Below are 113,842 nucleotides of genomic sequence, written 5' to 3'. Positions count from 1 at the left end.
GAGGCCGAGCTCTCCGAGAACAGGGCCGCCCTGGCGAGGCTCGGTGTCATCGACTCTGCCGTCGACGTCTATGGCGAGGGACTGGTGGACGACCCCACTATCGTCCTCCGTGTGACTATCGGGGACTCCATTGACCGCCGCCGCTTCCGCGGCCAGCCACCGACCAGTGCAGGATCCGCTCGCCGAAGGTCGGATCGACCCAAGGTCGGTCGTCGCTCCGGCTCGTCGTCTCGCGATCGAGGACGTCGTACTAGATGATCGAGAAGAGACCATCCCGCTGGCGGAGCCTGTTTCGCAGAGACAGCACCCGCCACCCATCTGGAGGTAACGACCCCGTGAGCAACCTTGGCTGGCCGACCGCCACTCCAGAGCCGCCGGCTGATCACCGGCGCCTCGGTTGGGTTGACACAGCCGGAGCTGTTTCACGTGAAACCACCCCTGTTCCGGAGGACCGGACCGGGGAGGCAGCCACCAGCGCGGGCGACTCGTCTGCTGCCCACCCGACCGAGACCCCCGTGCAGCCGGACGTCACCCAGGCCGAGGCGGGCGAGAGTGGCGACGCGGACGATACGGCTCAGGCCGATCCGGTCGGGGACGTGGAGAGCTCCCCGTACCAATGGCCGGCCCCCGAGCATGCGGATGGATCCCTGCCGGAGTCGGGTGGGAGGGCCGCTCTGGTCGCGCCGTCACGGGCAGAGGGCCTCGGCGCCGCGCTGCGGTCGAGTGCGCCCGGAGAACCCCGTTCGTCAGACCGCGCGATCGGAGCGGACATCTACTTCACCCCTCTCCAGCGCGTGGAGCAGCTTGACGCGGATCAGACCGTAGATCACGACGCGTCCGACGCGCCCGACGCGCCCGACGCGCCCGACGCGCCCGACGCCCCCGACGCGCCCGACGGGCCCGACGCGCCCGACGCGCCCGACGCCACTGATCCCGGAACCGGCCGCCACGCTGCTGGGAGTGACCTGGGGGATCCGCAGCCCTCACCCTCGGTCGCGCAGGCTCTGCAGCCGGCGGTGGTGACGGCAGTCGATGAACACACCGCCGGCGCCGGGAGCCCCGTCCTGACGGAGGCGACTCAGCCGGCGGCATCCCTGTCCGGCGCCCAACCGACCACGGACACCCGGTCGGAGACATCCACGGTGGCTGTGGACAGCGATGTGGAAAAGCTCGGCCCGGAAGCGCTCCACGCGCACGAATTAGCGCATCCTGCCATTGGGGAAAACCGTGTGGACGAGTCGGCCGTGAGCACGGCTCCGACCGACCTCGACTCCGGGCCAGAGGTTCCCGTCGAAGGCGACGGACACGTCCCGGTGGAGGATGAGCACGTCGCGGCGGAGAACCTCCGCAGGAGGATCCAGCTCACGGGCCGGCCCTTCCCCAAGCCCGTTCACAGTCGCGTGATGACGGTCGCCAACCAGAAGGGCGGAGTGGGCAAGACCACGACGACCGTCAATGTGGCGGCCGCGATGGCCCAGTCCGGCCTCCAGGTGCTGGTCATCGACCTGGACCCCCAGGGCAATGCGAGCACGGCCCTGGGGATCGACCACCACGCCGAGGTTCCGTCGATCTACGACGTCCTCGTGGAGGGGGCGCCTCTGCTCGACGTGGTCCAGCCGTGCACCACCGTCGATGGGCTCTTCTGTGCACCTGCCACGATCGATCTCGCCGGGGCCGAGATCGAGCTGGTCTCCCTGGTCGCGCGGGAGTCGCGCCTGCAGAAGGCGATCACCGCGGCCGGCGAGGCGGGTCACGAGTTCGACTACATCCTGATCGACTGCCCGCCCAGCCTGGGACTGCTGACCGTCAACGCGATGGTTGCGGCGACCGAGGTGTTCATCCCGATCCAGTGCGAGTACTACGCCCTCGAGGGCCTGTCCCAGCTGCTGAAGAACGTCGAGCTGGTGCGAGCGCACCTCAACCCGCCGCTGCATGTCTCGACGATTCTGCTGACCATGTACGACGGGCGTACTCGGCTCTCCGCCCAGGTCGCCGATGAGGTCCGGGAGCATTTCCCCGAGGAGGTGCTGCGCATCACCGTGCCCCGGTCGGTGCGTGTCTCCGAGGCTCCCAGCTTCGGTGAGACCGTGATGACCTACGACCCGACGAGCAGCGGCGCCCTCGCCTACCTGGAGGCTGCCGGCGAGATCGCCGACCGAGGGGCGGCCGGCCGCGTCTAGCAGGACGTCGACCCCACCGGGGCCGCTGTTTCACGTGAAACGGACCCCGGTGCGCCTCCCGACGCCATGCCCGGTCCCTGTTTCTGCGCCGAATGACCCTGCTGCGTCCTGGGCCCCGGGCCGCTGTTTCACGTGAAACGGCGACGCCACGACACGCACAATGGCCAGCACCGGCTGGCGGAGTGCTTGCCGCGAGTCACCTAGACTTGGGCCGCGCGATGGTCGCGACGACAAGGTGGAGGGACGTCTAGATGGCAGAGAAGCGGCGGGCACTGGGTCGCGGACTTGGAGCGCTCATCCCGAGCGCACCGTCGGGGAGTGGCGGCCGTCCCGTCGACGTGTTCTTCACCGACCAGAAGCCAGCCGGGGACTCGAGCCACTCCCAGACCGGCGCGCCGAACGGCGGTGGACCCGACCAGAGCACGCTCGCCCAGAGCCCGAACGGCCAGCAGCCCGTCCCGACCTCTGCAGTTGCGCCAGACTCTCCGGCGGCGGATCTGGGCGGCCTCGCTCCCGTTCCGGGCGCGGAGTTCGCCGAGATCGGGGTCGACCTCATCCGTCCGAACCCCAAGCAGCCGCGGTCCGTCTTCGACGAGGACGACATGGCCGAGCTGGTCCACTCCATCCGCGAGATCGGCGTGCTGCAGCCGATCGTCGTCAGGCGCATCCCGGCCGACCAGGCCGTCGAGGGCGACGGCAAGCACTACGAGCTCATCATGGGCGAGCGGCGGTGGCGCGCGACGCAGGCTGCAGAGCTCGAGACGATCCCGGCAATCATCAAGGACACGCAGGACGACGCCCTGCTTCGCGACGCCCTGCTCGAGAACCTGCATCGCAGCCAGCTGAACGCGCTCGAGGAAGCGGCGGCCTACCAGCAGCTGCTTGATGACTTCGGGTGCTCCCACGAGGAGCTGGCGCATCGGATCGGCCGGTCCAGGCCACAGATCTCCAACACGCTCCGCCTGTTGAAGCTGCCGCCGCTGGTCCAACGCCGCGTGGCTGCGGGAGTCCTGAGCGCCGGGCATGCCCGTGCCCTCCTTGGTCTGTCCGATGGAGCCGCCATGGAGCGAATGGCGCAGCGGATCGTCGCCGAGGGCCTCTCCGTGCGGACCGTCGAGGAGTTGGTGTCCCTCGGCGATGGTGACGTCGCGCCGAAGCCACGCCGCCCCCGCGCCGGGACCCGCCACCCCCAGCTTGACGAATACACCTCCGGACTCGCGGACTACCTCGAGACGCGCGTTGCCATCTCCTTGGGACAGCGCAAGGGCAAGATCACGGTGGAGTTCGCCTCCGTTGAGGACCTCAAGCGCATCCTCGGCATCATGGGCATCGACTCGCGCTCCTGACGTGCCCGAGGGACACACGATCCACGCGCTCGCTGCGCGGCTGAACCGGACCCTGGGCGGTCAGCCCATCGCCGTCTCCAGCCCGCAGGGACGGTTCGCTGCCGACGCCGCCGTGCTCGATGGCCGCACCTTGGACGTGGCTCAGGCGCGAGGCAAGCACCTCTTCGTCGACTTCGCCGACCTGATCCTCCACGTCCATCTCGGACTCATCGGGTCGTTTCACGTGAAACACCAGCCGCTGCCCGATGCAGCCAACCCCTCACCCCCGCGGCTGCGGCTCGCGGGCAGGACCCACGTCGCCGAGCTGCGCGGTCCGATGATCTGCGCACTCGTCGACGAGGAGGGCCGGCAGGCGGTGCTCGACAAGCTCGGCCCCGACCCCCTGCACCGCCCGGATGTGGCAACCGGGGCCGACCGAGCGTGGCTGCGAATTTCCAAGAGCAGAAAGACGATTGCCGAGCTGCTGCTCGACCAGTCAGTCCTCGCGGGGGTGGGCAACGTCTATCGCTGCGAGGTGCTCTTCAGGCATCGGGTCGACCCCTTGACGCCCGGTCGGGAGCTCGGTCGCCGCCTCTGGGAGGAGATCTGGGACGACGTGGTCACCCTGCTGCCGCTGGGCGTGGCCTTCTCGCAGATCCTCACGCTGCAGGATCAGGTCGACGCCGCCGCCGAGATGGTGGCTGACGGGTCGTCGCTCGCCATCACCGAGTCGTTGACCGGGGAACGGCTCGGCGATCACTTCGACAGACGCTTTCACACGTACCAGCGGACGGGTGAGGCCTGTGACCGCTGCGGCCGAAGGATCCGCGATGTCGTGATTGGTGGACGCACGCTCTACTGGTGTCCTGGCTGCCAGCGCCGCCGCAAGCGCTGACCGTCACCACCCCGTGAAGGGACGCTCGGAACGGATCCCCAGCTCGACGCACTCGGTGGTGCGCGTCAGCGGCAGGATCTGCCGGGGTCCGCGTGGCATCCGCCCCAGTCCCTCAGCGCTGGAGAGACGATGGGGCGGCCCGAGCACGAGGAGCCGGTCGCCCAGGTGCAGTCGCCCACCGCCGGCGGCTTCGAGGTTCTTGAGCCAGTCGACGTCAGGGCCGTAGGTGAGGGCGATCGTGACCCGCACACCATCGCGGAATGCCATGAGCGGCACCCGGTGAGTCGTTCCCGAGCGGCGCCCGAGGTGCTCGAGCTCGGCAACGGGGCCCACGCCGGCGAGGTGGACCATGGCCCTGTTGAGGAAGCGCTTGTTCCATCGGGTGACGAAGCGGGGAATCGGCACGGGCGGACTCCTTCGGACAACGGTCGGGCGGGCGCCTCCGGTCTCACGGTACGCCGACGGCAGGTCACTTGACCCGGACACCCAGCCCAGCGGCATACCCTCTGAACATGGTGGTCACGGGAACCCAGCCGGCGCCGACGCACGTCCTGGCACACCTGAGCGACATGCACCTCATTGCGGGGGAGGGCCTGCTGCACGGCCACATCGACACTGCCGCGCAGTTCCGCAAGGCGTTGGCCCGGGTGGAGGAGTCGGGCGAGCAGCTCGACGCCCTCGTGCTCTCCGGTGACCTGACGGACTTCGGTCAGCTCGAGGCGTATCGCCTGGTTCGCGACATCGTCGAGCCCGTCATTGACCGTCTCGGCGTCCCCGTCGTCCTGACCGGCGGGAACCACGACGACCGCCGCGCCCTCGCGCTCGGCTTGCACGGCGTCGACACGGATGATCCCCAGGACGCGGTGACCACGGTCAACGGCCTGCGCCTGGTGACCCTTGACTCGGCACTGCCCGGCTTCCATCACGGCGGCTTCACCGATCGTCAATATGCTTGGCTGGCGGACGTGCTCGCCGAGCCGGCCGAGCACGGCACGATCCTCGTCATGCACCACCCACCCATCACCTACCGGTCTCCGTTGATGCAGCTGATCGACTTCGAGGACGTACCCCGCCTGCGGGCGGCGTTGGAGGGCAGTGATGTCCGGGCGATCCTGAGCGGACACCTCCACGTGACGAGCTTCGGAACGCTCGGCGCCATCCCCGTCTTCGTGGCCGGTGGCGTCAGCTACGTCGACGACGCGGGGGCGCCGCGGGAGCTGCTCATGGGCGTCGACGGCCCGCAGTCCTGGAACCTCATCGAGGTCCACCGCGACCACGTCGTCGGCACCGTCGTGCCGGTCGAACGACACAAGACGTGGCCCGCGCTGAACGAGGCGGTGGTCGAGTACATCGCCACGGTTGCCGTGGAGGACCAGCGGACGGTGTTCTCGACGAAGCGGTGAAACGCCCACCCAGCCTGTCGAAGCGCGCCGCACCCGCTCGACGCAGGGGTGTCGGCGCCCCGGCGGCGACCCACCACGAATCAAGGAGGAGCGATATGAGCAACGACGTGAGCAGCGAGATGAGCATCCACCCGCAGAGCACCCTCTCTGCTGACGGTACGACCATCGCCTACGAGGCCTACGGCTCGGGCCCGGTGGTCGTCCACGTCGGGGGAGCCTTCAACGACCGCGGCGCGGGACGCGACCTGGCCCGGGCCGTGGCCGAGCACGGCCGGACGGGCGTCTGCTACGACCGCCGGGGCCGGGGCGACAGCGGCGACACGAAGCCGTACGCCGTCGAGCGCGAGATCGACGACCTCGTGGCGGTGCTCCGGGCCACGGCCCAGGACGACGCCGCCCACGTCCACGGGGTCTCCTCGGGGGGAGCCCTCGTCCTCCGCGCGCTCGCAGCCGGCGCCCCCGTCGCCACAGCGTCGGTCCTGGAGCCGCCGTACCGCGTTGCCGGCGCCCCACCCATGCCGGAGCGCTACCTCGAGACGCTCGAGGAGCTGGAGGCGCAGGGCGACCGGGAGGGGATCCTGCGCTACTTCCACACCCGCGCCGTGGGCCTTCCGGAGGAGGTGCTCGACGGGATGCGCGGCACTCCGATGTGGGATGCGCTGCTGCGCCTTGCCTACACCGTTCGCCATGACGGACTGTGCATGGGGCCGGAGTCCGAGCTGCCCGCAGCGATGCTTGCCTCGATCCAGACGCCGGTCCTGGCCGTCAGCAGCTCAGGGACGACGCTGCCGTTCCTGCCCGCGGCTGCCCGGGCCGTCGCCGCCGCGCTGCCGCGGGGCGAGTACCTCGAGCTCCCCGGCGGGTTCCACGAGGTGACGGCCGAGAGTCTGGCAGCGGCGATCGCCGACTTCGGTCGACGCGCCGGCTGAGCACGCTGGGAGCGTGACTCAGCCACACGGCGAATCACGTTGCAGCGCAAGGCAACTCAGCGGCATACGCAGGGCTATCCCAGCAGCGAGAGGGCCGGGTTGTGCGCCGCCGGCACCACCTCCCGAGGCGGCCCCGGGGGAGTGCCCTCCCCGAAGGGTGAGCCCTCGAGCGACTCCCGACCGTGCTCGGAGGCCCACGACGACAGGTCGGGGCCTCCCGGGACAACCCCGGTCGGGTTGATGTCGCGATGGACGACGTAGTAGTGCGCCTTGATGTGGGTGAAGTCGACCGTGTCGCCGAACCCGGGCGTCTGGAAGAGGTCGCGCGCGTAGCCCCAAAGGTTGGGCATCTCGACGAGCTTGACGCGGTTGCACTTGAAGTGGCCGTGATAGACGGGGTCGAAGCGGACCAGCGTCGTGAACAGCCGGACGTCCGCCTCGGTGATGTGGTCGCCGACGAGGTAGCGACGCGTCGCGAGGTGGTCCTCGAGCCAGTCGAGGCGGCGCCAGAGCCGATCGTAGGCCGCGTCGTAGGCCTGCTGGGTTCCCGCGAAGCCGCACCGGTAGACGCCGTTGTTGACCTCCGTGTAGTTCACCTGCGCCATGGCGTCGATCTCGTCGCGCCACCGCTCGGGGTAGAGGTCAGGCGCTCCGTCGCGGTGGTGCTCGCGCCACTCGGTGGACAGGTCGAGGGTGATCTGCGCGAAGTCGTTCGTGACCACGGCGCCGGACCGGATGTCGACCATGGCGGGCACGGTGATGCCGCGAGGGTAGCCGGGCTCACGCGCGAAGTAGGCGTCCTGGAGCCGAGGAATGCCGAGGACGGGGTCCACCCCACCCGGGTCGAGGTCGAAGGTCCAGCTTCGCTTGTCGTGCACCGGGCCGCAGATGCCCATCGACAACGCGTCTTCGAGCCCGAGGAGCCGGCGCACGATGATCGCCCGGTTGGCCCACGGGCACGCCCGCGACACCACGAGACGGTAGCGCCCCGGCTCCACGGGGTAGCCCTCTGCGCCGTCCTTGGTGATGCGCGTGGACAGGTAGCGGGTGTCCCGCTCGTAGCTCGGCTCGACGTAGGTGCCCTCGTCCGTCATGACCCAACGATAGAGACCGTATGCCGCTGGGCTGGCTCTCCCGTGCTCGTGTCCCGGTGGGGTGGGCCAGAATGGGCCCATGCAACGCCGTTGGCCGGAGCCGTGTCGTGCGTGACCTGCAGCCCCTCACGGTCGACCGGGTCGCCGACCTCGCCGGTGACTCGGCCCTGTGCACGTTCTGGCAGACGGTGCCGAGCAACGGCAGCCTCGTCACCCGCGAACCCCAGGACATCCTCGCCGAATGGGTGCGGGACGTCACCGCGGAGTGGGGTCCTCCCGGACGGATCGCGTACGTCGACGGCCGGCCGGCCGGCAGCATGCTGCTCGCTCCGGCCCGCTACGTGCCCCGCCTCGCAGCCTTCCCCACCGCGCCGGCGGACCCGTCGACCTTGATGCTCATCACGGTGCGCGTCAACGGCGACATGCAGGGGCACGGGCTGCGCAAGGTGCTGGTCCAGGCCGCGGTGAAGGAGGCGCTGCGCCACCGGGTCCGGTCGATCGACGTCATCGCGGCGCGTCCAGCGGCGGTCCGGAAGCACCCGTGCGTCCTGGAAGCAGCGTTCCTCGAGCAGGTCGGATTCCGGGTGGCGCGGGAGCACCCGGTGTACCCGCGGCTGCGGCTCGACCTGCGCACGGTCGTGACCGTGCGGGATGAGGTGACGGCCGCGGTCCGGAGGGTCCTGGCCAAGGTCCCCGGGGTGCGACCGGTGCCGGAGACGCACCCGGACGGGGCGACTCGCGCCCGCGTCGGTCAGTCGCTCGGGCCGGGGGAGCCGGGCTGACGATCCCGCGCGGACTCGATGTGACGGCGGAGGTCGGCCAGCTTGAGCATCCCGGTGCGCGCGGTGTCCGCATCGCCGAGATAGAGCCGCTGCAGGGCGACGACGACGCCCTCGGCGATCCGGTCACGGGTCAGCGGGTCGGACAGGGCCGCCGCATCGGCCGGGTGGCTGAGATAGCCGACATCGAGCCGCACGGCGGGCATGCGCGTGCGCCGGAGCAACGTCCAGCTGCGGGGATGGGCCCGGCAGTCGGTCAGCCCGGTGCGGGCGACCACCTCACGCAGGAGCAGCTCGGCGAAGTGCTCACCGATGGTGGACCAGGCCCCCTGGGCCGGGCGCGCCTGGTCGCCGTGGCCGTAGAAGAACGTCGCCACGCCATGGGCCGCCGCGGCTCCGGCGTGGTCGGTGTGGATCGACAGGACGAGGTCGGCCTCGACGGAGTTGGCGAAGGCAGCCCGGTCGATCTCCTCCCCCCCGGAGGCACCGGTGCGGGTGAAGACCACCTCGACGCCGTGCGCAGTGAGCCGTCCCTCGATGCGGCGGACCAGGTCGAGGGTGAGGTCGGCCTCGACGAGGCCGTGCCCGACGGCACCAGGGTCCCCGCCTCCGTGTCCGGCATCGAGCACGACCGTGCGCCCGGTCAGGCTGAAACCACCCCGCCGGATCTGCTCGCGCTCGCGCAGGGCGTTGGCCGAGCCCCCGGTGACCGACCGCTGCAGGTCCTGGAAGGCGCGCAGCGTCTCGGGGCCGAGCGTGCCGTCGGCAGTCAGCCCGACGGCACCCTGGAAGGCCCGTAGGGCCGCATCAGTCGCCGGCCCGTGGATCCCGTCGAGCTTGCCGGGGGAGAAGCCGAGCTCGGCCAGCCTCGCCTGGAGGTGGGCCACGTCGTCGCCCTCGAGGAAGTAGTCCGGGACGTAGCGCAGCACTCGATCTCCGAGGGACCAGCGAGCCCCGTCGAGCACGGAGTAGGTCGACCGACCCACGACGCCGTCGACGAGCAGGCCGCGGCGCTGCTGGAACGACTTCACCGCCTCCTCGACCTCGTCGTCGAAGAGGGCGCGGTCCCGCGGAGCGGCACGGTCGGCCCACGAGGTAGGGAGGTCCCCCGTGAGCATGAGCCGGTCACAGACGTCGGCGACCGCCGGCCCGGAGTCGCCACGTCGGAGCACGACAACCGGCTGTGGTGACACGAGGCTCCTTCCGGGACGGGACCTGTGCACTGTAGTACGCCGATGGGGTGGCGCTGCGACCGGCGGCGCCACCCCATCGAGCTGAACTCACCCTGGAGGGAGCCCGATCAGGAGATGAACTCCTCCAGCTCGCGGAGCAGCTTGGGCTTGGGGTGCGCGCCGACGATGCTCTTGACGACCTGGCCCTTGACGTAGACGTTCAAGGTCGGGATGGAGACGACCCCATAGCGGGCTGCCGTGTCCATGTTGGAGTCCGTGTCGAGCTTGACGACCTCGATCTTGTCGCCGTACTGCGCGTTGATCTCCTCGAGAATCGGGGCGACCTTCCGGCACGGACCGCACCATTCGGCCCAGAAGTCGACGAGAACGGGCTTCTCGCTCATCAGGACGTCGTCGGCGAAGGTGGCGTCGGTCGTTTCCTTGAGTGCCATCGGTGGGTGTCTCCCTCTCGTGTGTCGGTCTGCTGGGGTCGAGCCTAGGCGTTGGCGCTGACCGAGGTGGTCGGGATGGGTCCCGCGTCGGTCTCGTCGATGAGGGCCGCTTGGTCCGCGGCCTGCTCGGGGGAGTCGGCGTCCTCGAGGGCCGCGAGGAAGTGCTCCGAGTCCAGAGCGGCGGAGCAGCCCGTGCCGGCGGCCGTGATGGCCTGGCGGTAGGTGTGGTCGACGAGGTCGCCGCAGGCGAACACGCCGGGCACGTTGGTGCGCGTCGAGCGGCCGTCGACGACGACGTAGCCGGCGTCGTCGAGGTCGACGACGCCCTTGACGAGCTCGTTGCGCGGGTCGTGCCCGATCGCGACGAAGAGCCCGGTGACGGCCAGCTCACGGGTGTCGCCGGTCACCGTGTCGCGGAGGGTGACGCCGGTCAGCTTGCCCTCGCCGTGGATCTCGGCGACCTCGCTGTTCCAGGCGAACGAGATCTTGTCGTTGGCCAGGGCCCGGTCGGCCATGATCTTGCTGGCGCGCAGCTCGTCGCGGCGGTGCACGATGGTCACGGAGCGGGCGAACTTCGTCAGGAACGTCGCCTCCTCGATGGCGGAGTCACCGCCGCCGACGACGGCGATGTCCTGGTCGCGGAAGAAGAAGCCGTCACAGGTGGCACACCACGAGACGCCGTGGCCGGAGAGCTCCTTCTCGTTGGGGAGGCCGAGCTCGCGGTAGGCCGAGCCCATCGCGAGGATGACCGAGCGCGCCGAGTAGGTCTTGCCCATGCCGTCGGTGACCGTCTTGACGTCTCCGGTGAGGTCGACCGCCGTCACGTCGTCGGTGATGATCTCGGCCCCGAACCGCTCTGCCTGGGCGCGCATCTGCTCCATCAGCGCTGGGCCCATGATGCCTTCAGGGAAGCCGGGGAAGTTCTCGACCTCGGTGGTGTTCATCAGCGCGCCACCGGCGGTGACGGCACCTTCGAAGATCAGCGGACGGAGGTTCGCGCGCGCCGCGTACACAGCTGCCGTGTATCCAGCGGGACCCGAACCGATGATGATGACGTTGCGGACGTCGGACATGACGTGGGTGCTCCTCTACCGGGAAAGCGCACCGTCGGGGGATCCGTGGGCAGGCGGGACGGTGCTGTCTGGCTCAACCGATCCTAGGCGCGCCCTATTCCGGCCAGGCACCCGGCGCGCCACCGTGCGCGCGCCAGCCCAGCGGCATACGAGGTCGTATGCGCCGGGTGCCGCTCAGGGCACGGCGACGGGGCCGTTGAGCAGGCCCGGATGACCCGCAGCGCAGGTGCGCTCCACGACCCGGGCCGTGCTCCGGCCGCCCTCGGTGACGACGATGACGGCCGCAGGGTCGCCGTCGTACGTGGCCAGGTCGACGTGCACCGGCACGTCAGTCGGCAGCGAGTGCGCGTCGAGGCACGACAGGACTCCGACCTCGGTGGCGATGGGGCCCAGCGTGGGAGCCTCCGCCGCGAGCACCTCGAGCGGCGTGGCCGGGCGCGTCAGCAGCTCACGGGCCCGGACCGCAAGGTCAGCGCCGGTGTAGTCGGTCGACGAGAGCTGGATGTGGAGGTTGGGTCTGGACGGACCAACCGGCGACCCGATCGGCCCCGAGGCAGTCGGGCTGACCGTCGGGGTGATCGTCGGCGCCGAGGGAGACGTGACGAAGGCACTGGGATTGCCGAGTGAGGCAACGCCGACGGGGCGCTTGTTCAGGTGCAGCGCCGACCCGCCGACGGCCACCACGGCGGCGGCTGCGGCCACCGCGGCGATGGCGAGGAGCGGGCGTGGGCGCTGGCGCTGCCGGATCAGCGGACCGAGGACGGCCGCGTCGGCATCGGCCGCGTGCAGCGGACCGGGGTCGACCCGCAGGGCCACCTCGTCGGTGAGCATCGACTCGATCCGCTGTGCGACCCGCTCGGGCATCGGCCCGGGATCGGGAGCCGCCGCGAGCAGGTCCCGAACGCGTGCCTCGATGAGCGGGTCGATGAGCGGGTCGATGAGCGGGTCGATGAGCGGATCGGCTGGGCTTGCGTCTCCGGTGTCAGGGATGTGCCGGGGTTGGTCCACGGTGTTCCTTCACGGTCCTTCAGGGATGCCTCATGGGTGAGCTCAGTGGTGACGCCGGTGGTGGAGCACCCGGTCAGGTCGGCTCATGTTCCCCGGTCATGGGGCCGCCCTCGTGCTACGACGATCCGGGGCGGGCTCCGGTTCCGTGGTCCGCAAGCCGAGATGCTCGGCCAGGGCCGCCCTGCCGCGCGCGCACCGGGACTTGATCGTGCCCTCGGCCACTCCGAGGATGACGGCCGCCTCGGCGACGGGAACGGCGTGCATGTCGACGAGGACGAGGGCGGCGCGTTGACCGTCAGGCAGCTTGGCCATCGCCTCCTCGACGTCGAGACGCACCTCGGTCGAGGCGTGGTGGTCGCGCCGGTCGGCGAGGTCGTGCTCGGGCAGCTCGCTGGTCGGCCGAAGGCGGCGGAGCCGGTCGAGGCAGGCGTTGACGATGATGCGGTGGAGCCACGTGGTGACGGCCGAGTCACCGCGGAAGGAGCCGGCCCGACGGAAGGCTGAGATGAACCCGTCCTGCACGGCATCGGCGGCGATCTCCGGATCGCGGCAGGTGCGCAGCGCGACGGCCCACATTCGGTCCTTGTGTCGACGGAAGAGCTCCCCGAAGGCATGGTCGTCACCTGCCACGTGTCGGGCGATCAGCTCACTGTCGCTGGCCTCAGCGAGAGTCAAGGGCGTGGCCGGGACCACAGGTCAGCGCACCACCACTTCGGCGATCTGCGCGCGGTGATGGTCGGGCGCCTCGTCCGGGGCCGTGCGGGTCACCCAGACGATCAGCTTGGTGCCCGGGTCGATGTCCCTCGGGGCCTTGATGGTCACGGTCCCACTCATGTCGTGCACCTTGCCGATCTCCTGGGCACCCTCGAGATCGGCCTCGTCGGTGAGATACACCGTCAGGTCCTGCGCGGCAGGGAGAGTGAGCTCGACCTCGCGAACCGCGGTCGGTGCGCTGAGCTCCAGGACCAGACCGACGCCTTCCTTGTTCCCGTTGTAGGTGTCGGTGCCGTACCAACGCGACTTCCACGCGGTCCCCGGGTCGCCGTCGAAGGCGAACGGGACCTGGCGCGGGCTCTCCTCGCCGTCGTCCTGCGGGTCGAAGCTCGAGCCGCCGACGATGCGAACCGGCTCGGCCGATGGCGCCTCGGTCGGGGTGCTCGTGGCCGATGGGTGGCTCGCCGTGGGTGACTGCGCCGGCGTCGTGCGGGTGACCCTCTCCGTGACCGTGGGCCGCGCCTGGGCGCGACCGTCCGACTCACCGATCTTGGCGACGTTGTTGATGCCAATGACGAGCGCGACGAGGACCAGGGCGCCGACGATGGCCAGGGCGATGCGAGACTGCGCCCCCGTCGGTCCCTCGGGCGGGCTCCCCCCGAAGACGGGCAGGGGCGGCTCCAGTCGCGTGGGCGGTGCGTCGTTGAGGGCCTCGTCGAGGGCGATGTCCTCACCGTCGTAGGGGTCGGCGTCCCCCACGGCTCGACGTCCGGTGCCGCGGGCGGCCGCCTTCTCCGCGGCGGCTCGGGCGAAGGAACCGACGCGGTCGCCGATGGCAGTCGCGGCTCCCGCTGCGGCTGCACCGGCCGCAGCAAGGGCGGCGCCCGCGGTGGTGGGCGCGCCCGCAGTGGTGGGCGCGCCGGAAGCGGTGGGCGAGCCCGCGGACGACTCCGCCGCCGCCGCGGCGCCCGCCGATCCGGCTGCCGCTGCCTCCGGGACCCGCCTCCCGGTGCTGGCGGAGAGGCGGGAGTACAGGTCGCCACCCGTGGCTCCCTCGGGCGAGGTGTACCGCGGGGCGACGGGGGGCACGGGCCTGGCCGTGCCGAGGTCGGGGCGGACAGGGAGCCGGATGCCAGAGGCGCCGTCGCTGGCCGGCTGCTCCGCGGGCCAAGGTGCGATCTGGAGCGCGAGGTCACCCGGGGAGACCGGTCCCCGGTCCTCGTTGAGCGTCATCCGGCAGATCAGGTCGAGGTCGTTCGGCACGCCGACGGCGATCTCGGAGGGGGCGGCGACTCCACCGACCACGGTGGGGGCCGCCTCGAGACCGACCGGACGGGAGTGGCTGACGGCTGCCGGGCCGGCCGGCCAACGCGCCGTCAGGCCGGCGTAGATGAGCTTGACCAGCCCCACGGCATCGACCCGGGATGCGTGCTCGTCCGAGGTCTGGTCCGCACCGGTGAGCGCGGCTTCGGTCGCCAGCCCACGGACCTTCACGTCCCCGTCGGGGAGCCGCAGCAGTGACGACGGAGTGAGGACGAGGTGGTGCAGGCCGCGGTGACGCGCCCGCTCGAGTGCGGTCGCTGCCTCACCGGCGAGGCGACGGACCTCCTCGGCTGGCAGTCCTCCGGCCTGGAGCAGGTGGGAGAGCGGCATGGCACCCGTCAGGGGCTCCTCGACGATGAAGGCCACCTCGCCGTCGACGCCGACGTCCAGGACCCGGGTGAGGCGTGGGTCCTCGATCCCGGCGGCCCGACGGGCGGCATCCAGTGCGGGTGCCGCGATTGACGTGCCCACGGGGAAGCAGACGAGGACGACTTCTCGGTCCAGAGTGTGGTCGGCCGCGCGCCACCGCTCATGGTGTCGGCCCTCCGAGGTCCGCAGGGTGACGGCATAGCGTCCACCGAGGACTGTTCCCGGCCCGAGTCCCTGCACCCGCGTCACCCCTTCCGGTCCGTGAGGCCCCGTGTCAATGGTCGGCTCCGGTCGAACGCGACCCTGCTTCATCCTAGGGCGAGTCAGCGGCCGGTCCGGTTCTGGATCGCCTCGTCACGCTGAGCGACCGTGTCGAGGTCACCGATCTCCTCGATCCTCGACGTCCCCTTGAGGAGCGCCCGGATCACCCCACCGAGGAGCACGAGGCCCGCGAGCACCCCGCCGATCCAGTAGAACGTCGAGTCGAGCGGGTTGGCCGAGACCGGGATGACGGCCTCGGACCCGATGCGGGTCCCGTCTGCCGTGGTCAGGTAGGCGAGGATGTCGGCTCGGCCCGCTGCGACCGCGTGCACCGGCACGTTGATGTTGCGGCGCGCGTCCGGACCCGCGGCGATGCTCACCGGTCCGGGCTGCTCGAGGACCTGCAGGCGTGGGTTCATCGGGGTCACGACGAGGCGCAGGTCCTCGACCGCGTAGCTGAGGCCGTTCTGGACGGTGATGCGCAGGCTGCCGTTCTCGGCGAGGAAGTTGATGCGACGCGGGACCACCCTGATGGCGGACGTCGCGTCGCGGACGTCCGCGCTGACCGAGTTGTTGAGATCGCCCCAGGCTGCGGGACGGAAGCGCCACCGGGCGCTCGCCAGCTCGTCGAGGAGCTCGCCGTAGGTGCGCTCGAACGAGGCGCCGTCCTTGAGGACGGTGGCGACCGCGTCGAGGGTGTGTCGCTGTCGGGCCAGCTGCTCGAGGCGGAACTCGCTGAGGGTGGGCCGCGGCGCTGCCGACCGAGGCGCCGTCGCGGGCTGTTCCTGGGCGGTGGCCCGGTCGCTGCCCGCGTCGGCCAGGAGTGCCTCGACGTCGACGGTCTCGAGCCAGGCGACGGACTCGGTGGTCGCCCTGAGGAAGGCGGACAGGGCTGCCGGGTCGGGGTTGTAGTTGCGTGGAGCGGTGACGAGCACCGACCGCGCTGTCCCGGGGCGCTCGCCGAGGAGGAGCAGGGTCTCGGCGAGGAACCGCTGGGTCGCGAGCACCGGCGTCGGGTCGGACCGCTTGGGCAGGAGGGCGGACAGGCGCGCGTCGGAGCCGATCAGCCGGGTGCCGTCGGACGAGATGCGGCGGGCCGTGGGTGTGTAGGGGGAGTCGGCCGTGATGGCTGCCTGGTTGACGATGATCCCAGCGGCCCGCCGGGTCGCCGAGGTCGCGTAGAGCGACTGCAGGGCCTGGACACGGTTGCTCGGAAGGAGACCGTCCACCGGCCAGGCGATGTCTCCGCGGACCGGCTCACCGATGCGGTCACCCACCGTGGCGGCTCGCGCGACGAGGGCGCGGACCACGGAGTTGCCGGGGTCGATGTCCCCGGTGGCGGCGACGTCGGCGTCGGCATACGGCAGGGCGAAGAGGCTGCGCCCCCGCAGCTTCGCCGCGAGCCGGTCGACATCGGGCGACGACTGCGCCGGACCGCCGCCGTCGGCCGGGCCGGAGGTCGGCGAGGTGCCACTCGGGGAGGTGGGAGTGGGTGAGGTGGGAGTGGGCGAGGTGCCACTCGGGGAGGTCGGAGTCGTGGCGGTCCCGGCTCCCGGGGTGGGTGTGGCGGGGCTGGTCGGCCCGGACGTGGGGACGGCCTCGGCCAGCTCGCCGGGGCCGGCGACGAGCACCGAGGGATCGATGCCCAAGGTGGCGTAGGAGTCCTTCGTGCCCTCGACCAGGCGGTCGACCCGCGACCCGGGGCCGATGGCGTGCGCCCAGGCCTCGGTGCGGACCTCCTCGTCGCGGGAGAACAGCTTCACGTGGGGATCGAGGGTCACCGGCACGGCGAGCGCGATCTGCAGGGGTGCGAACTCCACCCGGGAGTTCCAGGCGAGGAAGGTCCGGGTCGTGCCGATCGGCGTCGAGGCCCCCCGTTGGTAGACCTCGATGGCCACCGGCAGCGCGGCGAAGGCGGCACTGGTGGAGACCTGCCACTCCTCGAGGTCGATGCTGAAGGCGGTGGTCCGTCCGGCCGGCACCTCGGGAAGTGGCTTGGCCGTCTGTGCGGCCGTGCGCCCGTCCGCCTTGCCGTCCTCCTTGACCCAGCGGTCGATGTCGGCGCGGACCGTCATCGCCCTCGACCCGAGGACCACGTCGACGTGGGCGCCGACGAGTGGGCCCGAGGTCGGGGCGGTGACGGTGCCGGTGATTCGGGTCTCGCCCTGGCCGTCGAGGACGGTCGGTGACACGCCCGTCAGGGTGATCAGGGCTCGTTCGTCGTCGGGCGTGATGGCGGGAGCGGGTCCCGTCGTCGCGGCCGCGGAGGCGGCGAGGTCAGGGGTGGGTGATCCGGCGGGCGTGCCGGTCGCGGGCAGCGGGCCCACGAGCCCGAGCAGGGTGGTCAGGGCGACCGTCCGCAGGGCGGCGCGCCAGGGCCTGGACGAGGTCACGCCGTGCCTGCCAGCCGGATCCACGCCGCCTGTGCGATGCGGCGCTCGTTGGGGAAGGTGAGCCGCCGGTGCACCTCGTCGAGACGCATCCAGGCGACGTCGATGGCTTCGCGGTCAGGGTCGTTCTCGATGGACAGCTCTCCGCTGAGCGCCTCGAGGAGGTAGTGGTGGACGTACTTGTGGACGCGCTTCGTCGACGTGGCGAACCAGTAGTCGATCGTGCCGAGCTCGACGAGCACCCGCCCGACGATGCCGGTCTCCTCGGCGACCTCTCGGGCCGCGGTCTCGACGAGGGTCTCGCCCGGCTCGACGTGCCCCTTGGGCAGGCACCACTCGATCCGGCCGGCGCGGTTGCGGCGGGCGATGATCGCGATCAGCGCGCAGCCGTCCTGGATGTCGACGACGATGCCCCCCGCGGAGCGCTCCTCGACCGCCGGCAAGCGCCTCCCCGGCTGGGGACTCGGGGCGGCTTGCGCGGTCATGCCGCCACCATAACCAAGCGGCCAACTTCCCGCCCTGTCCCGGACCCGTTCCCCGGACCCGTTCCCCCACCCGGTTCCCGACCCGGCGCCACGGTCGGCGGCGACCAGGGTGATCGGTGCGCTCACCTAGGCTGGTCCCCGTGTCTGACCGTCCCACCGCGACCACGCCCGACCCGACGCACCTGCCGCTGCTGCGTGGCGCCGTCGCCCAGCTCGCACCCGTGCTCCCGTTGCTCCAGGAGCTCGGACAGCGGTTCGCCGACCGCGGGCACCAGCTGGCCCTCGTCGGCGGTCCGGTGCGGGACGCGTTCCTCGGTCGGACGTCGCCCGATCTCGACTTCACGACCGACGCCAGCCCGGACGCGATCCTCTCCGCCGTCGTGGGCTGGGCCGACAGCCACTGGGACATCGGTCGGGACTTCGGCACGATCGGGCTGCGCAAGACCTCCGGCGCCGGCCAGCACCACATCGAGATCACGACCTACCGGGCCGACACCTACGACCGCACGAGTCGCAAGCCCGAGGTGATGTTCGGCGACACGCTCCAGGGCGACCTCGTCCGCCGGGACTTCACCGTCAACGCGATGGCGATCCGGCTGCCGAGCCTGGAGTTCGTCGACGTCCACGGCGGCCTCGCCGACCTCGCCGCGCGACGGCTGATGACGCCGGCGCCGCCGGAGGAGTCCTTCGCCGACGACCCGCTGCGGATGATGCGGGCGGCGCGCTTCGCGTCCCAGCTCGGCTTCGACGTCGCGGCGGAGGTGCGCGCGGCGATGACCGAGCGGGCCGCCACGTTGACGATCGTCTCCGCGGAGCGGATCCGGGACGAGTTCACCAAGCTGATCCTGTCCCGGTCGCCACGTCCGGGCCTGACGCTCCTCGTCGACACCGGTCTTGCCGGGCAGTTCCTGCCCGAGCTGCCGGCCCTGCGCCTCGAGGTCGACGAGCACCATCGGCACAAGGACGTCTACGAGCACTCGCTGACGGTCCTCGAGCAGGCGATCGACCTCGAGGGACCCCCGGGCGGCCCGGAGGACCGGGTGCCCGGCCCGGACCTCGTGCTCCGCCTCGCCTCGCTGCTGCACGACATCGGCAAGCCGGCCACCCGGCGCTTCGAGCCGGGAGGAGGCGTGTCGTTCCACCACCACGAGCTCGTCGGCGCCCGCATGGCGGCCAGGCGGCTGAAGGCGATGCGCTACGACAAGGACACGGTCAAGGCGGTGGCTCGGCTCGTCGAGCTGCACCTGCGCTTCCACGGCTACGGCGAGGGTCAGTGGACCGACTCTGCCGTGCGTCGCTACGTCACCGATGCGGGGCCGCTCCTGCAGCGCCTCCACCGGCTCACCCGGTCGGACAGCACGACCCGCAACGTCCGCAAGGCCGAGCGTCTCTCCCGCGCCTACGACGACCTCGAGGCGCGCATCGACCGGCTCGCCGAGCAGGAGCAGCTGGATTCGGTCCGGCCCGAGCTCAACGGCAACGAGATCGCCCAGACCCTCGGCATCGAGCCGGGCCCGGTGCTCGGCGAGGCCTACAAGTTCCTCCTCTCGGTGCGACTCGACGATGGCCCGATCGGCAAGGACGCCGCCCGGGAGAAGCTGCTCGCATGGTGGGCCGACCGCTCCGAGACCTGACCGGAGCACCCTCCCGGGCCGCGGGCGACAACTCCCTTTCCGTATGCCGCTGGGCCGGCTGCCGCTCGGGGAGCGCAGACCCAGTTCACGGGCTGACCTGACACGGCGACGCGTCTTTGATTGACTTGCCGCGCTGCTGCGCCTCAGCTCGGCCACCCATGGCCCGGCGAGGAGCGACGAAAGGACCTCGATGACCACCGACCAGGCTGCGATCTCGTTCGGCGTCGCTAGCGACGTGGGGCGGGTCCGTCGCCACAACGAGGACAGCGCCCGCGCCTCGGGACGGCTCTTCGTCGTCGCCGACGGCATGGGTGGCCACGCCGCCGGCGAGGTCGCGAGCGGGATCGCCGCGGACTCCGTCGTCGAGCTGACGGAGCGCCCGACCCTCACCCCCGACGACATCGTCGAGCAGCTCGGTGAGGCGAACCGTCGGATCCTGGAGTCCGCCTCCCGGCACCCTGAGCAGCACGGCATGGGCACGACCGTCGCGGGGCTCGCCCTCGTGTCCGAGGGTGGCACACCGCAGTGGGTCGTCTTCAACATCGGCGACTCCCGCGTCTACCGGCTCATCGACGGTGGTCTCACCCAGGTCACCGTCGACCACTCCGAGGTGTGGGAGCTCGTGGAGAGGGGCCTCATCACCGAGGAGCAGGCGCACCGCCACCCCAGCCGCAACATCATCACTCGCTCCCTGGGGCGTGAGCCGATGGGCGAGATCGACACGTGGGTCCTCCCGCCGGCCGACGACGAGGCGTTCCTGATCTGTTCGGACGGGCTGTCCAACGAGCTCTCGCGCCAGGAGATCGAGGCGATCCTGCTCGAGGTCGACGATGCCGACCGCGCGGCGCGGGAGCTCGTGCGCAGGGCGGTCGAGGCCGGCGGGCGGGACAACGTGACTGCCGTCGTCGTCAGGGTCCACGGGGCCGTCCTGCCGTGAGCCTGCCCCCGCGCGATGGCGCGCCGAGCGGCGCACCGCTCCTGCCGCCCCCACCCTCCGGCGACACCCCGTGGCCCGCACCCCACCGACACGCGCCGACCCCGTGGTCCGACCGGGCCAACGGCTTCGCGATCGCGGCGCTGCTCTGCGGCCTGGCCGGCCTCGTCCCCGTGGCCCCCCTCCTCGCCATCGTCTTCGGGGTCATCGCGCTGCGGCAGCTCCGACGGGCTCCCCAGCGCGGGCGAGGCATGGCCGTCGCCGGGGTCGTCCTCGGCTCGGTGGGGGTCGTCTTCTGGGCGGTGGTCGGCGCGGCCGTTCTCGTCGCCGACGATCCGGCGCGGACGGCTGCAACCCCCGGCCCGAGCGGGAGCACCAGCGCCGGAGCGCCGCCGCAGACCTCCGGACGCGTGCTCGTCGAGGACCTGACCCCCGGCGCCTGCTTCTCCGGGATCGGCCCGGCGTCGTTGGACTGGGCGTCGCTGAGCCGGTGCGACGTCGAGCACGAGATGCAGCTCATCACGATCGTCGAGCTCGATGCGGGCCCCTTCCCGGGCCGCGATGAGGCGGGAGCCGAGGCGGAGCGCACGTGCATGGTCGCGGTGGAGCCGTTGGTCGACGAGTCGAAGCTCGAGCGGGTCGAGCTCTTCGTCATCTACCCCGACAGCCGAGTCGCATGGGCGCAGGACCGCAGCGTCCTGTGCGTCGCAGCCTCGGCGGACGGGGCGCTGCTCCACTCCGTGCTGAAGTAGGGACTCGGCGTCGCCCGCGGCGCGGGGTGCACCTGCATGTATCTGACAGGTTCTCGGCGCGTCTGCAGTTCGTGAGACCTACCATGAGGAGCACGCTGAGAGAGAGGCGTGACATGCATGAACCCAGCGGTCTCACTGAGCTCGTAAACGCCGCGGCCGGTGGAGACCCCGAGGCGTGGAGCACGATCGTTGAGCGGTTCTCGAGCCTGCTCTGGTCGGTCGGTCGGTCCCACCGGCTGTCCATGGAGGACGCGGCTGACGTCGTGCAGAACACCTGGCTTCGTCTGCTCGACAACCTCGACCGGATCGAGCAGCCCGAGGCACTCCCCGGGTGGCTGGCGACGACGGCGAGGCACGAGTGCCTGTCGATGCTGCGTCGGCGGGGACGTGACGTCCTCGTCCGCGACGACGACCTGGGGCCGATGCTCGTCGATGTTGAGTCCGCGTCCCTCGACGCCGCGCTCCTCGAGGACGAGCGCGACGTCCAGCTGTGGTCCTGCTTCGCGAGGTTGTCGGAGCGGTGCCAGCGGTTGTTGCGCGTCCTCATGGTGTGCGACCGTCCCAACTATGCGGAGGTGTCCGCCTCCCTCGGCATGCCCGTCGGCTCGATCGGTCCGACGCGCATGCGGTGCCTCTCCACGCTGCGGTCACTGGTCTCCGACACCGGATACGCCTTCGAGAGCGGAGGGGGTCGACCCCGATGACCACCCAAGACCTGCACCCTGATGACTTGGCGCTCCTCGAGCGTCTCGGCGCGATCGTCGGCATCGTCGACCCGGTGCCTCCGGACGTGATCGAGCTCGGCAGGGCCGCCTTCGCCCTGCACCATGCCGACACCACCGTCATGACGTTGGTCGCCGATGCCATGGCCGGAGCCGCGCTGCGCGCGACGCCCAGCGCCCGTGGCACGTCGCACCTGCTCGTCTTCGAGCACGGACCGGTGTCGATCGAGCTGGACGTCACCTGGCGCCGCGACTTCGGCCGCATCCTCGGGGTGCTGACCGACGCCTCGGGCTCCCTGACCGAGGGAGCGCACGTGACCCTGGAGACCCGAACGGTGACGCGCACCGTCGACCTGGAGGACGATCGCTTCACCTTCGACCGCGTGCCGCTCGGGCTGGCGCGGGTCGTCGTGGAGCAGTCCGGCGAGCGGATCATGTCGACGACGTGGTTCGACGTCGGCTGACGCCGCCGCCGCGAGCTGCCGCAAAAGCCCGGTGAGGCCGGTCACGCACCCCAGGCCGTGAACGATGCGGCCGTGGCGGCGTGGAGCACGTCACCCTGAGCTGCTCTCCGTGCGGCGAGCCAGCCCTCGGACAGGGCACCGCCCCGCCCGGCGACGGCGTGCACCTGGGCCATGACGCTGAGCGTGGCCTGGTCGTTGACGGGCACGACGCTGGCCAGGACGTCCGAGGTGCCCATGCCGAGCAGCGCTGACACCAGGCCCAAGGCCTCGTGCGGGCCGATCGGCGCGGCTCCTCCAGAGTCGCAGGCGGACAGGATGATCGACCGGGGCGGCCGCTGGAGCTCCTCGAGGTCGTGCACGGTGAGGGGTCCGTCGGCGAGCTGCAGGGAGGAGAAGAGCGGCGCCTCGGCGCGGAAGGTGCCGTGGGCCGCGATGTGCGCGAGCGCCGCGCCATCGAGGATCTGGAGGGCGGCGGACACCGTGGCCTGCTCCGCCGGGAGGACGAGCGCGCCGTGGTGGATGGGACTGAGATTGGTCACCTCGGACTCCCTCGTGCTCAGGCCCGGCCCGGTGATGAGGGAGACGTGCTCGGCTCCGGGCTCACGGCCGGACCGTCTCGCCTTGAGCCACTGGGTGACCGAGGGGCTGACCGACAGGGGTGACTGGGCGAAGAGGCGCAGCAGCCCCCACGGAGCGGTGAGGAGTCCGGCGGGGGGCACGACGACGACCGGCCGCTCGGGGTCGCGGAGGAGGCGTTCCACCGCGGGAGCATGCGGACCGAGGAGCGTTGCTTCGAGCCGCGCCGCCGTGGCATCGAGGTCGACGAGGCGCCCGGAGGCGGCCCTCCTCAGGGCGAAGCGGGCGAACTCGGCCTCCTTCTCGGCTCTCGCGGCGCCGCCGATCTCCAGGTGCCGAACTCGCTGCCGGCAGACCATGACGAGGTGCAGGGTGCCACGGTCGTTGACGAAGGTGAGCAGGATGCCATTGCCCAGCTCCGCGAGCACAGCGTCGAGGTCGAGCCCGGCTGGGTCGCCGAAGGCGCTGCCCCCGCCGGCTCGCATCCGGTGATGCGCTCGCCGGATCGACGCCTCGAGCCGGGCCCGCTCGGCCCGCAGCGCGGAGAGGGTCGCGGGGTCGCCGTCGCTCTGGCCGTCGAGGCGACGGGTCACGTCACGGAGCGCGGCCACGTCCCTGCTCAGGGCCGGGTCGTCCGGTCGGGTGATCGTGCCGTTGAGGGCCGCGGCGCGCCACCGCTCCGCCCACCACCACAGGTCACGGGGGCGGCCGGACCGCACTGCCGAGGCGACGGCGAGCCGGGCGAACTCGATCCCGTGCCCGCTGGCCAGGGCCCTCAGCTCGAGGTCGCCGAGGATCGCCCGGTGCTCGTCGACCGCGTCAAGGCCCTGCCGGCACGCGGCATAGAGGGCTCTCCGGTCACCGGCCTGGTCGGCGAGCAGGGCCGCGGCGAGCCAGCCGGCCGCTCGGGACAGCGGTGGTCCGGAGCGCCGGGTGGCCGCTGCCGACGCCAGGCTGGCCCGGGCCACCTCGGGGAGGCCGGCGTAGCGAGCGATGCGGCCTTGCAGCACCAGGGCGACCGGCAGGTCGAGTGACCGGGATGAGCGCAGCGAGGCGACGAGCTCCTCGGCATCGCGGAGCAGGCGGGCGTCGCGCGCTGCCTGGGCCCGCGGGCTGCGGTGTGGTGCGTCCCGCTCCTCCAGCGACCACGGTTGCAGCTCAGGGTGGTCCTCGAGGTGCTGCGCGCGAAGGCGCAGCAGCCGCGCCCGGTCCACCCAGCCGTGCCGCAGCTGCGAGCGGAACAGGCCGGCAGCCTCGTCGGCCTGTGCGTCGGCGAGCTGCGCATCACCCCGGGCGAGCGCGACGAGGGCGAGCAGGAGGAGCAGCTCTGCTCGGTGGACCGGTGCCAGGTCCTGCTCCAGTGCGTCACCGCACAGAGCCCCGGCCTCCTCGATGAGCCCGGCGGTGAGCAGGGCGTGGCCGTGGTCGATGAAGAGCTCGGGGGACACGTGGGCCAAGGCCGCGTAGCGCTCGGTGACCCGGTCGAAGACGGCGAGGGCGTGGGGCAGGTCCCCGCGTTGGTGGGCCGCGAGCGCCTGGTTGTGCAGGGCCTGGGCCGCCTCGAAGTCCTGCCCGAGGCTTCCGAGGAGCTCTTCGGCCCGGGCGGCGTCGGCCTCGGCGGCATCGACGTCACCGAGCGCGAGGTGCGCCATGCATCGGGCGTTGAGTGCGCGACCCTCCCAGAGGCGGTCGCCTGCGGCTCGGCAGCCGTTCACTGCACGGCTGAGGTCCGCGAGCGCCTCGGTGTGGCGCGACATCGCCAACAGCACGCCGCCACGGCGGTGGAACAGCCGCGGCAGCTGCGCAGGCGGAGTGAGCTGGACCGCCTCCTCGAAGCGTCGGAGGGCTTGGGCGGTCCGACCGGCGACGAAGAGCACGGTGCCGAGCGTCGCCAGCACGTCTCCGGTGCGCTCCGCACCGACGCGACGAGCCAGTTGCAGCGCGGTGAACCCGTGGGCGATGGCGTCGTCCATGCGGCCGCGGTCGCGCTGCACGATCGCCGTGGCCTGGTGGGCGACGGAGAGCCGGTGCGGGTCGGATTCCAGGGCGATGATGCGGTCTGCCGTTGTCAGCGCCTCGACGGGCTGCGATATTGCCAAGGGCAGGAGGGCATCGACGTCGGTGAGCGGCGGGGACAACTGCGACGACCCGGACGTATCAGCGCGCACCTCCCGCACCTCTGCTCCACGACCCACGCTGCGACCCTCCAGGAGAAGACGATGACTCAGATCATGGCAGCACTCCGATGAACGCGTTCCCGCCTGGTGACAAATGGTGGGACTCGGGCCAGGAGCGGCTGAGGCGCGCCCGGTACGCAGACCAGGTCCGGCTCATCCGCAATGCGCTGCGCGACCACGGGAAGCCGGTGGGGCTCTATCCGTCGGTCGACGACGAGCACCTCGACGAGGTCGAGTTCATGTACCGGGCCGACACCGTCCTGACGAGCGACGCCGACGCGCCGCGGGTCCGACGGCTGCTCGGGCTCCCGGAGACCGACGACAAGTACGCAGAGGGGCTGCCTGACCCGATCAACGGGCTCACCGTGCTGAAGATCGAGGATCCGGCGACCGAGGTCGTGGACCGGGTGAACCGGGCCATCGGCAAGGGGGTGGTCCGCTTCGACACCGCGGTCCACGTCAGCCCGTTCAGCTACTGCCCCGCCACCGAGCCCGACCCTGCGACGAGCGGCCCGGAGCCGGGCGTGAACCCGAACGCAGGGGCCGGACGGTGCGTGCGCGTCGCGGTGGTCGACACGGGGTGCATCGATGCGGTGGTCAACCAGCATTCGTGGTTGGCGGGCGTGCGCGGTGACGCCGAGGCGCCGCCCTCGCAGGTCGGGCACTACCGCGGCCACGGGACCTTCGTCGCCGGTGTGCTGCGCACCCAGGCACCGGGCGCCGACGTCCGGATCTGGTCGCTCTTCCCCCACGGAGGCGCCGCCTTCGAGAGCGATCTGGCCCCACGCCTCGTCGACGTCTTCCTCTCCAACGTCGACATCATCAGCATGTCGGCCGGAGTGTCCCCGGCCGACGGGCAGTCACTGCTCAGCCTCAAGGCCTTCTACGACAACTACCTCAAGGGCAGCACGACCCTGCTGGTCTGCGCGGCCGGCAACGACGCGGGCCCCGGGCCCTTCGAGCCGGCCAGTCAGGGCTGGCCGGTTGCGGTCGGGGCATTGGACCCCGATGGGCGCCAGGCGGGCTACAGCAACCACGGCTGCTGGGTCGACGTGTGGGCTCGGGGGACGGACGTGGTCAACGCCTACCCCAGGGGCAAGTACAAGTACATGGAGCCGCCGATGGCGGGCCAGCCGGACGGCAGCTTCACCAAGGGCCTGGCGAGCTGGAGCGGCACGTCCTTCGCGACACCACTCGTGGCCGGGCTCGTCGCCGCGCGGATGGCCACCTACGGCGAGAACGCCCGCCAGGCCTGGGCCGCCCTGTCCGGCGTTGCCGCCGCCCGCGCGGCGGCGAGCGGCGGCCTCTGGGTGCTCCGCCCCGGGGACGGGGACTGAGCCAGCCGCACGCCAAGGGCCCGCTTCCGTGTGGAAGCGGGCCCAGCGGCATACGGGCTGCTCGGTCGATGTGATCGATCGGTCCAGACCTCGATCGATCACATCGAACCGGGACAGGGAGGCGTGCTCAGCGCTCCTCGGTGCCGGCGATGAACGCCTCGAGCTTCGCGCGGCCCTCGGTGTCCTCGCGCTGCACGGGAGGGGACTTCATCAGGTAGGACGACGCCGAGATGAGGGCGCCGCCGATGCCGCGGTCCTTGGCGATCTTCGCCGCGCGGATGGCGTCGATGATGATGCCGGCCGAGTTGGGGGAGTCCCACACCTCGAGCTTGTACTCGAGGTTCAGCGGCACGTCACCGAACGCGCGACCCTCGAGCCGGACGTAGGCCCACTTGCGGTCGTCGAGCCACTGGACGTAGTCCGACGGGCCGATGTGGACGTTCTTGTCGTCGACCTTGCCGGCGAGCGAGCCCGTGAGGTTGGACGTCACGGACTGCGTCTTGGAGACCTTCTTGGACTCGAGGCGCTCGCGCTCGAGCATGTTCTTGAAGTCCATGTTGCCGCCGACGTTGAGCTGGTACGTCCGGTCGAGCGCGACGCCGCGGTCCTCGAAGAGCTTGGCCATGACGCGGTGCGTGATCGTCGCGCCGACCTGGCTCTTGATGTCGTCACCGATGATCGGCACGCCGGCGTCCTCGAACTTCTTGGCCCACTCGGGGTCGGAGGCGATGAAGACGGGCAGCGCGTTGACGAAGGCGACGCCCGCGTCGATGGCGCACTGGGCGTAGAACTTGTCGGCCTCCTCGGAGCCCACCGGCAGGTAGGACACGAGCACGTCGACCCGGGCGTCCTGGAGCGCCTGGACGATGTCCACCGGCTCGGCCGACGACTCGTCGATGGTCAGGCGGTAGTACTTGCCGAGGCCGTCGAGCGTGTGGCCGCGCTGCACGGTGACGCCCGTGGTGGGCACGTCGGCGATCTTGATCGTGTTGTTCTCGGAGGCGTTGATCGCCTCGGAGAGGTCCTTGCCGACCTTCTTGTCGTCGACGTCGAAGGCAGCGACGAACTCGACGTCCTTGACGTGGTACTCGCCGAGCCGGACGTGCATGAGGCCCGGCACGGTGCCGGCCGGGTCAGCGTCCTTGTAGTACTCGACACCCTGGACGAGCGAGCTCGCGCAGTTGCCGACGCCGACGATGGCGACGCGTACGGAACCCATGGATTACTCCTTGTTGTGTGGCGGGGTTTGCTGTGGCTGGGTCTGGCGGTGTGGCTGAGGTGAGGCGAGTGGGAGGTCGAGGTCGTATGCCGCTGGGCCCGGATCCAGCGCAGCGCGGCGTTCCGCGCTGATGAGCTCCTCGAGCCACCGCACCTCTCGCTCCGCGCGCTCCTCACCGTGCTGTTGCAGCACGAGGGTGTAGGCGTCCATCCGCTCCCGGTTGCGGGCGCTGACCTCGCGGATCCGGGCGAGCCGCTCCTCGAGGCGTGAGCGGCGCCCCTCGAGGATGCGCAGGCGCACCTCCCGCTCGGTGCGGGAGAAGAACGCGAGGCGCACGTCGAAGTCGTCGTCGTCCCAGGCGTCCGGGCCGCTCGCCGCGACGAGGTCCTGGAAGCGCTCCTTGCCCTCCGGCGTCAGCTGGTAGGTGATCCTGGGCCGCTTGCCCACCGTCGACGGATCGGGGGTCTCGGTGATGTGGCCGGCGTCGACGAGGCCACGCAGGGCCGGGTAGAGCGAGCCGTAGGAGAGGGCACGGAAGATCCCGAGGGCGGTGGTGAGGCGCTTGCGCAGCTCGTAGCCGTGCAGGGCACCGTCGTGGAGGACCCCGAGGATGGCGAACTCGAGCAGCGCGGCACGCCGGCTCTGGGGTCGCTCGCCTCGGGTCACACTCGAACTCTACACGGCAGATATATCGCCGCGATACATCGCCCTGGTCCGCCTGCGTCGCAGCGCTCAGTCCACCGGCGTGTAGACCGCGATGTAGGCGACGCCGTCGACGGGACGCGCACCCTCTGCGCTGAGCTCGACCGTGCCCGCCGCCCGGGCAGGCTGGGGAACCGTCTCCTGGCTACCGTTCTCCAGACGAGAGGACTCCGACTCCAGCCCACTCAGGTACAGGGTGCCCACCCTCGGGTAGCGCGACGGAGTGCTGGATCCGAAGGTCACGACGAACGGCTGGTTCACCGGAGTGCTGACCTCGGGCAGTGGGCCGCGGTCGGCCGGGCCGGAGACCAGACGCTCGAGTCGGTACTGGAAGCCCTGGTGCTCGATGACCTCAGGCACGGCCGCCCTCGCCTTCCCGAGCTCGTCCTCGATGAGACGCTGCGGCCCGAGGTCGTAGACGCCGGCCGCGAGGCGAACCCCCGGGTTGGTCAGGGGCCGACCGTCGCGGTCGACGAGCTCGACTCGGAGCGTGGTGTCGGTGCCGAGCCTGATCTGCGGGTTGCCCTCGCCGGGCTCGCCCGGGGTGATGGAGGCCAACAGGTCTCCCCTGGGGGGCACCTCGGCGCGGCAGGTCCCCCCGAAGTAGCCCTCCTGACCGGAGATCGAGGCCCGGACCCAGGTCTCCTTCGCGCTCGCCTGGTCCTGGCCCGGAGGCAGCCAGCACTCGACGACATAGGCGACCCGCTGCGTCCGCGGCGTCCAGGTGGCGCGGACCACGCGCTGCCCCGGGTCCCCGATGACCCCGACGGCGAGCGTGTCCTCCGCGACGGTGGCGCGCAGCCGCAGGCCGTCCTTGACGACGTCGCCCGGCGAGTCCGGGACGGCACGGAAGGGCATGCCGTCAGCTCCGACGGTGGTGGGGGCGGCGCTGGTGGTTGCCGGCGCCGGGACCACCCGGGCGACCGGCTGGTTGGCCACGATCATCCCCACCGCCAGCAGGCCGGCGGCCACCCCTCCGACCGCGCCACCGGCGCGCCGGCGCTTCGTCGCCCGGATCCGGGTGCGGACGCCGTCGGACAGGGAGCCGGTGTCGGCCTCGACGTCGTGGGCTCGCAGGTCGAGCTCGTCACGCAGGTCGGTGAGGTTCATCGGGAGCCCTCCTTCTGAGGGGTGGTGGGTGAGTCGATGAGGGTCGGGTCGAGGCGCAGCTTGGTCAGGGCCTTGCTCGCCTGGCTCTTGACCGTGCCGATCGTGATACCGAGCAGCTCGGCGGTCTCGGCCTCGGACAGGTCCTCGTAGAAGCGGAGCACGACGACGGCCCGCTGCCGCTTCGGCAGCCGGCCCAGGGCCTGCCACAGGTCGGTGCGCTCGTCGACCTGCCGGGCACCCGCGGCCCCGTCGGCCCCGGCGCCGCGGCGCTCGGGCAGGGTCTCCGTCGGCTCCTCGCCGTGCCACTTGCGGCGCCACCAGCTCGAGTACGTGTTGACGAGGATCCGGCGGACGTAGGCCTCCGGTGCCCCCTCGATCCGTCCCCACGCGAACCACGCCTTGGCGAGCGCGGTCTGCAGGAGGTCCTCGGCCAGTCCCCGGTCCCGCGTCAGCAGGTAGGCGGTGCGCAGCAGCGGTGTCGAGCGGGCGGCGACGAACGCGTCGAAGTCCGCCCGGCCCATGGTCACCCCTGCCTCCCCGCGTTGAATGAGCGTCGTCACATTGACAAGGACCACCCAGCCCCGCGCCAAGGTTGCCTCACTCGACGAAGGAAACCCAGCGGCATACGGAATGGCGTGTCCGTATGCCGCTGAGCTCCTTGGGTGCCTGTGTGCCCGCTGTGGGTGGCGGGGTTCATTTCGGTGTGCGGCGCGTTGTCGGGCCATACTGATATGCGGCTCGAGAGGTGTCTCGGGCCGCCGCATGAAATGGAAGTGGTGGAGTGACACAGAGCAGGCGCGAGATCCGTGCTGCGCAGCTGGCCGCCGAGAAGCGCAGCCGGCGCGCCGGCAACCAGCACACCCCCGGCTCGGGCGAGCCGGCAGACACGGGTGACGCGCTCGAGTTCCGGGCGGGCGGTCGTGGGCGGGGTCGCGGCGATGGTCGTGGGGATGGTCGTGGCGATGGTCGTGGCGCCCGTGGCGGGTGGAGGCGCTGGGTCGTCCCCACCCTCAAGTGGGGCTCGCTGGCGGCGGTGGTGCTCTTCGTCCTCGGGGTCGCCGGCGTGTGGTTCGCCTATGCGAAGACCGATGTCCCCAAGCCCAACGAGTTCGCCAGCCGGCAGGTCTCGATCGTCTACTACTCCGACGGCAAGACGGAGATCGACCGCATCGTCCAGGACGAGGGCAACCGCCAGATGGTCGACCTGTCCAAGGTGCCCGAGGCCGTCCAGAAGGCGCACATCGCGGCCGAGGACCGCACCTTCTACGTCAACAACGGCATCTCCGTCGGCGGCATCCTCCGGGCGGTCAAGACGAGCATCACCGGCGAGGCGCAGGTCGGCGGCTCGACGATCACGCAGCAGTACGTCAAGAACTACTTCCTCAGCCAGGACCGCACCCTGGAGCGCAAGGCCAAGGAGATCCTCATCGCGGTCAAGATCGACGGCGAGATGGAGAAGGACCAGATCCTCCAGGACTACCTCAACACCATCTACTACGGCCGCGGCGCGTACGGCATCCAGACGGCCGCCCGGGCCTACTTCGGCAAGTCGGTGGACAAGCTCGACGTCGCCGAGGGCGCCGTCCTCGCGTCCGTGATCAACGCCCCGTCCCTCTACGACCCGGCCGAGGGTGACGAAGCCGAGGCCCGGCTCGAGCGGCGCTACACGTACGTCCTCGACGGCATGGTCGAGGAGGGCTGGCTCACCGCGACTGAGCGAGCCAGGTACACCGAGCTGCCCGAGATCAAGGAGTACAAGGGCCAGCGGCTCTCCAAGGGCACGACCGGCTACATCACGGCGGAGGTCAAGAAGGAGCTCGTCCGCATCGGCCTGACCGACCAGGACATCGCCAAGGGCGGCCTGCGGATCGTCACGACGATCGACCGCAAGGCGCAGTCCAACGCCGTCAAGGCGATGGCGAAGAACCTCCCGAAGGGCGTGCAGGGTGGCCTCGTGGCGATCAAGCCCGGCGACGGCGCGGTCATCGCGATGTACGGCGGCGCCGACTACTCCAAACGGCAGCTGAGCAACGCCACGCAGGCGATCATGCAGGGCGGATCGAACTTCAAGCCGTTCGCGGTGCTGGCCGCGGTCCGCGAGAACATCTCGACCAAGACGAAGTTCGACGGCGACACGCCGAAGGAGTTCGACGGCTATCCGCACCCCGTCAATAACTACGACGACCGGGACTACGGCACGGTCGACATGCGCCGCATGGTCGGTCGCTCGATCAACACCGCCTTCGTCGAGCTCAACGAGACGATCGGCCCGGACAAGACCCGCAAGGCCGCCATCGATGCCGGGATCCCGGAGAAGACCCCCGGTCTGAAGAACGACCTGGGCAACGTGCTCGGCACCTCCTCCCCCCGCGTCATCGACATGGCGTCGGCCTACTCGACCATCGCCTCCCAGGGCATCCGGTCCACGCCGTACGTCATCGCCAAGGTGACCTCCGCCGACGGCAGCTACAGCTACACGGCAGAGCCGAAGACGCGCCGGGCCTTCGCCAAGGAGGTCACTGCCGACGTCACCGACGCGATGACCTACACGACGAAGGAGGGCGGCACCGCCACCAAGATCGGCCGTGAGTTCAACCGGCCGGTCGCCGCGAAGACGGGCACGTCCGAGGAGAACAAGTCGAAGTGGTTCAGCGGTTTCGTGCCGCAAATGGCCGTCTCCGTCGGCACGTACAAACCGACCGAGGACGGCAAGTCCACCGTCTCGCTCTCCCCGGAGGAGTCGGTCGCACCCGACGGGTCGACGATCCCGGCCAACATCTGGCTCGACTTCATGGTCCCGACGTTCGAGGGCGTCGAGGTCCTGCCGTTCCCGGAGCGTGCCGGAGTCGGCGACGAGGCCGTGCCGACGGAGCAGCCCACGACGACGGCGCCGCCGACGACCACCACCGCGCCGACGACGACCACGACGGCGCCGCCGACGACGACCGAGCCGACCAAGACGCCGCCGGGCAAGACGAAGGAGCCGACGGTCACGACGACGACCACGGAGCCGACGATCTCCGTCACGGTGCCCTTGCCGCAGGAGACGACGACCACGACCAAACCGGGCAACGGGAACGGATGACCGGGACGGGCCGCAGAGCCGGGTTCACCGACCCCGTCGCCACCGCCGCCACCGAGGTCATCGGCGGACCCCGCGGACGCTACGCCGCCCGTGAGCTCCCGTGGGTGCTCACGGCGGCGGTGCTGTCCGCCCTCGCGGCGATCCCCGCCGGGTTCGGCATCGCGCTGCGGATCCCGTGCCTGCGCACCCACTGGGCAGGCGAGGGCCAGTTCTGGAACGCCTGCTACTCCGACCTGCCCAACGCCTACCGCGACGGCAACCTCGGCGCCGGGCTCGCCGCCTTCCTCCAGGGGAGCGACGGCGCGCCGACCACCGGCCAGCCCCCGCTCACCGGACTGGCGCTGATGGCCGTGGCCAGTCTCGTCCCGTCCGCAGAGCGGGAGGGGACTCGCATCGCATGGTTCTTCGCCCTGTGGGCCGTCCTGCTGACCGTGCTCCTGCTCGTCCTCGTCTGGCTGGTCGCGTCGACGGCCCGCCGGCCGTGGGCGGCCGCGCACGTCGCGCTGGCGCCGGTCGTCGCCCTCGTCGGCTTCGTCTCGGCGGACCTGCTCGGCGTGGCACTTGCGAGTGCGGGGATGTGGGCCTGGGCGCGGAGCAAGCCCGCGACCGCCGGTGTGCTGCTGGGCCTGGCGGTGTCGGCCCGCTCCTACCCCGTGCTCATCCTCGTCGCCATCGGTCTGCTCGCGCTGCGTTCGGGTCGGCTGCTACCGTTCGCCCGCACGGCTTCGCACGCCGTCGCGACCTTCCTCGCCGTGTTCGGCGCGCTCTGGCTGCTGCACCCCGAGGCCGCTGCATCGTCCTACCGCGCGTGGGCCTCCGCCGCGGCGGGTTACGGCTCGCCGTGGCTGCTGCCCCAGTTGGCCGGGCATCCGCTGCCGACCTGGGCCCTGACGGCGCTCGCTGCGCTCGGCTGGGTGATCGCCGTCGGCGTGGGCGCGGTGCTCGCCCTGGCCAGTGCCCGGCGCCCGACGCTCGCCGAGGTGTCGCTCGTCATGGTCGGGATCGTCCTCGTCACGGGGAGGTCGTTCACCGTGCAGAGCTCGCTCTGGCTCGTCCCGCTCCTCGCCTGGTGCCTCGTGCAGTGGCGGGACCACCTGATCTGGGCGGGCGCCGAGGCGATGCACTTCGTCGCGGTGTGGCTGACGATCGCGGCGACGAAGGTGCCCGACCGCGGCATGCCCAACTCCTGGTACGCCTTCTTCTCCATGCTTCGGGTCATCGCCGTGCTCTGGCTGGTCGCGATGGTCTGGCTGCGGGCCCGCGAGCGTTGGGGCCGCCCGGGGGGCGAGGTCGACGACCTCGCCGGACCGATGCAGGACGCCGAGGATCGCCTCATCGTCAGGTTCTCCTGACACCCGGACGCTGCGGCACCCACGGGGCCTCACCGCCGTCGCCGGCCGGCCCCCGCTGAGCCCGAAAGACCCGCGTGGCTGGGCGGCCGCCTCCGATTTCGGCGTATGCCGCTGGGCCCGGTAGTCTTGCCGGGTTCGCCGTGTGCCCTTCCGCCCCGGGTGAGAGCCGGGGGTGCTTGTGGAGAGAGCCGATGTGATGTCGGCGCGATCTGCGAGGGTGGGTAGCGGCGGGACGTTTGCAACCCTCCTGTCACGGGAGAGACCCGTGACCGCCAAGACCGAAGGAGGTGGGTACAAGCATGCGTCAGTACGAACTCATGGTCATCCTCGACCCCGAGACCGAGGAGCGCACCGTCTCCACCACGATGGACAAGTTCCTCAACGTGGTGAAGAAGGACGGCGGCACCGTCGACAACGTCGACATCTGGGGCCGTCGCCGGCTGGCCTACGACATCAAGAAGAAGTCCGAGGGCATCTACGCCGTCGTCAACTTCACCGCAGAGCCGGCCACGGCTCAGGAGCTCGACCGCCAGCTGAACCTCAGCGAGTCGATCATGCGGACCAAGCTGCTCCGTCCCGGCGCCTGATCCTCTCGATCAACACCGATCACCCAACGAAGGACTGAACGGAGCCACCCATGGCAGGCGACACCGTCATCACGATCATCGGCAACCTGACCGCTGACCCCGAGCTGCGTTTCACGCCGTCCGGCGCGGCGGTCGCGAACTTCACCGTGGCCTCCACACCGCGGATGTTCGACCGTCAGAGCAATGAGTGGAAGGACGGCGAGACGCTGTTCATGCGCTGCTCCGTCTGGCGCGACGCGGCGGAGAACGTCGCAGAGTCGCTCCAGCGCGGCACGCGGGTCATCGTCTCGGGCCGACTCAAGTCTCGTTCGTACGAGACGAAGGAAGGCGAGAAGCGCACCGTCATCGAGATGGACGTCGACGAGATCGGCCCCTCGCTGCGCAGCGCCACGGCGAAGGTCAACAAGACCCAGCGTGGTGGCGGCGGCGGTGGTGGCTGGAGCGGTGGCGGCCAGCAGGGCGGCGCGGACCCGTGGGCGACCGGTGCTGGTGCAGCCCCGGGTGGCCAGGGTGGTCAAGGCGCTCCGCAGGGTGGTCAGCAGGGTGGCTGGAGCCAGCCCGCTGGTGCCCCGCAGACGGGCCCGGCCGGTCCCGGCGGTCAGCAGGGTGGCTGGGGGCAGGGTGCTCCGAGCTACGACGAGCCCCCGTTCTGATCGGCAGACGCTGAGCCCGCTGGTGCGGGTGCGAGCATCCGCCGCTGAGCCAGCTCAGCGGCATACGAAACAGTTGTGAATCCCATCCCGGGGCAGGACCCCGGGCTTTCCAGAAGGAGAGCACCACGATGGCCAAGCCCGTTGTGCGCAAGCCCAAGAAGAAGGCCAACCCGCTGAAGGCGGCGAAGGTCGAGAACATCGACTACAAGGACACCGCGCTGCTGCGCAAGTTCATCTCCGACCGCGGCAAGATCCGCGCTCGCCGGGTGACCGGGGTGTCCGTCCAGGAGCAGCGGCTCATCGCCACGGCCGTGAAGAACGCCCGTGAGATGGCCCTGCTGCCCTACTCGAGCTCGGCTCGCTGAGCCCGGTCGCTCGAGAACCCAAGGAGAAGCACCCAATGAAGCTCATTCTCACTCACGAGGTCACCGGCCTCGGTGCCGCTGGTGACGTCGTCGAGGTCAAGGACGGCTACGCCCGCAACTACCTGCTCCCGCGCGGGCTCGGCACGCCGTGGACCAAGGGCGGCCAGAAGCAGGTCGACGCCCTGACGAAGGGCCGCCAGGTCCGCGCGATCCAGGACGTCGAGCAGGCCAAGTCCGTCAAGGGCCAGATCGAGGGCCTGCCGGTCACCGTCGCGGCGAAGGCCGGCCAGTCCGGCCGCCTCTTCGGCGCCGTCAGCAACGGTGACATCGCCGAGGCCGTCAAGGCCGCCGGTGGACCGCAGCTCGACAAGCGCAAGATCGAGGTCAAGCAGGCGATCAAGTCGCTCGGCTCCTACGAGGCGACCGTCCGGCTGCACGCGGACGTGGCGGCGACGCTCAAGTTCGAGGTCGTCCCCGCCTGAGCCCAGGCGTGCCGACCCCGGCAGCCCGGTTCCTCTCCGGAGGGACCGGGCTTCGTCGTGCTCCGGCCCCGTCGAGCGCGCCCGCGGTGGTCGACTGGCCCTCGACGTCAGGCCGACTCGCGCCGGATCAGCTCGGTGGGCAGCAGTGACACCCGATCGGGCTGCTCGCCGGCGAGGAGCCGCAGGAGGGTGTCCGCCATGACGATCCCCATCTGCTTGGTCGGCTGGGCGACCGTCGTCAGGGGGATCGGCCCTCGAGTGGCATAGAGGCTGTCGTCGTAGCCGACGACGGCGACGTCCCGGGGGACGACGCGGCCGCGCTCGGCGAGCGTCACCAGCGCGCCGCTGGCCATCAGGTCGCTGGCGATGAAGATCGCATCGAGGTCCGGATGGCGGTCGAGGAGCTCGCCGGCGGCTCGGGCGCCGCCGTCCGCGGTGAAGTCGCCGTGGGCGATCCGCTCGTCGGACAGGCCGGCCTCGCGCAGTGCGTCGCGCCAGCCGGTCTCACGGTCCAGGGCGGCCGGCATGTCCCGGGGCCCGGTGATCGTGCCGATCGCCCGACGCCCGGACTCGATGAGGTAGCGCGTGCCCTGCAGCGCGCCGTGCCTGTTGTCCACGTCGACGTAGTAGTCGGTGGGCCGTCCGGCAGTGCCTTCCTCGTCCATCGGCCGACCGCCGAAGACGACGGGCAGCGCTTGGCCGATGGACGCGAGGAAGTGGTCGCCCGAGTGGTGCGAGACGACGAGCGCGCCGTCGACATTGCCGCCGAGGAGGTAGCGCCGCGTCTTGTCGGACGGAGAGCTGTGGTGGGCCAGCTGGAGGTTGAGGACGTACTCGCTGGCGTCGAGCCGGTCACTGATGCCCTGCACGATGTCGGCGAAGTAGGGGTCCCCGAAGAAGCGGTGCGCATCCTCGGGGACGACGAGCGCGATCGACATGGTGGCCCGGGCGACGAGCGACCGGGCGGCCCGGTTCGGCACGTAGTTGAGCTCGGCGATCGCCGCCTCGACGGCGGCCTGGACCTCCGGGCTCACTCTGGGCGAGGCGTTGATGACGCGCGAGACCGTGGCGCGGGACACGCCGGCCAGCCGGGCGACCTCCTCGAGGGTCGGCCGGCCGGGTGCGGCCACGGTTCCGTGGGTCATGACCGGTTGCCTCCCCTCATCGGCTTGGAACCTTCCGTTCATCGTCCTCGTCCGGGCGTGGCGTCGCCACTGGGACCGCCGCTCCGAGCTCGCGGGTCCGGATGATCCGCGCATAGTCGAGGGCACTGGCCTTCGGGGTCCGCTGCTGCGTCTCGTAGTCCACCCGGACGATACCGAACCGCTTGGCGTATCCCCAGGCCCACTCGAAGTTGTCCATGAACGACCAGTAGAAGTAGCCCTGCACCGGCACGCCGGCGTCGACGGCGTCGAGCACCGAGGCGAGATGGGAGCGCACGTAGTCGACCCGGGCCCGGTCGTCGACGAACCCCGTGTCGTCGGGGTGGTCGTCGAAGGCAGCGCCGTTCTCCGTCACGTGCAGGGTGGTTCCGGCTGGGCCGGTGTACTCCTCGTGAAGGCGGACGAGGAGCCGCGTGAGGCCCTCCGGCTGCACCTCCCAGTCCATCGAGGTCACCGGGAGCCCGCGCGGGTGACCATGGACTCCGTCGGCAGCCGGGAAGGCGGACCGGGTCGGACGCGTGGTCGAGGGAGCGGCATTGAGCGTCGTCCGTGGGGGGAGGTGGCTGAACGCGCCGCCGTTGTAGTAGTTGACGCCGAGCACGTCGATCGGGGCGGAGATCGTGGCGAGGTCGCCGTCCCTGAGGTGCCCCTCGAGACCCAGTCCCGCCACGTCGGCGAGGACGTCGGCGGGATACTCGCCGCGGAAGATCGGGTCGAGGAAGATGCGGTTCATCTGTCCGTCGACCCGCCGCGCAGCGTCGATGTCACACGGGTCGGCTGGGTCGACAGGGTCCGCCACGGTGAAGTTGAGGGTCAGGCCGAGCCGCAGGGACGCGTCGCGCGATCGCAGCGCAGTGACCACCTGGCCGTGGCCGAGCATGAGGTGGTGGGCGGCGGCGAGCCCGTCTGAGGGTGACTGCCGGCCCGGCGCGTGCTCCCCGCTGGTGTAGCCGACGAAGGCCGAGCACCAGGGTTCGTTGAGCGTGGTCCACGTGGAGACGCGGTCGCCGAGCCGGTCGTGCACCGCGAGGGCGTAGTCGACGAAGCGGTCCGCCGTCTCGCGCACCGGCCATCCGCCGCGGTCCTCCAACGCCTGGGGCAGATCCCAGTGGTAGAGCGTCAGCCAGGGGGTGATGTCGGCGTCGAGCAGGGAGTCGACGAGCCGTTCGTAGAAGTCGAGGCCCTTGGCGTTGACCGTTCGCCCGTCGGGGGACACCCGCGCCCACGACGTGGAGAAGCGGTACGACTGCACGCCAAGGCTCTTCATCAGGGCTACGTCATCGGCGAACCGGTGGTAGTGGTCGCAGGCGACGTCACCCGTGTCGCCGTCGACGACGGCTCCGGGGGTGTGGGAGAAGGTGTCCCAGATGGAGTCGGCACGCCCGTCCTCGTGGCGCGCCCCCTCGATCTGGTAGGCGGCGGTGGCGACGCCGAGCACGAAGCCGTCCGGCAGCCGTCTCGCCGCGGAAACCGAGTTCTCCTGCGGCGCAACGGGATCACCTGCGCGGTTCGAGGAGGTGAGGTTGAGGGTCATCCCTTGACTGCTCCTTGCATGATGCCGGAGACGAGCTGCCGACCGGCGAGGACGAAGACGATGAGGAGGGGGATCGCGGCGAGGACGACGCCGGCGAGGACGAGGGAGTAGTCGACGTAGTAGGCCGCCTGCAGCTGCTGGAGCGCGACGGGCAGCGTCGGGTTGCCCGGCTCGAGCACGATGAAGGGCCAGAAGAAGTTCGTCCACGTGTAGATGAAGGTGAAGAGGCCGAGCATGGCGGCGCCGGGTCGCGCTGCGGGCAGGGCGACGCTCCAGAAGATCCGCAGCGTGGAGGCGCCGTCGACCCGCGCGGCCTCGACCAGCTCGTCGGGCAACGACTCACGGAGGTACTGGGTCATCCAGAAGACGCCGAACGCGTTGACCAGGGCGGGGAGGATGACCGCCCAGAGCCCGCCGATCCAGCCGAGCTTGGCCATGACGATGAAGAGGGGGACGACCCCGAGCTGGGTGGGTACGCACATCGTGGCGATGACGAAGAGGAGCAGGCCCTCGCGTCCACGGAACCGCAGCTTGGCGAACGCGAAGCCGGCCAGCGTCGAGAGCAGCACGACGAGGACCGAGACGACGGTGGAGACGATGATGCTGTTGCCCAACGCCTTCCAGAACGGCAGGGTCGAGATGACGGTGCTCGCGTTCGCGAGGAAGTTGCCCCCGGGCAGGAGGGAGACCTGGCCGCTGTTGATGGCGGCGGCGTCCTTGCTGCCGATGACGAAGGACCACCACAGCGGGAACGCGCTGCCGAGCAGGACGATGATGAGGAAGACGTATGCCGCTGGGCTCGCTTGCGCCTGTCGGGCCACGCGGGCGGTGGCTCCCTTGGGCGCCCGCGCACGCATTCGGTGGTCGGGCTCGTCGAGGCGTCGGGTGATGACGGTCATCGCTTCTCCTCCTTCGAGGCGATCCGGCGGATGACGAAGAAGTTGACGATGGCGATGAGGACGATGATGAGGAAGAGGAGCCAGGCGACGGCGGAGGCCCGTCCGAAGTTCTTCTGGTTCCAGCCGAGGTTGTAGAGGTAGATCGTCAGGGTCTGCCACTGCCGGTCGGCCCCGCCCTGGCCGTACTGGTCGAACATCCTCGGCTCGTCGAAGATCTGGAGACCTCCGATGGTCGACGTGATGGTGACGAAGATGATCGTCGCCCGCAGCTGGGGAACCGTGATGGAGAAGAAAGTCCGGATCCGACCGGCGCCGTCGATGAGGGCTGCCTCGTAGTAGTCCCGCGGGATGGTCTGCATGGCGGCGAGGAAGATGAGGGCGTTGTAGCCGGTCCACCGGAAGTTGACCATGGTGGCGATGGCGAGGTGGCTGGAGAGGGTGTCCTTGTGCCACTGGACCGGCTCGGCCCCCACCCAGCCGAGCAGCTGGTTGAACAGGCCGTACCGGTCGCCGAAGAGGTCGTTGAAGATGAGGACCACGGCGACGGGCGCGATGACGTAGGGAAGCAGCACGCCCATCCGCCAGAAGCTCTTGGCGCGCAGCCCGCTGTCGAGGGCGACCGCGATGGCGAGCGCGAGGATGATCTGCGGGACGGTCGAGAGCAGGAAGATGCTGAACGTGTTGCGGACGGCGTTCCAGAAGAACCGCTGCCCGAGGACGTCCTGGAAGTTCTTCAGGCCGACGAAGTCGCCCTGTCCGCCGATGAGGTGCCACTCGTGGAGCGACACCCAAGCGGTGTAGAGCAGGGGGAAGAGGCCGACGACGGCGAAGATGATGAAGAACGGCGAGATGTACGCGTACGGGGACGCCTTGGTGTCGAGACGGCTGAGGCGCTGGCGCCAGCGGGACCGCTGGATCGGGGGTGTGGGGCGCACCGACGGGTAGGGTCCGTGCGGCGCTCCCGAGTCCCTGCGCCCGCCCGCCGGGACGGTGTCAACCGTGTCCCGGCGGGTCGAGCGCGCGGTGCCCATCTCGAGCATCAGCCGAGGGCCTGGACGTCGGCGACGAACTTCTCCCACGAGGCCTCGGGCGTGGCCGAGCCGTCCTCGATGCGGGTCAGGGCCTGCTGCATCGCGTCGTTGATGGGGAAGTACTTCGGGCCCTTGAAGGGGCTGACGGTGACGGCCTTGGCGCGGTCGGCGAAGATCTCTCCGGTGGGGGCGTCGTTGAAGAACGGCACGGTGACCGAGGCGAGGTCGGGGCTGTCGAGAGCAGCCTGCTGGCTCGGGAAGGCCCCGACCTTCTTGAAGGCCTTGATCTGCTGCTCAGGCGCGGTCAGCCACGCGGCCAGGGCCTTGGCCTCGGCCTGGTGCTTCGACTGCGTCGGGACGGTCAGGTAGGACCCACCCCAGTTGCCGCCGCCACCGGGGAAGGTGTTGGCGACGTCCCAGCCCTTGACGCCCTTGGCGTTGCCCTCGATGACGCCGACCATCCAGCCGGGGCAGAGCATCGTCGCGAAGCCGTCGTCCTGGAAGCTGGCCACCCAGTCGTCGCTCCACTGCTGGAGCTTCGCGGAGAGTCCGTCGGTGATGCCGGCCTTGACGACGGCGTCGTAGGTCGCCTTGACCTGGGGGTTCGTCGTGGCGATGACGTCCCCCTCGGGGGTCTCGTAGGCGGTCTCGACTTGGTTGACCATGCCCTGCCAGGTCGCGCCTAGGCTGTCGAACCACGGGACGTCCGACTTGGCGGCGAACTGCTTGCCGGCCGCGAAGTAGCTCTCCCACGTGGTCCCGATCAGCTGGGCGACGGCGTCGCGGTCGGAGGGCAGGCCGGCCTTCTTGAAGAGGTCGCCGCGGTAGCAGATGGCCTCGGGCCCGACGTCGGTGCCATAGCCGATGAGCCGTCCCTCACCGTCCGTCGCCGCCTTGGTCTTCCAGTCGAGCCAGCGGCCAGCCGTGTCGGCGGACGTGAGGTCGACGAACTTGTCGGAGTACTGCATCAGCTCGGGGAGCCAGTCGACCTCGACGGCTTCGATGTCCGAGAGGCCGGAGCCGGCGGCGAGACGGGTGTTGAGGTTGTCGCGTGCCTCGTTCGAGGTGGCCGCCTTCTTGTGTTCGATCGTGACGTTCGGGTGGGCGGCCATGTACTCGGTGATGAGGTCCTCGTAGCCGAACTGGTTGAACGTCGCGAGCTTCAGCGTGACCGGAGCGGATGCTCCCCCGGTGGAGCCCGAGGTGGAGCCGTCCGCGTCTGCGCTGGATCCGCAGGCACTGAGGGTGAGCAGTCCGACGGCGATGGCGGCGAGCGCCTGGAGGCGGGTGGTGCGGGTTGTCATGGAGAGCTCCTTCGGTCGCAACCCAGTGTGGAGGCGGTGCTTCGGAGCGCTCTCCGTGGAGGTGTGAGAGCGCTCTCACGGATGACAATGAAGCCAGCCGGAGCGGCCGTCAACACTCGTTACCAATCCGTGACCTACTCCGGTGCGGCTCCTCCCCACCTCGAGTGGCCCCACCGTCCCCAGACCTCCCACCTCGACTGGCCCCACCGTCCCCAGGCCGTATGCCGCTGGGCTGGCTCCCGCGGCCCACCCCGACCTCGAGTGGCCCGGTTGTCCACAAGCCCCCGCCGGCGGATGCGTTGTCAACAGGCTGCCGCGTCCCCGCCGCGCTCGTGCGGAACACGCAGAAGGCTTCTCGCATGATGACCGGCGAACTGAGGATGATCGACCAGCTCCGTTGCCGCCAGGACCTGCTCGCGCGATGCAGGGCCCTCGCCGAGGACCTGCCCGCCGACTGCGCCTTCTCCCACACGACGGCGCTGCGCCTCCAGGGCCTGCCGATGTCGTATGCGATGGAGGAGGACGAGCGGATCCACGTCGTCCGCCCGATCACCAGCTCCCGGATCAAGCAGCCCGGAATCGTCGGACACCGGGCGCTGCACCCGCGCCACGTCGTCCTCGATCAAGGGGTGCGAGTCGTGGGTCTGGCCGACACGTGGGCAGATCTGGGCGAGTTGATCGGTCGGGGCAAGCCGGTGGGGCTGGACGACACGATCGTTGTGGGTGACGCGGTCGCGACTCGGCTCGGCTCGTCCGACCCACTCGCCCGCGCCCTGGCTCGGCGCAATCGGCCGAGAGGGAAGCGCACGCTCGGCGAGGGGCTCGAGCTCGTCCGCGTCGGCTCCGCCTCACCCGGAGAGACCCTCTCGCGGATCATGCTCGTCCGCTGCGGCGTGCCGGAACCTCGTCTCAACGTCCCGATCTGGTCGACGAGAAGCCCGGGCGTGCTTCTGGGAGTGGGGGATCTGGTCTGGGTCATCCGCCGCGAGGCGCCACTTCGCGACATCAAGGTGATCGGCGAGTACCAAGGCGCAGCGTTCCACTCGAGTCCCGAGCAACGGGCCCGTGATGTGGTTCGTCTGCGTGGATTCGTCGGGGATGGTTGGCAGGTCGAGTTCATCTGGAATGCCGATCGCGACTCGCCCGATGCGCGCCGCCTGACGGTCGTCCGGTTCGCGACTGCCCTCGAGGTGGACCGTGCATCATTGAACCTCGCCGCCTGCGAGCCTCGCTTCTTCTCCACGCACGCCATGCAGCTGGCAGAGCAGCGCAGCGCGAACTGGCTGATGCGTTCGTCCTGACGGTTGTGGACGCGCGGGCCACTCGAGTGGGGGGAGAAGCGAGGAGCCCGCCCCTTCGATCTCGTCGCCGAACTGCGACCGAAGGAGCGGGCCTGCCCTCGACTCGGTGACCGACAGGGGAGGAGATCACCGAGCCACTCAGGAGCAACTCACATGACGACTATGACCCCGCGACCTTAAAGAACGCTGGGAACGCGTTGCGGACGCGGGGCTCGCGCAGCTTTCCGGGGAGATCTCCATCACAGGGAGCCGTATGCCGCTGGGCCGGCTCTGCACGCGCGTGGCCTCAGGCGCCGGTGACCATCCACGCGTCCTGGCGCGCGCGCCAGCCGAGCACCACCGCCCGGAGGGTCATCCAGGCCGTGAACGCGAGCCAGAGCACGACGATGTCGCGGGCCGCGGAGTCGCTGGGTCCTCGCGCCCGGACCGCGAGGACGAGGGGGACGTAGCCGACCAGGCTCACCACCTGACCCCAGGCCAGCCACCGACCGTCTCCCGCACCGATGAGCACCCCGTCGAGCACGAAGACGTAGCCGGCGACGGCCTGCCCCAGCCCGACGACGACGAGGGCGGCGGCGAGTGCCGTGCGCACTGGCTCGTCACTCGTGAAGAGGGGCGGCAGGACGCTCTGGAGCGCGACCACGACGAGCCCGATGGCCAGTCCGCCCCATACGCCCCACTGGACCATGGTCCGCATGGTGACCCGCACTCCGTGCCGGTCACCGGCTCCGAGCGAGCGCCCGACGATGGCCTGCGCGGCGATGGCGAGGGCATCGAGAGCGAAGGCGAGGAAGGACCACACGGTGAGCGCGACCTGGTGTGCGGCCAGCGGCACGTCTCCGAGCGACGCGGCGGCCCACGTCGTCAGCAGGAGGGCCGCCCGGAGCGCGAGGGTGCGGATGAGGAGCGGCACTCCGGTCCGCGCGGCCGCGAGGATGCGCCCGGGATGGGGGTGCAGCGACGCGTCGCGCACCCGGGCCTGGCGCAGGAGGACGGCGACCAGTCCCGCGGCCATGCCTGTCTGCGCGAAGACCGTGCCCCACGCGGATCCTGCGATGCCCCAGGCGAACCCGTAGACGAAGACGACGTTGAGCACGACGTTGGCACTGAAGCCCAGCACCGAGGCGATCAGAGGCGTGCGGGTGTCCTGCAGGCCGCGGAGCACGCCCGTGACGGCGAGGATGCCGAGCATCGCGGGAAGGCCCAGCGACGAGATCCGCAGGTAGATCGTGGCCTGGGCGATGACCGCCTCCGAGGCCCCGAAGAGGGCGCAGATCGGCTCGGCGAACACTGCGACGAGAGCGGCCGTGACGATGCCCAACCCTGCAGCGAGCCAGAGCCCGTCAACCCCGGCGGTGATGGCGGCGCGGACGTCGCCCGCCCCGAGCTGGCGTGCGACGACACTCGTCGTGCCGTAGGCGAGGAAGATGAAGACGCCTGCGGCCGTGAGCAGTGCGGCGCTGGCGACTCCGAGGCCGGCGAGCTCGGCAGTCCCGAGGTGTCCGACGATCGCGGAGTCGGCCAGGAGGAAGAGCGGCTCGGCGATGAGGGCCAGGAAGGCCGGGACCGCGAGGCGCAGGATCTCCCGACGGTGGCTGACGGCTTCGCTCATGCTTGGGCCCCCACGTGCTTGAGGGCCTCACGACGGGAGAGGCCCGACAGGTCGGGATGCTCGTCGACGAAGCGGCGGACCCAGTCGGGGTCCCATCGCGCATGATCCCGAAGCGCCCAGCCGATCGCCTTGCGGCTGAAGAACTGCGGGTCGCCGATGTTCGGCTCGATGACGTCGGCGAGCAGGTCCTGGTCGACCCTGTCCTTGGCACCGACCTGGCACAGGAGCGCCGCCCGACGCACCCAGAGGGAGTCGTCCCGGGCCCAGGCCCGCATCCTCTTGGCCTCGACGTCGGGCGCCGCCAGCAGGGTCGGGCGGACGAGGTGGGTGGCGATGTCGTCGACCACGTCCCACCAGCCGCCGGCTCGGATCAGCCCCTTCCACAGCGGCATGGCTGCGGAGTCGACCCAGGACCGGTAGGAGGCGTGCTTGGCGAGGGCCAGCGCGGAGTACCACTCCTCACGGTGGCGCGCCTCGAGCCACAGCGTGGAGATGGTGGCCGCCCACTGATCTCGGGACGACATCCCCAGAGCGGGGTCGCGCAGGACCGGGCGGAGGGCGGCGGCGAGCCGGGCGGAGGTCAGGCCACGGAACGGCATCGCGGACTTCATGTACCGCTGTTGCCCCGCGGCTCGCACGGGGTCGGCCCCCTGCTCCAGCGCAGCCCGCACGGCGGCGATCAGCTCGCGGTGCGCTCCGGTCCGGCCCATGCGCGCCAACCTAGCCGTCCACACCGACGCGGTGCCGACCCAGCAGACGCACGGCTGCCCCACCCCCATACGGGGAGTGGGGCAGCCGGTGCGCCACGACGGACGTGGCGCTCGAGTCAGCCGGCCCGGTAGGCCGTCCACATCGAGGAGATGCGGCTGGACTGGTCGGGGGTGAACTGGTTGTAGCAGGCGTCGTAGCTGTAGTCCATGTAGTTGTGGATCGGGTCGAGGCCGGGCAGCGAGCACGAGTCGCGTCCCTCCGGGCAGCCACTCGTCGAGGAGCCCTGGGCCGGGGTGTCGGCGACCTCGTCGTTCGTCGTCGTGCAGCCGCCCTGGAACGTGTGGTACAGCCCGAACCAGTGGCCCGCCTCGTGCGTCGCGGTCTTGCCCTGGTTGTAGTTCGCGATCGAGCCGCCCGGGAGCGAGTCCCAGTGCACGCGGATGCCGTCGACCGAGGCGTTCTTGCTGTAGTCCCACGGGAACGTCGCGATCCCGAGGTAGCCGAAGTCGACGAGCCAGATGTTGAGCGCGTTGGCGCCGCCCTGCCGAGTCTTGGCCCGGTAGGTCGTCGACTGACGGTCCTTGTGCCACTGGTTGTTGTAGTAGCGGTCGACGCCGGCGAGGGTGAAGGTGAAGCCGGTGTCGGCCGCCGCGGTCGACTCGCGCCCAGCGAAGTTCTCGTTGAGCTCGACGATCTGAGCGTCGATCTGTGCCTGCGTCACGTCGCCCTCACCCGAGGCCGAGGCCATCACGTGGAAGTAGACGGGGACAGTCCCTGACGCGAGCGCCGTCTCGGCGCCGAGAGTCGGCTGGCCCTTCGCCTTGAGGATGGCGTTGGTGCGGGACTCGATGGCGCGCTGCTCGGCGGCCGAGATGTCGCGGTGGTCGCGGCCGTAACCACCACGGGCAGCGTCGGACTCGTCGGAGTGCGTCTCCGGGACATAGCACTCGGCAGAGGCGTCGGCGACGGCCAACGGCCGGGCCTGCGCGGGGGCGGTCAGGCCGAGGGTGGCGAAGGCCAGGGCACCGACGGCCGTGGCCGAGGCGATGCGAAGGGTGCGGGTCATGCGCATCTGGGGTGATCCTCCCGTCCGGGCCGCGGGGTCAGCGGCCGACGCCCGACATCCTGACGGAAGGTCGGCAGATCCGCGCGCTGAAATGGGCGTCAGCGGGTGCGCAGCGTGATGAGGGGGATCTCCGGGGGCGCGAGGACCCGCACGGGCGGGCCCCAGGCGCCGGCGCCGCGGGACGTCAGGACGGGCACGTCGCCGACCGGCTCCAGCCCGTCGAGCGTCGGCTGCTGCAGTCGCACGAGGACGTTGAAGGGCCAGAGCTGCCCGCCGTGCGTGTGGCCGGAGAGCTGGAGGTTGACGCCACGACCCTTGACGAGCTCGGCCATCTTCGGCTGGTGGGCGAGGAGCAGGGTGGAGACGTCCGGGTCGACCCCCGCGAGCGCCGCGTCGGCGTCAGGACCGTCGGTGCGCCCACCGGACGGGTCGGGCATACCCGCGATGGTCAGGCTGCCCCCGCCGGCCTCCACGGTGACGTTCTCGTTGTGGAGGACCTCGATGCCGAGGTCGTGCCACTGGTGCGCCCACTTCTCCGGCTCGCCGGAGATGACCTCGTGGTTGCCGTCGACGCCGTAGACGCCGAGTGCCGCGTCGAGTCGACGCAGCGCCTCCATGTCCGCCCCCACCTGCGAGACCTTCCCGTCGGCGACGTCGCCGGCGATGACCACGAGGTCAGGCTGCTCGGCGTTGACGAGGTCGACCACCCGCTCGGTGAAACGGGCGTCGCGGACCGGCCCGACGTGGAGGTCCGAGATGAGCGCGATCCGCAGCCCGTCGAGTGCGTCCGGCACGAGGTCGTTGGTGATGGTGACAGGCGTGATGGCCGGCTCCGCCGCCTCGCCCAGCCCGTAGCCGGTCGTCGCCAGCGCCACGACCACCACGGCAGGAGCGCCGGCTCGAAGCACTGGGCGTCGCAGGTCACGCCGCCCGGCCAGCCGCATCGGCAGGATCACCAGTCCGAGCACGAGCGTGCCCACGATGAGGTACCAGACGACGGCCAGCCAGGTCATCCCGAGCCAGCCCAGCCAGCGCGTCCCGTCGGGGTCGATCGTCCCGCCCTGGATGAGGAAGGCGAGGACGACGGCCACCCACCCGACAGCGAGGACGACAGCGGCGGCGAGCTGAGCGGCATACGGCCATTGCGGGCTGACGAAGAGTCGACGGTGGAGGGACCAGGTCACCGCGGCGAGGAGCACCGCGACGACGGCGACGAACACGGACACGGGGACAGGGTCTCAAACGCTCGCGCTCGCCGGCCGAGCGCCCCTCTCCGCTGGCGCTAGGCGAGTGTGCCGAAGCGGACGGCGTTGCGTGCGCGGGCTCTGGCGCGCTCGGCCTCTCGGTCCTTCGGTGGGGCACTCGTCGTCAGATGGTCGAGCAGGTGCTGAGTGGCGTGAGCCACGGCGTCGACCGCCTCGTCGAACGCCGCCTGGTTGGCCAGGCTCGGCTTCGTGCTGCCGCTCACCTTGCGCACGTACTGGAGGGCCGCCGCCCGCACCTCCTCACTCGTCGCGGGAGGCTCGAAGTTGTGGAGCTGTCGGATGTTGCGGCACATGGATCGAGGGTAGACGCGCGGTCCTCCGCCAACAACGCTGCGCAGGGGACGTCCCCTCGAGTGGCCCTTCGGTCCACAGGAGCCGGAGCCCTCGTCGTCCGGGGACGGCGCACAGGCCCCTGGCCATTTCTGTCCACAGGGCGTGGACGGACGTTTGCGCAGGTCGCTGGCGTGGTCCCGGCACCGGATCCACATGGGGGCCACAGGGGTCCGCACATCTTGTCCACAGCATCCGACGGCGTGTCGCGCCGCTGCCTCCACAGGTTATCCACAGGGCAACACGGCCAGGTGCGAGTTCGCGTTGTGACGACTTCCCCCGTGCCTCTACGGTGGGGCCTGCTTCGCTGGATCGTCGAGACCGAGGACCTCCCCCTCGCCCGGGTCACGACCCCAGCGCAGGGTCGGCGTGCCGTGAAGTGTGATGTCGGTGGCGCATGGTGCAGTTGTGGTCAGGGGTAAGACGTCGTCACGGAAGGGGAGCGAGTGTCGCTCGATGAGTTGAGCACGAGTGCGTTCGCCACCACCGCGCGCGAGGGCGGGCCCCCGGACGACCGCCTCCCGCCCCAGGACGTCGGGGCGGAGCAGTCGGTGCTCGGCGGCATGCTCCTGTCCAAGGACGCCATCGCCGACTGTGTCGAGCAGCTCAAGGGCACGGACTTCTACCGGCCGGCGCACGAGCTCATCTACGACGCGATCCTCGACCTCTACGGCCGCGGCGAGCCCGCCGACGCGATCACCGTCGCCGACGAGCTGACCAAGCGCGGGGACCTGGCCCGGATCGGTGGCCAGGCCTACCTGCACCAGCTGATCGCGTCGGTGCCGACGGCGGCCAATGCCGGCTACTACGCGCAGATCGTGGCCGAGCGCGCGGTGCTGCGCCGGCTCGTCGAGGCCGGCACCCGCATCGTGCAGCTCGGCTACGCGCAGGGGGGCGGTGACGTCGAGGACATCGTCAACGCCGCCCAGGCCGAGGTGTACTCCGTGGCCGACAAGCGCGGTGGCGAGGACTACCACGCCATCGGCGACATCCTCGAGGCGACCGTCGACGAGATCGAGGTGGCCTCTGGCCGGTCTGGTGAGATGACCGGGGTGCCAACCGGATTCACCGACCTCGACACCCTCACCAACGGCCTGCATCCCGGTCAGATGATCGTCATCGCCGCCCGTCCCGCGATGGGCAAGGCCCTCGCCCTGAACACGCCGCTGGCGACGCCCGGCGGCTGGACGACCATGGGCGCCGTCGCGGTGGGGGACGAGGTGCTCGGCGCCGACGGCCGAGCCACCCGGGTCGTGGCGGCCACCGAGGTGATGGTTGGACGGCCCTGCTACGAGGTCCAGTTCTCGGACGGGTCGCTGCTCGTCGCCGACGAGCAGCACCAGTGGTCCGTCCGCCTGGACGGGCTCGCGACTCGCGTGCTGACGACGGCCGAGGTCCTGGCCGCCATGCAGAGCGGTCACGTCGTCACGGTCGAGCGGGTGCCCAGCGGTGGTGATCCTCGAGTCACCTTGGCGCTGTGGAAGGTCGATCGCGTCGAGGCCGTGACATCCGTGCCGGTCAGATGCATCGAAGTTGCGGCTGCCGACCACCTCTACCTGGCCGGCCGGGCGATGGTCCCCACGCACAACTCCACCATCGGTCTCGACATCGTCCGGTCGGCAGCGATCAAGCACAAGATGGCCGCCGTCGTCTTCTCTCTCGAGATGAGTCGCACCGAGATCACGATGCGTCTCCTCTCGGCCGAGGCTGGCATCCAGCTGCAGCACATGCGCAAGGGCACCATGCGCGAGGAGGACTGGACACGGCTCGCCTCGACCATGGGCAAGGTCTCGGATGCGCCTCTCTTCATTGACGATTCCCCCAACATGTCGCTGATGGAGATCCGCGCGAAGTGTCGGCGACTCAAGCAGCGGCACAACCTGCGGATCGTCGTCATCGACTATCTCCAGCTGATGACGTCGGGCAAGCGCGTGGAGTCCCGCCAGCAGGAGGTCTCCGAATTCTCTCGGGCACTCAAGCTGCTCGCCAAGGAGCTCGAGGTCCCCGTCATCGCGATCTCCCAGCTCAACCGTGGCCCCGAGCAGCGCACGGACAAGAAGCCGCAGATGAGCGACCTTCGTGAGTCAGGGTGTCTCACCGCGGACACCCGGATCATGCGTGCCGACACGGGCGCCGAGGTGACCCTGGGGGAGCTGTTCGCTTCCGGGGCCAGGGATGTCCCTGTGTGGGCGCTCGACGAGAAGCTGCGCTACGTCGAGCGACACCTGACGCACGTCTTCTCCACCGGCACGAAGCCCGTCTTCACGATGACTCTCGCGTCGGGCAAGACCCTCCGGGCCACCGACAACCACCCGTTCCTCGCCTACGACGGTTGGCGACCCCTGGCAGACCTGCGGGTGGGCGATCGCATCGCCGTGCCGTGGCACGTCCCGGCGCCGGAGCAACACGAGGCGTGGGAGGACTCCCGCATCATCCTCCTGGCCCACCTGTTGGGCGATGGGTCGATGCTCGCGCGTCAGCCGATGCGCTACGCGAGCATTCATGAGGACAACGTGGAGGCGGTGTCGAAGGCCGCGCTCACCTTCGGTGTGGCGGCGGTTCGGGACGACGCCCCCGCATCGGGGGTGACCACCGTGCACCTGCGGGCGCCGTTCCGGCTCACCCACGGAAAGCGGAATCCGGTTGTGGAGTGGCTCGACGGGCTCGGCGTCCTCGACAAGCGCAGACACGAGACGTTCGTCCCTGCGCCGGTCTTCTGCGTTCCGAAGCGACAGATCGCCCTCTTCCTGAGGCACATCTGGGCCACAGAGGGATCGGTCACGCTGAACCGCAACGGGCGCGGTGGCCGCATCCGCTACACGTCGTCATCTCGGCGGCTGGTCGATGACCTTTCTCGGCTGCTGCTCCGGTTCGGGATCTCCACGCGGCTCCGCGTTCTCCGCAAGCCGGGATTCCGTCCCCGCTACACGCTCGACGTCTCGGGCAGCGACAGCCAGCGGCGCTTCCTCCAGGAGATAGGGGTGTCGGGAGACCAGGGCGCCCGGGCCGAGAAGCTGCTGGGGGTCATTCGTGACGCCCAGGCGCACACCACCGTCGACACCATCCCCGAGGGAGTCTGGGAAACCGTGCGCGAGGTCATGTCCGACCAGGCCATGTCCACTCCCGCTCGTCAATCGCCTCCCGGAGCGAGCGACAACGGTGCCGGGGTCGAGGGGCAGGCACCGGCCCGCGAAAGGCTCGCGCGAGTCGCAGCGGTCCTCGACACCGCCGAGCTGGAGCTCCATGCGGTCAACGACGTCTGCTGGGATGCGGTGGCCAGCATCGAGCCCGCCGGGCTCGAAGAGGTCTTCGATGCCACGGTGCTCGGCACCCACAACTTCATCGCCAATGGGATCGCCGTCCACAACTCGATCGAGCAGGACGCCGACATGGTGATCCTGTTGCACCGCGAGGCGGCCTACGAGAAGGACTCGCCCCGTGAGGGGGAGGCGGACCTCATCGTCGCCAAGCACCGAAACGGTCCGACCGACACCATCGTCGTCGCCTTCCAGGGCCACTTCAGCCGGTTCACCAACATGGCGACGAACTTCTGATCTCCTGCTCGGCGAGCGGCAGCCTCCGCCCTGTCGGACCCGCAGCGCCCACTCAACCCGCAACTCCGATGTCGGGCACCAGGCACAGGTGATCCCGGGCCACAGGTGCTCAGGCGGTTTCGTCGACAACCAGTACCTACCCGGCGAGGTGCCCCCATCTCGAGGAGAGCTCGCGCCATGGGGCGGCGTCGGCGACCCGGCCACCCTCGAGGACGACCACTCGGTCGGCCTGGGCCAGCGCGGCCGCCTTGCTCGTCGCGCCGATGACCGTCGCCCCGTTGGACCGCAGCGCCGCCCAGAGCTCGATCTCGGTGGCCGCATCGAGGGCGGACGAGACGTCGTCCGCGAGCAGCAGGTCTGCCTCGCAGGCGAGTGCTCGGGCGAGCGCCACCCGCTGCACCTGCCCCCCGGACAGCCGGACCCCGCGATGGCCGACCAGGGCGTGCGTGCCCCCGGCCTCGGTGACGTCCCGCTCCATTCGTGCCGTGGCGAGGGCCGGCTCGACGCGCCGGTCGGCGTGGTCGAGGGCGACGTTGTCGCTGAAGCTGCCGGACAGCACGCGCGGCACCTGGGCGATGTGGGAGACGCGGCCGGGCCTCAGCTCGATCTCGGGGTCGGCGAGGGGTCGGCCGTTCCACAGCACGAGGCCGGTGTGCGAGGTCAGGCCGGCGAGCGAGGAGAGCAGGCTGGACTTGCCCGAGCCGACCTGGCCCAGCAGGAGCACGAGCTCGCCGGCGTTGACGGTGAGGTCGACGTCCTGCACGCCGATGGTGCCGTCGTCGTGGACCGCGGTCAGGCCCTGCAGGGTGAGGGTCCGCAGGGGCTCGGACGGCCCGGGGCTCGGCTCGTCGGCGGTGCCGTGCACCAGGTCCATGCCCGGTGGCAGGTCCATCAGGTCGCCGCCGCCGGCGAGCTCGCTCGTGGCGTTGAGCCACGCCCGCACGCCGGGCGCCTCCGTGACGACCGAGCCGGCGACCCGGCCGAACCAGTCGAAGCCGCTGACGGCATTGGCCACGAGCAACGTGGTGGCGAGCGGCCAGGTGCCGTGGAGGAAGCCGGCCCAGGCAGCCACGACTCCGCACTGGACCATGACGATGGGCACGCCGTCGAGGAGCGCCTGCACTCGGTGCTCGCGAACGGCGGCGTCGACTCGGCCGCCGTCGACCGTGCGCAGGTGCTGGTGCACCTGGGGGGTGGCAGCGGCCAGCTTGACCGTGCGGATGGACTCGAGCGCCGAGACGAGCGATCTCCCGAAGTTGGCCCTGGCCGTCGAGGCGGCCGCTGCCGACCGCCCGGCCACCGGTCTGCCCAGGGTCGAGGCCAGCGCCGAGGTGATCATCACCACGAGGAGGACCGCGCCGGCGAGCCACGTGCCGGCGATGACGGCCGTCATCGAGGCGACGACGAGACCGTTGACGAAGTCGACCCAGCGGTCGGTGTAGCGGGCGAGGCGGTCGGCGTCCATCGTGCGGGCGACCACCTCCCCGGGTGGGGTGCGCGCGAGCCGGCGTTGCGCGGTCTGGCCGGCCAGCACCGTGGCGCGCACCCGGAGCCGCACCTCGATCCACCAGTGGGGATAGGTCCGGAACGCCTGGGACAGGAAGAGCGGACCGACGACGAGAGACAGGACGAGGGCCGCGGTGAGCCAGCCGGGGTTGGCACCCCCCTGCAGGCCGGTGACGACGAGTCCCCAGAGCCACCCGGTGACGGCGCCGAAAGCCCCGGTCAGCGATGCGAGGAGGAAGAGGAAGGCGCCCAGCAAGCCCCACTGCGGCTGGATGCGCACCGCGTGGAGCACCTGCCGGGCGAGGCTCGGAGTCGGCGCGAGCACCGGAGGAGGCGGTGGGTCGGTGCTGCGGCGGACCGAGCCGATCGCCGTGTCGGCGTGGTGGTGCTCCTCCACGGCCACCTCATGGGCGGCTGCCTCGAGGAGGCGGCGGAACGGCCCGTCCGCGTCCGCCAGTCGGGCGCGCGGGCCCTGCTCGATGACGCGACCAGACTCGAGGACAGCCACGTGCTCGGCCCGCTCGGTCGTCGAGAGCCGGTGGGCGACGAGGATTCCGGTGCGACCCGAGATCAGCCGATCGGCGGCCCGGACCACCCGGGCCTCGGTGACCGGGTCCATGCGGGCGGTGGCCTCGTCCAACACGACGACCCGGACGTCCCGCACGAGCAGCCGGGCGAACGCCACGAGCTGCTCCTCGCCCGCCGAGAGGGTCGTGCCGCCGGGCCCGAGCATCGTGTCGAGGCCGTCGGGCAGGCCGGCCACCCACTCCGTGAGTCCCAGCTCGGCGACCGCAGCCTCGACCCGCGCGCGAGGCACGTCACCGAAGAGCGTCATGTTCTGCGCCAGGGTGCCCGCGAGCACCTCGGTGCGCTGGGTGACCACGCCGACTGCGGCCCGCAGCTGCTGGAGGTCGAGGTCGCGCACGTCCGTCCCGCCGAGCAGCACCGAGCCGCGGGGCGGCTCCACGGCGCGCGAGAGCAACGACGCGAGGGTCGACTTGCCGGAGCCGGTCCGTCCGACGAGCGCGCAGGTGTGGCCCGCCGGGACCACCAGGTTGACGTCGCGCAGGGCGAAGGTGCCCGTGCCGTAGCTGAAGGCCAGGTCGTGGAACTCCACGTCCAGCGGGCCGTCGTGCAAGGGCAGTCCCCCGGTCGGCTCCGCCGGGGAGGCCAGCATCGCCCGCAGCCGCAGGACGGCGCCGAAACCCTCCTGCAGGTCGGGCAGGTGACGAGCCAGCATGTCCACGCTGCCGACGAACATGGTCGTGACGAGGAAGAGCGTGACGAGCCGGGCGGTCGACAGGTCACCGGCGACGACGAGGGCCGTGCCGACGACCGCGACGGCCGCCAGCGCGCCGTGCAGCAGGCCGCCGCTGCGTCGGGTGATGCGGACCTCGACCTGCAGGACCTTGTCGAGGGCGGCATGGACCCGGGCGGCCATGCGGGCGTTGCGACGCAGCACGTGCTGCTGGCCGAGCGCCGTCCGCAGGTCGTCACGGGCGGCGATCCCCTCCTCGGTGGCGGCCGCGTGATCGGTCCACGCCGCCTCCTCGACGACCTTGCGCTCGGCCACCTGCGGAAGGAGGCGCCGGACGACCCAGAACGTCGCCACTCCCGTCAGCGGGAAGAGGAACGCTGCCGGCCACCACGCGAGGCTGGCGACCACCCAGAGCGGGCCGGAGGCGAGGAGCGTCCGCACCGCCTGCCACACGCCCCAGCGCATCAGCTGGCCGACCTCCCAGGTGTCGTCGTCGATGCGGTCGAGCACCTCGCCCACGGCCTGCTCGGACAGCTCGGAGAGTGGCTGGGCCATCGCCGCGTCGAGCAGGTCGGTGCGGAGCCTGCCCTCGGCGCGGTCGCAGACCACGGCCCAGATCGTCTTGGCGGCCGTGTCGATGACGGCACCGCCGACCACACACAGCGCCAGGAGGACCACCAGTGTCGAGGTGGCGTGCTCGGCGAGACGGCCGGCGACCATCGAGCCGAGCGAGGCGGCGACGGCGCCGAGCAGGGACATCGTGAAGCTGACGACGGTGAGCGGACGGCGCACCCGGCGCCAGTCGACGGGCACCCGATGCGGCGGCACGCCACCCGCCCCGAGGGTGGCGTCCTGGATCGCACCTCGGGACTCGTCCTGCCCCACTCTGGTCACCGTCACAATCATTGAACGCTAGCGATCACCGCCCACCCCGCGCCTTCCGTTTTCCTCCACCGGCCTCGTCGCGGACGCCCGCGTTTCCTGAGACGCTGACGTCATGACCCGACCCGAACGAGACCGCGATGCGCTCGGGCGTGCTCGACAGGCACGGCCGCGTGACGCGCTGGGCCGGCCCCTGCCGTACGGCGCCGCGGGCGTCGAGCCGGTCTCCGAGGAGCCCCTGCCCCCTGAGGAGACGTTGCGCACGGCCCGAGAGCTGGTCGCAGCCGGCCGGCCGTTCGCCGCCCATGAGGTCCTCGAGGTGCGGTGGAAGTCCGGCCCGGCCGAGGAGCGCGACCTCTGGCAGGGCCTGGCCCAGCTCTGCGTGGCGATCACCCATGCGGCCCGAGGCAACCACACGGGGGCACACCGGCTCGCACAGCGGGCAGCGGCGAGGTTGGCCGCCTACGCAGCGACGGGGCGCGCGACCTACGGCGTGGATCTGGACGCGGTCACGGAGTGCGCCAAGAGGCAGGTTGAGGCGGGCCGGGACGGCGCGGCGGACGGATCGCCGGCTGATGCCGCCCGAGATGACTGGTGAGCTCCGGGCGGCCGAAGTCATTCAGGACTGCTACCGTCATTCCCGTTGCCGTTGCAGTCCGCGCTCCAGGGCTCGGCACGAGTGAGACGCCGCACGCGAAGGTTCGCGCGACGGCTCGGTCGTGGCCATCGGCGGCCTTGAGCTCTCCACACGGGAGACTCGATAACAAGAAGAGGCAATACCAGTGGCAACAGGCACCGTGAAGTGGTTCAACAGCGAAAAGGGCTTTGGCTTCATCGAGCAGGATGGCGGCGGCGCTGACGTCTTCGTTCACTACTCGGCCATCGACAGCGGCGGCTACCGCGAGCTGCAGGAGGGCCAGAAGGTCGAGTTCGACGTGACTCAGGGCCCGAAGGGTCCCCAGGCCGAGAAGGTCAAGGTCATCTGACCTGATCAACCGGAGGCGGTGACCGCCTCCACGCGCAAGGCCCTCGACCGACCGGTCGGGGGCCTTGTCCTGTGTCGGGCTCCGTCACACGTCACTGCGCCGCCGGACCCGACCGGGATACCGCGGGCCCCCAGCGGCGCCCTCGGTCGACAGCGCAGCCACGGCCGCGCCGAGGAGCACCAGGGCCAGTGCTCCGACGAGGCCCAGCAGGCGCGGGGCCGGGGTCAGGCCCCCCAGACCCCAGGCGTAGGCGAGTCCCACCACCGCGAACAGGGCCGTGCCGGTGAGCAGCGACCGGATGGCGGGACGGTGACCGTGTCGGGCGCCGTGCAGGAGCAGGATCGCGACGCCGACGCACACCATGCCCACGACGGGTGCAACATCGACCGCCCCGAGGACCCGGTGGACCGCGAAGGGTCGGCCCGCGTCCGTGCCCGCCACCCCCAGCAGCCCGAGGCCGGCCAGCGCCACGGCCGTGCTCGCCGCGAGCGACCCCCCTCGCGTTCGGGGTCCGGGCCGGGGTGGCGCCCCGCGTTCGAAACGAGCGACGAGCAGGACGATGACCGCGAGAAGCGTCCCGGCCACGATCAACCACACCAGCCTGACGGCCCACCACGAGATCCCGGGTGGGTCGGGGTGCGGCACCCCGCTGGGGGCCAGGACGCGCGCGACGAGGGCCATGACCGGCTGGTGCCACAGGAAGATCGACATGATCGACAGGTTGAGCGCGACCACGATCGACCACACCCGGGGTCGCTGCAGCCACCGGTCCACCGGCGCCCGCGCCAGCACGGCGATGCCCGCCTGGGTGAGGGCGAGAGCGGTCAGCGCGGCCGTGGGTGGGTTCATGTTGACGAGCTCGTCGCCCGGGACGCCCACCATGCGGGCCGGGTAGGGCCCCGCCGTCAGCAGCATGAGCGCCGAGCCGCCGAGCACGGCCAGCAGCGTGGCCGCACGTCGTCCGAGGGCCCGGTCGGCGTAGAGGTAGCCGAGCTGGTGGACGAGGGCCCAGACGATGAGGACGTTGGCGTAGGCGACCCAACCGAGGCCGGCTCCCATCCGGAGCAGCTCGGTCACCCCCACCGCGGCCAGTGCCACGCTGACGACCCGCCACCCCCACCGCCTGTGCCAGCCCAAGGTGACCGGCGTCAGTGCCGTCACGACCACGTAGACGCCGAGGAACCAGAGCGGCTGCAGCAGGATCTCGGCGCCGGCCCCGAGGCCGGGGGCGTCAAGAAGCGCCTGCGCAAGGTTGCCGAGCAGGACCGCGACGAGCAGGACCGCGGTCGGCGCGAGCAGCCGGTGCATCCGGCGGTCGACGAACGCGGCGTACCCCTCGCCGCGTTCCTGGGCCCCGAGCCAGCTGCGCCGGTTCGCGTACCCGCCGACGAAGAAGAAGAGGGGAATGACCTGGAACACCCACGTCAGCGGCCACAGCTCGGGTGCCTCGCCGAGCGCGCTGCGGTGGCGGACCTGCCCGTCGCTCCAGAACAGGTCGGTGACCAGCCAGTGCCCCACGACGACCGCGATGATGCTGCCCGCTCGCAGCAGGTCCAGGAAGCGGTCGCGTCCGGGTGCGGGCACCTGCGTGGTTTCACGCACACCATCACGGTAGTGCTCCGGTTTGCCGCTGGGTTGGCTTCGCCGCCGAGACCAGGAAACCCGGGCGCTCCCTCTCCTACCGTCGGGGCCCCGGGGGCGCGTCCTGGCGAGGTCGCTCGGCGATGACGACGGCTTGGCTGTCCCGTTCGGGGCGGACGGCCCGGCGCTCGAACCGGGCCACCTCCGCCAGGCCGGTGGATCCGAGCGCCCGGCTGACCTCGTCGAGTGTGCGCAGGTAGCGGTGCAGGGTGACGTCGTGCCCGTGGCGCCGGAAGCTCCCGGAGACGTCCCGGGCGCCCTGACCGGACTGGAAGGCGACGAGGACGACCCCGCCCGGTCGCAGGAGCCGGCCGAGCTCCTCGGCGATGCGAGGCAGGTCGGTGTCGGGGCTGTGGATCGTGGAGTACCACGAGAACACGCCGTCGAAGCTCGCGTCCGCGTGGGGCAGGGCCGTCAACGTCCCCACCTGCGACACGACGTCCGGGTGGTCGCGACGGGCTCGCCTGACCATCGCGGGCGAGAGGTCGACCCCCTCGACCGCGCAGCCCAGGTCGCGGAGGACCGTGAACATCCGCCCCGCGCCGCAGCCGGCATCGAGGACCTGGCGCTCCCCGGGGACCAGGGAGGCGAAGTGTCGGATCAGGGCGAGGTCGACCGGCGCCTCCGGCCCGGTCGACCGGAAGTTGTCCCCGTAGGTGTCGGCCAGGTCGTCGTAGGCGGCACGCACCATCTGCTCATCCTGAGGGCTCGTCACCCGAGAGAGTGTCGCAGGTGCGAGAGGGATGCACGGCTCCCGCGTCGTCCCAACGACCCCGCCGTATGCCGCTGAGCCCACCCCGCGCCCTGGGTGGGCTTCGTGCGGGGCGGGCTCAGCGGCATACGGGATCCTCAGGGTCTCGTGGTGGCCACGTCGGCGTCGCTCGGCTCCTCGAGACTGCGGCGGAAGGCCTCGTACCGCGCCACGTGGTGCGGCCGGCGCCGCAGCACGGCCCACGCGATCCCCAGGACCACGAACCACACGGGCGTCACGAGCAGGGCGCGCAGCGTGTCGGCCTCCTGGGTGAGGGCCCAGATGAGGAAGCCGAAGAACGCGAAGACGACCCAGACCATGGCGACCCCACCGGGCAGCCGGAAGGTCGAGCGCGCGTGCCGCTCCGGGTGCTTCTTCCGGTAGGCCAGGTAGGACACGAGGATCATCGTCCAGACGAACATGAAGAGCAGGGCCGAGATCGTCGTGACCACGGTGAACGCCTCCATGATGGACGTGCCGGCGTAGAGCAGGGCCACACCGCCGAGCAGGAACACGCAGGAGAAGACGAGGGCGCTCGCGGGCACCTTGCGCCTCGTCAGCCGGCGCAGGCGCGAGGGGGCGTCACCCTCGAGGGCGAGACCGTAGATCATCCGCGAGGTCGAGTACATGCCGGAGTTGGCGGACGAGGCGGCCGAGGTGAGCACGACGAAGTTGATCACCGAGGCTGCGATCCCGAGTCCGGCGAGGCTGAACATCCCGACGAAGGGTGATGTGTCCGCCACGACGTCGCGCCACGGCGTGACGGCCATGATGACGACGAGGGCACCCACGTAGAAGAGCATGATCCGGATCGGGATCGAGTTGATGGCCCGGGGGAGGGTCCGCTCGGGGTTCTTCGTCTCAGCAGCGGTCGTGCCGACGAGCTCGAGGCCGACGAAGGCGAAGACGGCGATCTGGAAGCCGGCGACGAAGCCCATCACGCCGGTGGGGAACATGCCGCCGTCGTTCCACAGGTTGGTGAACGAGGCCCGGGCGCCGTCGGGGGCGGTGAACGAGCTGAAGACCATGACGACGCCCACGATGATCAACGTGACGATCGCCACGATCTTGACGAGGGCGAACCAGAACTCCGTCTCGCCGAACGCCTTGACCGTGGGCAGGTTGAGGCCGAGGAGCAGGGTGATGGCTGCGACGCCGGGGATCCACAACGGCAGGTCAGCCCACCAGTACGTCACGTAGCCGGCGATCGCGACGATGTCGGCGATGCCCGTGACGATCCAGCAGAACCAGTACGTCCAGCCGGTGAAGAAGCCGGCCCACGGCCCGAGCAGGTCCGCCGCGAAGTCGGTGAACGACTTGTAGTTGAGGTTGGACAGGAGCAGCTCGCCCATCGCCCGCATGACGAAGAAGAGCATGAAGCCGATGATCATGTAGACGAAGATCACCGAGGGTCCGGCGAGCGAGATCGTCTTGCCCGAGCCCATGAAGAGGCCGGTGCCGATGGCGCCGCCGATGGCGATGAGCTGGATGTGACGGTTGGAGAGGGAGCGCGCCAGGTGCGGGCTGTCGCCGTTCGAGCCGTCGGCTCCTCCCGAGCCCCCTTCGGCAGCAGGGGTTCTCGCGGCGAGGTCGACGTCGGGCACGTGGGAGAGGCGCGCGCCCGTCGGCACCGCGGGGGCGGTCAGGGTGTCAGCGCCGTTGCTGAGGTCAGGCATGGTCCGGGTCCGTTCCGGCAGAGGATGGATGGCTCCTCCCCGCTCTGTATCGGACCTGAGAGATTCGCGGAGCGAGGCTCCGTTTGCACCGTCGGTGTGCGGGGACGGGACGTCCGGGCACTTTCCAGAGTTGCCTAGCCGTGGCGGTACGGGGGCCTGAGAGATTCCCGGGGAGGGTTTGCTCCTTCGGCGCCCGCTGCTCCTGGTTCAGGACGGCGGGACTCTCCCGCCACAGTTCGATGGCATTTTCAATTAGGTGATGGGCGCTGACGGTAGACCCGGGTCGCCGGGCGCACAAGACCCCGGCCACATCGCGGTCAGCCGCCATGCGGACTGGCCATTGACGGCAGGCGGGTCGCCGCCTACGGTGAGCCCGACAACTGCACATTCGCCGTTCGAATCGCAGCGGGAGAGCTCGCGACCAGCAGGTCGCGGCGCCGAAGGAGCAACTTCTCCCCAGAATCTCTCAGGCCACCATGACCGTTGCGGTGAGGCGAACTCTGGAAAGCAGGACCTGGTCCTGCACCCACGGTGCAAGCCGTCCCTCGGGTCGGTGAAGCTCTCAGGTCCACATGACAGAGCGGGGAGGCAACCCCACCAGTCGCGCCCACGGGCGTGCACAGACCAGGGAGCCTCCCGCAATGACGCACCGACCTCCGCTGACGCCTACCGTCGACTTCCACACCCGCCACATCGGCTTCTCCGCCGACGACCAGGCCAAGATGCTGGCCGAGCTCGGCTTCGACTCCCTCGACTCCCTCGTCGACCGGGCCGTGCCCAAGGGCGTGCGCAACGCCTCCGCGCTCAACCTCCCGCAGCCGCTCACCGAGGCGCAGGTCCAGGCGGAGCTGCGCGGCCTCGCGGAGCAGAACGACTCCTCCGAGGCGATGATCGGCCTCGGCTACCACGGCACCATCACGCCCGCGGTGATCCGCCGGAACGTCGTCGAGAGCCCGGCCTGGTACACCGCCTACACGCCGTACCAGCCGGAGATCAGCCAGGGCCGCCTCGAGGCGCTGATCAACTTCCAGACCATGGTCGGCGACCTGACGGGCCTCGCCACGTCCAACGCGTCGCTCCTCGACGAGGCAACCGCCGTGGCCGAGGCGATGACGGTCATGCGCCGGACGAGCAAGGTCAAGGCGGAGCGGATCGTCGTCGACGCCGACCTCTTCCCGCAGAGCATCGCCGTCCTCCGGACGCGCTGCGAGGCGATCGGGGTGGAGGTCCTCGTCGCCGACCTGGGCCAGGGTCTGCCGGACGAGGAGTTCTTCGGCCTCGTCGTGCAGTACCCCGGTGCGTCCGGCGCCGTTCGCGACCACGCCGAGCTGACGGCCGCCGCACACGAGCGCGGAGCCCTCGTCGCCGCCTCGGCGGACCTGCTGGCCCTCACGCTCCTCGCCGCGCCGGGCGACTGGGGTGCCGACATCGCGATCGGGTCGACCCAGCGCTTCGGCGTCCCGATGGGCTACGGCGGCCCGCACGCCGGCTACATGGCCGTCCGCGAGGGGCTCGAGCGCTCGCTGCCCGGCCGCCTCGTCGGCGTCAGCGTCGACTCGGCCGGCCGACCCGCCTACCGGCTCGCCCTGCAGACCCGCGAGCAGCACATCCGCCGCGACAAGGCGACGTCGAACATCTGCACGGCCCAGGTCCTGCTCGCGGTCGTGGCGTCGATGTACGCCGTCTACCACGGCCCCGAGGGGCTGCGGGCCATCGCGACGGACGTGCACCGTAAAGCGGTGTCGCTCACCGCGGCACTCGAGGCCGCCGGCGTCGAGGTCGTCCACGAGGCCTTCTTCGACACGGTCCTGACCCGGGTGCCGGGTCGCGCCGCCGAGGTCGTCGCGTCGGCCGCCGCCCGCGGTGTCCACCTGCGCGAGGTCGACGCCGACCACGTCGGCATCTCCTGCTCCGAGACGACGAGCGAACAGCACCTGTCGGCCGTCCTCGCCGCCTTCGGTGCGAGCGACGCCGGCCTCGACCTCGACGCAGCGACGGACCGCCTCCCCGAGGGTCTGCGCCGGACGTCCGCCTACCTGACCCACCCGGTCTTCTCGGCGCACAGGTCGGAGACGGCGATGCTGCGCTACCTGCGCTCGCTCTCGGACAAGGACTACGCCCTCGACCGGGGCATGATCCCGCTCGGCTCGTGCACGATGAAGCTCAACGCGACGACGGAGATGGAGCCGATCAGCCTGCCGGGCTTCGCGGCCCTGCACCCCTTCGCGCCGGCCTCGGCCGCCATCGGCTACACCACCCTGGTCGACGAGCTCGAGTCGTGGCTCGCCGAGGTCACCGGCTACGCCAAGGTGTCCATCCAGCCCAACGCCGGCAGCCAGGGCGAGCTCGCCGGGCTGCTCGCGATCCGCGGCTACCACCGCTCCCGCGGCGAGGGCGAGCGGGACGTGTGCCTCATCCCGGCGAGCGCGCACGGGACGAACGCCGCCTCCGCCGTGATGGCCGGCATGCGGGTCGTCGTCGTGAGGACCGCACCGGACGGCACCGTCGACCTCGACGACCTGCGCGCCAGATGTGAGGAGCACTCGCCCCGGCTCGCCGCGATCATGGTGACCTACCCGTCGACCCACGGCGTCTACGAAGAGGGCATCACCGAGCTGTGCGAGGTCGTGCACGCGCACGGCGGCCAGGTCTACGTCGACGGCGCCAACCTCAACGCCCTGCTCGGCCTCGCGGCTCCCGGGTCGTTCGGCGGCGACGTGTCGCACCTCAACCTGCACAAGACGTTCTGCATCCCGCACGGCGGCGGCGGTCCCGGCGTCGGCCCGGTAGCGGTCGCCGCGCACCTCGTCCCGTTCCTCCCGTCGCACCCCCTCCACCCCGACCCCGCGCGCCGCGAGGGAGTCGGTCCGGTGAGTGCAGCCCCCTTCGGCTCGGCGAGCATCCTGCCGATCAGCTGGGCCTACGTGCGGCTCATGGGCGCCGAGGGCCTGACCCGGGCGACCAAGGTCGCGGTCCTCGCCGCGAACTACATCGCCGCGCGGCTGGCCCCGCACTTCCCGACGCTCTACACGGGCGAGGACGGCCTCGTCGCCCACGAGTGCATCCTCGACCTGCGTCCGCTGACCAAGGAGTCGGGGATCACCGTGGACGACGTCGCCAAGCGCCTCGTCGACTACGGTTTCCACGCCCCGACGATGAGCTTCCCCGTGGCGGGCACGCTCATGGTCGAGCCGACGGAGTCGGAGGACCTCGGTGAGGTCGACCGCTTCATCGACGCGATGATCGCGATCCGCGCCGAGATCGACGCGGTCATCGACGGCGCGGTCAGCGCCGCCGACAGCCCGCTGCGGCATGCCCCCCACACGGCCCGCTCGCTCGTCGGTGACTGGGACCGCGCCTACTCCCGCGAGGCGGGCGCCTACCCGGCGGGGATCAGCGACACGAAGTACTGGCCGCCGGTCGGGCGCATCGACCAGAGCCACGGCGACCGCAACCTCGTCTGCTCGTGCCCCGCGCCCGAGGCCTTCGAGAACTGAGCGCGGCACCCGAGCGCACCCGCGGCGCCCACCGGGCGACCGACCTCCCCGTACCGACCCGACCCCGAGAGCAGGGACCATGACCCGACAGACCGCGCTCAGCGGCATCCACGAATCCCTCGGTGCCACCTTCACCGACTTCGCCGGCTGGCGGATGCCGCTGCGCTACGGCAGCGAGCTCGCCGAGCACCACGCCGTCCGGCAGGCGGCCGGCCTCTTCGACCTGTCCCACATGGGCGAGATCGAGGTCGTCGGCCCGCAGGCCGCGGCCCTCCTCGACCACGCCCTCGTCGGCGACATCAGCGCCATCGCCGTGACGAAGGCGAAGTACACGATGATCTGCCAGGAGGACGGCGGCATCCTCGACGACCTCATCGTCTACCGGCTCGAGGACGACCGCTACATGGTCGTCGCCAACGCCTCCAACGCCGAGACCGTCCTCACGGCGCTGCTGGAGCGGGCGCCCGGTTTCGACGCCGAGGTGCAGGACCGGCGCGATGACTGGTCGCTCGTCGCGATCCAGGGGCCGAAGGCCCAGGAGATCCTCGCCGAGCTGACCGACGCCGACCTGCCGGCGCTCAAGTACTACGCCATCCTCGAGACGACCGTCGCCGGTCGCGCCGCGCGCCTCGCCCGAACCGGTTACACCGGCGAGGACGGCTTCGAGATCTTCTCGGCGCCCGCGGACGCCCCCGCCATCTGGGAGGCGCTCTCGGCCGCTGGGGCCGAGCGGGGACTCATCCCCGCCGGGCTCGCGTGCCGCGACTCGCTCCGCCTCGAGGCCGCGATGCCGCTCTACGGCAACGAGCTGAGCACCACCACGACGCCGTATGCCGCTGGGCTCGGTCGCGTGGTCAAGCTCGACAAGCCGGGTGGTTTCGTCGGTCGGGACGCGCTCGCCGCCGTCTCCGAGCAGCCGATCGCCCGCGTCCGGGTCGGGCTGCGACCCGAGGGCCGTCGGGCCCCGCGGCACGGCTACACCGTCGTCGACCCGGCGTCCGACGCGACCGTCGGCGAGGTGACGAGCGGCGCGCCGTCGCCGACTCTCGGTCACCCCATCGCGATGGCCTACGTCGACCGGGCGCTCGCCGAGCCGGGCACCCGTCTCGACGTCGACGTCCGCGGCACGCGGGTGCCCGCCGAGGTCGTCGCCCTGCCCTTCTACAAGCGCGCCCGCTGACGCGCAGTTCCCTTTCACCACAAGACTTTTCGAGGAGATTTCCATGAGCACCATCCCCGCAGACCTCAAGTACACGAAGGACCACGAGTGGGTCCGTGTCGAACCAGGTCCCGACGGTGACATCGCGACCGTCGGCATCACCGCGTTCGCCGCCGAGGCGCTCGGCGACGTCGTCTACGTCGACCTGCCCGAGGCGGGCTCGACCATCACGTCGGGCGAGACCTGCGGAGAGGTCGAGTCGACGAAGTCGGTCAGCGACCTCTACGCCCCACTGACCGGCGAGGTCACCGAGGTCAACGCCGCCGTCGTCGACGACCCCAGCCTCGTCAACGCCGAGTCCTTCGAGGGCGGCTGGCTCTTCCGCGTCCGCGTGGCCGACGGCCTCGACGACCTCCTCGACGCCGACGGCTACCGCGCCGTCGTCGAGAGCGCCTGAGGAGGCGGCCATGAACCTGCTCAACCAGCAGCTGTCCGCCGTGGACCCCGACGTCGCCGCCGCTCTCGACGCCGAGCTCCAGCGCCAGGAGTCGACCCTCGAGATGATCGCCTCCGAGAACTTCGCGCCGCTCGCCGTCATGCAGGCGCAGGGGTCGGTCGCGACGAACAAGTACGCCGAGGGCTACCCCGGCCGGCGCTACTACGGCGGCTGCGAGCACGTCGACGTCATCGAGCAGCTCGCCATCGACCGGGTCAAGGCGCTCTTCGGCGCCGGCTTCGCCAACGTGCAGCCGCACTCCGGCGCCCAAGCCAACACGGCGGTGTTCTTCGCGCTGCTCCAGCACGGTGACACGATCCTCGGCCTCGACCTGGCCCACGGCGGCCACCTCACCCACGGGATGCGGATCAACTACTCCGGCAAGAGCTTCGACGTCGTGCCCTACCACGTCGGCGACGACGGCCGCGTCGACATGGCCGAGGTCCGCCGGCTCGCGCAGGAGCGCAAGCCGAAGATGATCATCGCCGGCTGGTCGGCCTACCCGCGGGTGCTCGACTTCGCCGAGTTCCGCGCGATCGCCGACGAGGTGGGCGCGTACCTCTTCGTCGACATGGCCCACTTCGCGGGCCTCGTCGCCGCCGGGCTGCACCCCAACCCGGTGCCGCACGCCCACGTCACGACGTCGACGACGCACAAGACGCTCGGCGGCCCCCGCGGCGGGATCATCCTGACCAACGACGCCGACATCGCCAAGAAGATCAACTCGGCCGTCTTCCCCGGCCTGCAGGGCGGTCCGCTCGAGCACGTCGTCGCCGCCAAGGCGGTCTCCTTCCTCGTCGCCGGCAGCGAGGAGTTCCGGGACCGGCAGCGCCGCACGCTCGAGGGCGCCTCGATCCTCGCCGAGAGGCTGTCCGCCGCCGACGCGCGTGACGCGGGCATCAAGGTCCTGAGCGGTGGCACCGACGTCCACCTCGTCCTCGTCGACCTCGTCGACTCCGAGCTCGACGGCAAGCAGGCCGAGGACCGGCTCCACCGGATCGGGATCACGGTCAACCGCAACGCCGTCCCCAACGACCCTCGCCCGCCGATGGTCACGTCCGGTCTGCGGATCGGCCCCCCGGCGCTCGCCACGCGCGGCTTCGGCGCCGACGAGTTCACCGAGGTCGCGGACGTCATCGCCGAGGCGCTGACGGGCGAGCTCACCGACGAGACGGCCGGGCTCCTCCGGGGCCGGGTCGAGGCGCTCGCGGCCAAGCACCCGCTCTACCCGGCTGTGCCCGAGCTGTCGTCATGACCAGCACCGGCACGCTGCCCGACGGGCGGCGCCTGCTCCGTCTGGAGGTGGCCAACGCGGCCACCTCCGTCGAGCGCAAGCCGGCCTGGATGCGCCAGCAGCTGCGGACCGGTCCGGGCTACGCCGAGGTCGCCGGCCTCGTCGATCGGGCCGGCCTGCACACCGTGTGCCAGGAGGCTCGGTGCCCCAACATCTTCGAGTGCTGGGAGGACCGCGAGGCCACCTTCCTCATCGGAGGTGACCAGTGCACCCGCCGCTGCGACTTCTGCCAGATCGCGACGGGCAAGCCGCAGCCGCTCGACCGGGACGAGCCGCGGCGGGTGGCCGAGTCGGTGGCGCAGATGGGGCTGCGCTACGCGACGGTGACCGGCGTGACGCGGGACGACCTCGACGACGAGGGCGCCTGGCTCTGGGCCGAGACGGTCCGCCAGATCCACGAGCTGACGCCCGGGGTCGGTGTCGAGCTGCTCGTGCCCGACTTCAGCGGCCGCACCGACCTCATCGACGTCGTGCTCGCCTCCGGCCCGCAGGTCTTCGCCCACAACATCGAGACGGTCCCCAGGGTGTTCCGCCGGATCCGGCCGGGGTTCCGTTACGACCGCAGCCTCGAGGTCATCGCGTATGCCGCTCGGCTGGGTGCCGTGACGAAGTCGAACCTCATCCTCGGCATGGGGGAGGAGCCGGAGGAGGTCGTTGCGTCCCTGACCGATCTCCGCAGCGCGGGCTGCGACCTCGTCACCATCACCCAGTACCTTCGCCCCTCGGCCCTCCACCACCCGGTCACCCGGTGGGTCGAGCCCGCCGAGTTCGACGAGCTCGCGGTCATCGCCCGCGAGCTGGGGTTCACCGGGGTGATGAGCGGTCCGCTCGTCCGGTCGTCGTACCGGGCCGGACGGCTCTACGCTCAGGCCGTCGCGGGCCGCCGGCACGCAGAAGGAGCCTGACATGGCGCTGAGCGTCTTCGACCTCTTCTCGATCGGCATCGGGCCGTCGAGCTCGCACACGGTCGGCCCGATGCGGGCCGCGGTGCTGTTCGCCGAGCGCCTCCGGGACGACAGCGTCCTGCCGCGCACGACCCGGATCGTCGCTCAGCTGTTCGGCTCCCTCGGCGCGACCGGTCACGGGCACGGCAGCGACAAGGCGGTGCTGCTCGGCCTCTCCGGGGAGCGGCCCGAGCTGTGCGACCCGCGGAGTGTCACCGGCCGGCTGGAGCAGATCCGCCGAGAGCAGCGGATCTCCCTGCTCGGGCATCACGAGATCACGTTCGACGAGGACACCGACCTCGTCCTGCACCGGCGCAGGACGCTGCCACTGCACCCGAACGGGATGACGTTCACCGCCTACGACTCCCTCGGCGAGATCGTCTCGGAGCACACCTACTACTCGGTGGGCGGTGGCTTCGTCATCGGTGAAGGTGCCGACGGGGAGACCCGGGTCGTGGCGGACACGACCGAGGTCGCCCACCCGTTCCGCACCGGCGACGAGCTGCTGGCGCACTGCCGACAGTCCGGCAAGTCGATCGCGCGCATCATGCTCGAGAACGAGCTGTCCTGGCGCACCGAGGCGGAGGTGCGGGCCGGGCTGCTCCACATCTGGTCGGTCATGCAGGAGTGCGTCCGCAACGGGATGGCCACCGAGGGCATCCTCCCCGGTGGTCTGCGGGTCCGGCGGCGGGCCCCCGAGCTGGCCCAGAAGCTCAAGCTCGAGAGCGGCAGCACGGACCCGCTGCGCGGCATGGACTGGATCACCCTCTATGCGCTGGCCGTCAACGAGGAGAACGCGAGCGGCGGGCGTGTCGTGACCGCTCCGACGAACGGCGCAGCCGGGATCATCCCGGCGGTGTTGCACTACTACGCCGCCTTCGTGCCGGGCGCCGACGAGGACGGGATCGTCCGGTTCCTGCTGACCGCGGCTGCGATCGGCGTGATCTACAAGGAGACCGCATCGATCTCGGGCGCCGAGGTCGGCTGCCAGGGCGAGGTCGGCTCGGCGTGCTCGATGGCGGCCGGCGCGATGGCTGCCGTGCTCGGCGGCACCCCCGAGCAGGTGGAGAACGCCGCCGAGATCGGGATGGAGCACAACCTGGGCCTGACCTGCGACCCCGTCGGTGGTCTGGTCCAGATTCCGTGCATCGAGCGCAACGCCGTCGCCTCGGTCAAGGCGATCACCGCCGCTCGGACCGCGCTGCGCGGCGACGGGTCCCACGTCGTCTCCCTGGACCAGGTCGTCAAGACCATGCGAGAGACGGGCGCCGACATGAAGGTCAAGTACAAGGAGACCGCGCGAGGAGGGCTGGCCGTCAACGTCATCGAGTGCTGATCGCGACTCGCCGGGCGCTGGGCCCGGGCCGGCCCGGGGAGCCGGCCCAGCGGCATACGGCATCCGTCGGCGGGCAGCCACGCGCCGGGGTCACCTCGTTGCACCGCTCCTCCGGCACGCGCATGCTGGCGAGTGAGGAGGCCGAGCCATGACCAAGTACACCCTGTTGTATCGACTGGGCGTCACTCCCTGGGAGCGCTACGCATCGGCTGCGGCCGACAGCATCAAGGCGCTGCTCGACCGGGAGGAGGCCGAGCGCACGGCGCCGCTGGGCCGGGCTCTCGACCTCGGCTGCGGACGGGGACGCCACACACCGGAGCTGGCGAGACGGGGCTGGGCCGCGGTCGGCGTCGACAACGTCCCGAGTGCCATCGAGACGGCCCGAAGACAGGCCACCGAAGGGGTCCGCTATGTCGTCGGCGACGTGACCGACCTCCCGGCAGCGGGTCTGGGCACCTTCGACTTCTTCCTCGACATCGGGTGCTTCCAGGGCCTTGATGAGGCGCAGCGTCTCGCGGTGGGGCGCGGAGTGAGCGCGCTGGCGAACTCCTCCGCGACGCTGCTCATGCTGGCCTTCGGCCCGAGTCGGCTCCACACGCTGCTCGAGGGTGTCACGCAGGACGAGGTGGTGGACGCGTTCCCGGGCTGGGACCTCGTTGCGGTCGAGCCGGCGGAAACCGCGGGCCTGGGGTGGCCGATGAACCGCACGTCGCCGCAGTGGTACCGACTCCGCCGGCCCGCCGGGCCAACGGCAGCCGCCTGACCCTCAGACGGGACCAGGGGCTGCTGACGCGCGTTCTCTTCGGCGGGCCAGCGCCAGCTCGCGGACCGTGGCGATCTGCTCGTCGGTGAAGACGCCGTTCACGCCGGAGATGGTGGCAAGTCGCATGCCGTGCTTCAGCCCGAGGCGGTAGATCTCCTTGACCCGCGCCCACTCGATGTCGCGGCCCACGGTGAAGGTCTCGTACCGCCCCTCGAGTGCGAGCACGACGGTCTCGGCGAGGCAGGCGTAGGCCACGCCCTTCGGCAGGCCGATGCTCTTCATCCGGACATCGCCGGGCAGCTCGATCTCACCGGACTCGACGACGAGGACGTCGGGGCGCTTCGCCACGTCCTCGGCCGACAGGTCCAGTGGGCGGGCCACGTCCGTGATGACGCACCCCGGTTTGACCTGCGTGATGTCGAGGATCCGCTTGCCGGCCCCGGAGGTCGCGGTGACGATGACGTCCATGTCGGCGAGGTGCGCCCCGGGGCGCGCCGTGACGTGGACCCCGGCGCGGGGGTGGTCGCGGCGGATCTCGTCCTTGAGGGCGAGCAGCTTGGCGCTCTCGGGCGACACCATCCAGAGCTCGTCGCAGGCCAGGGCCAGGAGGCGCGCGCAGACCGAGCCGATGGCACCTGTCGCGCCGATGACCATCGCCTTCCCTCGCATCCGTCCCTCGTCGTCCACCTCGACGAGCCCCAGCCGCTGCAACGCCTCATGAGCCGCCCACAGGGCGCCGGAGGCGCTGTAGCTGTTGCCGGTGGTCACCGGCAGCGGCGCACGCTTGGCCACCGTGACACCGGCGTCGCCGACGACCTTGGTGAACGCCCCGAGCCCCATGACCTGGGCGCCGAGCTGCTTCGCCGTGTTCGCTGCCGCGAGCAGCTGGGCGTAGGTGAACTCGGGACTGTGCGAGAGCAGCTCCTTCGGCGTGCCGCCGACGCTGATCAGCCACCCCTCCGCCTCGGCGCCGGTGGGTGAGGTGATCCCCGTGACGTGGCTGTAGGTGAAGGGCGGGATGTAGGCGATCGCCTTCTCGACGCCGTCCATGACGAAGCCCGGGGTAACCCTCGCGAGCGTCCGGAGCGGCTCGACGTTCTGGAAGTACTGCTGGCTGAGCGGGTGGATCACGAAGGCGAAGCGGCTCTTGCGGCGCGGGCCGTTCGGCTGGAGGACGCGCGGCTGGAGGCCCGCGTGGTGGATGCTCTCGACGAAGGCGTCCTCGGCCAGTCCATCCGCCTCGCCCGCGAGGACGAGCAGCGCCTCGAGCACCGCGTCGTCGATGACGACGTCGAAGGGCTGAGGGGTGGTGTCGAGGACGAGGTCCACGTCCCGCCGGGCGAGCTCGGCCAGCCGGTCCGCGGAGACGGCCGAGGTGATGACCGTCTTGCCCCGCAGGTCCTCGAGACCGAAGGCCAGCAGCGCCTCGTGTGTCGAGATGACCACGTCACACTCACCGGCAGCCTTGCGCGCGAAGGCCTGGCTGATCGGCCCCGGCGCGCGGAGCAGCGCCTGGACAGGGCCGGGCAGCTGGCGCGCCGGCCACAGCCCGAGGCTGGCCATCGCCCCCACGACCGGGACCGACTCCAGGCGGCCGAGGAGGTCGAGGAGGAGGGGATCTGTCGTCGAGATGTTGTCGGTGTACTCACGGATGACCTGGGTCGCCCGTGCCTGCTCCTCTCCGCGGAGCACCACGACGCGGGCGTTGTTGAAGTATCCCGGGAGCTGCTTCTGCAGCTGCCGGATCGCCCACTCCTGCAACAGGTTCCTCACCCGGTCACCCGCGGTGATCGGGACGGTGGCGCTGGGCTCCACGAGGCTCTCGACGTCAGAGAGGTCGCCGTCGTACTCGCCCGTGGCGCGGACCTCCCGCAGCCCGGTGATCGCCACGGCCTGCGCCTGTGAGCTCCAGGCGCGGACCAGGTCCTGGACCTCCCGGACCCGCCCGTCCGTGCCGAGCCGGAGGAGACGGTAGTCCTTGCCGAGGAAGGTGACGCGTTCCTCGTAGTCGCCCTCGTGGCTGAGGAGACTGATGTCGACGACGAGCGACGGCTGGACGGCGCCGCGTCGTTTCGTCGCCATGTCAGACCATCGCCTTCGACGGGATGTCGGGGTGCTCGAGCATGTAGTCGATGAGCCGGTCGGCGTAGGTGGGGAACGGCGGACACGCGAGGTCGGTGTCAGCGAGGGCCCGGTCGGTGTTCGTCGTGGAGTAGGTGGTGCGGGAGGCGAAGTAGTCGATCGCCTCAGCCGGCAGGCCGAGCAGCCAAGCGGCTCCTGGCACGGCGCTCATCGCGGCCCGGGTCAGGCCGGCCAGCATGGGGATCCACACCACCCTCCTGCCGAGCCGGTGCGCGAAGTGGTCCACGATCTCGCGGGCGGTGGGCGCCTGCGGGTCCGCCAGCGCGTAGGTGCGGCCTACCGAGGCCTCGAGCTGGGAGAGGTGGTCCATCGCGGCGACGACGAAGTCCCTCGGGACGAGGTAGACCCGGACCCGGTCCGGGTCCGAGAGCCGGGGCACGAGCGCCACCGGCCCCTGCCGACGCAGGAAGCGAGCGAAGTAGTAGGGCCCGTCGAACTTCTGGGTCTCGCCGGTCGCCGAGTCGCCGACGACGATCCCCGGGCGGTAGATGGTCACGGGCAGACCGTCGGTGCTCGCCTGCCGCACGAGGAGCTCGGCAGTGAACTTCGTCGACTCGTAGTGGTTGCGGAAGGACTGGCCCTCGTCGAGGGTGTCCTCGCTGAACTCGCCGGCGTGGTCCCCGCTGACGTAGCAGGTGCTGACGTGGTGCAGGCGTGCCGGCGACGGGCGGGACCAGCAGAAGTCCAGGACGTTGGCGGTGCCGGCGACGTTGACGGCGCGGGCGACCTCGTGGTCGACGCCGAGGTCGTAGACGGCGGCCAGGTGCCAGACCTCGGTGACCGCGTCGAGCGAGGCCCGAGCCTCGGGGGAGAGGCCGAGCCCCGGCTCCGTGATGTCGCCCTCGACGAGCTCGATGCGGCCGAAGGTGAGCGGTGCGGTCTCCGCGAGCTCGCGCACTCGCTCCGACGCGGTGTCCAGGTGGTGGCGCTGCACGAGGCAGATCGCCTTCGAGTCCGGCCGACGGGCGAGGAGACGGGGCAGCAGGGCGGAGCCGAGGAACCCCGGGAATCCCGTCATCAGCAGGTCTGTCACGTCGACCGTGACCTCCTTCGGTCAGCGCCGGAGGGACGGTCCCTCCGCTTCCTGGTCCAGCCTGCCCGGGTTGACCGTCGGTTACCGGGACCTTTGACCCTGTTCCACGTCACACGCCGTCCCCGGCCGCCAGGACGGCCGCGGCGGTCCTGGCCATGTGAGCGGTCCGGGCCTCCGGGACCATGCCCATGAAGTGGACGACATGGGGTCTCGGGACCGTCGGCCGGGTGGCGTACGACTCGGCGGACGAGTTGTAGCAGGTGGCGGCGTCGCGCCCGCCCACGTAGGGCTGGTTCCACCCGGGCGGCAGCCAGCTCGTGTGCGACAGGAAGGAGGTCCCCTCGCCCGGGCCGGCCCAGTGGTACTCCTCGTCTCCGCGTCGCCAGCCCAGCGCGGCGAGCACGGCGCCCTGGTCCGCCCACGGTCCGGGCTGCTGTCCGGCCTCCTCCACGGCGTCGATGAACTCGAACGCCTCCGGGCAGGAGCGCATCAGCCAGACACCGGTGTTGGGGTTGACCCGGTGCTCGAAGGGCACCTGCTCGAGGGCGAGTGCCTGGAAGTGGTCCGGGTGGACGTGCTCAGCGGGGTCCTCGTCGAACCGCACCACGAGGACGTCGGCGTCGAGCCACAGAGCCATGGGGTGATCGGCGAGGGCCTCGCGAAGGATCGCGAGCTTGGCCCACTTCGCCAGCTGTGCCGTTCCGTCGGCTCCGGTGCCGTCGCGGGTCAGGTCCTCGACGTGGACGGCGTATCCCCATCGGGCAGCCAGGCGGCGGAAGGTGGGGAGTGCGTGGTCCCGGAGAGTGGTGCCCATGGTGGGGCCCGCAGCAGTGACGATCACCCCCCTCGACCGGTCCCCGCCCGATGGGCTCGGGCTCGACGGGTCCTGGCGCGAACGCGGCATGGCTCTCCTTGCAGTGGCTGGCGCAACTCAGAGCGGCGACGGTGGATTGGCCTTCCACCTGCACCGTGACACACCGGGGCTCGCACGACAAGGACAGCCCGTGCCACCCCCTCGTCGGCGCGCGCGACCCGGTCATCACCGAAGGCCACCTCGGTCGGTCCGGCCGGGGGGATCACTAGGCTCCGCCCATGCGTCCTCCCCTCGTCGCGCTCGCGGCGGTCGGCGCCGTCCATCTCGGGGCTCAGCTCGTCGACCCGGGCGGGTTGGCCGTTGCCGTGACCCAGGCGCTGCTCATGCCGTCCCTGGCGTGGGTGCTCGTCTCCGGAGCGCCGTCCTTGCGGCCGCGACTCGTCCGGCTCACCAGGGTCGCCCTGGCGTTCTCCTGGCTGGGCGACACGCTGCCGCGCTTCGCGGGCGAGGACGTCCGCTTCCTCGTCATGATCGGCTGCTTCCTCCTGGCCCAGGTGACCTACACGATCGCCTTCTTTCCCCACTGGCGCGCGTCGATCGTCCGCCGTAGGCCGATCCTGCTCCTCCCGTACGCCGCTGGGCTGGCTCGCGTCGTCTCGGCCAGCCACGCTCGGGCCGGCTCCCTCCTCGTGCCGCTGATCTTCTACGGGCTGGCCCTCGGCACGATGGCGGTGCTGGCCACGGGGCTCGGGTGGGTGGCCGGCATCGGGGGAGCGCTCTTCGTCCTGTCCGACTCGCTCATCGCCCTGCGGACCTTCGCCGACGTCGGCCTTCCCGCCCACGACTTCTGGGTGATGCTCAGCTACGTCGCGGGGCAGACGCTCCTCGTTCTCGCCGTCATCCGCGTCCAGGGAGGCGACCTGCTCCGGCGGGCGAGATGAGGGCGCCGGCCTGCGCCGTCAGGGCTTCGCGGACCAGCCTCGTGGCTGCCCGTTCCGCGTGGTCCGGCCGCGACAGCACCGCAACCCGCCGGCCCAGGGCGAGGTCACTGGTGGGTAGCAGGACGAGGCGCCGGCCGTCACGATCGTCCGCCGCGAAGCGGGGCAGCAGCGCGATCCCGAGTCCGGCCGCGACGAACGCCTCCTGGAGGCGCAGGTCGGTGAAGCGATGGGAGACCACCGGTTCACGGCCGGCGGCAGCGAACCACCGTCGAAGTGCGTCGTCGAAGGGCCACCCCTCGGGCACGCTGACCCAGGTCTCTCGCCGCACGTCGTCGAGTCGCACCGACCCGCGGCCGCTCAGGCGGTGACCCGGCGCGAGGGCCACGTCGAGCGGCTCGACGACGAGCTCGGTCACGGACAGCCCGCGCCAGCTCCGCGGCGGAGGACTCGTGCCCCGTGCGGGCCCCGGCTTCACCGCAGGGGCAGCCAGCTCGGTGGCGTGGTGTCCGACGACGAGGTCCATGTCGTCGACGAGCTCGGGATAGCGGTCCCCGTGCAGGTCCGTCTCGATGACCTCCACGTGGACGTCAGGCCACGGCTGCAGCCGGTGCACGACCCCCGGGAGCAGCAGCTGGGCAGCCGTCGGGAAGACACTGAGGCGCACGGTGCCGCGGAGCTCGCCGCGGTACTCGTCCCACCGGCCGTGGAGCCGGGCGAGGGACACCTCGACGTCGGTCGAGGCGTCGACGAGGACCCGCCCCGCGGCTGTGAGCTCGACGCGCCGACCGACCCGGCGCAGCAGGGGGAGCCCCGCCTCGCGCTCGAGCAGCTTGAGCTGCTGGGAGACCGCGGTCGGCGTCAGGCTCACGGCCCGGGCCACCTCGGTGACGGTCGACCGCCGCGCCAGCTCGCGCAGCAGGGCCAGGCGCCGCACGTCCATGAAGGAAAACTACACGGACCGGAAAGAAAGGCTCGATGGACTAGATGATCGGGATCGCCGAGGGTGGAGGAATGGATCTCGGGATGCCGCGGCGAGACGTTCTCTGGGCCGGCCTGGTCGCCGTGATCTGGGGGGTGAACTTCGTCGCGATCCACGCGTCCCTGGAGCACTACCCGCCGTTCCTCCTCGCCGGTCTGCGCTTCCTCGTCCTGGCGATCCCCGCGGTGCTCTTCGTCAGGCGCCCCCAGGTCCAGTGGCGCTGGCTGCTCGGCTACGGCCTCGGTTTCGGCATCCTCCAGTTCGCGTTCCTCTACCTCGGCATGGCGGCGGGGATGCCGGCAGGCCTGTCGTCCCTCGTCCTCCAGGCCTCCGCGCCGTTCACGGTGATCCTCGCCGCCGTCCTCCTGCGTGAGCGGCCCGGGTGGCCGGTCCTCGCCGGCGTGGCCGTCGCCCTGACGGGCCTCGCCGTGATCGCGGGCTATCGCGGGCTGGCCGTGTCCGTGGTGCCGGTGTTGCTGGTTCTCGCTGGAGCGTTCGGCTGGGCCATCGGCAACCTCTGCTCACGGCAGGCACAGCCCGACTCCCCGTTCCGCTTCATGATGTGGATGACCGTCGTCCCGCCGCTGCCGATGCTCGCCTTGTCGCTCCTCGTCGAGGGAACGGACCGGGTCGGCTCCGCCCTGGCCCGCGCGCCGTCCGCCTGGGAGGCGAACCTCGGGCTGGCCTACACCGTCGTCCTCGCCACCGTCGTCGGCAGCGGCCTCTGGACGACCCTGCTCGCCCGCAACTCGGCGAGCGCCGTGGCGCCCTTCTCCATGCTCGTCCCGGTCGCCGGTCTGACGGCTGCGTGGCTCATCCTCGGCGAGCGGCCCTCGGGCTGGGAGCTGTTCGGCGGTGTGCTCATCGTCTCCGGCGTCCTGTGGCCCCACCTGCGGCGGAGGCGCGCTGTTGGCGCGGTGCGAGCCCAGCGGCATACGGCTAGCGTGAAAGCGTGACGATCGAGATCCAGCCGGCCACTCGAGGCCGCTTCGAGGACGTCGCGACGATGCTCGGACCGAAGAACCCCACCTCCACCGTCTGCTGGTGCCTGAGTCACCGGATCGACTCGAAGACCAACCGAGCGCTCGTTGGCCCGGCCCGGAGCGCCTACGTCCAGTCCCTGACCGAGCGCGACGTGGCGCCCGGGGTGCTCGCGTACGAGGACGGCGAGGTCGTGGGTTGGGCGGCCGTGGCCCCCAGGGCGGAGCTGCCGGTCGCCCGGTCGACGAAGATCCCGCACGTCGACGACCTCCCGGTGTGGTCGGTCTTCTGCATCCGCGTCCGTCCCGGTCACCGTGGCCAGGGTATCTCGCACGCCCTGCTGAGCGGCGCCGTCGACTACGCCGCCGCGCACGGGGCGCCAGCTGTCGAGGGATACCCCGTCGACAACCGGGGCCAGAAGGTCGACCTCACGATGGCCTTCGTCGGCACTCGTGGCCTCTTCGAGCAGGCCGGGTTCACCAAGGTGTCGGACACCGACGCCATCGCCGGCGGGTTCCCCCGGGTGCTGATGCGCCGCCGCCTGCGGTGAACCGTGTCACCAGCGGGGGTGGATCGCTGCCAATCGCGTTTTCCCGCAAGGGGTCTCGGTTGTCCAAGTTGTCGGGATTGGCGGCGCGGATGGTCCGAAAACGTGCGCGTCGACGCAGACCGGAGGAGCATCGATGGGTGGCCATCGGGCCACCGAACGGAAGGAGTTGTTGTGAGATTGCCCAGTCAGACCCGCCGACTCCGGGCCGCCGTCGTAGGCATCGCCGGCTCAGCGTTGCTCGCCTCCACCGCCGTGGTCGCTGCGGTTGCAGAACCCGCTCCGACTGCCTCACGAGTCACCTCGCCCCACCCCGTCTGGAGCGCTGCCGCCGCCCAGGACGTCTCGCCGTCCCTCTCGGCGCTCGCGAAGCGTGACCGCTCCATCACCCCCTCGACGACCCGCCTGACCCAGGAGGCCGGCGCCCCGAAGGCCCCCGGCTCAGCGGCCCGGGCTGCTGGACGCGACCCCGCTGTCCAGTCGGCTGCAGGCACGGCCAGCATCGGCTCGACCCTCGCGAACTTCGAGGGCCTCAGCAGCAAGGACAACTTCGACACCTTCGGCTTCCGGGTCAACCCGCCGGACCCGGTCGGGGATGTTGGGCCGAACCACTACGTCGAGATGGTCAACCTCGTCCTCGGCGTCTACTCGAAGTCCGGGGACCGGCTCCTCGGACCCGTCGACACGGGCACGTTGTGGGCGGACTTCCCGGTCGAGGACTGCACCGACCCCTCCGGCGACCCGATCGTGCTCTACGACCAGCTCGTGGACCGCTGGATCCTCTCGCAGTTCACGACGCGTGGCCTGGACGACCCGACGCGGCCGTTCTACAACTGTGTCGCCATCTCCACCACGGGCGACCCCACGGGCACCTACTACCGCTATGCGTTCGAGACGGAGAACTTCCAGTACTTCCCGGACTACCCGAAGTACGGCGTCTGGACCGACTCCTACGTCATCACGACCCGGGAGTTCGGCCCGGTCGACGAGTACGGCATCGGCATCTACGCGCTCGAGAAGAACAAGATGGTCAACGGCGAGCCGGCCCGGGCGGTGAGCTTCTTCATCGACGGCAACGATCCCGAGATGCTGCCCCTCGTCGGCGACGGGCTCCTGCCGGCAGACATCGACGGCAAGCAGAAGCCGAAGGCCGACACCGCGATCCCGATCGTCGGCACCCAGGACGACGACTACGTCTACGGCGCCACGTTCGATGCGCTCAACGTGTGGGACCTCAAGGTCAAGTGGAACTCCCGGACACCGTCCACGGCGTCCCTCCGGCTGGCGACCCAACTGCCGGTGGCCGAGTTCGACTCCGCCTTCCCATGCGCACCCACGTCCCGGGACTGCCTTCCGCAGCCGGGGATCACCGACCCGAGGCAGTACCTCGACGTCCTCTCCTACCGGCAGCGGCCGACCTGGCGCCTGGCCTATCGCAACGTCAAGGGCTACGAGTCCCTCGTCACGACCCAGTCCGTCGAGGCGACCCCCGGCATGGCCGGGATGCGGTGGTATGAGCTGCGCCGGACGGTTGGGGCCTATTCCCTCCACCAGCAGGGCACCTACGCCCCGAGCGACGGGGTGCACCGGTGGATGGGCAGCGTGGCCCAGGACAAGGCCGGAAACCTGGCGCTCGGCTACAGCGTCGTGAACGGAGTCGAGGTCTATCCAGGCGTCCGCTACACGGGCCGTCTCGCCGGTGACACGCTGGGCCAGATGACCCTGGGTGAGGGCACAGTCATCGACGGCACCGGAGTCCAGACGACCCTCAACTCGCGCTGGGGTGACTACACCTCGATGAACGTCGACCCCGTCGACGACTGCACCTTCTGGTACGTCAACGAGTACTACACGGCTGCCGGTCAGGCCTCGAGCCCGGCGGGCTGGCAGACGAGGGTCGCGAGCTTCAAGCTGCCCGGCTGCTGATCCAACCGGCTCTGGAGGGGCGTGTGCCGCCGGGCCCCAGCCCGGCGGCAGACGCCCCTCCTCTGGCTGACGGGATCTCGCCTCCGGAGCCGGTGGGCCGCGGACGTCAGCGACCGCGCTCGACGACCATCGACGCGAGGGTGGCGTCGACCTCAGCCAGGTCCGCGGCAGTGGTGCCCGGCAGGTGGGACACATCGATCACCAGCGGCTCGCGATCGAGATCCACCAGATAGACGACGTCGACCTGGCCGGGAGCGTGGTGGGTGTTCGCCGTGGTGGCGGCGTTGCGCCCGGTCCAGCTGCGGAACTGGCTCTGGTCGCAGCTGTCGAGATCGAGCGCTGCCGATACGGACAGCTCGATCCTGAGGGCCGACACGCCGCCGAGCTCGACCTTGGTCGGCGTTGAGGCGTTGCGTCCCAGCTGGTTCGCCAAGCCGCCCGTGACCGGGGTGGGGATGGTGGCGCCCATCGGCGCGGGGTCGAACCGCCCGTGAACGTGCTCGTCCGCGAGGTCCTGCTCACTCACGGGGCTCTCTCGCCAGTGGCACGGGTCGTCGTAGATGCCCTGCACGGTCCACGCGCTGAGTGCCACTTCCCCGGGCTCGCCGAGGCGCTTGTGGATGCGCCCACGGCTCCAGGACCACCCAGCGGGCACCGTGACGAGGACGTGTCGGTAGTCGGCGACGGCCCCCGGGATGCGGGGCATCACGTACGTTCCCGGCGCCAGCGCTCCCACGGCAGGCAGGCGCATCGCTGATGTCGACGACCGAATCCGCTCCTGCGACGCCGAGGACTGCGGGCTGGCGGGCTGAAGCCGAACCGGCTCGGGACGGCGCAGCAGGGCGGTTCCTGCGAGCGTGAGGGCCACGACGGTCGACAGGACCACCAGCGAGACGCTGCGGCGCCGGTCCCTGCGTGCCTGGGAGCGAACCGTGTCGAGGTCCACGTCGGGCGGGACGACCCGGTCTCCCAGGTGACGGGCAGCCGCGCTCAGCCGCTGATCGAGGGTCATCAGGCACGCCTCCGTCGCAGCTCCCGGGAGGAGCGGCTGGATGTCGCTCCTACCCTGCTCAACGCCGTTGAGTGGTCCGGAGGTTCAGCGCGACCTGACGCGGGCGAAGCGTTCCCGTTCGGCGACGCCCCGAAATATCTTCGGCCGCCCAGCTGGTTGGACCAGCCATGACGGACTACGGCCACGACCTCCTCTTCGGCTCCTTCATCACGCCGAGCAACGCGGCCCCGGAGCGCGTCGTCGCGCTGGCCCAGGTGTCCGAAGCGGCGGGCCTCGACCTCGTCACCTTCCAGGACCACCCGTACCAGCCGGCCTTCCTCGACACGTGGACCCTCCTCAGCTACGTCGCTGCCCGCACGGAGCGCGTCCACCTCGCCGGCAACGTGCTCAACCTCCCGCTCCGCCAGCCGGCGGTCCTCGCCCGGGCGGCGGCCAGCCTCGACCTGCTGAGCGGCGGCCGGGTCGAGCTCGGTCTGGGCGCCGGCGGCTTCTGGGACCCGATCGTCGCCATGGGCGGCGAGCGCCTCACCCCGGGCCAGTCCGTCACGGCGCTGGGAGAGGCCATCGACGTCATCCGCGGCATCTGGGACGAGGACGGCGTCGGCCGGCTCGTCGTCGACGGCCGGCACCACCGGGTCGCCGGAGCCAAACGTGGCCCGGCCCCCGCCCATGACATCGCGATCTGGGTGGGTGGCCTCAAACCGAGGATGCTCGAGCTCATCGGCGAGAAGGCCGACGGTTGGCTGCCCTCCCTCGCCTACCTGGAGGGGCTCGCGCAGCTGGACGAGTCGAACGCGCTGATCGACGACGCGGCAGGCGGTGCCGGACGGGACCCGAGGCAGGTGCGTCGACTGCTCAACGTGGGGGGCCGGTTCACGCCCGAGCCGGGCGGAGGCCTCCTCGTCGGCCCGCCGCGCCAGTGGGCCGAGCAGCTGGCGACCCTGGCGCTCGGGCACGGCGTCAGCGGCTTCATCGCGGTCGGTGACGACCCGGAGCACCTCACGGTGTTCGGGGAGGAGGTCGCGCCGGCGACGCGTGAGCTCGTCGCGGCCGAACGCGGCCGTTGAGGCAACGGCCCCCGAGGGTTGCGTCGCGCTGGAAGCGAGCCCAGCGGCATACGACGTGATCCGTATGCCGCTGGGCTCGCTCCCGCTCGTCGGTGCCGTGGGTGCCCGGCGGGGCGACCGTCAGGCGCGGAGGGCCTCGGCGAGCGCGCGGAAGTGGTCGACGAGGACCGCCATGTCGTCGTCGGTGTGGGCGAGGGAGACCAGCCACTGCTCGTCGAGACCGGGCGGCGTCAGGACACCTCGGTTGACCCCCCAGAGCCAGGACAGCTCGGCGAGGCCGAAGTCGGTCGCCTTGTAGTCGCGGTAGTTGCGCACCGGGGTGGCTGACCACGTGACGCAGCCCTTGACCCCGAGCCCCACCGTGTGGGCGGGCAGCTCGTGGGCGGCGATGATCTCGTCGAGCGCGTCCATGGCGCGGTTGTTCATCGCCTCGGCGGCGTCGAGCGCCTCATGGGTGCAGACCTCGTCGACGGCGCGCGCCGCCGCCATGACGAGCGGGTTGCCGTTGTAGGTCCCGAAGTGAGCCATCCGTCCGTCGACGACGACCTCCATCACCTCGCGCTTGCCGCCGAAGGCCGCGAGCGGCAGACCACCGCCGATCGACTTGGCCAGGGTGATGAGGTCCGGCTGGACCCCGAGGCGCTGGGCGGCGCCCGCGTATCCGGCCGTCAGGCCGGTCTTGACCTCGTCGAAGATCAGGACGACGCCGTGCTCGTCACACGCCGCGCGGACCCCCGCGAGGTAGCCCTCGTCGGGGACGACGATGGAGAGGTTCTCGATGACCGGCTCGATGACGAGCGCGGCCACGTCGCGGCCGTGCTCCGCGAGGACCCGCTCGAGCTGGCCCAGGTCGTTGTAGGCGATGACGTGCACCGTCCCTGCCTCGACGTCGAACGGGATCTCGGGCACGGGTGCGTCCGCCGGGCCGATGTCGGCGAGGTCGGGCTTGACCGAGACCTGCAGCGGGTCGTAGCCGCCGTGGTAGCCGCCCTCGATCTTGATGATCGCCTTGCGACCCGTGTAGGCCCGCGCACACCGGATCGCATACATGAGCGACTCGGTCCCGGAGTTGGTGAAGCGCAGCAGGTCGAGGCCGAACCGCTGCTGGAAGCGCTCGGCCATCTCGGTCGCCTGCGGAGACGGCGTGACGAAGAGCGTCCCGGTGTGGGTCAGCGCCTCGGTGACGTGCTCGACGACGACCGGGTTGAGATGCCCGACGAGCATCGCGCCGAAGCCCATGGACAGGTCGAGGAGCCGGTGCCCGTCGACGTCGGTGAGCCAGGCGCCGCGGGCCGAGGCGACGGAGATCGGGTAGGGCTCCCAGTGCTGGAAGGAGCTCGTGACGCCGAGCGGCAGCGACGTGCTGGCCCGGCGGTTGTGCTCGCCGGACGCGGGGGACCACGCCGTGAAGCGCTCCCATTCCGCCGCCAGGAGCCTCGCGACGTGGGTGGGGTCGACCGGCCGCGACCGGCCGGGCAGTCGGCGTCGCGTGCCGGGATCTGCCTTCGTGGTGTCGAGCGTCTGGGTCATCAGGGCCTCCTTGGATGCACGCTCGAACTATACCGAATCCGTCGACAATATGGCCAGTCAGCATCGGAATCGGTCGGATGGACGGCTGTCGACCTTCGGATTCCGCGTAACCGGGTCCTTGGGGCGGATCCCTCGGTGACGGGCTCACCAGGTCGCGACCGACACGCGGCCGGTTCCGCTCCCGCCAGAGCCCGCCGGGCGTACCGTTGAGGTGTGAACACAGTGCATCTCACGGACGCTGAGCTGGCGCTGACCCGGCATGCCATGCACGCCTACCTGAGCACGTTCGGGCACGACGAGGCCGACGTCCGGGCCCAGGTCAGGAGCGTCATCGCCAAGCTCGAGGCCGCCGAGCACGAAGAGGACCAGCAGATCCCCGTCGGCTGACGGCTCGGTCTGCTGCTACGCGGAGTCGAAGGCGCGCTCGGGCTGCGTGATGGGCAGGCCCGACTGGGCGGCCTTGGCCTCGAAGTCGTCGTCGATGAGCACGACCGGGCCGCCCTGCCCGGCGAGGACCGAGGCAGCGATCGATGCTCGGTAGCCGGTGGCACAGTGCACCCACACCTCCCCGGAGGGGACGTCCCGGAGCCGGTCGAGCAGCTCGTGGATGGGGATGTTGACGGCACCCTCGACGTGCGCTTCGTCGAACTCCGAGCTGCGCCGCACGTCGAGCACCGTGACCGGCCGGTGGTGGCGGACCTGCTCCAGGTCGGCGAACCCGGCACGCTCTTGCGTCCGGAGCGGCGAGTCCGTCCACTCGGTCGGGCTGCCGGTGGCCGCGCCGGCCAGCTGGTCGACGCCGATGCGGACCAGCTCGCGCTGGGCCTCGGCCACCTGCTCCCGGGACTCGCCGAGCAGCGTGAGGGGCGTCCCCCAGGGCATCAGCCAGCCGACGTAGGTGCAGAACTGGCCGTCGATGCCCATGCTCACGGTGCCACCGACGAAGCCGGACGTGAAGGCGGTGCGGCTGCGCAGGTCGACGACCCAGTCGCCCGCCGCGATGCTCCGGGCGATCGCATCACGGTCGGCGCGAGCGGGCGGCGCCAGGTCCGGGGCGACCGGGCCGGCCGCGTTCACCGGGGCCATGTGCACGTAGTAGGCCGGGTAGGCGTCCAGGCCGTCGAGGGTCTCTCGGACCCATTCCTCCTCGCTCTGCGTGAATGCGGGGTTGGCGCGCTTCTCGGCCCCGATCGTCGACTCCGTCCGGTCGTCGGTCGTCGTGCCGGCCGAGCAGAAGCTGCCGAACCCGTGGGTGGGCAGCACCTGGGCCGAGTCGGGCAGCGCCTCGACCAGCCGGTGCGCGGAGGCGTACTGGTGCCTCGCGAGGACCTCGGTGTGGTCGGGGCCGAGCAGGTCCGGACGGCCGGTGGCGCCGAAGAGGAGGGAGCCTCCGGTGAAGACACCGACGGCATCCTCACCGTCATGGACGGCATAGGAGAGGTGGGTGAAGGTGTGGCCGGGGGTCGCGATCGCACGGACCGAGAGGCGGTCGGAGACCGGCACGACGTCACCGTCCGAGATCGCGCTCCGGTCATAGCCGACATCGTCCGCGCCGTTGACGTGGTAGGTCGCGCCCACCTCTCGGGCCAGCGCCAGGCCGCCCGTCACGTAGTCGTTGTGGATGTGGGTCTCGAAGACGTGGGTGATCGACACTCCCTCGGCCCGGGCGAGGTCGAGCACCCGGTCGATGTCCCGCTGGGGATCGACGACGAAGGCCGTCGTGCCGTCGTGCACGAGGTAGCTGCGGTCTCCGAGGCTGGGGGTCTCGATGGGGATGATGCTCGCCATGTCGTTCGCGTCCTTCCTTCGGGGGGTCCGTCCGGCCCATACCCCAGGGGGTGTCGCTCACTCGCGGTCGTCGACCAGTGGCTCCTTGGGCAGCCGCCGCACCTTGTGCCGCCGGCGCCGACGCTCGGGGATCATCGACCGCATCTCCTCGAGCTTGCCGAAGCACAGGAGCCGGTCCTCCGCCTGCAGCTCGGTCCGACGCCGCGGGTTGGGGATGACAGCGGTCCCCCGGTGGAGGGTGAGCACGGTGATGTCCCGGTCGTCGAGGCCGGACTCCGCGATCGTCTTGCCCACGAGGTCGGCGCCCCCGTGGACGACGAGCTCGGCAACGCCGTAGCCGGTGGAGACGGTGAGCCGCTGCCGGACGTCGATCTCGGGAAAGGCCACCTGGTTGGAGATGTAGTCGATGATCGCCCCCGCGACGTCGAGCTTGGTGGCCGTCTCGATCCCCTCGAGACCGGGGGAGGAGTTGACCTCCATGACGAGGGGCCCCTCGATGCCCTCGAGCATGTCGACGCCCGCGACGCGGAGCCCCATGATCTGCGCCGAACGGACCGCGGCCTCCTCGAAGTCCGGGGACAGGGAGACCGGCTCGACCGCGCCACCCCGGTGGACGTTCGAGCGGAACTCGTCGCCGTGCGCCACCCGGCGCATCGCGGCGACGACGCGGTCACCGACGACGAGGGCGCGGATGTCCCGGCCCTTGCTCTCCTTGACGAAGCTCTGGATCAGGACGTTCTGCTTCGTGCTGTGCAGGGTCTCGATGATCGCCTCGGCGACGTTGACCTCGGGGGCGAGGATGACGCCGATGCCCTGGGTGCCCTCGAGCAGCTTGATGACGACGGGTGCGCCGCCGACCCGTTGGATCGCGGGTCGGACGTCGGCGCGGTTGCGGACGAACGTCGTGGCCGGCATCCCGATGTTGTGCCGGGAGAGGATCTGCGTGGCCCGGAGCTTGTCGCGGGAGTTGGCGATCCCGTTCGCGGTGTTGGGCGTGTAGACGTCCATCTGCTCGAACTGGCGCACCACCGCGGTGCCGAAGTACGTGATCGAGTTGCCGATCCGGGGCAGCACGGCGTCGTAGTCGGAGATCGGCCGGCCGCGGAACTGGAGGTCCGGATCGGGGCCGGACAGGTCGATGGCGAAGCGCAACGTGTTGAGCACCCGGACCTCGTGGCCGCGGTCGAGTGCGGCGGTCCGGAGCCGCTGGGTCGAGTACGCCCGCGGGGCGCGCGAGAGGATCGCGAGTTTCATGGCCCTTACCTGCAAAGATGATCGACGTGTTGGAGCCGACCCATCTAAGCACCCACGTGGGGTGGCGTGAGTGGGTGAGCCTTCCCGGCTTCGGGGTGCCGTGGATCAAGGCCAAGGTCGACACGGGTGCCCGCTCCTCCTCCCTCCACGCCTTCGACATCGAGCACATCACCCACGACGGCGAGCCGTGGGTCCGCTTCTCGGTGCGACCGTGGCAGCGGTCCGATGCCGACGCTGTCGTCGTCGAGTGCCCGATCCAGGACGAGCGGATCGTCCGCAGCTCGTCGGGGCACGCCGAGGAGCGGATCGTCGTGCTCGTCGACCTCGTCCTCGGCAAGCGCACGATCCAGGCGGAGCTCACCCTGACCAACCGTGACCAGATGGGCTTCCGCATGCTCATCGGCCGCGAGGCCCTGCGTCAGGGGTTCCTCGTCGACCCGCGGCGCTCCTACCTTGGAGGCCGCCCGCGGCTCGCGATGCGGCGTCGGAACCGGGGTCGCTGATGCCCCGAGCCTCGTTCGGCATCGGCCCCGTCCGAGTCCGTCCCGGCTATGCGCGGGAGGTCGAGCTGCCGATCACCCGCCTCGTCACCGGCGCCGAGATCACCCTGCCGGTCCGGGTCGTGCACGGGCGTGACGACGGCCCGACCGTGTGGGTCACGGCGACGATCCACGGCGACGAGGTCGTCGGCATCGAGGTCATCCGGCGCGTGCTGGCCCGGCTCAACCCCAAGACCTTCCGGGGCACCCTGGTGGCGGCGCCCATCGTCAACGTCCTCGGTTTCACGGCGGGCGACCGCTACCTGCCGGACCGGCGCGACCTCAACCGCTCCTTCCCGGGGTCGGCGCGTGGGTCGCTGGCCAGCCGCATCGCCCATCTCGTCATGACCGAGGTCGTCGGCCGAGGCGAGGTCGGCATCGACCTGCACACCGGCTCGTTCGGCCGGACGAACCACCCGCAGGTCCGGGCGGACCTCGACGACCCGCGCACGCTCGCCCTGGCCGAGGCCTTCGGTGCCCCGGTCATGATCAACGCCAGGCTGCGCGACGGCTCGTTGCGGGCAGCCGCACGCGAGCGCGGCGCGGCAGTGCTGCTCTACGAGGCCGGTGAGGCCTGGCGCTTCGACGAGTGGGCCATCGACGCGGGCACAGCGGGGGTGCGACGGGTCCTCGCCTCACTCGGCATGGCGGAGCCGGTCGACCCGGCACCGGCGCCCAGTCTCGTCTCGCGGTCGAGCGGGTGGGTCCGCGCCCGCCGGACCGGCATCCTTCAGCTCGACGTGGTCCTCGGCCAGCGGGTGGAGGTCGGCCATCGGCTCGGCAGCCTCACCGACTCGTTCGGCAAGACGCTGCGACTCGTCCACGCCGACCGCTCGGGCATCGTGATCGGCCGCACGACGACCCCGCTCGTCAACCGGGGGGACGCCCTGATCCACATCGCGGGGGTGGAGCCGGTCGGCTCACCCCGCGGCGTCGAGACCTCCGTCGACCCCTCGGTCGACCCGTCGTCCGACCCCTCGGTCGACCCGTTGTTCGACCCGTTGGTCGACGCGCTGCCCCACCACGATCTCGACCCGGACCTGAGCTGAGGAGGGTGTCATGACGAGGAGCCGGACCGAGCGGGCTGCGACGGCGTCCGTCGGCGCGCTGGCCGTGGTGCTGCTCCTGGTCGGGGCCCTGCTGTGGGAGGGCGAGCCCACCTCGTTCGGCTGGTTCGCCTACGAGCCGATGTCGGAGGAGACGCTCTCGCAGCTCGTCTTCGTCAATGACCGACGCGTCGCGGGTCTCACGTCCATGGTCACGGGCCTGCTGCTCCTCGCCGGTCTCGGGGGCTACCTCCTCGGCCGACGGGTGTCGGCCCGTCCCCCGCACTGAGGGTCCGGCCGGGGTGGGCCGTTACGATGCCAAGGTGCCCAGACTCGTGCTCACTGTCATCGGCGACGACCGCTCCGGCCTCGTGGAGGCCCTCGCCAACGTCGTCACCGCGCACGGCGGCAACTGGGAGCGCAGCCAGATGGCTGAGCTCGCCGGCAAGTTCGCCGGGATCGTCGTCGTCTCCGTCCCCGCGGACCGGGTCGACGAGCTGACGAGCTCGCTGCACGAGCTCGACGGCCTGCTCGAGGTGTCGGCACACCCCGGCGCCGAGACGCCCACAGCCCTGCCACGGACGGAGCACCCCACCCTCACCATCGACCTCGTCGGCAACGACCACCCGGGCATCGTCCACGACGTGTCCGCGGTGCTGGCCCGGCACGGACTGAGCATCGTCACCATCGAGACGACCACCCGCGAGGCGCCGATGGCGGGTGGGCGCCTCTTCGAGGCGCACGTCGTCGTCGCGATCCCGCCGGCGGCGGAGGTCGCCCGGATCCGCGGTGACCTCGAGCGCCTCGCGTCCGAGCTGCTCGTCGACCTCGACGTGAGCGAGCAGTAGGACCGAGCCGTATGCCGCTGGGCTCGGACCCGCACGTCGTCGTCCTGGTCGAGGGGCGCAGTGACGCCGCGGCCGTGGCGGTGCTGCTCAAGGCGCGCGGACTCGACGTCAACGGCCGGGTCAAGCTCGTCTCGATGGGCGGGGTCACCAACGTGGCCCGGGAGCTGCGCCGCGCCCTGAGCGAGCATCCCGGCGCCGCCGTGCTCGGGCTCTACGACGCGGCGGAGGAGCGCTTCGTCGTCGGCGCGCTGCAGCGGGCCCACGTGCTGCCGGATGGCCCGGTGGACCCGGTCGCACACGGCTTCTTCCTCTGCGACCGCGACCTCGAGGACGAGCTCATCCGTGCCGTCGGCACGTCGGCCGTCGAGGACGCACTGGAGGAGATGGGCCATCTCGAGCGGTTCCGGACCTTCCAGCACCAACCGGAGTGGCGCGGTCGTCCGCTGGCCGACCAGCTCCACCGGTTCGCCGGCAGTGGCTCGGGGCGCAAGGCGGTCCTCGCCGAGCAGCTGGCGGTGCGGCTCGAGCCCGGCACGACCCCACGTCCGCTGGCCGCACTCCTCGACCGGGTCGCCGCGCAGGTGGCCCGGTCCTGAGCCGGTCGAACTTTTTCCCCGCCAAAGCCTGCTCAACCGCCTCATCGGGTGTGTACTGCGAAGGTCCCCTGCAACGCCGAGCCACCGGCGTCGGCGCTGCCCGGGCCTTTCTGATGAAGGGACTGAAGCATGAGCGATTGGCAACGATCACGGGTCCTGGCTTCCGGCGCGGCGGCACTGCTGGCGCTGGGACTGGCCTTCTCGAGCGGAGTCGCGGCATCCGCGCTTCCGACGGCCAAGGCTGACCAGGGCAAGGGCGGGAGCGACCAGCGCCACACCGGCCCTGACTACAACAACGGCAAGAAGCTCTCCATCGACAAGAAGATGAGCGAGAAGGTCAAGGGACAGCCACCCCTGGGACCGGCCAAGGTCGGCTCGGTCCGCACCTGGCTCGCTCTTGACGACTACAGAGGCCGGATCTACCTGAAGAACTACACGCTCCGCGGAGTCGGTGACAACATCGAGGTCTGGGTCGCCAACGACCGCGCCTTCCCCGCCGGCGACTGCCGCAACGACCTCGGGCTGACCAACGTCACCGACGCCCAGGTGCAGAACTTCATCCACGAGTTCGACTCGAAGATCTACCCGCTGGAGTCGGAGTACTTCTCCGTGCCGCCGGACCGAGACGGCAAGAGAGCGCTGCTGCCCTCTCTCATCCCCAACATCCCGTCCTCGGAGTACCGGGGAGAGGGTGACAAGATCGTCACCCTGGTGGACAACGTCCGCGACGCGAACTACTACAAACCGACCACCCCGGACGGCCAGACCTACATCGCGGGCTTCTTCTACTCCGTCTTCAACGAGTACTTCAACCGCAACGTGATGACCATCGACGCGTTCGACTGGCTGCACCGCACCGGTGCGAACCCGCCGGACGACTCCGCCGACCCCGCCTACCAGGCGTGCACCGCGCAGCTCGGGGCCGTCCCGTCACGGGCGCTGGGCCTGCCCCGTCCGCACCTCTACGAGGGCGTCTTCGCCCACGAGTACCAGCACCTGCTCGAGTACTACGAGGACCCGGACGAGGCCTCGTGGGTCAACGAGGGCCTCTCCGACTGGGCCCAGACCCTCGTCGGCTACGTGGACCCGTCGGTCCCGCCGGACCAGCCGGGCGCGGACAGCCACATCGCGTGCTTCCTCGGGTTCCTGCCCGAGAGCTTCGGCGGCCCCGAGAACTCCCTGACGGGGTGGGGCGACCAGGGCGGGCCGGAGACGCTGTGCGACTACGGTGCCACCTACACCTTCATGGAGTACTTCGTCAGCCACTACGGCGCGGATGCGATGACCGCTCTCCATCGTGAGGACGCGAACGGGCTCGTCGGCGTCGACGTCGTGCTTGACGGACAGGGTGCCACGACGAGTGCCCGGGAGACCGTGCACAACTGGGCGGCTGCGGTGGCCGTTGATGCCAAGGTGGACGCCGGTGGCGCCCTCAACGGCATCGGCTCCGACGCGGTCACGGCCGACTCCCTGTCGGCGAAGATCAACTGGGACACGCCGGAGGCCTACACGGACCCGGGCGCACCGCCGAACGGGTCGGACTACGTGCGGCTGCGCACTGCGGACGGCACCTACCTCTCCGCCGCGGACATCAGCTCCATCACCTTCGACGGTGACGCCTCGCTCGCGCCCGACCCGGTCGCGTGGACGGTCGACACCACGCCGCCCGGCGCGACCACGGCAGAGACGTCCTGTGGCAACGTGCCCGACGGCACCGGGGACCCGGCTCTCTACTCCGGCTGCGGGCCCAACCTCGACCGTGCCATCGTCCGCAGCGTCACGGTCCCCGCGAGCGGCGGCAATCTCACCTTCGACGCCCTCTGGGACGCCGAGTTCGGCTGGGACTACGGCTTCGTCCAGGTCTCGACGGACAACGGTGAGACGTGGACGAGCCTTGCCACCGCGGACACGACGTCGGCCCACGACCCGGGCGCAGTCAGCGCCATCGTCGCGGAGCTGCCCGGCTTCACCGGGGACTCCGGGACGTGGCGGCCGCAGTCGGCCAGCCTGGCCGACTACGCCGGCAGCGACATCCTCGTCGCGTTCCGCTACATGACGGACTCAGGCGTCGATGAAGGCGGCTTCTGGGTGCGCAACATCAACGCAGCGGGGACGGTCCTCCCGAGTGACACCCTGACCGGGTGGCAGTCGGCGACCGAGGTCAACCCGGTCGAGGTCCAGGGCTTCACCGTCCAGCTCGTCGCCTACGGCGCGGACGGTACTCCGGTGTGGGTCCACCGGATGGGCCTGGACGGCGCCTTCGACGGAACGCTCGAGGGGGCCGCGCTGGACGCCGCGATCGGCACCAGCGCCTCCACCGTGGCGGCGATCGTCATGTACGACGACGACACGGAGAACGCGCCGAAGCAGGCCGGCTACTCGCTCACCGTGAACGGCGTGGAGCAGCCCGGCGGCTGAGCCGCTCCGACGCTCCACACCACGCACCAGACGCTGGGGCGTCGTCCTCCGGGACGGCGCCCCAGCCCCTTTGTCAGCGACCCCGGATCCCCGGGCCGTCGAGACCCAGTCCGAGCCACGCGGCCAGGTCGTCCAGCTCGCCGGCCACCGCCGCACGCAGGGCAGCCGTGAACCGGACGTCCTCATGGATCGCCTCGACGCGCAGGACCCCGGCCTTGCGGTCGGCCCTGGCGTCGACCTTCCCGACGAGACGGTCGCTGTGGAGGACCGGCAGGGCGAAGTAGCCCCACCGCCGTCGGGTCGCCGGCTTGTACATCTCCAGGGTGTAGTCGAACCCGAAGAGCTCGAGCGCGCGCTTCCGGTCGTGGATGAGGCGGTCGAACGGTGACAGCAGCGCGGCCCGTCCGTGGAAGGGCTCGTCGACCCGGTCCAGCGCGCCGGGATCGACGCGCCACTCGCCGTCGACCCCGTCGACCACGGCCGGCACTCCTGCAGCACCGACCGTGGCCGGCTCGACCGGCACCGCCGTCCCGGTGGCGCGGGCGATGCCGAGCGCGCGGAGGCGCTTCTCGTCGCGCCGGCGCCGGGCCTCGGCCACGGTGAGGTGCGGCAGGTCTGCCGGATAGACCCGGCCGGCCAGGTCGAAGACGCGCTGGCGCCCCTGCCGTCCCGCGACGGCCACCTCGCCGCGTTGCACGAGGTACTCGAGCATCTGCGTGACGTTGCGGTTGTTGGTCCATCCGGTCGACGGCCACGGCACGACGGACGTGTCGGGCAGCGCCTTGGACGGCAGCGGCCCCTCCGCCTCCAGCCGGGCCAGCAGGTCACGTCGGAAGGGCGCGTTGGCCTCGAACCACGCGCGAGCCGCGGGGTATGCCGGGACCTCGGCGGCATCGGCGAGGTGGAGCGGCAGGTCCTCGGTCGGCCGGATCAGGGCGTTGAGCTCGACGAGGGACCGATCCGCCTCCAGGGCGGACTTCAGGTGGGCCGGCTGGTAGGCGGACCCCAGACGGCTCCACGCGACCAGGTCGGCGCTCGGAGCGACCGCGGCCGTCGGGTCGAGCTGCAGGAGCGTCAGCTGCCGGACGACCTCGACGAGGTCGGTCGGTCTGGGAAGGTCGAGCAGCTGCGCCCGGACGGCGATGCGTCGGGCCTGCTCGCGGGTCAGCCGGTGCACGTCCACATGCCGACCCTAGAGGGGGCCACGGACACGGGGACCCGGCCCAGCGGCATACGGCTGACGGCCGGCGGGGCTCAGCGGGGCAGGAGGAAGTACGACAGCGCGGGACTCGTCGTCACGTCCCGGTAGGGGTAGCCGAGGGCGTCCACGTGCCGGTGGAAGTCGGCGTCCTCCGTGACGCCCTCGAAGGCGCACAGGACCCGCCCGTAGTCGGCGCCGTGGCTGCGGTAGTGGAACATCGTGATGTTCCACCGGGTGCCCAGCTGGGTGAGGAACCGTGACAGCGCGCCGGGGTGCTCGGGGAACTCGAACGAGTAGACCTGCTCCACCAGCTCGGGCGGGTGGCCGCCGATCATGTAGCGCACGTGCGTCTTTGCCGTGTCGTCGTCGGACAGGTCGATGACCGGGTAGCCCGCCCGGGCCATCGCCTCCGCGATCTCGGTGCGTTCCGCCAGGCCGCGCAGCAGCTGGACGCCGACGAAGATCCGCGCCTCGGCGGACCCGTCGACGCGGTAGTTGAACTCGGTGACCGCCCGGCCGCGGAGCACCCGCAGGAACTCGAGGAATGACCCGGCCCGCTCGGGGATCGTCACCCCGTAGAGCGCCTCCCGGTGCTCGCCCACCTCGGCGCGCTCGGAGATGTAGCGCAGCGAGTGGAAGTTGACGTTGGCTCCGGAGAGGACGTGCGCCAGGCGCTCGCCCCGGATGTCGTGGGCCTCGACGTACTTCTTGAGCCCGGCCAGGGCCACCGCCCCCGCGGGCTCGGCGACGGCGCGCACGTCCTCGAAGATGTCCTTGATCGCGGCGCAGATCTCGTCGGAGTCGACGGTGACGACGTCGTCGAGGTGGTCGCGGCACATGGCGAACGTCGTGTCACCGATCCGCTTGACCGCCACGCCCTCCGCGAAGCGGCTCACCTCCGGGAGCTCGACGGGGTGCTGCGCAGCGAGCGCGGCAGTGAGGCACGCGGCGTCCTCCGGCTCGACGCCGATGACCTGGATGCCCGGCATGAGGTTCTTGATGAGGGCGCCGATGCCGGCGGCCAGGCCGCCGCCACCGACGGGCACGAAGACGCGGTCGAGGTGCGCGTCCTGCTGGATCAGCTCCAGCCCGATGGTGCCCTGGCCGGCGATGACGAGGGGGTCGTCGAACGGCGCGATGTAGGTGTGGCCGTGCTCCTCGGCGAGGCTCAGCGCCTCGTCCTTCGCCTCGTCGAACGTGTCGCCGAAGAGGACGACGGTGGCTCCGTGGCTCCGCACGGCATCCACCTTGATGGGCGCCGTCGTGACGGGCATGACGACGACGGCCTCGATGCCGAGCAGGGCAGCCGAGAGCGCCACGCCCTGGGCGTGGTTGCCGGCGGAGGCGGCGACGACTCCCCGGGAGGCCTCGTCCGGGGTGAGGGCCCGCATCCGGGTGTAGGCGCCACGGATCTTGAACGAGTGGATCGGCTGACGGTCCTCACGCTTGACCTCGACGGTGTTGCCGAGCCGCTCGGAGAGCGACTCCATCACCTCGAGGGGGGTGACGACGGCCGCCTCGTAGACCGGCGCGCGGAGCACGTCGCGCAGGAGGTCGGCTCCGTTGCCGCCGGCCTGGCCGCCGTTGGTCACCACAGTTCGCAGGGTAGACCCGGGCCGGGTGGCCGGACACCGTGGACCACGTGACGAGATGCCGTATGCCGCTGAGCTCGGTCGCGCACTCCGCCGACCTCGAGCACGGGGTCAGCGTTTCGCCGGTCGGAAGCCGGCGGCGACGGCGTCACTGAGGGTCGCGAAGCACTGCTCGGGGCTGGTGACGAGGTAGGACTGCTGACCCGGGGAGTGAGCGATCATCGACGACTCGTTGCCCTTGACGGGCTGGCCCCTGGGGCACGGGTGCTCATCGCCGGGCAGGGGCCAGCCCGTCTGGGGTCGCACCGGGACCGGCGTCGCGCAGAGCCAGCCGCGATCCGGGCTCGCCCGATCTGCCGCGACGTAGGCCGCCTCTCGCGGGTGCTCGCCGTAGCCGTCCCGGGAGTCGAACCGCGCCACCGCGTAGCCGCTCGTGATCTGGGCGAGGCCGACGTCGCTGCCGCCGGCCTCGACGTAACGCAGCAGCCTGCCGTACTGGTCGCTGCTGGTGCGGGCTCCGGGGAGGAGCGTGACCTGCCGGCCTCCGATGACGCGTCGGAGGTTCCCCACCGAGGCCTCGAAGCCGCACTCGTCGCGCTCCGGGGAGTCGATCCCGATGAGCCGGACCTTGACCACCACGCCGTCGCGGGACACGTGGATCGTGTCCCCGTCGACGACCCTCACGACCTCCCACGAGGGCGGGTCCGGAGCAGGCTTCCTCGGGGGCGTCGCAGTCGTCGCGCGCCTCGGGGTCGCGGTGCGCGTCGCAGTCGTCGTCGAGACAGGGCCCGCGGAGCGCGTCGGGACGGTGGTCGCCGTCGGCTCGCGAGCCTCGGTGGTGCTGTGCCGGATCGCGACGGGGGAGGTCCCGGCAGGCATCGGCTGCGCGCACTGCGACAGCGTGCCGACCAGCGCCATCGCGAGGGCGAGCACCACCCCGCGACGGATCCCCGAGAACTGCCTCGAACCGCCCATCGACACGATCCTGACAGGTCGCCTCCACCCGCACTCCGGAATGGCGCAAGTGCCGGAAATCCATTGGCTCCCAGTGCTCCCTCTTTGCGAGGGTGACGCCATGGAGCGTGACCGCATCCGCCGGCTCGAGCGGATCGAGGAGTACTACGACCTCGTCCCCCGGGCCGTGGCGACGACCGAGGAGGTGGGCCCGTTCACGCTCTTCGTCCCCGAGGACGGCACGGGGTGGCACTTCTACGCCCGGCCCCGGCTGCACGGGACCCATGCCTTCACCCCGCGCGCGGTCGAGGCCGTCCTGGCCCGCCAACGTGAGCTCGGGCTGCCGGAGTCCATCGAATGGGTCGACGACGTGACCCGCAGCCTGCTGCCGGCGGTCCGCTGCGCCGGCTTCGAGCCGAAGCGCTACCCCCTCTTGACGCTCTCAGCTGACGTCCCGGTCACGCCGGACCGCCGCGCGCGCCCGCTGCCGCCTGCCGACCCGCACCTCGGGATGGCCGTGGGCGCCGTGTCCGCGGGCTTCCTCGGTCACGACGGCGTCGAGCACCGCGACACCGGCCGGCGCCCTGAGCTGATCGAGCGGGGAGCCCTCATCGTCGTCGCGTCCTACGACGGGACGAGGCTGTGTGGCGCAGGCTCTGCTGCCCCCCGCGGCGACGTGGCCGAGCTCATGGGCATCGCGGTTCCCCCCGGCCACCGCAACCGCGGCCACGGCACCGCCATCACGCGCTCCCTCGTAGCGGCGTGCCGCCAGCGGGACGTCGACCTCGTCTTCCTCACGGCCGGCTCGGACACCGCGGCCGGAATCTACCGCCGCGTCGGTTTCCGCGACACCGCGACCGCGTGCGTCCTCGAGGTCGATGACTAGACCGTCGCGTGCACACCCGGCCACCACGCCCGGTGCCGTGTGCCGCTGAGCGAGCCCAGCGGCATACGGCACCTTCGTGGTTCAGAGGGCGATGCGGACGACCTGGCCACCGCCCGGGACGACGGATCCCGTTGTCACGTAGGCGTGGTCACCGCGGATGGCGACGCCGTAGGGCGCGAAGAGGCCCCCGGCGACCGTGTGGTGCGTCGCCGAGCCGGGATGCACCTGGACGAGCGAGCCGATCGGACCCTGGAAGAGCCCGTTCGACGCCAGCTCGACCGCATAGAGCGTCCCGTCCGAGTCGAAGGCGAGCGAGGTGACGTTCGTCAGCCCGGTGGCGAAGGCGGTCGGGGCGTGCCCCGGCACGACCCGCCAGATCGTCGATGAACCCTGCTCGAACGGGAAGCCGACGAGCTGCGAGACGTACCACGCCCCGTCCGGGCCCTGGACGACATCGGTCGGCACCGCGTCGGCGGGGAAGCCGGGGAACGGGAAGGGCTGCGTCGTCGGGACCGGGTCCAGCACGGCCACCGTCGAGCCGCCCTTGCGGGTGGACACGACCGCGTTGGCGCCGGCGTCCGCCACGACCCAGCCGTTGCCGGACCTGGCGATGCCGACCGGGTTGCTGTCGACGTCGGTGCCGTCGGGGTTGACGTCCGCCTCGTAGGCGAGGGCGTCGAAGGCCATCGTCAGCGACTCGAGGCCGTCGAGGTGACGGAGGTCCCCGGTGACGACGGTCCCGAGCAGCGCTGCGTCGGGCCCGTAGCCGTCGCGGTACTCCGTCGCGCCGCCGAGGCCGATGGTGAGGGCGAACTGGTGGTTGCCCGTGAAGGCGATGTCCCCGGGACCGATGGCGTCGCCGGCACTGCCCGCCGACGGCAGGCCCTCGAGGACCCGGGTGAACCCGCCGGCGCTGAGGTTGACCCTGCTCACGGACCCGGTGAGGCCGAAGCAGACCTCGCCGAACTCGGGGTGGAGCTGGCAGGTGTCGCCACCGGGACTGCCGGCCGTGCCGGCCTCGGTGACGTAGAGGTCGCCTGCGGGAGTGAAGGCCAGCTGCCGCGGGCTGTTCAGGCCCGAGGCGACCACGGAGACGTGGCTGTCGGCTGCCGCGGTGACGCTGCCGGTGAGGGCGAGGAGGAGGGAGGCGGCGCCGGCCGCCATGATGCGTACCGAGCGATGGTGTCTCGTCATTGAGCGTGACCCTTCGGTGAGGTCCCCTGACGGTGGTGGATGACCTTTCGACGGTGGCACGCCTTCGGCTGCCTGTCCTCGCAATCCGTCAAACGGCCGGAAGCCTCCGCATTTGTCCTCAGGTCAGCGTGCTCCACCGGATCGACAGGACGAGTCCGGCTCCGAGGAGGAGACCGGCGATCGCGACGAATCCGGCACTGAGGTCGACGTCCTGTCGCTGCCTGGTCACCTGCTCGGGCAGGTCCGTGAGCACCTCGGACAGCTGCGCGGCGTCGGTCGCGGAGAAGTACTCGCCCCCTGTGGTCTCGGCCACGTCGCGCAGGGCGGGCTCGTCGACGACGAGGAAGTTGCGCGACACCGAGCCCCCTCCCGGAGAGCCGAAGCCGAAGCTGCGGCCCGGCTCGAAACCGCCGTACTGCTGACGCGAGCAGGCCAGCGTGGTGGGGTTGGTCGTGCCGAAGCCGATGGGATAGACGCGCACGCCGCGGGCCGCGGCCTGCTCGGCGGCCTGGGCGGGCGTGGCACCACGGGTGTTCGCGCCGTCGGTGAGCAGGACGATGATCTCCGGGACCGGCTCGGCGCGCACCAGGGGGGCAGCGCGGGGCTGGTTCGGGTCGGGCGGGGGCACGGGCGGCATCGGCGGGGCACCGCCCGGGTCGGGGTCTCGCACCGCCTCGACCGGCTCGCTCGGCGGCACGTTCGGGTCGAGCTCGGCGATGGCGTCGATCGCCGTGAGGATGGCAGCGCCGATCGTCGTCCCGCGCCCCGTCGTCACGCCGTCGAGGGCGGTGAGGATCTCACCGCGGTCAGTGGTCGGGGCGACGGCGACCTGCGCGAACCCGGAGAAGACCACGAGGCCGAGCTTCGCTTCACGAGGTTGCGCCTCGACGAAGTCCCGGACGGCCAGCTGGGCGGCCGTGAGCCGGTTGGGGTCCACGTCCGTCGCGCACATCGACCCGGAGACGTCGAGCGCGAGCAGGATGGTCGTGCCGGAGACCGGCACGTCGGTGCGGATCTGTGGTCGGGCGGCAGCCGTGCCGAGGAGGGCCAGCGCGGCGAGGACGAGCGCGATCGGCAGGTGCCGGCGCCACGAGCGGTTCCGGCCGGCGACTGCCCGGACGAGGGCCACGCTGGAGTAGCGGACGGTCCGTCGCCGCCGTCGGCGCAGCTGCCACACGTAGGCCGCGAGGAGGACGGGTGCCGCGAGGAGCACGACGAGGAGCAGCGGCTGGCCGAAGGACACTCAGACCACCCGCCCCTGTCGGAGCACCGCGATGGTCGCACCGGCGGCCAGAAGGAGCGCGGCGAGCGCCGCGACGAGAGAGGTCACCTCGTGCGGCACCGTGCGCATGGTCCAGCTGAGCTCGATCGAGTCGTAGATCGCGGCGAGGGAGGCACCGTCCTCCGCCTCCCGATAGGTGCCGCCGGTCACGTCGGCGATGTGCTCGAGCGTGGTCCGGTCGAGGGAGGTCGCAATGCTGAAGCCGTCGACGTGGAGCACCGACCCCTGGGGCGTGCCCAGGCCGACCGGCTCGATGCGCACCCCGGCGGCGGAGGCGAGCTCGGCCACGTCGCCGGGCTCGGGCCCGGTCGTGTTCTCGCCGTCCGTGAGCAGCACGATCGACGTGCCGCCGTAGTAGCCGATGTCCGATTCCGTCTCCGTGCCTGTCTCGGCGTCGCCCACCTTCGTGATGGGCCGGCCCGCGATGGCACTGAGTGCCCCCAGCATCCCCCCGCCGAGCGAGGTCTCGCCCCCGGCGGCGAGCCGATTGACGGCAGCGAGCACCCTGGCCTTGTCCGTGGTCGGACGCTCCGTCACGAGGCCGGTGCCCCCGAACGCGACGACGCCGAGCCGCACCGAAGGCGGCTGCTTGTCGATGACCTGCCGCGCCGCCGCCTTCGCTGCCTCGAGCCGGGTCGGCCCCACGTCCGGGGCGGACATGCTCGTCGAGACGTCGAAGGCGAGGACCACCGTCCCCTCGCGGCGCGGCTCGGCGATCGAGGCGACCGGGCGGGTCATCGCGACGACGAGGACGACGAACGCCGCCACGAGCAGAGCCGGCCCCAGTCGTGCCCACCGGCTCGTCGGTGCGGGCGACAGGACGAGGCCCTGGCGCGCGAGCTCCACCCGCCGTGCGTCCTGCCGGCCGAGCAGGCGGCGGTGGGCGACGATGATGAGCGGGACGCCGAGCAGTCCGAGCAACGCCCAGGGCCAGGTGACGGTCATCGGCGTCGCCTCCGGCGCAGCTCCGAGACGCGGACGAGGACGCGGACGAGATCGTCGTCCGTGCTGACCGCGTGGAGGTCGGCGCCGGCCCGGCGGGTCCGGGCCTGCAACTGGGCCTGCCGCGCTGCGGCTGCGGCCGCGAGCCGCTGCCGGAACCCGGCATCGCTCGTGTCGACGAAGATCTGCTCCCCGGTCTCGGCGTCCTCGACATAGATCGAGCCCACGTCCGGCAGCACCGACTCCCTCGGGTCGCTCACCTGGAGGGCGACGACCTCGTGGCGCCGCGCGAGCAGTCCCAGCGGCTGCTCCCACCCGTCGGCGCTGATGAAGTCGGAGACGATGACGAGCAGGGAGCGTCGACGAGCCAGCCCGGCCGCCGCCCGGAAGAGCTCGCCGAGGTCGGTCACCGTGCCGGTCGCGGTCGTGTCCCGATGGTCGAGCACCGCCTTGGCGATGCGCAGGACCTGGTTGCGCCCCGTCGCGGGAGGGATGACGGTGGCCACACCGGTGTCGAAGACCACGGCCCCGGTGCGACTGCCCCCACGAGTCAGCACGTGTGCGATCGTCGTGGCGATCTCGGCGACGACGAGTCCCTTCTGCCGGTCGACCGGCCCGAAACCCATCGAGGCCGACAGGTCGAGCAGGAGCCACGTGGTGATGTCGCGGTCCTCGACGTACTCGCGGACGAACGGTGTGTCGAGCCGCGCGGTGACGTTCCACTCGATGTGACGCAGGTCGTCGCCCGGCTCGTACTCGCGCAGGTCGGTGAAGTCGAGGCCGACGCCCTTGAAGAGGCTGCGGTAGTCGCCCTGGAGCAGGCCGTCGAGCCTCCGCACGACCCGCCACTCGAGCCGTCGGAGGAGCCGCTCGGGAGTCAGTGCCGGGGGCGCGTCCATGACTGCTCGCGCTCGTGGGCGACGCTCGTCGGACGCGGCACCGCCTCGACGACGGGGGCCAGCACGTCGTCGGCGCTGAGGTCCTCGGCGAGCGCCTCGTAGGACAGCACGATGCGATGGCGCAGGACGTCGAAGGCGAGGTCCCGGACGTCCTCCGGCAGGGCGTAGTCCCGGCCCCGGAGGAACGCGAGTGCACGCGCCGTCAGGACGAGGTTGATCGAGGCTCGGGGGCTGGCGCCGTAGGTGATGAAGTGGGCCAGGTCGTCCCGGCCGACGACGGCTGGTTCTCGGGTGGCCGTCGCCAGCCGGACCGCGTAGTCGATGATGGCCGGGTCCGTGTAGACCACGTCGACCTGCCGCTGGTAGCGGGCGAGGGTGTCCGGGTCGAGCACGCGCTCCGTCCGGGCCGGTGGACCGATCTGTCGCTCCACGACGACGAACTCCTCAGCGGCAGAAGGGTAGCCGATGAGGACCTTGAGCATGAACCGGTCGACCTGGGCCTCGGGGAGCTGGTAGGTGCCCTCGGACTCGATGGGGTTCTGCGTCGCCATGACGAGGAACGGATCGGGGGCCGGATAGGTCTGTCGGCCGATGGTCACCTGCCGCTCCTGCATCACCTCGAGCAGGGCGCTCTGCACCTTGGCCGGAGCGCGGTTGATCTCGTCGGCGAGGACGAGGTTGGCGAAGACGGGGCCGAGGGAGACCTGGAACTCGCCGTCCCGCTGGTTGTAGATGCGGGTGCCCACGAGATCGGCGGGCACGAGGTCCGGGGTGAACTGGATCCGTTGGAACTCGCCGCCGATGGCCCGCGCCAGGGTCTTGATGGCCATCGTCTTGGCCAGGCCGGGCACCCCTTCGACCAGCAGGTGCCCCCGGGCCAGGAGCGCGACCATCATCCGCTCGAGGAGCACGTCCTGACCGACGATGGTCCGCTTGACCTCGTAGAGCGCCTGCTCCAGCAGCTGGTGCCCCGAGCCCCCACGCGCCCCGGGCACAGGCGGGGTCGTGGCCTCGGGGGGTCGCTCGAGGGACCCTTCATGCGTCCGGTCGCCCTCCATGTGGACTCCTCTAACGTGTGGTCTCGGGTCTCGGTCTCTACCGGGGTGGGCCCCCCACGGTGCCGCCGGCGGTGGCGATGGGGACGGCGAAGCCGATCCCGACGAACAGGCTCTCGTTCGTGGGGTTGGCCAGTCCGGTGACGATTCCGACGACCTGTCCGGACGCGTTGAGGAGCGGGCCCCCGGAGTTGCCGGGGTTGACGGCGGCGTCGATCTGGATGAGGTTCTGGAGGTGCCTCCCCCCGTCGACGCGGACGTCCCGGTCGAGGGCCGACACGACCCCGGCAGAGAGGGAGTCGGGGAGTCCGAGGGGGTGCCCGACCGCATACACCGGGGTGCCGACCTGCACTCGTCCGCCGAGCACCGCCGGCACGACCGTCCGCGGAAGGGTGTCGGGGGCGAGGGCCGCGGTGTCGTTCGCCGGGTCGGCCGACGCGATGGTTGCCGGTGTCCGGGTGCCGTCCGGGTAGGAGACGGTGATCGAGTCGGCGTCCTCGACCACGTGCAGTGCCGTGAGGACCGTCCCCTTCGCGTTGACGATGACGCCGGCGCCGGTCCCCCCGAACTCCCCCTGACTGTTCGACCCTCGCGTCGTGATGAGGACGAGCGAGGGCTGGATGGCGGCATAGGCCAGGGAGGCCTCTGCGGGGGTCCGGGCCTCCTCCTCCGCCTGCGCCTCGAGGCCGATCGCGACCCGCTTGTCCACGTCCCGCTGGGTGAGCGGCGGCGGTCCCGGGTCGCGCAGACCGAGGACCACCGCGACGGCGAGCAGCGCGACCACGACGAGCAGAGCGAGCCACAGCCGTTGCCTCAGTCGGTGCAGCCGTCCCACCTGCCCGGCGGCCCCGGCTCGCGCGGCGACGTCGCCGGACTCGTCGACCGGCTCCTCGAGGGGGACTGTGAGGCGCGCCACATTTCGACTCTACGTTTCCGAGCGCGAAACCGGCAGGGCTTGACTCACGCCGCCGGCCGGCTCCGCGCGTCAGTCCTCGTCGTCATGGGTCGTCACGATGTCGTTCGCCGCCGCCCACGCCGCGATGTCGCGCCGCTCGATGGCGGTGGCCATGAGCTCGGGGAAGAGGTCCGGCGTGCAGGCGAATGAGGGCACGCCGATCGCGGCCAGCGCTGCCGCATGGTCGGCGTCGTAGCTCGGGCGGCCGGAGTCGCTCAGGGCCAGGAGGGCGACCATCGTCGTGCCGGCGCCCGCGATGGCCGCGGCCCGGCGCAGCATCTCCTCGGCGACTCCGCCCTCGTAGAGGTCGCTGATGAGGACGAGGATCGTCTCCGTCGGCCGGCTGATCAGGGTCTCGCAGTAGGCGAGCGCCTGGTTGATGTCGGTCCCGCCCCCGAGCTGGACGCCGAAGAGGACGTCGACCGGGTCGTCGAGCTCCTCCGTCAGGTCGACGACCTGGGTGTCGAAGACGACCAGCCGGGTCGCGACGGATCGCAGCGACGCGAGGACCGCCCCGAAGACGCTCGCGTAGACGACCGACTCCGCCATCGACCCGGACTGGTCGATGCAGAGGATGATGTGCCGCTCGACGCGTTGCGCCCGGCGGGCATGGCCGACCAGCCGCTCCGGTATGACGGTCCGGTGCTCGGGCTGGTAGTGCTTGAGGTTGGCGGCGATGGTGCGGTTCCAGTCGATGTCCGCCGATCGCGGCCGGCGGGTCCGCGCGGCCCGGTTGAGCGCCCCGGTGACGGCTTGGACCGTCTCGGCGCGGAGCCGCTCCTCGAGCTGGTCGGTGACCGTGCGGACCACCGCCCGCGCCGTCGCCCTGGAGCGCTCGGGGATGACGCGTCCGAGGCCGACCAGGGTGGTGACGAGGTTGATGTCGGGTTGGACGGCCTCCATGAGCTCCGGCTCGAGCAGCAGCTGGGTCAAGCCGAGTCGGTCCATGGCGTCCCGCTGCATCACCTGGACGACGGACGAGGGGAAGTAGCCGCGGATGTCGCCGAGCCAGCGCGCCACCCGAGGGGCGGAGGCGCCGAGGCCACCGCGGCGATCACCGTCGTAGAGCTGGCGCAGCGCCTCGTCTCGGCGCGCGTCGTCGGCGTCGAGGGTCACGGCCTCCTCGATCCCGTCCGCCTCCTCGCCGCCGAGGACCAGCCGCCAGCGGGTGAGCCGATCGCGCGCCGGTCCGCGCTCGGTCGGTTCGCCCTCACTCACGGTCCCGAGCCTAGGCGTTCAGACTCCGCCACACCCGTCCTCGACCGGCAGTCCGAGGAGGCGCGCCACCGCGGCGACCGCGGGAGCTGCCCGCTCGAGGTCCACGCCGAGGTCCACGCCGAGGTCGACTCCCGATCCCTCCATGTCGCCGACGGCGGCTCGACGTCGGCTCGATCCGGCGCCGACTCGCTTGAGGTGGGCCCCGATCTGGCGCCGCTCGGCCGGCTCGTATCGAGCGAACGTCCGGCGGACGAGGGGCAGCAGGTCCTCGAACGCCTCCTCCGGCACCGAGGCCAGCCACTCGTCGACGATGGTGAGCAGCTCCTCGGTGTGGAGCAGCAGCAACGCCTCACCGGTGAGGAACCCGTCCAGCCAGGCTGCCGCGGCCGGGCCTGCCACCGCGGCGGACAGGTGTCTCGACAGGCGGGCCGCGGCGGTCGTCGGGTCGAGCTCGCCGGCGTCGAGGAGCAGCCGGTTGGCCCGACCGGCCACCGCACCGTGGATGCGGTCGTCGGCGGCGACGGCGGCCAGCGCGCGGTGCCAAGGGGTTCGCAGCTCCGCATCATCCATCAGGGCCACCCCGCGGTGGGCCGCCTCGATCGCGACCCGCATCGCCTCGGCTCCGTCGTCGTCGAGGCCGGCGCAGGCGGCCCGAAGCCCGATGGCGGCGCGGACGACGACGGCGCCGAGCAGGTGCGCGACCTCGGCGACGTCCACGCCGCGAACGTCGCCGTAGCGGCAGGTTCGTGCCAGCGGCTCGATGGTGCCGAGGAGTGACCGAGTGTCATGCTGGCGGGCCGTCCGGTCGGCGAGGTTGGCCACCACGGACCGCAGGGCGAGGCGTAGGTCGGCGAGCAGGCACTGCTCCACGAGGGAGCCCAGCGCGCCGAGGTCTGCTGAGTCGTCGGCCTGCTCGGTGACGCGGGCCTCGGCCGCCGACGCGACGGTGTTGCCGTAGAGGCTCGCCTCGATGATGGCGACGGCGAGCTCTGGGCGCCACTCCAGCTGCCAGGCCTCCTTGAAGGTGCCGGTGGTCCGTCCGGCGTCGACGCGCTCGCCCCAGGGGATTCCGAGGAGGGCCAGTCGATGGAGCAGGACGGACCGGGCCAGCTGCGCCTCACGGCGGAGGTCGAGCTCCACGACCGTGGCCGTCGGGCTCGGCTTGAGGCGGAGCGTTCGCTGCTGCTTCGCCAGGTCCGCGGCGAGCGGCACCATCGGGGTCGACTCGGGGACGCGCCCCAGCTCCTGACCCACCACGAGGGTCCGGTCGATGAGCCGCAGCGGCAGGTCCGAGCCCTCGGTGAGGACGGCACGGGCCGCGTCGGTCAGCTCGGTCAGTCCGACGGAGGGGCGCCCACGGACCGCCGCGAGGGCGTCGGCCAGTCGGGTCGCCTCGACGACGGATGCCGTTGAGGCGTCGAGGCGCTCGTCCCGCAAGGAACGAGCGACGCGCACGAACCACGACGACACCACGGACTCCTCCGGAGTGACGAAGAGGTGGTGGTACCAGCCGGGCGACCGCACGCCGGCTCCGTAGCCCGAGGCGTAGGCCAGCTTGGCGGCGGACCACGGAACCCATGTCGCGGCGACCTTGATCCGGGGCAGCTTGGCGAGGAGGGCGTTGTCGCTGCTCACGGTCGGGAACGTCCCCGGCTCCAGCGCAGGGGCGTGGTAGGCCCCGCAGACGACGGCGACCCGTTGCGCACCGTCACGCTGGACCCTGCGGATCGCCTTGCGCATGGCGGCTTCCCGGCGCGCGTTCTCCCGGTCGTCCTCCCGCTGCTCAGCGGACCGGACCTCAGCCATCGCTGTGCTGAGGTGCCGGAACTGCTCGAGGCTCGAGCTGCGGCGGTGCTCGATGACGTCTTCCCACCATCGCTCGGGGTCGTCGTAGCCGGCGGTGCTCGACAGCACGGTGAGCGGGTCGATCCGGTCGCGGCGGGCGCATTCCCCGGCTGACTCGGGCGCCAGGGCGAGCATGTGGGTCGCCGGCAGGTCGGCGAAGCCGACGGTCACCCGGTTGGCGATCGCCCAACGGAGCGTGACCCATTCGGGTGAGAAGGCGGCGAAGGGGTAGAACGAGGAGAGCCGTGGCGTGTCGACCGCGTAGACGAGCCCCGCCACCGGGGGCACGAGGTCGGGGTCGCCTGCGAGGGGGACGAGCGCGTCGAGCTCAGGCGGGCCCTCGATGAGGATGCGGTCGGGGTCCAGCTCCTCCAGGGCGCCGAGCACCGACCGGGCCGAGCCGGGCCCGTGGTGTCGGACCCCGAGGATCTCGACGCGGGGCGTGGGAGGTGTCATCACTGCATCGTCACGTCATCTCACGGCAGGCCCGGTAGAGGTCGGCCCAGTCCTTCCGGTCCTTGACGACCGTCTCGAGGTACTCCTGCCAGACGATCCGGTCCTGGACCGGGTCCTTGACGATCGCGCCGACGAGACCTGCCGCGACGTCGTCGGCCCGGACGAGGCCGTCGCCGAAGTGTGCCGCGAGGGCCACTCCGTTCGTCATCACCGAGATCGCCTCTGCCGTGGACAGGGTGGCGGACGGTGACTTGATGGTGGTGCGCTGGTCTGCGGTCACCCCGGAACGCAGCTCACGGAAGATCGTGACGACCCGCTGGATCTCGGCGAGCGACTCGAGGCCCTCGGGCAGCTCGAGCGAGCGTCCCAGGGCGGCCACTCGGGTCCGAACGATCTCCACCTCCTGGTCGAGCGTGTCCGGGAGGGGGAGCACGACGGTGTTGAACCGGCGCTTCAAGGCGGAGGACAGGTCGTTGACGCCCTTGTCCCGGTTGTTGGCCGTGGCGACGACGTTGAATCCCTTCTGCGCCATGACCTCCTCGTCCAGCTCCGGGATCGGGAGGTGCTTCTCCGACAGGATCGTGATGAGGGCGTCCTGCACGTCGGCCGGGATCCGCGTGAGCTCCTCGATCCGCACGATCGACCCGAGCTCCATCGCCCGCATGACCGGACTGGGGACGAGGGCTGCCCGGGTCGGGCCCTCGGCGAGCAGCCGGGCGTAGTTCCATCCGTAGCGCAGGGCCTCCTCCGGGGTGCCGGCCGTGCCCTGCACGACGAGTGTGGAGTTCCCGCTGATGGCGGCGGCGAGGTGCTCGCTGACCCACGTCTTGGCGGTGCCGGGGATGCCGAGGAGGAGCAGGGCTCGGTCGGTGGCGAGGGTCGCGACGGCAACCTCCATGAGCCGGCGCGAACCGAGGTACTTCGGGGTGACGACCGTGCCGTCGTCGAGCGTGCCCCCGAGCAGGTAGGTGGTGACGGCCCACGGGGAGAGCCGCCAGCGTGGGGGGCGGGGGCGGTCGTCGTCAGCGGCGAGCGCGGCCAGCTCCGCGGCGTTCGCCGCCTCGGCATGGGCCCGCAGAACCGTCGTGGACAGTGGGGAGTCACTCATCGGAAGGCCTCGCTGATCGATCGCTTGACGGAGTGGAACTGGAGCAGGGTGCGCAGGTTCGTCGCGAGCGAGCTGTCCTGCCGCGCGGTGGCCAGCCAGGCCTCGAGGGCGGGGAGAGCGTCTCGGTGCAGGCCGGTGAGCAGGTGCGGCATGGCCTGGGCGAGGGCGGGGCCCGGCGCCTTGGCTGCCCCGAGGCTGGTCAGGGCGGCCAGGCTGAACTCGACCGACCAAGGGGCCGGCACGGACCCGAGCAAGGCTGCAGGCGACGCCTTCGGGTCCGCCGACAACCGCGCGAGCACCGCTGCCTCCCGGTCCTGCGGCGGCAGGGCAGGCACGAGGGCCGGGTCCCACGCGCGACCGAGCAGGGCGGCAGCCCACACAGGGTCCTTGCGCAGGCGCGCCGCGTGCCGTATGCCGCTGAGCACGTCCTCGTCGGACAGCCGGCTCACGATGGTGGCCGGGTCCCATCCCGTGGCGGCCTCCCAGACCGCGAGTGGGGCCCCGGCGACGATCCGCTCGAGCCACCACCCGCGGGCGGATCGGCGCGGCGGAGGCTTGCGGAGTCCATCGCGCGCGCCCGCGGCGTCCGGTTGGTCGGGAAGAGCCACCTCCACGGTGCGGCGACGCGCTCCACGGACGTCGATGAGCGGCCTGAGGCGAGCGGCCATGCGGGCGGCCCGCGCCGACCCCGGGAGGGCGTCGAGCAGGATGACGGCCAGGTCCCGGACGCCCGCGGACCGGTCGTCGAGGGCCCGCTCGAGGAGGGGCTCGTCATCAGGTCCGAGGCCGACGCGCAGGACCTCCAGGTGCGCCGTGCGGTCACGGGCACTGTCGGAGCGCCAGGTCGACTCGACGAGGGCGCGGGCGGCGGCGGGGTCGTCCGAGCGGACCAGCGTGAGCACGGGAAGGCGGGCGGACGAGGGCAGGTGCGCCCACTCGCTCTCGGTCAGCCGACTGGCAGCACTGGCCGCGGTCGCACCGGCCAGCGCCTCGGGCACCCACGACCAGTCGCGGCGCTGGGCAGCGAGCCACCTGCCCCGTTGGTCGAGCACGCCGGCCGTCGGTCCCCTCAGCTCGCGAGCGGACGTCGCGAGGTCGAGAAGGCTGGGCAGGAGGGAGTGGGGCACGCGGCGCTCAGCGGCGGCGGCCGTGCGGAGCCAGTGCTTCAGGAGGCTGTTGCGCTGCTGGGCGCCCGCGGGCGGGTGGGTGAGGACGAGCTCGAGCAGCTGGATGGCCAGCCGGCCCGCCGCGGGACGGTCGTCAGGGGGCGCCGGTGGTGCCGGGGTCAGCTGCTCCGGACGGCGGCCGGCACGAAGGGCCGTCGCTCCGAGCGCGGCCGAGGTGAGGAGCGCCTCCTCCGACCGGAGGTCCGGCCCGAGCCTCGTCGAGACCGGCCCGAAGGCGGGCGGCTCGGGGACGGGGCGCCGGGCCGTGCCGACCAGCGCCACCGAGCCGATCTCTCGCCACCACGGCCCGAAGCTCACAGCGCCACCAGCTCGCCGGCGACGACAGCCGAGAGGGGCCGGGCTCGCCGGCCCTCGAGCTCGGCGAAGACGTCGCTTGGTTGACCGCCCGTCAGCGCCAGGAGCATCCAGAGTGGGCTGTCGTCGGTGAGCCGCACGGCGTCGCCGGCCTCGTCGACGAGAGCAGCCGGCACCGGAGCAGCGCTGGGCAGCGCCTTCCCGCGGCCGGGGTCCCCACTGTCGAGCACCGTCGCGCGGACGCGTCGCAGCACGACCGGCACGCGCCGGGCCCACGGGTTGGCGGCCCACGTCGCGGCGGCCTGCGCATGAGCCGCATCGATCGATCCCGGGCCGGGCAGCTCGCCCCTGGCATCGGAGATGAGCGGCTCATCGACGAAGAGGGCACGGCGGACCGCCCTGCCCGGATAGCGCGCCACGGTGGCGTCGAGCACCGACCCGACGACTCGCGCCATGGGCAGCACCTGGCCACCGGCGGCGAAGTCCAGCATCTGCACCGTCTCACCGGATGTCGCGCCGTGGAGCCACGTCCGCTGCTGCTGGAGGCGGCCGTCGTCGGTGCGGTGCGCGCCGAGCACGGTCCACCGGTCGGAGACCCATTCGCCCGTGCGGACCGACTCGGTCGGGACCGACCACCCGATCACCGCCCTCAGGTCACCCATGGCGTCGTCGTCGGCCGACGCGCGGAGCGCCCAGGCCCGCGTGACCGTCCACCATCGGCCCATCGCGGCCAGGAGGTGGTCGTCCCAGTCAGGTCTCGCACTCACGTCGGAGGCCATCGCGCGGACCTGCTCGGCGAGGCCCGGCAGCTGCGCATCGACGAGGCGGGCGGCCGTGGCGTCCCACCAGGCGTAGGGCTGGGACCGCACGCCGGCGGTGCCGCTGCGGGCCAGGTCGCCGAGCCAGCGGGCGAAGTCGTCCATGCCCGCGGTCATGAGGGCGAGTCGCTCCTCGAGGCGCTTCGCCTGCGCCGTCGGGTCCGGGGCGCGATGCGCCTGGGCCGCCAGGCCCGCTCGGGCCGCACGCACGGAGGCCACCGCGCCCGCACGCTTCGAGCGCTCCGCCGCCCACTGCGCCGCGTAGCCGGCCGGCTCCGCGGCATCGCTGACCGAGCCGGAGCCGGTGACCCACAGCATGAGCAGGGAAAGTCCGTGCTTGCACGGCAGCTTGCGGCTCGGGCACGAGCACTGGAAGGCGGGTCCCGTGAGGTCGACGCTGACCTGGTAGGGCGTCTTGCCCGATCCCTGGCACTTGCCCCAGACGAGGGTGTCGGTCGACCCGGTGTCGGACCACGGGCCCGGACGCGCCAGCCTGCGCGCGGCCGCGAGCGACGAGGCGTCGGGGGCCAGCGCGGCGACCTGTTGCTGGGTCCACCGTGTCATGACGACGACATCATCACCCACGACGCCCACACCGCGCCCAGATCAGCGCCCGGATCAGCTCCCCCGGCCGTCATCGCTGGACGAGCGCCGCCAGACCGTCCAAAGTCCGGGCGAGGCCGAAGCGCCAGGCATGCTCCGGACTCCATGGCGTGCCGTGCGCCTCGCCGGCGGCCGCGCCCACCCGCACCGCTCTCGGGTAGGCCGCGGGGTCGAGCGCTCGCTCGAGGACGGGCTGGTTCGCGGCCCACCAGTCGGCGTCCGACATCGCCGTGTCCGAGCGCGCCCGGGCCGCGTCGCGAGCGGCCCGGGCGTGGCCCTGCACGAATCCGAGCAGGTACGCGAGGGCCGCGTCGGTGGCCACGTCGTCGAGTCCGGTCCCGTCGAAGGCGGCGAGCTCGTGCTCGTACTTGGCCATCAGGCCCGGCCCGAGAGGCGGCCGGCTGAGTACGGCGACCTCGGTGAGCCAGGGGTGCGCTTCGAACAGCGCTCGGTTGGTCTCGGCCACCCGCTCGAGGCGCTTGCGCCACGTTCGGGCGCGCCATGCCGGGCGAGGCATGCTGAGGTAGACGGCGTCGACCATGAGGTCGAGCAGCTCGGCCTTGCCGGGGACGTAGGTGTAGACCGACATGGTCGACACGCCGACCCGCCCCGCCACGGAACGGATGGTCACCGCCGCCAGGTCGTCGGCATCGGCGAGGGCGATCGCGGCATCGACAACCTCGTCGACGCTGGCCCGCCGTCCCGGACCCCGTCGTCGCTGCTCGATCGGAGCCCCGGCGTCCCGGTTCCGCCAGAGCAGCGCGAGGGTGCGGCTCGGCTCTCCCGTCCCCGTGGTCATGTCAGCCATGGGAACGATCCTGTCAGGAAGTGAGTTGTACGGCATACACCGTACGTCGTACAGTATGAACTCCACCGAGAGGACCTCATGAACATCACCGGATCAGCGATCTCCCTCAACGTCGACGACGTCAGCGCCTCCGCGGAGTGGGCCAAGGCCTACCTGGGGTTCACCGAGGAGATGTCGGCAGAGGGCTTCTGCTCTCTGCGTCACCCCGAGGCCGGGTTCAACCTCATCTACCTCGCCACCGGCCTGCCCACCTTCAAGCCGGCCTCCGCAGCCGGTCACGCCGCCGGCCTCCTGGTCGTCTTCACGGTCGACGACGTCGACGCCGACTACGCACGTCTCCGGGAGCGGGGGGTCACGGTCGTCACGCCGATCGAGACGGAGCCCTGGGGCGAGCGCTACTTCCAGATGAGTGACCCCAACGGTCTGACCTACCAGCTGGTCCAGTGGGTCGAGCCGACCGACCCGCAGTACCAGCCCACTTCGTGAGCCAGCCCCCCACAAGAACGGGCCGTATGCCGCTGAGCTGGCCCAGCGGCATACGGCCCGGTTGGTCGGGTGGTGGCGTCAGCGGGCGCGGCCCTTCGGCGTCACCATCTTCTTGCCGGAGAGCTGGATGGTGTCCTCGGAGAAGTACTCCGAGCAGAAGACCATTCCGCACGCCGCGGAGAACGTCGCGCTGACGGCCTTGCCGCCCTTGAAGAGGCCGTTGTCGCCGGCGACCCACATCTCCCACGGACGCGTGGTGTCGTCACAGGTGACCTCGGTGCCGCCGAAGCCGCGGATCAGCATCCGCCCGACGCGCTGGGTGACCTGGGCCTCGAGGAAGGCGAACACCGCGTCGCTGCCGCACATCACCGTGCCGGACAGGATCGCGGAGCCCGTCTTGGAGTCGAACCGGGCCTTCGGGTTGACGGTGACCTCGAGCGCGGGCGGCGGAGGCGCCACGTCGATGGTCAGCTCCATCTGGCCCCCGTTGCCCGCGCCGTCCTGCTGGTCGTCGATGACGACCACGTAGTAGGTCTCACCGGTGGCAGCCTCCCACGCGGCCCCACCGGGACCGCACGCGAGGATGTTGAAGCTGCCGGGGGCGCCGGTCGCGACGAAGACGCCGGCGCTGTAGTCCGACGCGGACACGTCGGCGAGGAGCGCCTCGTCGGCTGCCGCCGTGTAGCTGTACCAGACGCTCGCGTCCATGGCCGGTGCGCCGCAGAAGGCGTTCAGCTCGGCGTCGTCGGCGTCGGTGGTCGCCTCCGTCGTGTCCTGGCTCGTGGAGAACGGGACCGAGGCGATCGCCTCGGCACCGGAGAACGTGTCGTTGCTCGGTACTGCTGCGACAGCGGGAGAGCCCACCATCGCCAGTGACGTGAGGCCGGCGGCAAGAGCCGCCAGGAACCGACGTGAAGCCTTCATTGACCTACCCCTTTTTGCGGTCGTGCGCGAGGCGCCGGTTCCCAACATCGCGCCAGGCGCAATGGATGCGAGTTTCGCTGTTGGGCCGCGTGGCCGAGGCCACGCGGCCTACGCTACTGATGTGACGGTCGGCGCACGACCCGAAACCGGAAACTGGGGGCAGTGATGAAGATCAGGCGTGTGTCGGCAGTTCCGCTCCTTCTCGCAGCCGCACTGACGGTGACATCGGGGGTCACGTCCTCGGCCGCAGCCGCCGGACCGGACCGCGCCGGAGCAGCGGCTTCCTACATCGTCACCCTCGAGCCGGGTGCTGATCCCGGGGCAGTGGCCTCGGCGCATGCCCGCTCTCACGGCGCCTCCGTCGACCACGTCTACCGCCACGCCTTGAGCGGCTACTCGGCCCGGCTCACGCCGGCGGCGGCGACGGCCCTGGCCCGCGATCCTCGGGTGGCAGCGGTTCTGCCGGACCGGCAGGTGCGCATCACGGCACAGATCGTGCCGGCCGGCATCAGCCGGGTCGGGGCTGACGTGAGCTCAGCCCGAGCCGGCGATGGACGTGGAGCGGTTGATGTCGACATCGCCGTCATCGATACGGGAATCGACCCGCGGCACAAGGACCTCAACGTCGTCGGCGGCGTGAACTGCGTCTCTGGCAACCTCTCCTCGAACGACCTGCACGGTCACGGCACCCACGTCGCCGGGACCGCAGCCGCCAGGGACAACAAGATCGGGGTCGTCGGTGTCGCACCCGGTGCCCGGCTCTGGGCCGTCCGCGTCCTCGACGCCAACGGCAGCGGCACCTGGTCCTCGGTGCTCTGTGGCATCGACTGGGTGACGGCCCACGCCGACACCATCGAGGTCGCCAACATGAGTCTCGGTGGAGGCGGCTCTGAGGGTTCCTGCACCGACCACGGTCTGCGCGAGGCGATCTGCCGGTCGACCGCAGCCGGAGTCACCTACGTCGTCGCGGCGGGCAACGCGTCAGCCGACGCATCCTCCTTCGTCCCCGCCACCTACCCCGAGGTGATCACGGTCTCAGCGATCACGGACTTCGACGGTCTGCCAGGGGGATTCGGCTCGCCGACGTGTGCGTACGGGACGGACGACACGTTCGCCGGCTTCTCGAACTTCGGTGCTGACGTCGACCTCGCCGCCCCGGGCGTCTGTGTCCTCTCCACCTGGCGTGGTGGCGGCTACCGCTCGATCAGCGGCACCTCGATGGCCAGCCCGCACGTGGCCGGGGCCGCCGCGCTCTACCTGTCCACCCACCCCGGCGCGACGCCCGCCGCGGTCAGGGCTGCCCTCGCAGCCGCCGGGACCTCGGGCTGGACCGGCGACCCGGACGGCATCCACGAGCCACTCCTCGACGTCGCCGGCCTCTGAGGAGCAAGCCCCGGCCTCAGCGGACGTCTGGCCTCTGAGGAGTTTGGCCTCTGAGGAGTTTGGCCTCTGAGACGTTTGGCGTCAGCGGAGGTTCGCGTCGAGGAAGGACCCGGTCCGGCGGATCGACAGCGGCCACTGCGACGTGAAGGTGTGACGTTCCCCCGGGTAGACGTGGTAGGTCACCTTCTTGCCGGCCTTCTTCAGCGCAGCGACGGTCTCCGCGGACCAGCGAATGGGGCAGTCCTCGTCCTCGGTGCCGTGATGGATGAGGATCGGGTCGGTGATCCGGTCGAAGTACGTGCGGGGGCTGGTGCGTGCCCACGTCTCGG

The 113,842-nt window shown here is 71.2% G+C and carries 100 protein-coding genes and 3 riboswitches (2 of these 103 running past the window's edge); of the genes, 46 read left to right on the top strand and 54 right to left on the bottom strand.

What is annotated here, in order from left to right:
* The 4 genes from rsmG to ABWV20_RS07145 form a co-directional block, all read left to right on the top strand.
* Positions 1 to 258 carry the final stretch of a 16S rRNA (guanine(527)-N(7))-methyltransferase RsmG gene (rsmG, locus tag ABWV20_RS07160; protein ID WP_353354142.1) on the top strand. 540 nt of this gene lie to the left of the window's left edge, so only the last 258 of its 798 coding nucleotides appear in the window; its start codon lies beyond the left edge, outside the window; it ends in the stop codon at positions 256 to 258.
* A 986-nt stretch (positions 259 to 1,244) separates the two neighbouring features.
* Positions 1,245 to 2,180, top strand: a complete 936-nt coding sequence (locus tag ABWV20_RS07155; protein WP_502901762.1) for a ParA family protein — start codon at positions 1,245 to 1,247, stop codon at positions 2,178 to 2,180.
* A gap of 251 nt (positions 2,181 to 2,431) precedes the next feature.
* Positions 2,432 to 3,526: a ParB/RepB/Spo0J family partition protein gene (locus ABWV20_RS07150; protein ID WP_353354141.1), complete on the top strand. Its 1,095-nt coding sequence runs from the start codon at positions 2,432 to 2,434 to the stop codon at positions 3,524 to 3,526.
* Between the two features lies 1 nt (position 3,527).
* On the top strand, positions 3,528 to 4,400 hold the full coding sequence (locus ABWV20_RS07145) for an Fpg/Nei family DNA glycosylase (RefSeq protein WP_353354140.1): 873 nt from the start codon (positions 3,528 to 3,530) through the stop codon (positions 4,398 to 4,400).
* 3 nt (positions 4,401 to 4,403) lie between these two features.
* Here the strand turns inward: ABWV20_RS07145 and ABWV20_RS07140 are convergent, their stop codons facing one another.
* Positions 4,404 to 4,805, bottom strand: a complete 402-nt coding sequence (locus ABWV20_RS07140; RefSeq protein WP_353354139.1) for a PNPOx family protein — start codon at positions 4,803 to 4,805, stop codon at positions 4,404 to 4,406.
* A gap of 107 nt (positions 4,806 to 4,912) precedes the next feature.
* On the opposite strand from ABWV20_RS07140, the gene ABWV20_RS07135 reads away from it, so the two are divergent.
* Positions 4,913 to 5,803 (top strand): metallophosphoesterase family protein, encoded by an 891-nt coding sequence (locus ABWV20_RS07135; protein WP_353354138.1) that lies wholly within the window; start codon positions 4,913 to 4,915, stop codon positions 5,801 to 5,803.
* A 95-nt stretch (positions 5,804 to 5,898) separates the two neighbouring features.
* A complete protein-coding gene (locus tag ABWV20_RS07130) occupies positions 5,899 to 6,732 on the top strand; it encodes an alpha/beta fold hydrolase (protein WP_353354137.1) in 834 nt (277 codons plus the stop codon).
* 74 nt (positions 6,733 to 6,806) lie between these two features.
* On the opposite strand, the gene ABWV20_RS07125 is transcribed toward ABWV20_RS07130, so the two are convergent.
* The gene (locus tag ABWV20_RS07125) at positions 6,807 to 7,826 is read right to left on the bottom strand and encodes a glutathione S-transferase family protein (RefSeq protein WP_353354136.1); all 1,020 of its coding nucleotides are present in this window, start codon (positions 7,824 to 7,826) and stop codon (positions 6,807 to 6,809) included.
* Positions 7,827 to 7,933: 107 nt separating this feature from the next.
* Between ABWV20_RS07125 and ABWV20_RS07120 the strand changes: the two genes are divergently transcribed.
* Positions 7,934 to 8,608, top strand: a complete 675-nt coding sequence (locus ABWV20_RS07120) for a GNAT family N-acetyltransferase (RefSeq protein ID WP_353354135.1) — start codon at positions 7,934 to 7,936, stop codon at positions 8,606 to 8,608.
* On the opposite strand, the gene ABWV20_RS07115 is transcribed toward ABWV20_RS07120, so the two are convergent.
* The 8 genes from ABWV20_RS07115 to ABWV20_RS07080 form a co-directional block, all read right to left on the bottom strand.
* On the bottom strand, positions 8,578 to 9,798 hold the full coding sequence (locus ABWV20_RS07115) for an N-acetylmuramoyl-L-alanine amidase (RefSeq protein ID WP_353354134.1): 1,221 nt from the start codon (positions 9,796 to 9,798) through the stop codon (positions 8,578 to 8,580). The two genes, ABWV20_RS07120 and ABWV20_RS07115, sit on opposite strands and share 31 nt — an antisense overlap.
* A gap of 107 nt (positions 9,799 to 9,905) precedes the next feature.
* Positions 9,906 to 10,229 (bottom strand): thioredoxin, encoded by a 324-nt coding sequence (trxA, locus tag ABWV20_RS07110; RefSeq protein ID WP_353354133.1) that lies wholly within the window; start codon positions 10,227 to 10,229, stop codon positions 9,906 to 9,908.
* A 44-nt stretch (positions 10,230 to 10,273) separates the two neighbouring features.
* Positions 10,274 to 11,302 (bottom strand): thioredoxin-disulfide reductase, encoded by a 1,029-nt coding sequence (trxB, locus tag ABWV20_RS07105; protein WP_353354132.1) that lies wholly within the window; start codon positions 11,300 to 11,302, stop codon positions 10,274 to 10,276.
* Between the two features lie 174 nt (positions 11,303 to 11,476).
* A complete protein-coding gene (locus ABWV20_RS07100; protein ID WP_353354131.1) occupies positions 11,477 to 12,310 on the bottom strand; it encodes an RsmA family anti-sigma factor in 834 nt (277 codons plus the stop codon).
* A 96-nt stretch (positions 12,311 to 12,406) separates the two neighbouring features.
* A complete protein-coding gene (sigM, locus tag ABWV20_RS07095) occupies positions 12,407 to 13,003 on the bottom strand; it encodes an RNA polymerase sigma factor SigM (RefSeq protein ID WP_353354130.1) in 597 nt (198 codons plus the stop codon).
* A 3-nt stretch (positions 13,004 to 13,006) separates the two neighbouring features.
* Positions 13,007 to 14,965 carry a hypothetical protein gene (locus ABWV20_RS07090; RefSeq protein ID WP_353354129.1) on the bottom strand — a complete coding sequence of 653 codons (1,959 nt, stop codon included), beginning with the start codon at positions 14,963 to 14,965 and terminating at the stop codon, positions 13,007 to 13,009.
* 74 nt (positions 14,966 to 15,039) lie between these two features.
* A complete protein-coding gene (locus ABWV20_RS07085; protein ID WP_353354128.1) occupies positions 15,040 to 17,370 on the bottom strand; it encodes a DUF6049 family protein in 2,331 nt (776 codons plus the stop codon).
* Positions 17,367 to 17,852, bottom strand: coding sequence for an NUDIX hydrolase (locus ABWV20_RS07080; protein WP_353354127.1), 486 nt, complete (start codon positions 17,850 to 17,852; stop codon positions 17,367 to 17,369). The genes ABWV20_RS07085 and ABWV20_RS07080 overlap by 4 nt, the downstream gene beginning before the upstream one ends.
* A gap of 140 nt (positions 17,853 to 17,992) precedes the next feature.
* Between ABWV20_RS07080 and ABWV20_RS07075 the strand changes: the two genes are divergently transcribed.
* The 5 genes from ABWV20_RS07075 (at position 17,993) to ABWV20_RS07055 (ending at position 22,358) form a co-directional block, all read left to right on the top strand.
* Positions 17,993 to 19,486: a CCA tRNA nucleotidyltransferase gene (locus tag ABWV20_RS07075; protein WP_353354126.1), complete on the top strand. Its 1,494-nt coding sequence runs from the start codon at positions 17,993 to 17,995 to the stop codon at positions 19,484 to 19,486.
* 190 nt (positions 19,487 to 19,676) lie between these two features.
* Entirely contained in the window at positions 19,677 to 20,423 is a 747-nt protein-coding gene (locus tag ABWV20_RS07070) for a PP2C family protein-serine/threonine phosphatase (RefSeq protein WP_353354125.1), read from the top strand.
* Positions 20,420 to 21,172 (top strand): DUF4190 domain-containing protein, encoded by a 753-nt coding sequence (locus ABWV20_RS07065; protein WP_353354124.1) that lies wholly within the window; start codon positions 20,420 to 20,422, stop codon positions 21,170 to 21,172. Before ABWV20_RS07070 ends, ABWV20_RS07065 begins: the two co-directional genes overlap by 4 nt.
* A 113-nt stretch (positions 21,173 to 21,285) precedes the next feature.
* Positions 21,286 to 21,876 (top strand): RNA polymerase sigma factor, encoded by a 591-nt coding sequence (locus ABWV20_RS07060; protein WP_353354123.1) that lies wholly within the window; start codon positions 21,286 to 21,288, stop codon positions 21,874 to 21,876.
* The gene (locus ABWV20_RS07055) at positions 21,873 to 22,358 is read left to right on the top strand and encodes a peptidase associated/transthyretin-like domain-containing protein (protein ID WP_353354122.1); all 486 of its coding nucleotides are present in this window, start codon (positions 21,873 to 21,875) and stop codon (positions 22,356 to 22,358) included. Before ABWV20_RS07060 ends, ABWV20_RS07055 begins: the two co-directional genes overlap by 4 nt.
* A gap of 41 nt (positions 22,359 to 22,399) precedes the next feature.
* On the opposite strand, the gene ABWV20_RS07050 is transcribed toward ABWV20_RS07055, so the two are convergent.
* Positions 22,400 to 25,102 (bottom strand): CHAT domain-containing protein, encoded by a 2,703-nt coding sequence (locus ABWV20_RS07050; RefSeq protein WP_353354121.1) that lies wholly within the window; start codon positions 25,100 to 25,102, stop codon positions 22,400 to 22,402.
* A gap of 77 nt (positions 25,103 to 25,179) precedes the next feature.
* Between ABWV20_RS07050 and ABWV20_RS07045 the strand changes: the two genes are divergently transcribed.
* Complete coding sequence (locus tag ABWV20_RS07045; protein WP_353354120.1) at positions 25,180 to 26,448, top strand: S8 family peptidase; 1,269 nt, start codon at positions 25,180 to 25,182, stop codon at positions 26,446 to 26,448.
* 127 nt (positions 26,449 to 26,575) lie between these two features.
* Here ABWV20_RS07045 and ABWV20_RS07040 read toward each other — a convergent pair whose 3' ends face one another.
* The 4 genes from ABWV20_RS07040 to ABWV20_RS07025 form a co-directional block, all read right to left on the bottom strand.
* On the bottom strand, positions 26,576 to 27,667 hold the full coding sequence (locus ABWV20_RS07040) for an inositol-3-phosphate synthase (protein WP_353354119.1): 1,092 nt from the start codon (positions 27,665 to 27,667) through the stop codon (positions 26,576 to 26,578).
* 3 nt (positions 27,668 to 27,670) lie between these two features.
* Positions 27,671 to 28,333, bottom strand: a complete 663-nt coding sequence (locus ABWV20_RS07035) for a PadR family transcriptional regulator (RefSeq protein WP_353354118.1) — start codon at positions 28,331 to 28,333, stop codon at positions 27,671 to 27,673.
* A gap of 66 nt (positions 28,334 to 28,399) precedes the next feature.
* On the bottom strand, positions 28,400 to 29,479 hold the full coding sequence (locus tag ABWV20_RS07030) for a hypothetical protein (RefSeq protein ID WP_353354117.1): 1,080 nt from the start codon (positions 29,477 to 29,479) through the stop codon (positions 28,400 to 28,402).
* A complete protein-coding gene (locus tag ABWV20_RS07025) occupies positions 29,476 to 30,039 on the bottom strand; it encodes a SigE family RNA polymerase sigma factor (RefSeq protein ID WP_353354116.1) in 564 nt (187 codons plus the stop codon). Before ABWV20_RS07025 ends, ABWV20_RS07030 begins: the two co-directional genes overlap by 4 nt.
* A gap of 221 nt (positions 30,040 to 30,260) precedes the next feature.
* Between ABWV20_RS07025 and ABWV20_RS07020 the strand changes: the two genes are divergently transcribed.
* The 6 genes from ABWV20_RS07020 (at position 30,261) to rplI (ending at position 36,003) form a co-directional block, all read left to right on the top strand.
* The gene (locus tag ABWV20_RS07020; RefSeq protein WP_353354115.1) at positions 30,261 to 32,564 is read left to right on the top strand and encodes a transglycosylase domain-containing protein; all 2,304 of its coding nucleotides are present in this window, start codon (positions 30,261 to 30,263) and stop codon (positions 32,562 to 32,564) included.
* Complete coding sequence (locus tag ABWV20_RS07015) at positions 32,561 to 33,916, top strand: glycosyltransferase family protein (RefSeq protein WP_353354114.1); 1,356 nt, start codon at positions 32,561 to 32,563, stop codon at positions 33,914 to 33,916. Before ABWV20_RS07020 ends, ABWV20_RS07015 begins: the two co-directional genes overlap by 4 nt.
* A gap of 299 nt (positions 33,917 to 34,215) precedes the next feature.
* On the top strand, positions 34,216 to 34,503 hold the full coding sequence (rpsF, locus tag ABWV20_RS07010; RefSeq protein WP_272460679.1) for a 30S ribosomal protein S6: 288 nt from the start codon (positions 34,216 to 34,218) through the stop codon (positions 34,501 to 34,503).
* A gap of 50 nt (positions 34,504 to 34,553) precedes the next feature.
* The gene (locus ABWV20_RS07005; RefSeq protein ID WP_353354113.1) at positions 34,554 to 35,156 is read left to right on the top strand and encodes a single-stranded DNA-binding protein; all 603 of its coding nucleotides are present in this window, start codon (positions 34,554 to 34,556) and stop codon (positions 35,154 to 35,156) included.
* A 128-nt stretch (positions 35,157 to 35,284) separates the two neighbouring features.
* Positions 35,285 to 35,521 (top strand): 30S ribosomal protein S18, encoded by a 237-nt coding sequence (gene rpsR, locus ABWV20_RS07000; protein ID WP_013494395.1) that lies wholly within the window; start codon positions 35,285 to 35,287, stop codon positions 35,519 to 35,521.
* 35 nt (positions 35,522 to 35,556) lie between these two features.
* The gene (rplI, locus tag ABWV20_RS06995; protein WP_353354112.1) at positions 35,557 to 36,003 is read left to right on the top strand and encodes a 50S ribosomal protein L9; all 447 of its coding nucleotides are present in this window, start codon (positions 35,557 to 35,559) and stop codon (positions 36,001 to 36,003) included.
* A gap of 107 nt (positions 36,004 to 36,110) precedes the next feature.
* Here rplI and ABWV20_RS06990 read toward each other — a convergent pair whose 3' ends face one another.
* The 5 genes from ABWV20_RS06990 to ABWV20_RS06970 form a co-directional block, all read right to left on the bottom strand.
* Positions 36,111 to 37,148 (bottom strand): LacI family DNA-binding transcriptional regulator, encoded by a 1,038-nt coding sequence (locus ABWV20_RS06990; RefSeq protein WP_353354111.1) that lies wholly within the window; start codon positions 37,146 to 37,148, stop codon positions 36,111 to 36,113.
* Positions 37,149 to 37,164: 16 nt separating this feature from the next.
* Positions 37,165 to 38,700 carry a GH1 family beta-glucosidase gene (locus ABWV20_RS06985; protein WP_353354110.1) on the bottom strand — a complete coding sequence of 512 codons (1,536 nt, stop codon included), beginning with the start codon at positions 38,698 to 38,700 and terminating at the stop codon, positions 37,165 to 37,167.
* The gene (locus ABWV20_RS06980; RefSeq protein WP_353354109.1) at positions 38,697 to 39,599 is read right to left on the bottom strand and encodes a carbohydrate ABC transporter permease; all 903 of its coding nucleotides are present in this window, start codon (positions 39,597 to 39,599) and stop codon (positions 38,697 to 38,699) included. Before ABWV20_RS06980 ends, ABWV20_RS06985 begins: the two co-directional genes overlap by 4 nt.
* The gene (locus tag ABWV20_RS06975) at positions 39,596 to 40,534 is read right to left on the bottom strand and encodes a carbohydrate ABC transporter permease (protein WP_502901761.1); all 939 of its coding nucleotides are present in this window, start codon (positions 40,532 to 40,534) and stop codon (positions 39,596 to 39,598) included. Before ABWV20_RS06975 ends, ABWV20_RS06980 begins: the two co-directional genes overlap by 4 nt.
* 104 nt (positions 40,535 to 40,638) lie before the next feature.
* Positions 40,639 to 41,934 (bottom strand): ABC transporter substrate-binding protein, encoded by a 1,296-nt coding sequence (locus ABWV20_RS06970; RefSeq protein WP_353354107.1) that lies wholly within the window; start codon positions 41,932 to 41,934, stop codon positions 40,639 to 40,641.
* A 359-nt stretch (positions 41,935 to 42,293) separates the two neighbouring features.
* Between ABWV20_RS06970 and ABWV20_RS06965 the strand changes: the two genes are divergently transcribed.
* Entirely contained in the window at positions 42,294 to 43,235 is a 942-nt protein-coding gene (locus ABWV20_RS06965) for a hypothetical protein (RefSeq protein WP_353354106.1), read from the top strand.
* 286 nt (positions 43,236 to 43,521) lie between these two features.
* On the opposite strand, the gene ABWV20_RS06960 is transcribed toward ABWV20_RS06965, so the two are convergent.
* The 5 genes from ABWV20_RS06960 to ABWV20_RS06940 form a co-directional block, all read right to left on the bottom strand.
* Positions 43,522 to 44,847, bottom strand: a complete 1,326-nt coding sequence (locus ABWV20_RS06960; protein ID WP_353354105.1) for an MATE family efflux transporter — start codon at positions 44,845 to 44,847, stop codon at positions 43,522 to 43,524.
* Positions 44,844 to 45,557, bottom strand: a complete 714-nt coding sequence (locus ABWV20_RS06955) for a DNA alkylation repair protein (RefSeq protein ID WP_353354104.1) — start codon at positions 45,555 to 45,557, stop codon at positions 44,844 to 44,846. The genes ABWV20_RS06960 and ABWV20_RS06955 overlap by 4 nt, the downstream gene beginning before the upstream one ends.
* Positions 45,558 to 45,673: 116 nt before the next feature.
* Complete coding sequence (locus tag ABWV20_RS06950) at positions 45,674 to 46,624, bottom strand: zinc metalloprotease (RefSeq protein WP_353354103.1); 951 nt, start codon at positions 46,622 to 46,624, stop codon at positions 45,674 to 45,676.
* Positions 46,625 to 46,722: 98 nt separating this feature from the next.
* Positions 46,723 to 47,850: a metallophosphoesterase gene (locus tag ABWV20_RS06945; protein ID WP_353354102.1), complete on the bottom strand. Its 1,128-nt coding sequence runs from the start codon at positions 47,848 to 47,850 to the stop codon at positions 46,723 to 46,725.
* A gap of 56 nt (positions 47,851 to 47,906) precedes the next feature.
* Positions 47,907 to 48,182, bottom strand: a complete 276-nt coding sequence (locus ABWV20_RS06940; RefSeq protein ID WP_353354101.1) for a DUF2277 domain-containing protein — start codon at positions 48,180 to 48,182, stop codon at positions 47,907 to 47,909.
* 483 nt (positions 48,183 to 48,665) lie between these two features.
* On the opposite strand from ABWV20_RS06940, the gene ABWV20_RS06935 reads away from it, so the two are divergent.
* Complete coding sequence (locus ABWV20_RS06935) at positions 48,666 to 51,773, top strand: replicative DNA helicase (RefSeq protein ID WP_353354100.1); 3,108 nt, start codon at positions 48,666 to 48,668, stop codon at positions 51,771 to 51,773.
* A gap of 136 nt (positions 51,774 to 51,909) precedes the next feature.
* On the opposite strand, the gene ABWV20_RS06930 is transcribed toward ABWV20_RS06935, so the two are convergent.
* A complete protein-coding gene (locus ABWV20_RS06930) occupies positions 51,910 to 55,431 on the bottom strand; it encodes an ATP-binding cassette domain-containing protein (protein WP_502901764.1) in 3,522 nt (1,173 codons plus the stop codon).
* 103 nt (positions 55,432 to 55,534) lie between these two features.
* Here ABWV20_RS06930 and ABWV20_RS06925 point away from each other — a divergent pair, with 103 nt between their 5' ends.
* Both ABWV20_RS06925 and ABWV20_RS06920 read left to right on the top strand, forming a co-directional pair.
* Entirely contained in the window at positions 55,535 to 56,017 is a 483-nt protein-coding gene (locus tag ABWV20_RS06925) for a DUF309 domain-containing protein (RefSeq protein ID WP_353354099.1), read from the top strand.
* 184 nt (positions 56,018 to 56,201) lie between these two features.
* The gene (locus ABWV20_RS06920) at positions 56,202 to 56,405 is read left to right on the top strand and encodes a cold-shock protein (protein WP_353354098.1); all 204 of its coding nucleotides are present in this window, start codon (positions 56,202 to 56,204) and stop codon (positions 56,403 to 56,405) included.
* Between the two features lie 84 nt (positions 56,406 to 56,489).
* Here ABWV20_RS06920 and ABWV20_RS06915 read toward each other — a convergent pair whose 3' ends face one another.
* The 3 genes from ABWV20_RS06915 to cycA all read right to left on the bottom strand — a co-directional run bounded on the left by ABWV20_RS06915 (position 56,490) and on the right by cycA (position 60,473).
* Positions 56,490 to 58,007: an acyltransferase family protein gene (locus ABWV20_RS06915; RefSeq protein ID WP_353354097.1), complete on the bottom strand. Its 1,518-nt coding sequence runs from the start codon at positions 58,005 to 58,007 to the stop codon at positions 56,490 to 56,492.
* Positions 58,008 to 58,083: 76 nt separating this feature from the next.
* A complete protein-coding gene (locus ABWV20_RS06910) occupies positions 58,084 to 58,761 on the bottom strand; it encodes a class I SAM-dependent DNA methyltransferase (RefSeq protein ID WP_353354096.1) in 678 nt (225 codons plus the stop codon).
* A 134-nt stretch (positions 58,762 to 58,895) separates the two neighbouring features.
* On the bottom strand, positions 58,896 to 60,473 hold the full coding sequence (gene cycA, locus ABWV20_RS06905; RefSeq protein ID WP_353354095.1) for a D-serine/D-alanine/glycine transporter: 1,578 nt from the start codon (positions 60,471 to 60,473) through the stop codon (positions 58,896 to 58,898).
* A gap of 134 nt (positions 60,474 to 60,607) precedes the next feature.
* Positions 60,608 to 60,712: riboswitch (glycine riboswitch) on the bottom strand.
* A gap of 157 nt (positions 60,713 to 60,869) precedes the next feature.
* A riboswitch (glycine riboswitch) is annotated at positions 60,870 to 60,966 on the top strand.
* Position 60,967: 1 nt separating this feature from the next.
* A riboswitch (glycine riboswitch) is annotated at positions 60,968 to 61,062 on the top strand.
* A gap of 52 nt (positions 61,063 to 61,114) precedes the next feature.
* Between cycA and gcvP the strand changes: the two genes are divergently transcribed.
* The 8 genes from gcvP (at position 61,115) to ABWV20_RS06865 (ending at position 69,962) form a co-directional block, all read left to right on the top strand.
* Positions 61,115 to 63,970 carry an aminomethyl-transferring glycine dehydrogenase gene (gene gcvP, locus ABWV20_RS06900; RefSeq protein WP_353354094.1) on the top strand — a complete coding sequence of 952 codons (2,856 nt, stop codon included), beginning with the start codon at positions 61,115 to 61,117 and terminating at the stop codon, positions 63,968 to 63,970.
* Positions 63,971 to 64,049: 79 nt separating this feature from the next.
* Positions 64,050 to 65,150 carry a glycine cleavage system aminomethyltransferase GcvT gene (gcvT, locus tag ABWV20_RS06895; protein ID WP_353354093.1) on the top strand — a complete coding sequence of 367 codons (1,101 nt, stop codon included), beginning with the start codon at positions 64,050 to 64,052 and terminating at the stop codon, positions 65,148 to 65,150.
* Positions 65,151 to 65,193: 43 nt separating this feature from the next.
* Entirely contained in the window at positions 65,194 to 65,586 is a 393-nt protein-coding gene (gene gcvH, locus ABWV20_RS06890) for a glycine cleavage system protein GcvH (protein WP_353354092.1), read from the top strand.
* A gap of 10 nt (positions 65,587 to 65,596) precedes the next feature.
* Complete coding sequence (gene glyA / locus ABWV20_RS06885) at positions 65,597 to 66,880, top strand: serine hydroxymethyltransferase (protein WP_353354091.1); 1,284 nt, start codon at positions 65,597 to 65,599, stop codon at positions 66,878 to 66,880.
* Positions 66,877 to 67,824 (top strand): lipoyl synthase, encoded by a 948-nt coding sequence (lipA, locus tag ABWV20_RS06880; RefSeq protein ID WP_353354090.1) that lies wholly within the window; start codon positions 66,877 to 66,879, stop codon positions 67,822 to 67,824. Before glyA ends, lipA begins: the two co-directional genes overlap by 4 nt.
* Position 67,825: 1 nt before the next feature.
* On the top strand, positions 67,826 to 69,199 hold the full coding sequence (locus tag ABWV20_RS06875) for an L-serine ammonia-lyase (protein ID WP_353354089.1): 1,374 nt from the start codon (positions 67,826 to 67,828) through the stop codon (positions 69,197 to 69,199).
* The gene (locus tag ABWV20_RS06870; RefSeq protein WP_353354088.1) at positions 69,193 to 69,351 is read left to right on the top strand and encodes a hypothetical protein; all 159 of its coding nucleotides are present in this window, start codon (positions 69,193 to 69,195) and stop codon (positions 69,349 to 69,351) included. The genes ABWV20_RS06875 and ABWV20_RS06870 overlap by 7 nt, the downstream gene beginning before the upstream one ends.
* Entirely contained in the window at positions 69,348 to 69,962 is a 615-nt protein-coding gene (locus ABWV20_RS06865) for a class I SAM-dependent methyltransferase (protein WP_353354087.1), read from the top strand. The genes ABWV20_RS06870 and ABWV20_RS06865 overlap by 4 nt, the downstream gene beginning before the upstream one ends.
* Positions 69,963 to 69,965: 3 nt before the next feature.
* On the opposite strand, the gene ABWV20_RS06860 is transcribed toward ABWV20_RS06865, so the two are convergent.
* The 3 genes from ABWV20_RS06860 to ABWV20_RS06850 form a co-directional block, all read right to left on the bottom strand.
* Positions 69,966 to 72,044 carry a DUF8754 domain-containing protein gene (locus ABWV20_RS06860; protein WP_353354086.1) on the bottom strand — a complete coding sequence of 693 codons (2,079 nt, stop codon included), beginning with the start codon at positions 72,042 to 72,044 and terminating at the stop codon, positions 69,966 to 69,968.
* Between the two features lies 1 nt (position 72,045).
* Positions 72,046 to 73,137, bottom strand: coding sequence for an SDR family oxidoreductase (locus ABWV20_RS06855; protein ID WP_353354085.1), 1,092 nt, complete (start codon positions 73,135 to 73,137; stop codon positions 72,046 to 72,048).
* Between the two features lie 109 nt (positions 73,138 to 73,246).
* A complete protein-coding gene (locus ABWV20_RS06850) occupies positions 73,247 to 74,041 on the bottom strand; it encodes a glycosyltransferase family protein (protein ID WP_353354084.1) in 795 nt (264 codons plus the stop codon).
* Positions 74,042 to 74,229: 188 nt separating this feature from the next.
* On the opposite strand from ABWV20_RS06850, the gene ABWV20_RS06845 reads away from it, so the two are divergent.
* Positions 74,230 to 74,892: a lysoplasmalogenase gene (locus ABWV20_RS06845; RefSeq protein WP_353354083.1), complete on the top strand. Its 663-nt coding sequence runs from the start codon at positions 74,230 to 74,232 to the stop codon at positions 74,890 to 74,892.
* On the opposite strand, the gene ABWV20_RS06840 is transcribed toward ABWV20_RS06845, so the two are convergent.
* Positions 74,849 to 75,832: a LysR family transcriptional regulator gene (locus tag ABWV20_RS06840; protein WP_353354082.1), complete on the bottom strand. Its 984-nt coding sequence runs from the start codon at positions 75,830 to 75,832 to the stop codon at positions 74,849 to 74,851. The genes ABWV20_RS06845 and ABWV20_RS06840 overlap by 44 nt on opposite strands.
* Before the next feature lie 71 nt (positions 75,833 to 75,903).
* Here ABWV20_RS06840 and ABWV20_RS06835 point away from each other — a divergent pair, with 71 nt between their 5' ends.
* The 3 genes from ABWV20_RS06835 to ABWV20_RS06825 all read left to right on the top strand — a co-directional run bounded on the left by ABWV20_RS06835 (position 75,904) and on the right by ABWV20_RS06825 (position 79,325).
* Positions 75,904 to 76,827 (top strand): EamA family transporter, encoded by a 924-nt coding sequence (locus tag ABWV20_RS06835; protein WP_353354081.1) that lies wholly within the window; start codon positions 75,904 to 75,906, stop codon positions 76,825 to 76,827.
* Positions 76,824 to 77,402, top strand: coding sequence for a GNAT family N-acetyltransferase (locus tag ABWV20_RS06830; protein ID WP_353354080.1), 579 nt, complete (start codon positions 76,824 to 76,826; stop codon positions 77,400 to 77,402). The genes ABWV20_RS06835 and ABWV20_RS06830 overlap by 4 nt, the downstream gene beginning before the upstream one ends.
* Before the next feature lie 171 nt (positions 77,403 to 77,573).
* Positions 77,574 to 79,325 carry a hypothetical protein gene (locus tag ABWV20_RS06825; RefSeq protein WP_353354079.1) on the top strand — a complete coding sequence of 584 codons (1,752 nt, stop codon included), beginning with the start codon at positions 77,574 to 77,576 and terminating at the stop codon, positions 79,323 to 79,325.
* Between the two features lie 106 nt (positions 79,326 to 79,431).
* Here ABWV20_RS06825 and ABWV20_RS06820 read toward each other — a convergent pair whose 3' ends face one another.
* Entirely contained in the window at positions 79,432 to 80,337 is a 906-nt protein-coding gene (locus ABWV20_RS06820) for a hypothetical protein (RefSeq protein ID WP_353354078.1), read from the bottom strand.
* Between the two features lie 167 nt (positions 80,338 to 80,504).
* Between ABWV20_RS06820 and ABWV20_RS06815 the strand changes: the two genes are divergently transcribed.
* Positions 80,505 to 81,404, top strand: a complete 900-nt coding sequence (locus ABWV20_RS06815; protein WP_353354077.1) for an LLM class flavin-dependent oxidoreductase — start codon at positions 80,505 to 80,507, stop codon at positions 81,402 to 81,404.
* A gap of 120 nt (positions 81,405 to 81,524) precedes the next feature.
* On the opposite strand, the gene ABWV20_RS06810 is transcribed toward ABWV20_RS06815, so the two are convergent.
* On the bottom strand, positions 81,525 to 82,934 hold the full coding sequence (locus ABWV20_RS06810) for an aspartate aminotransferase family protein (protein ID WP_353354076.1): 1,410 nt from the start codon (positions 82,932 to 82,934) through the stop codon (positions 81,525 to 81,527).
* A gap of 213 nt (positions 82,935 to 83,147) precedes the next feature.
* On the opposite strand from ABWV20_RS06810, the gene ABWV20_RS06805 reads away from it, so the two are divergent.
* Entirely contained in the window at positions 83,148 to 83,321 is a 174-nt protein-coding gene (locus tag ABWV20_RS06805) for a hypothetical protein (protein WP_353354075.1), read from the top strand.
* Between the two features lie 15 nt (positions 83,322 to 83,336).
* Here the strand turns inward: ABWV20_RS06805 and ABWV20_RS06800 are convergent, their stop codons facing one another.
* Entirely contained in the window at positions 83,337 to 84,722 is a 1,386-nt protein-coding gene (locus tag ABWV20_RS06800) for an MBL fold metallo-hydrolase (RefSeq protein WP_353354074.1), read from the bottom strand.
* A 57-nt stretch (positions 84,723 to 84,779) separates the two neighbouring features.
* Positions 84,780 to 85,976: a RimK family alpha-L-glutamate ligase gene (locus ABWV20_RS06795; RefSeq protein ID WP_353354073.1), complete on the bottom strand. Its 1,197-nt coding sequence runs from the start codon at positions 85,974 to 85,976 to the stop codon at positions 84,780 to 84,782.
* Positions 85,977 to 85,993: 17 nt separating this feature from the next.
* Here ABWV20_RS06795 and ABWV20_RS06790 point away from each other — a divergent pair, with 17 nt between their 5' ends.
* The 6 genes from ABWV20_RS06790 (at position 85,994) to ABWV20_RS06765 (ending at position 91,423) form a co-directional block, all read left to right on the top strand.
* A complete protein-coding gene (locus tag ABWV20_RS06790; RefSeq protein WP_353354072.1) occupies positions 85,994 to 86,479 on the top strand; it encodes an ATP-dependent zinc protease family protein in 486 nt (161 codons plus the stop codon).
* Positions 86,479 to 87,564: a succinylglutamate desuccinylase/aspartoacylase family protein gene (locus tag ABWV20_RS06785; protein WP_353354071.1), complete on the top strand. Its 1,086-nt coding sequence runs from the start codon at positions 86,479 to 86,481 to the stop codon at positions 87,562 to 87,564. The genes ABWV20_RS06790 and ABWV20_RS06785 overlap by 1 nt, the downstream gene beginning before the upstream one ends.
* Positions 87,565 to 87,574: 10 nt before the next feature.
* Positions 87,575 to 87,850, top strand: a complete 276-nt coding sequence (locus ABWV20_RS06780) for a hypothetical protein (protein ID WP_353354070.1) — start codon at positions 87,575 to 87,577, stop codon at positions 87,848 to 87,850.
* 34 nt (positions 87,851 to 87,884) lie between these two features.
* Positions 87,885 to 88,409, top strand: coding sequence for a glycine cleavage system transcriptional repressor (locus tag ABWV20_RS06775; RefSeq protein ID WP_353354069.1), 525 nt, complete (start codon positions 87,885 to 87,887; stop codon positions 88,407 to 88,409).
* Positions 88,410 to 88,420: 11 nt separating this feature from the next.
* Positions 88,421 to 89,005: an ATP-dependent endonuclease gene (locus tag ABWV20_RS06770; RefSeq protein ID WP_353354068.1), complete on the top strand. Its 585-nt coding sequence runs from the start codon at positions 88,421 to 88,423 to the stop codon at positions 89,003 to 89,005.
* A gap of 129 nt (positions 89,006 to 89,134) precedes the next feature.
* Positions 89,135 to 91,423, top strand: a complete 2,289-nt coding sequence (locus tag ABWV20_RS06765; RefSeq protein WP_353354067.1) for a peptidase M6 — start codon at positions 89,135 to 89,137, stop codon at positions 91,421 to 91,423.
* A 73-nt stretch (positions 91,424 to 91,496) separates the two neighbouring features.
* Here ABWV20_RS06765 and ABWV20_RS06760 read toward each other — a convergent pair whose 3' ends face one another.
* The 3 genes from ABWV20_RS06760 to ABWV20_RS06750 all read right to left on the bottom strand — a co-directional run bounded on the left by ABWV20_RS06760 (position 91,497) and on the right by ABWV20_RS06750 (position 95,191).
* On the bottom strand, positions 91,497 to 92,606 hold the full coding sequence (locus ABWV20_RS06760) for a DNA glycosylase AlkZ-like family protein (RefSeq protein ID WP_353354066.1): 1,110 nt from the start codon (positions 92,604 to 92,606) through the stop codon (positions 91,497 to 91,499).
* Between the two features lie 71 nt (positions 92,607 to 92,677).
* A complete protein-coding gene (gene ilvA, locus ABWV20_RS06755; RefSeq protein ID WP_353354065.1) occupies positions 92,678 to 94,219 on the bottom strand; it encodes a threonine ammonia-lyase, biosynthetic in 1,542 nt (513 codons plus the stop codon).
* A 108-nt stretch (positions 94,220 to 94,327) separates the two neighbouring features.
* Positions 94,328 to 95,191, bottom strand: a complete 864-nt coding sequence (locus tag ABWV20_RS06750) for a thermonuclease family protein (protein ID WP_353354064.1) — start codon at positions 95,189 to 95,191, stop codon at positions 94,328 to 94,330.
* Between the two features lie 100 nt (positions 95,192 to 95,291).
* On the opposite strand from ABWV20_RS06750, the gene ABWV20_RS06745 reads away from it, so the two are divergent.
* Positions 95,292 to 96,056 (top strand): GNAT family N-acetyltransferase, encoded by a 765-nt coding sequence (locus ABWV20_RS06745; protein ID WP_353354063.1) that lies wholly within the window; start codon positions 95,292 to 95,294, stop codon positions 96,054 to 96,056.
* An 81-nt stretch (positions 96,057 to 96,137) separates the two neighbouring features.
* On the opposite strand, the gene ABWV20_RS06740 is transcribed toward ABWV20_RS06745, so the two are convergent.
* The 12 genes from ABWV20_RS06740 to ABWV20_RS06685 all read right to left on the bottom strand — a co-directional run bounded on the left by ABWV20_RS06740 (position 96,138) and on the right by ABWV20_RS06685 (position 110,720).
* Entirely contained in the window at positions 96,138 to 97,250 is a 1,113-nt protein-coding gene (locus ABWV20_RS06740; protein WP_353354062.1) for a ScyD/ScyE family protein, read from the bottom strand.
* Positions 97,251 to 97,368: 118 nt separating this feature from the next.
* Positions 97,369 to 98,493, bottom strand: a complete 1,125-nt coding sequence (locus ABWV20_RS06735; RefSeq protein ID WP_353354061.1) for a VWA domain-containing protein — start codon at positions 98,491 to 98,493, stop codon at positions 97,369 to 97,371.
* Positions 98,494 to 99,477 (bottom strand): VWA domain-containing protein, encoded by a 984-nt coding sequence (locus ABWV20_RS06730; RefSeq protein ID WP_353354060.1) that lies wholly within the window; start codon positions 99,475 to 99,477, stop codon positions 98,494 to 98,496.
* Positions 99,474 to 100,373 carry a DUF58 domain-containing protein gene (locus ABWV20_RS06725; RefSeq protein ID WP_353354059.1) on the bottom strand — a complete coding sequence of 300 codons (900 nt, stop codon included), beginning with the start codon at positions 100,371 to 100,373 and terminating at the stop codon, positions 99,474 to 99,476. The genes ABWV20_RS06730 and ABWV20_RS06725 overlap by 4 nt, the downstream gene beginning before the upstream one ends.
* On the bottom strand, positions 100,352 to 101,431 hold the full coding sequence (locus ABWV20_RS06720; protein ID WP_353354058.1) for an AAA family ATPase: 1,080 nt from the start codon (positions 101,429 to 101,431) through the stop codon (positions 100,352 to 100,354). Before ABWV20_RS06720 ends, ABWV20_RS06725 begins: the two co-directional genes overlap by 22 nt.
* Before the next feature lie 37 nt (positions 101,432 to 101,468).
* Positions 101,469 to 102,344 carry a S1C family serine protease gene (locus ABWV20_RS06715; protein ID WP_353354057.1) on the bottom strand — a complete coding sequence of 292 codons (876 nt, stop codon included), beginning with the start codon at positions 102,342 to 102,344 and terminating at the stop codon, positions 101,469 to 101,471.
* A gap of 69 nt (positions 102,345 to 102,413) precedes the next feature.
* A complete protein-coding gene (locus ABWV20_RS06710; protein ID WP_353354056.1) occupies positions 102,414 to 103,601 on the bottom strand; it encodes a VWA domain-containing protein in 1,188 nt (395 codons plus the stop codon).
* Positions 103,602 to 103,619: 18 nt separating this feature from the next.
* A complete protein-coding gene (locus ABWV20_RS06705) occupies positions 103,620 to 105,902 on the bottom strand; it encodes a DUF5682 family protein (RefSeq protein WP_353354055.1) in 2,283 nt (760 codons plus the stop codon).
* A gap of 10 nt (positions 105,903 to 105,912) precedes the next feature.
* Positions 105,913 to 107,010, bottom strand: coding sequence for an ATP-binding protein (locus ABWV20_RS06700; RefSeq protein ID WP_353354054.1), 1,098 nt, complete (start codon positions 107,008 to 107,010; stop codon positions 105,913 to 105,915).
* Positions 107,007 to 108,494, bottom strand: a complete 1,488-nt coding sequence (locus ABWV20_RS06695; RefSeq protein ID WP_353354053.1) for a DUF5691 domain-containing protein — start codon at positions 108,492 to 108,494, stop codon at positions 107,007 to 107,009. Before ABWV20_RS06695 ends, ABWV20_RS06700 begins: the two co-directional genes overlap by 4 nt.
* Entirely contained in the window at positions 108,491 to 109,873 is a 1,383-nt protein-coding gene (locus tag ABWV20_RS06690) for an SWIM zinc finger family protein (RefSeq protein WP_353354052.1), read from the bottom strand. The genes ABWV20_RS06695 and ABWV20_RS06690 overlap by 4 nt, the downstream gene beginning before the upstream one ends.
* Before the next feature lie 70 nt (positions 109,874 to 109,943).
* Positions 109,944 to 110,720, bottom strand: a complete 777-nt coding sequence (locus ABWV20_RS06685) for a TetR/AcrR family transcriptional regulator C-terminal domain-containing protein (protein WP_353354051.1) — start codon at positions 110,718 to 110,720, stop codon at positions 109,944 to 109,946.
* 78 nt (positions 110,721 to 110,798) lie between these two features.
* Between ABWV20_RS06685 and ABWV20_RS06680 the strand changes: the two genes are divergently transcribed.
* Positions 110,799 to 111,206: a VOC family protein gene (locus ABWV20_RS06680; RefSeq protein ID WP_353354050.1), complete on the top strand. Its 408-nt coding sequence runs from the start codon at positions 110,799 to 110,801 to the stop codon at positions 111,204 to 111,206.
* A 78-nt stretch (positions 111,207 to 111,284) separates the two neighbouring features.
* On the opposite strand, the gene ABWV20_RS06675 is transcribed toward ABWV20_RS06680, so the two are convergent.
* Positions 111,285 to 112,130: a DUF6299 family protein gene (locus ABWV20_RS06675; protein WP_353354049.1), complete on the bottom strand. Its 846-nt coding sequence runs from the start codon at positions 112,128 to 112,130 to the stop codon at positions 111,285 to 111,287.
* Positions 112,131 to 112,295: 165 nt separating this feature from the next.
* Here ABWV20_RS06675 and ABWV20_RS06670 point away from each other — a divergent pair, with 165 nt between their 5' ends.
* A complete protein-coding gene (locus tag ABWV20_RS06670; RefSeq protein ID WP_353354048.1) occupies positions 112,296 to 113,513 on the top strand; it encodes a S8 family serine peptidase in 1,218 nt (405 codons plus the stop codon).
* An 81-nt stretch (positions 113,514 to 113,594) separates the two neighbouring features.
* Here the strand turns inward: ABWV20_RS06670 and ABWV20_RS06665 are convergent, their stop codons facing one another.
* Positions 113,595 to 113,842 carry the final stretch of an alpha/beta hydrolase family protein gene (locus ABWV20_RS06665; RefSeq protein ID WP_353354047.1) on the bottom strand. The gene runs 832 nt beyond the window's last position, so the window shows 248 of its 1,080 coding nt (coding positions 833-1,080); the start codon falls outside the window, past its right edge; the stop codon is at positions 113,595 to 113,597.

Source organism: Intrasporangium sp. DVR, assembly GCF_040365325.1.
Classification (GTDB): domain Bacteria; phylum Actinomycetota; class Actinomycetes; order Actinomycetales; family Dermatophilaceae; genus Intrasporangium.
Note: the sequence above shows the minus strand (reverse complement) of the source record. Positions and strands in the feature narration are given on the sequence as shown.

Bases quoted from the DNA above. Each gene is read 5' to 3' on its own strand.
- ABWV20_RS07150 (WP_353354141.1), top strand. From the start codon at position 2,432: ATGGCAGAGAAGCGGCGGGCACTGGGTCGCGGACTTGGAGCGCTCATC.
- ABWV20_RS07135 (WP_353354138.1), top strand. From the start codon at position 4,913: ATGGTGGTCACGGGAACCCAGCCGGCGCCGACGCACGTCCTGGCACAC.
- ABWV20_RS07130 (WP_353354137.1), top strand. From the start codon at position 5,899: ATGAGCAACGACGTGAGCAGCGAGATGAGCATCCACCCGCAGAGCACC.
- ABWV20_RS07125 (WP_353354136.1), bottom strand. From the start codon at position 7,826: ATGACGGACGAGGGCACCTACGTCGAGCCGAGCTACGAGCGGGACACC.
- trxA (WP_353354133.1), bottom strand. From the start codon at position 10,229: ATGGCACTCAAGGAAACGACCGACGCCACCTTCGCCGACGACGTCCTG.
- trxB (WP_353354132.1), bottom strand. From the start codon at position 11,302: ATGTCCGACGTCCGCAACGTCATCATCATCGGTTCGGGTCCCGCTGGA.
- ABWV20_RS07080 (WP_353354127.1), bottom strand. From the start codon at position 17,852: ATGACCGCGCAAGCCGCCCCGAGTCCCCAGCCGGGGAGGCGCTTGCCG.
- ABWV20_RS07070 (WP_353354125.1), top strand. From the start codon at position 19,677: ATGACCACCGACCAGGCTGCGATCTCGTTCGGCGTCGCTAGCGACGTG.
- ABWV20_RS07060 (WP_353354123.1), top strand. From the start codon at position 21,286: ATGCATGAACCCAGCGGTCTCACTGAGCTCGTAAACGCCGCGGCCGGT.
- ABWV20_RS07055 (WP_353354122.1), top strand. From the start codon at position 21,873: ATGACCACCCAAGACCTGCACCCTGATGACTTGGCGCTCCTCGAGCGT.
- ABWV20_RS07045 (WP_353354120.1), top strand. From the start codon at position 25,180: ATGAACGCGTTCCCGCCTGGTGACAAATGGTGGGACTCGGGCCAGGAG.
- ABWV20_RS07040 (WP_353354119.1), bottom strand. From the start codon at position 27,667: ATGGGTTCCGTACGCGTCGCCATCGTCGGCGTCGGCAACTGCGCGAGC.
- ABWV20_RS07030 (WP_353354117.1), bottom strand. From the start codon at position 29,479: ATGAACCTCACCGACCTGCGTGACGAGCTCGACCTGCGAGCCCACGAC.
- ABWV20_RS07015 (WP_353354114.1), top strand. From the start codon at position 32,561: ATGACCGGGACGGGCCGCAGAGCCGGGTTCACCGACCCCGTCGCCACC.
- rpsF (WP_272460679.1), top strand. From the start codon at position 34,216: ATGCGTCAGTACGAACTCATGGTCATCCTCGACCCCGAGACCGAGGAG.
- ABWV20_RS07005 (WP_353354113.1), top strand. From the start codon at position 34,554: ATGGCAGGCGACACCGTCATCACGATCATCGGCAACCTGACCGCTGAC.
- rpsR (WP_013494395.1), top strand. From the start codon at position 35,285: ATGGCCAAGCCCGTTGTGCGCAAGCCCAAGAAGAAGGCCAACCCGCTG.
- rplI (WP_353354112.1), top strand. From the start codon at position 35,557: ATGAAGCTCATTCTCACTCACGAGGTCACCGGCCTCGGTGCCGCTGGT.
- ABWV20_RS06990 (WP_353354111.1), bottom strand. From the start codon at position 37,148: ATGACCCACGGAACCGTGGCCGCACCCGGCCGGCCGACCCTCGAGGAG.
- ABWV20_RS06985 (WP_353354110.1), bottom strand. From the start codon at position 38,700: ATGACCCTCAACCTCACCTCCTCGAACCGCGCAGGTGATCCCGTTGCG.
- ABWV20_RS06980 (WP_353354109.1), bottom strand. From the start codon at position 39,599: ATGACCGTCATCACCCGACGCCTCGACGAGCCCGACCACCGAATGCGT.
- ABWV20_RS06970 (WP_353354107.1), bottom strand. From the start codon at position 41,934: ATGACAACCCGCACCACCCGCCTCCAGGCGCTCGCCGCCATCGCCGTC.
- ABWV20_RS06965 (WP_353354106.1), top strand. From the start codon at position 42,294: ATGATGACCGGCGAACTGAGGATGATCGACCAGCTCCGTTGCCGCCAG.
- ABWV20_RS06960 (WP_353354105.1), bottom strand. From the start codon at position 44,847: ATGAGCGAAGCCGTCAGCCACCGTCGGGAGATCCTGCGCCTCGCGGTC.
- ABWV20_RS06955 (WP_353354104.1), bottom strand. From the start codon at position 45,557: ATGGGCCGGACCGGAGCGCACCGCGAGCTGATCGCCGCCGTGCGGGCT.
- ABWV20_RS06950 (WP_353354103.1), bottom strand. From the start codon at position 46,624: ATGACCCGCACCCTTCGCATCGCCTCGGCCACGGCCGTCGGTGCCCTG.
- ABWV20_RS06940 (WP_353354101.1), bottom strand. From the start codon at position 48,182: ATGTGCCGCAACATCCGACAGCTCCACAACTTCGAGCCTCCCGCGACG.
- ABWV20_RS06925 (WP_353354099.1), top strand. From the start codon at position 55,535: ATGACCCGACCCGAACGAGACCGCGATGCGCTCGGGCGTGCTCGACAG.
- cycA (WP_353354095.1), bottom strand. From the start codon at position 60,473: ATGCCTGACCTCAGCAACGGCGCTGACACCCTGACCGCCCCCGCGGTG.
- gcvP (WP_353354094.1), top strand. From the start codon at position 61,115: ATGACGCACCGACCTCCGCTGACGCCTACCGTCGACTTCCACACCCGC.
- gcvT (WP_353354093.1), top strand. From the start codon at position 64,050: ATGACCCGACAGACCGCGCTCAGCGGCATCCACGAATCCCTCGGTGCC.
- gcvH (WP_353354092.1), top strand. From the start codon at position 65,194: ATGAGCACCATCCCCGCAGACCTCAAGTACACGAAGGACCACGAGTGG.
- glyA (WP_353354091.1), top strand. From the start codon at position 65,597: ATGAACCTGCTCAACCAGCAGCTGTCCGCCGTGGACCCCGACGTCGCC.
- lipA (WP_353354090.1), top strand. From the start codon at position 66,877: ATGACCAGCACCGGCACGCTGCCCGACGGGCGGCGCCTGCTCCGTCTG.
- ABWV20_RS06875 (WP_353354089.1), top strand. From the start codon at position 67,826: ATGGCGCTGAGCGTCTTCGACCTCTTCTCGATCGGCATCGGGCCGTCG.
- ABWV20_RS06865 (WP_353354087.1), top strand. From the start codon at position 69,348: ATGACCAAGTACACCCTGTTGTATCGACTGGGCGTCACTCCCTGGGAG.
- ABWV20_RS06860 (WP_353354086.1), bottom strand. From the start codon at position 72,044: ATGGCGACGAAACGACGCGGCGCCGTCCAGCCGTCGCTCGTCGTCGAC.
- ABWV20_RS06850 (WP_353354084.1), bottom strand. From the start codon at position 74,041: ATGCCGCGTTCGCGCCAGGACCCGTCGAGCCCGAGCCCATCGGGCGGG.
- ABWV20_RS06845 (WP_353354083.1), top strand. From the start codon at position 74,230: ATGCGTCCTCCCCTCGTCGCGCTCGCGGCGGTCGGCGCCGTCCATCTC.
- ABWV20_RS06840 (WP_353354082.1), bottom strand. From the start codon at position 75,832: ATGGACGTGCGGCGCCTGGCCCTGCTGCGCGAGCTGGCGCGGCGGTCG.
- ABWV20_RS06835 (WP_353354081.1), top strand. From the start codon at position 75,904: ATGGATCTCGGGATGCCGCGGCGAGACGTTCTCTGGGCCGGCCTGGTC.
- ABWV20_RS06820 (WP_353354078.1), bottom strand. From the start codon at position 80,337: ATGACCCTCGATCAGCGGCTGAGCGCGGCTGCCCGTCACCTGGGAGAC.
- ABWV20_RS06815 (WP_353354077.1), top strand. From the start codon at position 80,505: ATGACGGACTACGGCCACGACCTCCTCTTCGGCTCCTTCATCACGCCG.
- ABWV20_RS06810 (WP_353354076.1), bottom strand. From the start codon at position 82,934: ATGACCCAGACGCTCGACACCACGAAGGCAGATCCCGGCACGCGACGC.
- ABWV20_RS06800 (WP_353354074.1), bottom strand. From the start codon at position 84,722: ATGGCGAGCATCATCCCCATCGAGACCCCCAGCCTCGGAGACCGCAGC.
- ABWV20_RS06795 (WP_353354073.1), bottom strand. From the start codon at position 85,976: ATGAAACTCGCGATCCTCTCGCGCGCCCCGCGGGCGTACTCGACCCAG.
- ABWV20_RS06790 (WP_353354072.1), top strand. From the start codon at position 85,994: ATGATCGACGTGTTGGAGCCGACCCATCTAAGCACCCACGTGGGGTGG.
- ABWV20_RS06785 (WP_353354071.1), top strand. From the start codon at position 86,479: ATGCCCCGAGCCTCGTTCGGCATCGGCCCCGTCCGAGTCCGTCCCGGC.
- ABWV20_RS06780 (WP_353354070.1), top strand. From the start codon at position 87,575: ATGACGAGGAGCCGGACCGAGCGGGCTGCGACGGCGTCCGTCGGCGCG.
- ABWV20_RS06770 (WP_353354068.1), top strand. From the start codon at position 88,421: ATGCCGCTGGGCTCGGACCCGCACGTCGTCGTCCTGGTCGAGGGGCGC.
- ABWV20_RS06765 (WP_353354067.1), top strand. From the start codon at position 89,135: ATGAGCGATTGGCAACGATCACGGGTCCTGGCTTCCGGCGCGGCGGCA.
- ABWV20_RS06750 (WP_353354064.1), bottom strand. From the start codon at position 95,191: ATGGGCGGTTCGAGGCAGTTCTCGGGGATCCGTCGCGGGGTGGTGCTC.
- ABWV20_RS06745 (WP_353354063.1), top strand. From the start codon at position 95,292: ATGGAGCGTGACCGCATCCGCCGGCTCGAGCGGATCGAGGAGTACTAC.
- ABWV20_RS06740 (WP_353354062.1), bottom strand. From the start codon at position 97,250: ATGACGAGACACCATCGCTCGGTACGCATCATGGCGGCCGGCGCCGCC.
- ABWV20_RS06730 (WP_353354060.1), bottom strand. From the start codon at position 99,477: ATGACCGTCACCTGGCCCTGGGCGTTGCTCGGACTGCTCGGCGTCCCG.
- ABWV20_RS06725 (WP_353354059.1), bottom strand. From the start codon at position 100,373: ATGGACGCGCCCCCGGCACTGACTCCCGAGCGGCTCCTCCGACGGCTC.
- ABWV20_RS06720 (WP_353354058.1), bottom strand. From the start codon at position 101,431: ATGGAGGGCGACCGGACGCATGAAGGGTCCCTCGAGCGACCCCCCGAG.
- ABWV20_RS06705 (WP_353354055.1), bottom strand. From the start codon at position 105,902: ATGACACCTCCCACGCCCCGCGTCGAGATCCTCGGGGTCCGACACCAC.
- ABWV20_RS06700 (WP_353354054.1), bottom strand. From the start codon at position 107,010: ATGAGTGACTCCCCACTGTCCACGACGGTTCTGCGGGCCCATGCCGAG.
- ABWV20_RS06690 (WP_353354052.1), bottom strand. From the start codon at position 109,873: ATGACACGGTGGACCCAGCAACAGGTCGCCGCGCTGGCCCCCGACGCC.
- ABWV20_RS06685 (WP_353354051.1), bottom strand. From the start codon at position 110,720: ATGGCTGACATGACCACGGGGACGGGAGAGCCGAGCCGCACCCTCGCG.
- ABWV20_RS06680 (WP_353354050.1), top strand. From the start codon at position 110,799: ATGAACATCACCGGATCAGCGATCTCCCTCAACGTCGACGACGTCAGC.
- ABWV20_RS06675 (WP_353354049.1), bottom strand. From the start codon at position 112,130: ATGAAGGCTTCACGTCGGTTCCTGGCGGCTCTTGCCGCCGGCCTCACG.
- ABWV20_RS06670 (WP_353354048.1), top strand. From the start codon at position 112,296: ATGAAGATCAGGCGTGTGTCGGCAGTTCCGCTCCTTCTCGCAGCCGCA.